This window comes from Parabacteroides vesiculifaciens, assembly GCF_049860805.1.
Lineage (GTDB): Bacteria > Bacteroidota > Bacteroidia > Bacteroidales > Tannerellaceae > Parabacteroides.
The window spans coordinates 403,700-519,042 of sequence record NZ_CP187555.1; the positions used below are offsets into that span (position 1 = coordinate 403,700).

Annotated in this window: 79 protein-coding genes, 1 tRNA gene and 1 pseudogene (2 of these 81 running past the window's edge); 50 read left to right on the top strand and 31 right to left on the bottom strand. The window is 45.4% G+C overall.

From position 1 onward, the window contains the following. On the top strand, positions 1-579 hold the 3' end of the coding sequence (gene mrdA / locus ACPYIV_RS01655; RefSeq protein WP_293733900.1) for a penicillin-binding protein 2. 1,299 nt of this gene lie to the left of the window's left edge; only the last 579 of its 1,878 coding nucleotides appear in the window; its start codon lies beyond the left edge, outside the window; it ends in the stop codon at positions 577-579. Next, entirely contained in the window at positions 569-2,014 is a 1,446-nt protein-coding gene (rodA, locus tag ACPYIV_RS01660; protein WP_425885196.1) for a rod shape-determining protein RodA, read from the top strand. Before mrdA ends, rodA begins: the two co-directional genes overlap by 11 nt. A gap of 114 nt (positions 2,015-2,128) precedes the next feature. Here the strand turns inward: rodA and gldH are convergent, their stop codons facing one another. From gldH to spt, 3 genes are all read right to left on the bottom strand, one after another. Then, the gene (gene gldH, locus ACPYIV_RS01665; protein ID WP_301705348.1) at positions 2,129-2,587 is read right to left on the bottom strand and encodes a gliding motility lipoprotein GldH; all 459 of its coding nucleotides are present in this window, start codon (positions 2,585-2,587) and stop codon (positions 2,129-2,131) included. Next, positions 2,580-4,112, bottom strand: coding sequence for a PSP1 domain-containing protein (locus tag ACPYIV_RS01670; protein ID WP_425885198.1), 1,533 nt, complete (start codon positions 4,110-4,112; stop codon positions 2,580-2,582). Before ACPYIV_RS01670 ends, gldH begins: the two co-directional genes overlap by 8 nt. A gap of 153 nt (positions 4,113-4,265) precedes the next feature. Beyond that, positions 4,266-5,453 carry a serine palmitoyltransferase gene (gene spt, locus ACPYIV_RS01675; protein WP_293733896.1) on the bottom strand — a complete coding sequence of 396 codons (1,188 nt, stop codon included), beginning with the start codon at positions 5,451-5,453 and terminating at the stop codon, positions 4,266-4,268. Positions 5,454-5,648: 195 nt separating this feature from the next. Here spt and ACPYIV_RS01680 point away from each other — a divergent pair, with 195 nt between their 5' ends. Further along, positions 5,649-6,620 carry a diacylglycerol/lipid kinase family protein gene (locus tag ACPYIV_RS01680; RefSeq protein ID WP_293733895.1) on the top strand — a complete coding sequence of 324 codons (972 nt, stop codon included), beginning with the start codon at positions 5,649-5,651 and terminating at the stop codon, positions 6,618-6,620. Here ACPYIV_RS01680 and ACPYIV_RS01685 read toward each other — a convergent pair. Then, positions 6,605-7,321, bottom strand: coding sequence for a tRNA1(Val) (adenine(37)-N6)-methyltransferase (locus ACPYIV_RS01685; protein ID WP_425885201.1), 717 nt, complete (start codon positions 7,319-7,321; stop codon positions 6,605-6,607). The genes ACPYIV_RS01680 and ACPYIV_RS01685 overlap by 16 nt on opposite strands. A 168-nt stretch (positions 7,322-7,489) precedes the next feature. Here ACPYIV_RS01685 and lon point away from each other — a divergent pair, with 168 nt between their 5' ends. Next, positions 7,490-9,952 carry an endopeptidase La gene (gene lon, locus ACPYIV_RS01690; RefSeq protein ID WP_293733893.1) on the top strand — a complete coding sequence of 821 codons (2,463 nt, stop codon included), beginning with the start codon at positions 7,490-7,492 and terminating at the stop codon, positions 9,950-9,952. A 239-nt stretch (positions 9,953-10,191) separates the two neighbouring features. Here lon and ACPYIV_RS01695 read toward each other — a convergent pair. Next, positions 10,192-10,264, bottom strand: a tRNA-Gly gene (locus ACPYIV_RS01695). Between the two features lie 77 nt (positions 10,265-10,341). Between ACPYIV_RS01695 and argB the strand changes: the two genes are divergently transcribed. The 4 genes from argB to ACPYIV_RS01715 all read left to right on the top strand — a co-directional run bounded on the left by argB (position 10,342) and on the right by ACPYIV_RS01715 (position 16,075). Then, on the top strand, positions 10,342-11,109 hold the full coding sequence (gene argB / locus ACPYIV_RS01700) for an acetylglutamate kinase (protein ID WP_293738916.1): 768 nt from the start codon (positions 10,342-10,344) through the stop codon (positions 11,107-11,109). 261 nt (positions 11,110-11,370) lie between these two features. Beyond that, the gene (locus tag ACPYIV_RS01705; RefSeq protein WP_425885204.1) at positions 11,371-12,840 is read left to right on the top strand and encodes an ATP-binding cassette domain-containing protein; all 1,470 of its coding nucleotides are present in this window, start codon (positions 11,371-11,373) and stop codon (positions 12,838-12,840) included. An 11-nt stretch (positions 12,841-12,851) separates the two neighbouring features. Then, complete coding sequence (locus ACPYIV_RS01710) at positions 12,852-14,603, top strand: DUF6057 family protein (RefSeq protein ID WP_425885206.1); 1,752 nt, start codon at positions 12,852-12,854, stop codon at positions 14,601-14,603. Positions 14,604-14,614: 11 nt separating this feature from the next. After that, the gene (locus ACPYIV_RS01715) at positions 14,615-16,075 is read left to right on the top strand and encodes a TolB family protein (protein ID WP_425885208.1); all 1,461 of its coding nucleotides are present in this window, start codon (positions 14,615-14,617) and stop codon (positions 16,073-16,075) included. 244 nt (positions 16,076-16,319) lie between these two features. On the opposite strand, the gene ACPYIV_RS01720 is transcribed toward ACPYIV_RS01715, so the two are convergent. Together ACPYIV_RS01720 and ACPYIV_RS01725 are read right to left on the bottom strand one after the other, a co-directional pair. Next, the gene (locus ACPYIV_RS01720; RefSeq protein ID WP_293733888.1) at positions 16,320-17,735 is read right to left on the bottom strand and encodes a RagB/SusD family nutrient uptake outer membrane protein; all 1,416 of its coding nucleotides are present in this window, start codon (positions 17,733-17,735) and stop codon (positions 16,320-16,322) included. Between the two features lie 34 nt (positions 17,736-17,769). Then, a complete protein-coding gene (locus ACPYIV_RS01725; RefSeq protein ID WP_293733887.1) occupies positions 17,770-20,814 on the bottom strand; it encodes a SusC/RagA family TonB-linked outer membrane protein in 3,045 nt (1,014 codons plus the stop codon). Between the two features lie 1,728 nt (positions 20,815-22,542). Between ACPYIV_RS01725 and ACPYIV_RS01730 the strand changes: the two genes are divergently transcribed. The 11 genes from ACPYIV_RS01730 to ACPYIV_RS01780 all read left to right on the top strand — a co-directional run bounded on the left by ACPYIV_RS01730 (position 22,543) and on the right by ACPYIV_RS01780 (position 40,068). Beyond that, the gene (locus ACPYIV_RS01730; RefSeq protein ID WP_425885211.1) at positions 22,543-25,461 is read left to right on the top strand and encodes a SusC/RagA family TonB-linked outer membrane protein; all 2,919 of its coding nucleotides are present in this window, start codon (positions 22,543-22,545) and stop codon (positions 25,459-25,461) included. 29 nt (positions 25,462-25,490) lie between these two features. Beyond that, the gene (locus ACPYIV_RS01735) at positions 25,491-27,029 is read left to right on the top strand and encodes a RagB/SusD family nutrient uptake outer membrane protein (RefSeq protein ID WP_425885213.1); all 1,539 of its coding nucleotides are present in this window, start codon (positions 25,491-25,493) and stop codon (positions 27,027-27,029) included. Positions 27,030-27,059: 30 nt separating this feature from the next. Beyond that, positions 27,060-27,929: a hypothetical protein gene (locus ACPYIV_RS01740; protein WP_021863017.1), complete on the top strand. Its 870-nt coding sequence runs from the start codon at positions 27,060-27,062 to the stop codon at positions 27,927-27,929. 390 nt (positions 27,930-28,319) lie between these two features. Then, positions 28,320-31,310 (top strand): SusC/RagA family TonB-linked outer membrane protein, encoded by a 2,991-nt coding sequence (locus tag ACPYIV_RS01745; protein WP_425885216.1) that lies wholly within the window; start codon positions 28,320-28,322, stop codon positions 31,308-31,310. 21 nt (positions 31,311-31,331) lie between these two features. Then, entirely contained in the window at positions 31,332-32,918 is a 1,587-nt protein-coding gene (locus ACPYIV_RS01750; protein WP_293733318.1) for a RagB/SusD family nutrient uptake outer membrane protein, read from the top strand. 216 nt (positions 32,919-33,134) lie between these two features. Further along, positions 33,135-34,304 carry a site-specific integrase gene (locus ACPYIV_RS01755; RefSeq protein WP_293733319.1) on the top strand — a complete coding sequence of 390 codons (1,170 nt, stop codon included), beginning with the start codon at positions 33,135-33,137 and terminating at the stop codon, positions 34,302-34,304. A 258-nt stretch (positions 34,305-34,562) separates the two neighbouring features. Next, positions 34,563-35,837: a replication-associated recombination protein A gene (locus ACPYIV_RS01760; RefSeq protein WP_293733320.1), complete on the top strand. Its 1,275-nt coding sequence runs from the start codon at positions 34,563-34,565 to the stop codon at positions 35,835-35,837. Between the two features lie 186 nt (positions 35,838-36,023). Continuing rightward, positions 36,024-37,091 carry a 3-phosphoserine/phosphohydroxythreonine transaminase gene (serC, locus tag ACPYIV_RS01765; RefSeq protein WP_293733321.1) on the top strand — a complete coding sequence of 356 codons (1,068 nt, stop codon included), beginning with the start codon at positions 36,024-36,026 and terminating at the stop codon, positions 37,089-37,091. Between the two features lie 2 nt (positions 37,092-37,093). Next, positions 37,094-38,017, top strand: coding sequence for an NAD(P)-dependent oxidoreductase (locus ACPYIV_RS01770; protein ID WP_293738909.1), 924 nt, complete (start codon positions 37,094-37,096; stop codon positions 38,015-38,017). Between the two features lie 18 nt (positions 38,018-38,035). Further along, positions 38,036-39,283 (top strand): DUF1015 domain-containing protein, encoded by a 1,248-nt coding sequence (locus ACPYIV_RS01775; RefSeq protein ID WP_299359469.1) that lies wholly within the window; start codon positions 38,036-38,038, stop codon positions 39,281-39,283. A gap of 158 nt (positions 39,284-39,441) precedes the next feature. Then, positions 39,442-40,068 carry an HAD family hydrolase gene (locus tag ACPYIV_RS01780; RefSeq protein WP_293733324.1) on the top strand — a complete coding sequence of 209 codons (627 nt, stop codon included), beginning with the start codon at positions 39,442-39,444 and terminating at the stop codon, positions 40,066-40,068. 185 nt (positions 40,069-40,253) lie between these two features. Here the strand turns inward: ACPYIV_RS01780 and ACPYIV_RS01785 are convergent, their stop codons facing one another. The 10 genes from ACPYIV_RS01785 to ACPYIV_RS01830 form a co-directional block, all read right to left on the bottom strand. Continuing rightward, a complete protein-coding gene (locus ACPYIV_RS01785) occupies positions 40,254-40,757 on the bottom strand; it encodes a hypothetical protein (RefSeq protein ID WP_299359466.1) in 504 nt (167 codons plus the stop codon). A gap of 237 nt (positions 40,758-40,994) precedes the next feature. Next, the gene (gene galE / locus ACPYIV_RS01790; RefSeq protein WP_293733326.1) at positions 40,995-42,035 is read right to left on the bottom strand and encodes a UDP-glucose 4-epimerase GalE; all 1,041 of its coding nucleotides are present in this window, start codon (positions 42,033-42,035) and stop codon (positions 40,995-40,997) included. Between the two features lie 24 nt (positions 42,036-42,059). Further along, positions 42,060-42,632 carry an electron transport complex subunit RsxA gene (gene rsxA, locus ACPYIV_RS01795; RefSeq protein ID WP_293733327.1) on the bottom strand — a complete coding sequence of 191 codons (573 nt, stop codon included), beginning with the start codon at positions 42,630-42,632 and terminating at the stop codon, positions 42,060-42,062. Between the two features lie 11 nt (positions 42,633-42,643). Beyond that, positions 42,644-43,228, bottom strand: a complete 585-nt coding sequence (locus ACPYIV_RS01800; RefSeq protein ID WP_293733328.1) for an RnfABCDGE type electron transport complex subunit E — start codon at positions 43,226-43,228, stop codon at positions 42,644-42,646. Beyond that, positions 43,221-43,865 (bottom strand): RnfABCDGE type electron transport complex subunit G, encoded by a 645-nt coding sequence (locus tag ACPYIV_RS01805; RefSeq protein WP_299359460.1) that lies wholly within the window; start codon positions 43,863-43,865, stop codon positions 43,221-43,223. Before ACPYIV_RS01805 ends, ACPYIV_RS01800 begins: the two co-directional genes overlap by 8 nt. Before the next feature lie 2 nt (positions 43,866-43,867). Then, positions 43,868-44,827: an RnfABCDGE type electron transport complex subunit D gene (locus ACPYIV_RS01810; protein WP_293733330.1), complete on the bottom strand. Its 960-nt coding sequence runs from the start codon at positions 44,825-44,827 to the stop codon at positions 43,868-43,870. Between the two features lie 13 nt (positions 44,828-44,840). Next, positions 44,841-46,172: an electron transport complex subunit RsxC gene (gene rsxC / locus ACPYIV_RS01815; protein WP_293733331.1), complete on the bottom strand. Its 1,332-nt coding sequence runs from the start codon at positions 46,170-46,172 to the stop codon at positions 44,841-44,843. 11 nt (positions 46,173-46,183) lie between these two features. Beyond that, positions 46,184-47,209 carry a Fe-S cluster domain-containing protein gene (locus tag ACPYIV_RS01820; protein ID WP_293733332.1) on the bottom strand — a complete coding sequence of 342 codons (1,026 nt, stop codon included), beginning with the start codon at positions 47,207-47,209 and terminating at the stop codon, positions 46,184-46,186. A 10-nt stretch (positions 47,210-47,219) separates the two neighbouring features. Then, entirely contained in the window at positions 47,220-47,636 is a 417-nt protein-coding gene (locus ACPYIV_RS01825; protein WP_293733333.1) for a SoxR reducing system RseC family protein, read from the bottom strand. A 100-nt stretch (positions 47,637-47,736) separates the two neighbouring features. Continuing rightward, complete coding sequence (locus ACPYIV_RS01830; protein ID WP_425885233.1) at positions 47,737-49,284, bottom strand: DUF3078 domain-containing protein; 1,548 nt, start codon at positions 49,282-49,284, stop codon at positions 47,737-47,739. A 535-nt stretch (positions 49,285-49,819) separates the two neighbouring features. Between ACPYIV_RS01830 and ACPYIV_RS01835 the strand changes: the two genes are divergently transcribed. The 13 genes from ACPYIV_RS01835 (at position 49,820) to ACPYIV_RS01895 (ending at position 61,668) form a co-directional block, all read left to right on the top strand. After that, a complete protein-coding gene (locus tag ACPYIV_RS01835; RefSeq protein WP_425885235.1) occupies positions 49,820-52,228 on the top strand; it encodes an FtsX-like permease family protein in 2,409 nt (802 codons plus the stop codon). A 36-nt stretch (positions 52,229-52,264) separates the two neighbouring features. Beyond that, positions 52,265-52,960, top strand: coding sequence for an ABC transporter ATP-binding protein (locus ACPYIV_RS01840; RefSeq protein WP_425885237.1), 696 nt, complete (start codon positions 52,265-52,267; stop codon positions 52,958-52,960). A gap of 4 nt (positions 52,961-52,964) precedes the next feature. Further along, positions 52,965-54,164: a 6-bladed beta-propeller gene (locus ACPYIV_RS01845; RefSeq protein ID WP_293733337.1), complete on the top strand. Its 1,200-nt coding sequence runs from the start codon at positions 52,965-52,967 to the stop codon at positions 54,162-54,164. Positions 54,165-54,230: 66 nt separating this feature from the next. Continuing rightward, positions 54,231-54,770, top strand: coding sequence for a hypoxanthine phosphoribosyltransferase (hpt, locus tag ACPYIV_RS01850; protein ID WP_425885240.1), 540 nt, complete (start codon positions 54,231-54,233; stop codon positions 54,768-54,770). Between the two features lie 131 nt (positions 54,771-54,901). Then, entirely contained in the window at positions 54,902-55,471 is a 570-nt protein-coding gene (locus tag ACPYIV_RS01855; RefSeq protein WP_293733339.1) for an adenylate kinase, read from the top strand. Between the two features lie 88 nt (positions 55,472-55,559). Further along, positions 55,560-56,723, top strand: coding sequence for a GTPase ObgE (gene obgE, locus ACPYIV_RS01860; RefSeq protein ID WP_293733340.1), 1,164 nt, complete (start codon positions 55,560-55,562; stop codon positions 56,721-56,723). Further along, positions 56,671-57,540, top strand: a complete 870-nt coding sequence (pgeF, locus tag ACPYIV_RS01865) for a peptidoglycan editing factor PgeF (RefSeq protein ID WP_425885243.1) — start codon at positions 56,671-56,673, stop codon at positions 57,538-57,540. The genes obgE and pgeF overlap by 53 nt, the downstream gene beginning before the upstream one ends. 35 nt (positions 57,541-57,575) lie before the next feature. Beyond that, complete coding sequence (locus ACPYIV_RS01870; RefSeq protein ID WP_425885245.1) at positions 57,576-58,268, top strand: B3/B4 domain-containing protein; 693 nt, start codon at positions 57,576-57,578, stop codon at positions 58,266-58,268. Between the two features lie 141 nt (positions 58,269-58,409). Then, positions 58,410-58,610 carry a winged helix-turn-helix domain-containing protein gene (locus ACPYIV_RS01875; RefSeq protein WP_293733343.1) on the top strand — a complete coding sequence of 67 codons (201 nt, stop codon included), beginning with the start codon at positions 58,410-58,412 and terminating at the stop codon, positions 58,608-58,610. Positions 58,611-58,762: 152 nt separating this feature from the next. Next, a complete protein-coding gene (locus tag ACPYIV_RS01880) occupies positions 58,763-59,056 on the top strand; it encodes a hypothetical protein (RefSeq protein ID WP_293733344.1) in 294 nt (97 codons plus the stop codon). A gap of 5 nt (positions 59,057-59,061) precedes the next feature. Then, complete coding sequence (locus ACPYIV_RS01885) at positions 59,062-59,352, top strand: cell division protein ZapA (protein ID WP_293733345.1); 291 nt, start codon at positions 59,062-59,064, stop codon at positions 59,350-59,352. A 109-nt stretch (positions 59,353-59,461) separates the two neighbouring features. Continuing rightward, a complete protein-coding gene (rny, locus tag ACPYIV_RS01890) occupies positions 59,462-60,997 on the top strand; it encodes a ribonuclease Y (protein ID WP_293733346.1) in 1,536 nt (511 codons plus the stop codon). A 419-nt stretch (positions 60,998-61,416) separates the two neighbouring features. Beyond that, positions 61,417-61,668, top strand: a complete 252-nt coding sequence (locus tag ACPYIV_RS01895; RefSeq protein ID WP_425885248.1) for a hypothetical protein — start codon at positions 61,417-61,419, stop codon at positions 61,666-61,668. Between the two features lie 413 nt (positions 61,669-62,081). On the opposite strand, the gene ACPYIV_RS01900 is transcribed toward ACPYIV_RS01895, so the two are convergent. From ACPYIV_RS01900 to ACPYIV_RS01925, 6 genes are all read right to left on the bottom strand, one after another. Next, complete coding sequence (locus tag ACPYIV_RS01900) at positions 62,082-65,459, bottom strand: glycoside hydrolase family 2 TIM barrel-domain containing protein (protein ID WP_425885250.1); 3,378 nt, start codon at positions 65,457-65,459, stop codon at positions 62,082-62,084. A 107-nt stretch (positions 65,460-65,566) separates the two neighbouring features. Next, on the bottom strand, positions 65,567-66,121 hold the full coding sequence (locus ACPYIV_RS01905; protein ID WP_425885252.1) for a DUF3332 domain-containing protein: 555 nt from the start codon (positions 66,119-66,121) through the stop codon (positions 65,567-65,569). Between the two features lie 19 nt (positions 66,122-66,140). Continuing rightward, the gene (locus ACPYIV_RS01910; protein ID WP_425885254.1) at positions 66,141-67,559 is read right to left on the bottom strand and encodes a TolB family protein; all 1,419 of its coding nucleotides are present in this window, start codon (positions 67,557-67,559) and stop codon (positions 66,141-66,143) included. A 42-nt stretch (positions 67,560-67,601) separates the two neighbouring features. Further along, positions 67,602-68,984: a DUF6057 family protein gene (locus tag ACPYIV_RS01915; protein ID WP_425885256.1), complete on the bottom strand. Its 1,383-nt coding sequence runs from the start codon at positions 68,982-68,984 to the stop codon at positions 67,602-67,604. Between the two features lie 64 nt (positions 68,985-69,048). Beyond that, on the bottom strand, positions 69,049-70,698 hold the full coding sequence (locus ACPYIV_RS01920) for a RagB/SusD family nutrient uptake outer membrane protein (RefSeq protein ID WP_425885258.1): 1,650 nt from the start codon (positions 70,696-70,698) through the stop codon (positions 69,049-69,051). A 23-nt stretch (positions 70,699-70,721) separates the two neighbouring features. Continuing rightward, on the bottom strand, positions 70,722-73,784 hold the full coding sequence (locus ACPYIV_RS01925; RefSeq protein ID WP_293738895.1) for a SusC/RagA family TonB-linked outer membrane protein: 3,063 nt from the start codon (positions 73,782-73,784) through the stop codon (positions 70,722-70,724). A 1,079-nt stretch (positions 73,785-74,863) separates the two neighbouring features. Here ACPYIV_RS01925 and ACPYIV_RS01930 point away from each other — a divergent pair. Then, complete coding sequence (locus ACPYIV_RS01930; RefSeq protein WP_425885261.1) at positions 74,864-77,980, top strand: SusC/RagA family TonB-linked outer membrane protein; 3,117 nt, start codon at positions 74,864-74,866, stop codon at positions 77,978-77,980. 39 nt (positions 77,981-78,019) lie between these two features. Continuing rightward, positions 78,020-79,633: a RagB/SusD family nutrient uptake outer membrane protein gene (locus tag ACPYIV_RS01935; protein ID WP_293734450.1), complete on the top strand. Its 1,614-nt coding sequence runs from the start codon at positions 78,020-78,022 to the stop codon at positions 79,631-79,633. Between the two features lie 182 nt (positions 79,634-79,815). On the opposite strand, the pseudogene ACPYIV_RS01940 reads toward ACPYIV_RS01935, so the two are convergent. Beyond that, positions 79,816-81,169, bottom strand: a pseudogene (locus ACPYIV_RS01940) (transposase). 240 nt (positions 81,170-81,409) lie between these two features. Between ACPYIV_RS01940 and ACPYIV_RS01945 the strand changes: the two are divergent. The 6 genes from ACPYIV_RS01945 to nagA (ACPYIV_RS01970) all read left to right on the top strand — a co-directional run bounded on the left by ACPYIV_RS01945 (position 81,410) and on the right by nagA (ACPYIV_RS01970) (position 91,346). After that, on the top strand, positions 81,410-84,325 hold the full coding sequence (locus tag ACPYIV_RS01945) for a glycoside hydrolase family 2 TIM barrel-domain containing protein (RefSeq protein ID WP_425885264.1): 2,916 nt from the start codon (positions 81,410-81,412) through the stop codon (positions 84,323-84,325). A 36-nt stretch (positions 84,326-84,361) separates the two neighbouring features. Further along, complete coding sequence (locus ACPYIV_RS01950) at positions 84,362-85,402, top strand: hypothetical protein (RefSeq protein WP_425885266.1); 1,041 nt, start codon at positions 84,362-84,364, stop codon at positions 85,400-85,402. Between the two features lie 23 nt (positions 85,403-85,425). Continuing rightward, positions 85,426-86,811 (top strand): sulfatase family protein, encoded by a 1,386-nt coding sequence (locus ACPYIV_RS01955; protein WP_425885268.1) that lies wholly within the window; start codon positions 85,426-85,428, stop codon positions 86,809-86,811. A gap of 77 nt (positions 86,812-86,888) precedes the next feature. Beyond that, on the top strand, positions 86,889-88,838 hold the full coding sequence (locus ACPYIV_RS01960) for an ABC-F family ATP-binding cassette domain-containing protein (protein WP_425885270.1): 1,950 nt from the start codon (positions 86,889-86,891) through the stop codon (positions 88,836-88,838). Between the two features lie 177 nt (positions 88,839-89,015). Next, entirely contained in the window at positions 89,016-90,182 is a 1,167-nt protein-coding gene (gene nagA, locus ACPYIV_RS01965; protein WP_425885272.1) for an N-acetylglucosamine-6-phosphate deacetylase, read from the top strand. 3 nt (positions 90,183-90,185) lie between these two features. Then, positions 90,186-91,346 (top strand): N-acetylglucosamine-6-phosphate deacetylase, encoded by a 1,161-nt coding sequence (gene nagA / locus ACPYIV_RS01970; protein WP_293734456.1) that lies wholly within the window; start codon positions 90,186-90,188, stop codon positions 91,344-91,346. Positions 91,347-91,670: 324 nt separating this feature from the next. On the opposite strand, the gene ACPYIV_RS01975 is transcribed toward nagA (ACPYIV_RS01970), so the two are convergent. Beyond that, complete coding sequence (locus ACPYIV_RS01975; protein WP_301847632.1) at positions 91,671-91,919, bottom strand: hypothetical protein; 249 nt, start codon at positions 91,917-91,919, stop codon at positions 91,671-91,673. Positions 91,920-92,088: 169 nt separating this feature from the next. On the opposite strand from ACPYIV_RS01975, the gene ACPYIV_RS01980 reads away from it, so the two are divergent. Then, positions 92,089-94,074: a glucosamine-6-phosphate deaminase gene (locus tag ACPYIV_RS01980; protein WP_293734757.1), complete on the top strand. Its 1,986-nt coding sequence runs from the start codon at positions 92,089-92,091 to the stop codon at positions 94,072-94,074. A 77-nt stretch (positions 94,075-94,151) separates the two neighbouring features. Here the strand turns inward: ACPYIV_RS01980 and ACPYIV_RS01985 are convergent, their stop codons facing one another. Continuing rightward, entirely contained in the window at positions 94,152-94,745 is a 594-nt protein-coding gene (locus ACPYIV_RS01985; RefSeq protein WP_186928128.1) for a DUF4251 domain-containing protein, read from the bottom strand. A 105-nt stretch (positions 94,746-94,850) separates the two neighbouring features. Between ACPYIV_RS01985 and ACPYIV_RS01990 the strand changes: the two genes are divergently transcribed. Both ACPYIV_RS01990 and ACPYIV_RS01995 read left to right on the top strand, forming a co-directional pair. Beyond that, positions 94,851-95,564, top strand: a complete 714-nt coding sequence (locus ACPYIV_RS01990; protein WP_293738891.1) for a 2-phosphosulfolactate phosphatase — start codon at positions 94,851-94,853, stop codon at positions 95,562-95,564. A 15-nt stretch (positions 95,565-95,579) separates the two neighbouring features. Then, the gene (locus ACPYIV_RS01995) at positions 95,580-96,608 is read left to right on the top strand and encodes a Gfo/Idh/MocA family protein (protein WP_425886486.1); all 1,029 of its coding nucleotides are present in this window, start codon (positions 95,580-95,582) and stop codon (positions 96,606-96,608) included. Positions 96,609-96,661: 53 nt separating this feature from the next. Here ACPYIV_RS01995 and ACPYIV_RS02000 read toward each other — a convergent pair whose 3' ends face one another. Beyond that, complete coding sequence (locus ACPYIV_RS02000; protein ID WP_425885276.1) at positions 96,662-97,909, bottom strand: DUF3843 family protein; 1,248 nt, start codon at positions 97,907-97,909, stop codon at positions 96,662-96,664. A gap of 62 nt (positions 97,910-97,971) precedes the next feature. After that, the gene (locus ACPYIV_RS02005) at positions 97,972-99,912 is read right to left on the bottom strand and encodes a sensor histidine kinase (protein WP_293734753.1); all 1,941 of its coding nucleotides are present in this window, start codon (positions 99,910-99,912) and stop codon (positions 97,972-97,974) included. Between the two features lie 357 nt (positions 99,913-100,269). On the opposite strand from ACPYIV_RS02005, the gene ACPYIV_RS02010 reads away from it, so the two are divergent. The 4 genes from ACPYIV_RS02010 (at position 100,270) to ACPYIV_RS02025 (ending at position 107,315) form a co-directional block, all read left to right on the top strand. Next, the gene (locus tag ACPYIV_RS02010) at positions 100,270-102,000 is read left to right on the top strand and encodes a DUF4114 domain-containing protein (RefSeq protein WP_425885279.1); all 1,731 of its coding nucleotides are present in this window, start codon (positions 100,270-100,272) and stop codon (positions 101,998-102,000) included. A 345-nt stretch (positions 102,001-102,345) separates the two neighbouring features. Next, a complete protein-coding gene (locus ACPYIV_RS02015; RefSeq protein WP_425885281.1) occupies positions 102,346-105,144 on the top strand; it encodes a TonB-dependent receptor domain-containing protein in 2,799 nt (932 codons plus the stop codon). Positions 105,145-105,189: 45 nt separating this feature from the next. Continuing rightward, a complete protein-coding gene (locus ACPYIV_RS02020) occupies positions 105,190-106,830 on the top strand; it encodes an Ig-like domain-containing protein (protein WP_425885283.1) in 1,641 nt (546 codons plus the stop codon). 5 nt (positions 106,831-106,835) lie between these two features. After that, a complete protein-coding gene (locus ACPYIV_RS02025) occupies positions 106,836-107,315 on the top strand; it encodes a toxin-antitoxin system YwqK family antitoxin (protein WP_293738887.1) in 480 nt (159 codons plus the stop codon). Between the two features lie 106 nt (positions 107,316-107,421). On the opposite strand, the gene ACPYIV_RS02030 is transcribed toward ACPYIV_RS02025, so the two are convergent. The 3 genes from ACPYIV_RS02030 to ACPYIV_RS02040 all read right to left on the bottom strand — a co-directional run bounded on the left by ACPYIV_RS02030 (position 107,422) and on the right by ACPYIV_RS02040 (position 112,696). After that, positions 107,422-109,344 (bottom strand): LTA synthase family protein, encoded by a 1,923-nt coding sequence (locus ACPYIV_RS02030; RefSeq protein WP_425885286.1) that lies wholly within the window; start codon positions 109,342-109,344, stop codon positions 107,422-107,424. A 5-nt stretch (positions 109,345-109,349) separates the two neighbouring features. After that, positions 109,350-110,963, bottom strand: coding sequence for an ABC-F family ATP-binding cassette domain-containing protein (locus ACPYIV_RS02035; RefSeq protein ID WP_293734561.1), 1,614 nt, complete (start codon positions 110,961-110,963; stop codon positions 109,350-109,352). A 188-nt stretch (positions 110,964-111,151) separates the two neighbouring features. Next, the gene (locus ACPYIV_RS02040) at positions 111,152-112,696 is read right to left on the bottom strand and encodes a M28 family metallopeptidase (RefSeq protein ID WP_293738885.1); all 1,545 of its coding nucleotides are present in this window, start codon (positions 112,694-112,696) and stop codon (positions 111,152-111,154) included. 547 nt (positions 112,697-113,243) lie between these two features. Here ACPYIV_RS02040 and ACPYIV_RS02045 point away from each other — a divergent pair. The 3 genes in view from ACPYIV_RS02045 to ACPYIV_RS02055 are tightly spaced (at most 17 nt apart) and all read left to right on the top strand, a layout consistent with a single transcriptional unit that may run on beyond the window. After that, complete coding sequence (locus ACPYIV_RS02045; protein ID WP_293739984.1) at positions 113,244-114,017, top strand: EFR1 family ferrodoxin; 774 nt, start codon at positions 113,244-113,246, stop codon at positions 114,015-114,017. A 17-nt stretch (positions 114,018-114,034) separates the two neighbouring features. Continuing rightward, positions 114,035-115,018 carry a redoxin domain-containing protein gene (locus ACPYIV_RS02050; protein ID WP_425885289.1) on the top strand — a complete coding sequence of 328 codons (984 nt, stop codon included), beginning with the start codon at positions 114,035-114,037 and terminating at the stop codon, positions 115,016-115,018. A gap of 3 nt (positions 115,019-115,021) precedes the next feature. Continuing rightward, positions 115,022-115,343, top strand: the 5' portion of a protein-coding gene (locus ACPYIV_RS02055) for a hypothetical protein (protein ID WP_425885291.1). The gene runs 290 nt beyond the window's last position; only the first 322 of its 612 coding nucleotides appear in the window; its start codon is at positions 115,022-115,024; its stop codon lies off the right edge, out of view.

Consider the following 115,343-nt stretch of genomic DNA (forward strand, 5'->3'; position numbering starts at 1 on the left):
GGATATTATGACAAATATTATCGAGGCCGCTGGAGTTCGAGTACGATCATCTCTATTGCCATCGGGCAGGGCGAAGTGTTAGCTACGCCCTTGCAGATTTGTAACCTGGCGGCGACCATCGCCAACCGTGGATATTTCATTACTCCGCATGTCGTAAAGGAGGTGCAGGATACTCCGCTGGATTCCCTTTACACGGAAAAACGGCATACGATGGTGGAACCCAGGAATTATGAAATCGTGGCCGAAGGTATGCGGAATGCCGTCATTGGAGGTACTTGCCGGGGGGCTGCTATTCCCGGTATCGAAGTTTGTGGTAAGACGGGTACGGCCGAGAACCCGCATGGGAAAGACCACTCGGCTTTTATCGGTTTCGCTCCGTATCAGAACCCGAAGGTTGCCGTCTGTGTCTATGTCGAGAATGGCGGTTTCGGTGCGACCTACGGTGTGCCGATCGGCAAGTTGATGATGGAGAAGTATCTGAAAGGTGAAATCTCGGAAGAAAACAAGCCGCTGGAAGAAATGATGTCGAACGCGGTTGTATCGCCAAACGTTTTATCTTTGCCGAATCGTGAGTTATAGGAAAACAGAAATATGGAAGACGGTTGACTGGCTGACGATCATCCTGTATGTGGTCTTGATCATTGCCGGTTGGTTCAGCATCTGCGGCGCCAGTTATGAGTTCGATAACGTGGGGCTGTTCGACCCGTCGGGCCGTCCTGGCTCCCAGTTGATGTGGATGGGGCTGTCGGTAGGGTTGATCTTTGTGATCCTGATGCTGGAAAGCGAGTTTTTTGATGTATTCGCCTATCTGATTTATGCCGGTATCATCGTGTTGCTGGTCGCGACGATCTTTCTGGCTCCCAATATAAAAGGTTCCCACTCTTGGCTCGTCTTGGGACCCGTCAGGTTGCAACCGGCTGAGTTTGCTAAGTTCGCGACGGCGCTTGCCGTCGCGAAGGTCATGAATACGTATGGCTTCAGGCTGACTACGCCCAAAAACTTTATCCTGGTATTGTCGCTTATATTCCTGCCGATGGTTTGCATTTTGTTGCAGCAGGAGACGGGATCGGCGTTGGTGTATCTGGCTTTTTTCCTGATGCTGTACCGCGAGGGAATGTCGGGATATATCCTTTTGTCGGGAGTCTGTGCGGTTGTCTTTTTTGTTGTCAGCATGAAATTCTCGGATGTGACGGCCGGAGCGACGGCGATGGGAGAGCTGCTTGTCTCTTCTCTGATCCTGTTGATCACCGTTATTCTGGTGCAGATCGAAAGGAAAGACAGTCGTGCGATATTGGGGATGCTGGTGGCTACGGTTCTCGCTTATCTGGGCGGTTATGCTGCTTCTTTCTTTATGGAGGTCGATTATTCGCTAATAGCGATCGGGTTGGTTCTGCTTGCCGCCTGCTATCTGATTTTTCTGTCGGTCCGTAATTGGGTCTGGCATTATGTGCTGATAGCTGTCTTTGCGTTGGGATCACTGGCTTTCATGTATTCGGTGGATTATGTGTTTACCGATATCCTGGAACCGCACCAGCAGATACGTATCAAAGTCTCGTTGGGATTGGAAGACGACCCGAGCGGCGCCGGCTACAACGTGAACCAGTCGAAGATCGCGATCGGTTCGGGCGGCCTTACCGGAAAAGGTTTCCTGAACGGCACGCAGACTAAATTGAAATATGTGCCTGAGCAAGATACCGACTTTATCTTTTGTACGGTAGGAGAGGAACAGGGGTTTGTCGGGGCTTCGGTGGTTTTGTTGTTGTTCGGTTTCCTGATCCTGCGCCTGATCGTACTGGCGGAGCGGCAAAGTTTCACGTTCAACCGGGTGTACGGCTATAGTGTCGCTTCCATCTTTTTCTTCCACTTAGCCATTAATATCGGGATGGTGACGGGGCTTACGCCTGTGATCGGCATTCCGTTGCCTTTCTTTAGCTATGGAGGTTCTTCTCTTTGGGGATTTACGATCCTGCTCTTCATCTTCCTTCGCCTGGATGCCTCCAGGAGGGAACGGTAGCAAGGGTGTAGTCGTACTTAGGTGTATGAGGTAGTTGTGCTTAGATGTACGAGGTCGTCGTACTGGGAAATACGGGCTGCCTTGATTGAAAGCAATATGCCCCGACAGTAAATGTTAACGGGAAGGGCGGACCGAGAAGCCGATTTCCTGTATGCCTTTCAGGGCATCGTCTCGCATTCCCTGGCGGAAACTGAACGTATATTGTCCGGCATACGGGAATTTATATCGCGAATGGATGGGAAAACTGCTCTGATATAAGGATATGCCGTGCCCGTGCCATTTGCCGAACTCGTCGGCAAGCGTGCATTCGATCGTATCCCGGCGGAGCGGGCCGATCGGCCGCTCTTCGCTACAGAAAAGCCATAAGTTCTGATAAGGATACAAATTATTGTTCCTTACTTCCAGTGTCAGGTCGTAAGGAACAGATATGTCTTTCACCTCGAAGGTGAAATAATATTCCTTGTCCTTTTCCCACGTGATGTTGTTGATTGCCTGATACTGGTCGTACAAGGCTGGATTTTCGCAGGAAAAGAACAGGATGCAAGTCAATATGGCAATGATTCCTTTAAGCATCCGGCTTTGTGTCAGGCTTGCTTTCTGGTTTGGAGTCCGGCTTGGAATCCGGCTTGGAATCCTGTTTGGCAGCAGGCTTGGCTTGTTGCTGAGGTTTGTCATTATTCGGTTGCTTATCGTTATTTACTCGGTTCGGACGCTGCCTGTTACGGTTGTTCTCCCGGTTATTTTCGCGGTTGTTGTCACGGTTCTCCCGCTCACGATTGTTCTCACGGTTGTTATTCTCGCGGTTCCCGTTGTTGCGGTTACGGTTTCCGTTGCCGTTCTTGTTGCCGTTTCCTTTGCCGTTTTTATTTTCGTTACCGTTGTTGTTTGTCTTTTCTCCGTTGGAAGGCTTGTTATTCCCTTCGTTGTTGGGGGTAGCTACGGCTTCTTTCGGCAGACTATCCTTGCTATTGCCGTTGTTCTCTTTATTACCGTTGCCATTTCCGTTACGTTTCTTTTTCTTCTTTTTCAGGGAAGAATCGAAACGGGTGACGCTGTCCTGCCCCAGGATATCCTGTGCATCGCGTTTAGGAGGCTGTGGCTTGGTATCGGCTTCGAGCGTGGCGGGTTTCGTCCCCTTCTTGTTCATGTTGATGACGTCGAAGGCGCGGTCCGCAGAGATCGTAACCAGATTGGCGGCGAACGATTTATCGGTTGAGTAAGTGATTTCCCGTTTGAAGATATCCGTTTTGAAGTGATAATAGGTATTGTCTTTCGTCTCCAGCACCATCTCGCGTGACGGCAGGCGCTTTTGCGCTTCCACATAGGCATCCACTTCATAGTTGATGCAGCATTTCAGCTTGGCGCATTGGCCGGCTAACTTTTGCGGGTTCATGGAGATGTCCTGATAGCGGGCCGCACCTGTGGCAACCGATACAAAGTTGGTCATCCAGCTTGAACAGCATAGCTCACGTCCGCAGGGGCCGATGCCGCCGATACGTCCGGCTTCCTGCCGGGCGCCGATCTGTTTCATTTCGATACGGACGCGGAAGGCTTCGGCGAGCACTTTGATCAGCTGGCGGAAGTCCACACGCTCGTCGGCAATGTAATAAAAGATCGCCTTGTTGCCGTCTCCCTGGTATTCCACGTCTCCGATCTTCATGTTCAACCCCAGGTCGGCAGCGATTTGGCGCGAACGGATCATCGTGGCATGTTCCTTACCCTTCGCCTCTTCGTATTTTTCGATATCGGTCGGTTTGGCTTTGCGATACACCTTCTTGGGTTCATTACCTTCGCCGGTGCGGATATTGTTCTTTTTCATCTGGAGAAGGACCAGTTTGCCGGTCAGTGTCACGGTCCCGATATCGTGTCCGGGGCTGGCTTCTACTGCAACCATATCTCCTTTTTCCAGTGGAATTTTAGAACTGTTGAGATAGTACCCTTTACGGGTGTTCTTAAACTGGACTTCCACATAATCGGTTGCGTTTGCCGCATCGGGTACGTCGCAAAGCCAGTCATAAGTGTTCAGTTTATTATTTTGTATTTTACTGCATCCTTTTTTACCCATGCAGCAACTTCCTGTATTTAATTTAAAATCCATTTGTCTGGTATATATAATGTATTTATAGTGCGTACAATTACGCAAAAATAGTCAAAATATTTGGTTCGTAGCAAATGAAGAATGAATTATAAAGAGAAAGGGCAAAACAGAATGTTCCGTTTTGCCCTTTTCAATATCTTTACCACTGCTGATTTACTTAACCAGACCGTGACTTTTAAATACTTTGTGAATGGCTTCCAGCGCATAGTCGAGCTGTTCGATCGTGTGGGTCGCCATCAGCGAGAAGCGGATCAACGTATCTTCAGGCGCAACGGCCGGAGATACTACCGGGTTTACGAAGATACCGGCTTCGAACAGTTCTTTTACGATCAGGAATGTCAGATCGTTGTTGCGGATAAACAACGGAATGATCGGTGTTGCCGTATGGCCGATTTCACAACCCATATTGCGGAAACCATCCAGTGCGTAGTGCGTCAGTTTCCACAGGTGCTCGATACGTTCCGGTTCGCTCAGCATGATATCGAGTGCAGCGCCGGCTGCTGCCGTAGCGGCTGGAGTATTACTTGCACTGAATATGTAAGAACGGGAGTTGTGTCGCAGATAGTTGATCGTTTCCTTGTCCGAAGCGATGAAACCGCCGATCGAAGCAAGCGACTTGCTGAATGTACCCATGATCAGATCCACATCGTTCGTTACGCCGAAGTGGTTGCAGGTCCCGCGACCGTGATCGCCCAGGACACCTAAGCCGTGAGCTTCGTCTACCATTACGCTAGCATTATATTTTTTAGCTAATGCAACGATTTCCGGTAATTTGGCAATGTCGCCTTCCATACTGAACACACCATCGATAACGATCAGCTTCACCTTGTCGGGCTCGCATTTCTGGAGCTGTTTTTCCAGCGACTCCATATCGTTATGTTTGTATTTCAGTTTGGTAGAGAAGGAAAGACGGTGTCCTTCGATGATGGATGCATGGTCCAGTTCGTCCCAAAGGATATAATCTTCACGTCCTGTCAGGCAGGATACGACACCTAAGTTTACCTGGAATCCCGTAGAATAAACGATGGCATCTTCTTTTCCGACAAATTCGGCCAGACGTTTTTCCAACTGGATGTGCAAATCCAGCGTTCCGTTCAGGAAACGTGAACCGGCACAACCCGTACCATATTTCTTAATGGCATCAATTGCCGCCTCTTTTACTTTCGGATGGTTTGTCAGGCCTAAATAGGCGTTAGAACCAAACATCAGGACTTTTTTACCGCTAATCATTACTTCCGTATCCTGATCACTTTCAATCATTCTGAAGTATGGGTAAATTCCTGCGGCCATAGCCCGCTGAGGTGCATCGTACTTTGATAGTTTCTCTTGTAAAAGTTTCATATTATAATTAACAGAGAATGATTTTCTCGCTACGTTGTTATTCTAAAAGAACCCAGGTCCGCTTACTACATAATAACTATGTTTCGGCAAATCCAGCCGCAAAAGTAGTAAAAAAATAACTTATAGTGGCCGAAATGCTTTAAAAGTTTTACAAAAGCATTATTTTTGTCCTCTCAAAGTAAGTAACAGTAAAGAATGGAGGGACAAACAATCAACATACAAGCCATCATAAATCCGATATCGGGTGTTGGCTCGAAGAGAAAGATTCCGAAGATGATAGAACGTGCTTTCGAGGACGGGAATTGTCATGTGGAAATTTCTTTTACCGAATATCCCGGTCATGCCAGCGAACTGACGCGACAAGCCCTTGATAAAGGAGCCAATTGCGTGATAGCCGTCGGAGGAGACGGGACTGTAAATGAGATTGCCCGCGCCATGCTCCATTCGGATGCTGTGTTGGGGATCATCCCGAAAGGTTCCGGTAACGGCTTGGCGCGTGAATTGCATATCCCGATGGATGTGCGCCGGGCGGTCGACCTGATCGTAAAAGGACATATCTCGACAATCGACTGTTGCAAGGCGAACGGCCGTATTTTTTTCTGTACCTGCGGAGTCGGTTTTGATGCGGCTGTCAGCCAAAAGTTCGCGGGGGAGAAACGCCGCGGATCACTTACCTATATAAAGAATACGGTGGAGGAATATCTGAGTTACCAGCCCGAGCCTTATGAACTCCTGATCGATAACCAGACGATCAAGGAAAAGGCTTTTTTGGTGGCCTGCGGAAATGCTTCGCAGTATGGAAACAATGCGTTTATCGCTCCCCATGCCAATATCCAGGATGGTAAAATGGACATTACGATCCTTTCCCCTTTCGGTCCTCTGGATATCGCACCGTTGGCTATCCAGTTGTTTACAAAACAGATCGACCGCAACAGCAAGATCAAGACGTTTAAAGGAGAGGCCGTGACGATTATCCGCCAGAATCCGGGTGTCATGCACCTGGACGGCGAGCCGATCATGGCGGACAGCCGGATAGAAATCTCCGTTCTCCCTAAATCCTTGAATGTATTGACGCCGGAAACTGTTTCTTTTACGGAAGAGGTACAGAATCTGTTTGGTGAAGTAACCCGTTTCTTCGATAAGAAGCTTCCTTACATCTTCAGATAAAAATCTTTGGTGAGACCGATGTATTCGTCGGTATACCGATGCCTTGCAAGTTCGATGGCCAGCTGGCCGGAATATGCGGGAGATGCGGATGGTCCGGCTCCCAGTTCGGCTAACAGCCGTTTGGGTTGTGCGCCGGGCACGGGTAAGACGGCGATCTCTTTTGAAAGAGAGAGGTTTTCCCTTCTGATGCAATCCGCAAGGTGCTCTTTCCGGTCGTAGGGCAGGATGAGGGCGATGCGCCCACCGGGAGCGAGCAGCTTGCGGCTGTCTTGCAGCAGCGCTTCCAAGGTCAGCGTGTCGGTGTGGCGTGCCGTGTTCCGTTGCAGGTCCGGGCATTTCAGCGAATCGACAAAATAAGGGGGATTGGAAACAATCAGGTCATATTTGTGCGTTCCGGCATGTGCGAAATCGGCCAGGGCGGAATGTATGACATTTATTCGTCCGGCGAAGGGGGAGGATTCTGCATTCTCCTGTGCCTGCCGGCAAGCATCGGCATCAATGTCGATAGCGTCGATATCCGCCTTGCTGCGTTGTGCCAGCATCAGGGCGATCAGTCCGGTTCCGGTTCCGATGTCCAGTATGCGGTTGCACGATTCCGTGCCGGCCCATGCGCCGAGCAGAACGCCGTCGGTTCCTACTTTCATCGCGCATTTATCATGACGGACGGTAAATTGTTTGAATTGAAAAAAGGGATTTGACATAGTAATTGACATTTGATAATTGACAATGGACTGAATAATTGTCCATTGTCAATTGTTCGGTGCAAAAGTAGTCAGATTTGAGTTAAATATAGTAACTTTGGCACGTTTATTGTATAAAGTAGAATTGCGGGCGATAAAGGAATATTCCGCAACGATGACAAATAATATATGAAGAAAGATAAAGTAACGATGTTTGCCGAGGAGTCGTACGACGACCTGGAAGATAATATTGGTATTGTAATGCCTATCCTCACAGATTGTGATGTTGATGAAGACTTTACCGGAGGAATGGAGAAGGTAGGAGAGGAGTTGCCTATTCTTCCGCTCCGGAATATGGTCTTGTTCCCCGGCGTAGCTATGCCGGTCATGATAGGACGCCCTAAATCTATGCGCCTGATCAAGGATGCAGCCCATAAGAAAAGCCTGATCGGAGTGGTTTGTCAGAAGGATATGAACACGGAAGATCCGAAGGAGGAAGATCTGTATACCACGGGAGTCGTAGCCGACATTGTCCGTGTACTGGAGATGCCGGACGGGTCGACAACCGTGATCCTGCAAGGTAAGAAACGCTTCCACCTGGAAGAGTTGTCTGCCGTCGATCCTTACTTGACCGGAAAGATCAAATTACTCGAAGACGTTATGCCGGACAAGACCGACCGTGAGTTCGAGGCGCTTATTTCGACTATCAAAGATTTGACTGTCAAGATGCTCGGAGCTGTTTCCGAACCTCCGCGCGACTTGATTTTCTCAATAAAGAATAATAATAATGTCATTTACACGATCAATTTCTCTTGCAGCAATGTCCCTAACGGATCGTCTGAAAAACAAGATTTGTTGTTGATCGGTAACTTGAAAGACCGTGCGTACCGTCTCCTGTTTATCCTGAACCGCGAGTATCAGCTGGTGGAACTGAAAACGTCCATCCAGATGAAGACACACGAAGATATCAACCAGCAACAGAAGGAATACTTCCTCCAGCAGCAGATCAAGACGATCCAGGAAGAGTTGGGCGGTAATATCAATGAACTGGAGATAAAGGAACTGCGCGAGAAGGCTGCCAAGAAGAAATGGTCGCCCGCTGTGGCCGAAACGTTTGAAAAAGAAGTGCGCAAGCTGGAACGCCTGCATCCGCAATCGCCGGATTTTTCGATCCAGACGCAATATGTGCAGACGATCATCAATCTGCCGTGGAACGAATGTAGCAAGGATAATTTCAATCTTGCCCATGCCCAGAAAGTCCTGGACCGCGATCACTACGGGTTGGAAAAGGTCAAAGAGCGTATCATCGAGCACCTGGCCGTGCTGAAACTGAAAGGGGATATGAAATCGCCCATCATCTGCCTGTATGGGCCTCCGGGAGTCGGTAAGACTTCATTGGGAAAATCGGTCGCAGAAGCCCTGCATCGCAAGTATGTCCGAGTTTCGTTGGGCGGCCTACACGACGAGGCGGAGATACGTGGCCACCGTCGTACCTATATCGGTGCGATGTCCGGACGTATTATCCAGAACCTCCAGAAGGCCGGAACTTCAAACCCTGTGTTCATCCTTGACGAAATAGACAAGGTGACGAATGACTTCAAGGGCGATCCTGCTTCCGCTTTGCTCGAGGTGTTGGACCCGGAGCAGAACAATGCTTTCCACGATAACTATCTGGATATCGATTATGACTTGAGCAAGGTGATGTTTATTGCGACCGCCAATAACTTGAATACGATCTCCCAGCCCTTGCTGGACCGTATGGAACTGATCGAGGTGAGTGGCTATATCATGGAAGAGAAAGTGGAAATCGCTGCCCGCCACTTGGTCCCGAAACAATTGGAGATCCACGGCCTGCCGAAAGGAAAGGTGAAGTTCCCGAAAAAGACGCTGCAAGCGATCATCGAGTCTTACACCCGTGAAAGCGGTGTGCGCGAGCTGGACAAAAAGATCGCCAAGATCATGCGTAAGCTGGCCCGCAAGATGGCGTCCGACGAGGTGCTTCCAGCGCAGATACGCCCTGAAGATTTGCACGATTACCTGGGAGCAGTCGAATATACCCGTGATAAATATCAGGGCAATGATTATGCAGGTGTCGTAACCGGCCTTGCCTGGACGGCTGTCGGCGGTGAGATCCTCTTTGTTGAATCCAGTTTGAGCAAAGGGAAAGGTTCAAAGCTCACTTTGACAGGTAATTTAGGTGATGTGATGAAAGAATCTGCCATGTTGGCACTCGAATATATCCATTCGCATGCCGGGCTGTTCGATATCGCTGAAGATATGTTTGAAAACTGGAATGTCCATATTCATGTGCCCGAAGGAGCGATACCGAAAGACGGTCCGAGCGCCGGCGTCACGATGGTGACTTCATTGGTGTCAGCCTTTACGCAACGTAAGGTGCGCAGCAACCTGGCCATGACGGGCGAGATCACGCTGCGTGGCAAAGTCCTCCCGGTGGGCGGCATCAAAGAAAAGATTCTGGCTGCAAAGCGTGCCGGAATCAAGGAACTGATCCTCTGCCAGGAGAATAAGAAAGATATTGAAGAGATCAAGCCGGACTATTTGAAAGGATTGACTTTCCACTATGTGGATGATATCCGCCAGGTGGTTGATCTGGCCTTATTGAATGAAAAAGTGGCTAATCCTTTGTTCTGAAGATAAATAGCGTTTCTATATATAAGCCCTGTAAAGGTGATGTGCCGAATGTAGGCAGTTCCTTTACAGGGCTTATTTTATGTCGGCTATATTCGGGAGTGGCATTGTACTTGAATTATATTCTATTTAAATGATATTTTTAGCAAAACAACCGGCATCCTTAATACGTTTGTCCTGTTGAAGGGAAAAACAAAATCAGGCAATCGTTTTTAGAAACAATTGCCTGATTTATAGGATTGAGCGGTAGGCGAGGCTCGAACTCGTGACCCTCAGCTTGGGAAGCTGATGCTCTACCAACTGAGCTACTACCGCGTTGGATGGTGCAAATGTATACAAATCTTTTATTTTTTAGTACCTTTGGCACAAAAATTTTAAAAGAATTTATAGTAATGGAAAAGCTTACGCTGATTAAGGTGGGAGGAAAGATTGTGGAAGAAGAAGAAACGCTCCGCAATCTGCTGAACGACTTCTCGCAGGTGGAAGGATATAAAGTGCTGGTTCATGGAGGCGGACGTTCCGCAACGAAACTGGCTGCACAGTTGGGTATCGAGAGTAAGATGGTAGGCGGACGCCGGATTACGGATGCGGATATGTTGAAAGTGGTTACGATGGTTTATGGAGGACTTGTCAATAAGAATATCGTCGCCGGCCTCCAGGCTTTAGGCATAAACGCGTTGGGACTGACCGGGGCGGATATGAATCTGATGCGGTCGGATAAACGCCCGGTAGGAGAGGTGGACTATGGCTTTGTCGGCGATGTGAAAGAGGTGAATGCAGATCTGCTGGCATCTCTGATTCATCAAGGCATTGTCCCGGTACTGGCTCCCCTTACACACGATAAACAAGGACATCTGTTGAATACCAACGCTGATACGATCGCAGGCGAAGCCGCCAAAGCCCTGGCTAAACATTTCGAAGTGACTTTGATGTTCTGCTTTGAAAAGAAAGGAGTTTTGAAGGATGAGAACGATGATGAAAGTGTAATCCCCGAAATAGACCGTACTGCTTTCAAGCAGTATGTAGAAGCTGGTGTGATTCAAGGGGGAATGATTCCTAAACTCGAAAATTCGTTTCAAGCAATCGAGGCCGGTGTTAAGCAGGTAATTATAACGCAGGCTTCGGATATTCATTTGGGAAAAGGTACACGTGTCTTTTGATATGTTACTAAATTTGTTGTAAATATTATGTTTTGCAACAAATTTAAACTGCAAAATGATAATAAGTAAAATAATTTACTATATTTGTGGTGTAAATAGTTTAAGTGTATTTTTGAAACGAACGTTGGGATACTGTGCAGGTTTGTTTTGGTAACTAATTTGCGAAGGAATATATAAACAATATACCTGTACAAAATAGAAGGGGGAGCTTGGGAGAGTTTCCCCTTTTCTGTTACCTTTGCTTCGTGTAATAAAAAGGCGATGGAAAATAGGAAAATAATGGTAAATATTCGGAACGTTGTAACTCGCTTGCCGGAACTGCGTTTTGACGAACCTCTTAACTGGATAATTGAAGAGGGACAACAATGGGCTGTCATAGGTCCGAACGGTGCAGGCAAGACGTTGATTGCCGACGTCATGCAACGTAAATTTGCATTGAAAGAAGGGGACGTTACTTTCGGATATGAGGGTAATGTCAGTAACTTGGTGAAAAGTATTGCGTTTAAAGATATTTATTCCCTGGCCGATTGCCGTAATTCTTATTATCAGCAACGCTGGCATTCGACTGAGACGGACGAAGTCCCTACAATAGAAGAAATATTAGATGAAGATGCGGGATCGGAAGATTATCATAAAGTGTTATCTCTGTTCGGTATAGAAGAGTTTCTGCCGAAGAAGCTAATTTTCCTGTCCAGTGGTGAATTGAGGAAGTTCTTGATTGTCCGTACATTGCTGAAGCGTCCCCGTGTCCTGATATTGGATAATCCGTTTATCGGGCTGGATGCTCCTTCAAGAAGAGTTCTGGTGGAGATGTTGCAGCAAATGACGAAGTTGAAAGGGGTTCAGGTGGTCTTATTGCTTTCTAATCCGGACGATATACCTGAAATGATAACGCATGTCTTACCGGTCAAGCAGCGCAGATGTCTTCCGGTTTGCAGCCGCGAAGAATTTCTGAAGCAGTCGGATCTGATTGCCGATTTGTTTCCGTCCGAGGGAAAAGACGATTCCGAACGGAGCGGATTATTTTTACTTCCTGTCGAGGAGCGGAAAGAACCTTCCGCTCACCTCGTTACTTTCAGGATGGAACACGTTTCGATCAAATATGGTAGCCGTACGATCCTGAAAGAACTGGATTGGGAAGTGAAAAACGGGGAGAAGTGGGCGTTGTTCGGTCCGAACGGGGCCGGCAAATCGACGTTGTTGAGTTTGATTTATGCTGATAATCCGCAATCGTATGCCAACACGCTTTATCTTTTTGACCGGAAACGCGGTTCGGGAGAAAGTATCTGGGATATCAAGAAACGTATCGGATATGTTTCCCCGGAAATGCATCTTTTCTATATGGAGAATGTACCGGCATTGAATATTGTAGGTTCCGGCTTTTTTGACTCGATCGGGTTGTTCAGAAAATGTACGGAACAACAGCAGCAGGTTGCTTTGGCCTGGATGCGTGTGTTCGGTATCGAAGGGTTGAAAGACCGCTCTTTCCTTACGCTTTCTTCCGGTGAACAGCGGTTGGTGCTTCTGGCGCGTGCGTTTGTCAAAGATCCGGATCTGATCATTCTGGATGAGCCGTTGCACGGCTTGGATGTGAGCAATAAGAAGAAGGCGGCTGCCATTATCGAGCAGTTCTGTTCGCGTCCGGGGAAGACGCTGATTTATGTCACGCACTATCCGCATGAATTGCCCGCCTGTGTGGATAAACGTTTTGAATTGGTTAAACACGCTTAAGGATTTGTCTGATGAAATATAAACTTGTTGCCTTTTGGTTGATCGTTTTCGGAGCTTTGTTTACTTTCTTGCAAACGAGTTTCCAGTATCACTTTTACTATATAGAACAGAGCCAGCTGTTTTTGTTTTCCGAGGCGTATATTGGGAATAAACTGGTTCTGCCGGGCGGCTTTTCCATGTTGGTGGCGGAGTTCCTGGTGCAGTTCTTTATTCGGCCTTATATCGGACCGTTGGTTACTGCGGCCTTATTGACTGGTGTCGGGATTTGTACGGCAGGTATCGTGAAGCGGATTGCGCCGGCTTCGGGACTCTTTATCCTCTATGTTTTACCGGTTTTGGCTTTGCTGTTCATGCATTTTGATTTCAATTACCGGGTACAGGGCACCGTTTGCTATCTGATGATGACGGCTTTGCTTTGTGGGTATATGCGGATACGGAATGATCTTTTCCGTTTGGTTGCAGGTTGTGTGCTGGTTCCGGTCTTGTTTTGGCTGGCCGGATCGATAGCCGTGCTGTTTGCCGGGATGGCCTGCTTGTTCGAGGGGTTACAGAAGACGCCTAAATGGTACATCTCGTTAATCGGGGTTGCGGAAGTATTGTTAATGGGCATCGGAACGGTTTATTTCTCTTTGATGGGTGAATATAGGTGGGTTTTCGGACCGGATCTGTATTATCATTATACGCTTCATCCTAAAGAGATTATTTATTATTCCTGGATTTGTCTGCCTTTGGTTTTCCTTGTCGCTTTCTTTTTACGGAATAGAAAAGGTCTGTCCGGAAAGAAATTATTTGCGGGGATCAGCTGTGTTGTCCAATTGGCTATGATCGGTATTGTTTTGTGGTGGGGAATCCCCAAATATAGTGATGCAAAGACGTTAAGGCTGAAGAAACTGGATTATTTTGCCCGTACGGAACAATGGGACAAGACGATAGAAGAGTGTAAAGGGAAACTGACTAATTTCTTATATATGTGCCATTTGAATATGGCATTAGCTAACAAGGGAGAACTTTCGGACAAAATGTTCAACTTCGACCAGCGGGGACCGCAGGGGTTGCTTGTGCAATGGAATAAATCGGAAAATATATCCTGTATGCTCAGTGATATCTATTTTACGATGGGAGCGACCGCATCGTCCCAGGAAATGGCTTTTGAAGGTTATGTGAGTGCGATGGAGGATGGCAATCCGCGTATGTTGAAAAGACTGGTGCAGACGAATCTGATTTACGGCACGTATCCCATTGCAGAAAAATATATCTCGATACTTGAGAAAACGTATGCATATCGGGATTGGGCCGAATCACAGCGCAAATATCTTTATAATGACCAAGCCGTCGAAAGCGATCCCGTATTGGGAACCCGCAGGCGGATGTTGCCGGACCGGAATTCATTGGCAATGATAGATGGATTGACCGGAGACCTGGAGCTCTTTTTGGAAAAGGGACCGGCCAATTCTGCTGCTTTGCAGTATTTGGGCGCGATGTATTTACTGGCTAAAAATCTGGAAGGGTTTAAAGTACTGATGGAGAAATATTACGGAACGGAGTTCTTGCCCGCATTGCCTGTGCATTTTCAAGAAGCCGTAATTGTGATGTCTGAAAAAGAACCGGACTATTGGAAACGTTTCAATATCTCCGAAACGATTGTAGCCCGCTTTGCCGACTATAAAAAGCAGGTGCTTGCGAACCGTAATAACAGTGCTCTTGCCGGGCTGTTGAATCGGTCGTACGGAAACACCTATTGGTTTTACTTTATGTTTAAATGATGCGTAAGAACATGGAAAGAAAGAATATATATGTATTGATGCTGGCAGCTATGTTGTCTTGCTCCGACTCGGTGAAGGTGAGCCGGACATTGGATGAAGTGCCTGTCATTTTCCCTGATTATAACGGTGTGGTAATTCCTCCTAACATTGCTCCCCTGAATTTTGCTTTGAATGATCAGAATGCCGAATCGCGTGCTGTCTTTTCTTTTGAAGGGTTACAATTCGAGGTGATAGGGAAAAAAGGAAGCTTTACGATTCCTTCTTCCAAGTGGAAGAAACTCTTGGAATCGGCTGCCGGTAAGTCCATACAAGTAACGGTCCGGATGAAACAAGGCAATGAGTGGGTGGCCTATTCTCCTTTGACCATCCAAATTGCTCCGGAAAAAGTAGATTCTTATCTGGCTTACCGCCTGATCGATCCGGGATATGAGTTGTGGAACAAGATGGGAATTTATCAGCGGAATCTGGAAAGTTATACGCAAACTCCAATTATTGAAAATAAGATGAGTGGTAACAATTGTGTGAATTGCCATTCGTTTTGCATGCAGAATCCGGATAAGATGTTGTTCCATATGCGTGAGACTTTTCCGGGAACGATCCTGGTCGATGGCGATAAGGTTGAAAAGCTGAATACCAAAACGAAGGAAACGATTTCTTCTTTGGTTTACCCTTCCTGGCATCCTTCGGGCAAATATGTGGCTTTTTCTGTAAATACAACCAAGCAGGCATTCCATTTGAATGACAAAAATAGGGTGGAGGTGTATGACGAGGCTTCCGATGTCGTGGTGTACGATGTGGAAAAGCACGAAATTGTAACGGCTTCAAACATCTTCTCGAAAGATGCTTTCGAAACATTCCCGACTTTCTCGCCTGACGGGAAGACTCTTTATTTCTGTACGGCAGAAGCACGGCCTATTCCGCAGGAATACTCGGAAGTCAAATATAATCTTTGCTCCGTTTCCTTTGATCCGGCGACACGTGCTTTCGGGACGCAGGTCGACACGCTTTATAATGCAAAGAGTGGCGGAATGAGTGCCTCCTTCCCGCGCGTTTCGCCTGACGGACGTTACCTTTTATATACGTTATCCGGTTATGGAAACTTTTCGATCTGGCATAAAGATGCGGATTTGTATATGACAGATCTTCAGACTGGAACGAGCCGTCCTCTGACGGAAGTGAATAGCGACGATGTGGAAAGCTATCATTCATGGAGCAGCAACAGCCGTTGGTTTGTTTTCAGTAGCCGGAGGATAGACGGTTTATATACACGTCCGTATATTGCTTATGTGGGCGAGGATGGCAAAGTAGGCAAGCCGTTCCTTCTGCCTCAGAAAGATACTGATTTCTATCATTCTTTTATGAAGTCGTTCAATATACCCGAATTTATAGCCGGAAAGGTAAAAGTGCAAGGCCGGGTGCTGGCTATTAAGGCGAAGAGCGATAAGGGAAAGGATGTCAGGTTTGCCCGATAATAGAAATGTCCTTGGAAGAGAAATTGACCACTCCATCAGCAACAGCTATCAGATAACTAATTTGACGGGATGCCAAAGTGGCGATTATATTGATGAAAAGCAGACTCAATTGTCCAATTAAGCTATTGAACGCCTCATATATTACTAATAAGATGTAAGATAAATTGCTGCTATCAATAGTAAAACAATAAAAAAAGAGGCCGATATACTGAATAACGGCCTCTTTCTCATTTAAAAATTATTTTTAGAAGTATCCTTCATTCTGTTTGATATTAGGATTGACGTCGATTTCAGCTTGTGGTATTGCTAAAATTGTACGATAATCCTGATAGCTCGGAGAAATAAGGTCCGTATTATTCAGGAAGTGGTAACCGCCCTGGCGAGTAACTGTTATGCCTAAACGCATAATGTCATAGAAACGATGACCTTCCATTACTAATTCCTTACGTCTTTCTTTCAATACCAATGCTTCGGTAGCAGTAACATCTGCAGCACCCGGTATAGCGCGTTTGATGATAGCGTTCAAATACTTATTGGCACTTGCCTGGTCTACTGAAGATTTTTTCAATGCAGCTTCTGCAGCAATCAGATAGATATCAGATAATCTGATTACACGAATATTGTTTACGGCTGCTTTACCTCCGATGCCAGGGTATTTGTTCATATAGGTACGACCTTCTATGGTTGTGGCACTTAACAAATTGCGACGGATATCATCCTGGTTTTCGTTGATAAGATCTTCAAATTCTTTCGTGATGGAAATCGCTGCATATCCTTTGGGATCGATAACATAACCAAACATTTCCCGGTTACCGGCGTCCAAATCCGAAATTTCCAGATCGAATACTGATTCGGAAGAATATCTTGCAGACCATGAAGCAACGTAGTCTTCTGTTTTCAACAAAGAGTAAGGTGAATTGTTTATTACATCTTCAGCATAAGAAAATGCTTTTTCCCAATCTCTTTTATAAAGATTGACACGTGCAAGCAATCCTTTTACTGCCCAGCTGTTGAAACGGCCGTTTTTTACTTCCGTTCCGATATATTTCAATGCCTCTTCCAAATCAGTAATAACCATTTCATATCCCTGTGCAACAGTTGAACGGGCAGGAAGGTCGTCTGCTCCCAGTACTTCTTTCACTAATACGATGCCCGGAGTTTCACCATTTTCCACAAAATACGGTTTAGCGTATGTGATCAGCAAATCAAAATGGCATAGTGCACGCAGAGCTAATGCTTCTCCTTTTGCATTATTAAGCTCGTCTCCGGCAGGAAGATCTCCTGTTTCAATAGCATTCAACAATACATTTGCACGGTTGATGATTGCATACGGATAGCTCCACAACTCTTCAGGCGAGTTATTCTGCCGGTGAGTGAAGCGATAATATGTATCCGTTCTTAAACCACCGGAGGTTAATGTTTGAACATCTTCTCCGCCTACTTCTGCACGTGCTACGAAATCGCAGCCGTAGTAACTGTCATCTTTTAGTTCGTAATATGCACCGTTAAGTGCAGTTTCCACATCTTGTAAAGTCGTGATTGCATCTGTACTGACCAATGAATCTGAAGGGAAAGTATCCAGATATCCATCACAAGATGTAAATGTCACCGAAGTAATTGCTGCAGCAACAAATATAGATTTTATGTTTATTCTATTCATCGTTGTTATTTTTTATAGTAAAACGAATTCCGGATTACAATCCGATTTCAATACCAAATGTTACTGATTTTAAGTTGGGTAATGCCCAGGTAGCAGTTCCTTTGATCGGTTGTTCCGGATCAATGTTTTTGTAGGCGGCCCATGTCAGCAGGTTATTACCGGAAGCAAAAATTCTGACATTTCTCATTCCGGCTGCTTGCATCCATTTGGAAGGCAAATTGTAAGATAAAGTAACAGTCTTCAAACGAAGATGATTCGAACTTACCATATGTCTTGAACTTCCGTAACGTGCATACTGATAGCTGTTGATACGTCTGGGGACATTTGTGATATCACCCGGTTTCTGCCATCTGTCTAACTGTTGGATACCAATGGATTGGTATGGTGTTTCACCGTCAGTGTCTGTGTACAGCAATGCAGGGTCGTCCATAATGTGCCCACCCAGAGAGAATGAGAACAAAGCATTCAGATCCAATCCTTTCCAAGAAAGACTGTTTCTCCAACCTCCTGTTACCACAGGATCAGGCTTGCCAATGATAACACGCTGTGCTTGTGACGGATCTTTTGTCAGATCGCGATTGATTGTTCCGTCTTCGTTTTTTGTGTTCAGCACCCATTGTTCTTCACCTGTTTGAGGGTCTACACCTGCCCATTCACGGCTCCACCATGAATAATAAGATTCACCTTCTCTTAAGATCGTAGTTCCGTCGATAATATCTTTTCCTCCATACAGTTTGCTGACTTTGTTTCTGTTATGAGACAAAACGATACCTGTAGACCATTTTACTGCCGTTTCGTTGAATACGTCATAGTTTACGTCCAATTCCACACCGCGGTTGTTCATCGCACCAACATTTTTCAATGTGTTTTTGAAACCGGTGGTCATAGAAACCGGGACATCCTGGAGCAGGTCTTTTGTTTCACGATTATAATAATCGAATGCAATGCTTAAGCGATTAAACAATCTGGCATCAAAACCGATATTGAAGTTCTGGTTCTTTTCCCATCCCAGGTCAGGATTCGGAATTGTAGTAGGAGCAGAACCCGGCTGATCCTGATAGTTGTAACCATAACCGAACAGGCTTAGATGAGAATAGAATTTAGAGGGAAGCGTTCCGTTCACACCATAAGAAACTCTCACTTTTAAATCGTCAACGTAAGTCAGATCTTTCATAAAAGCTTCCTGGCTCAATCTCCATGCTCCGGAAACAGACCAGAAATTACCCCAACGTTTGTTAGCTCCTAATCTTGAGCTACCGTCACGACGGTAATTGGCTGATACGTAATATTTGCCATCATAATCATAATTAATACGGGAGAGTAAAGATAACAGGTGATCTTCGCTATATCCCGAAGCTGCTGTCATCGGTTCAGAGGTGTTGATCAATTCGGGAAGTTTGTCATGCGGATAGTTGGCACCAACAGCCTGAACATACTGTTCCTTTCTGTCATCCACATCCCAACCTACCAAAACATCCAGGTTATGTTTATCGGCAAATGTATTTGTATAATTCAAAACCGTTGAAGAATAAATATTATGATGCTGATACGGATATTTAATCATCAAACCTTTATAAGCTTCACCGTTATTAGAGTTCATAGGCCAATAAGTCGTTGACTGATTATCGATATAGTCATAACTTAATGTTTCTTTGATAGTCAGGCCTTCAATGATTTTATAGGAAGCCCATAAAGAATTGGAACTTCTCAACACTTCAGATGTGTTTTTATCCAATCCCTGGTCTTTAAGCGGGTTTGGAACGTTTAATGCGTCCAATGGAAAACCTTCATAGAAAGAGCCGTCTTCATTATAGATAGGGAGGTTAGGAATAGCATACCAATTCTTTACAAAATAAGCGTTTGCATAAGCTGTACCTTCAGAAGCTACTTCTGATTTTTGTTTTGAGAATGAGATATTAGCTCCCATCTGCATTTTTCCATCTTTGGACTTATGAGTCACATTCACTCTACCGGTAAAACCTTCCATACCGGTATTGTTTATCATACCATCTTCGGTTTTGTAGTTTAAAGAAGCAAAAAAGCTTGTTTGCTCACTACCACCTTGTGCCGAAAATTCATAATTCTGATTAAATGCCGTTTTTTTGAATAACGCATCTTCCCAGTTCGAATACTTGTCTCTCAAAGGGGCGAATGTATCGGCTCCATCTTGTGCATAAGCTCTTGCTTCCTCTTCGGACATATCTTTATACAGGATGCCTTCGTTGTAGTAAGCTTCATAAGTAAGTTCATGCTGCTGTTCGCCCGAAACGGTTTCTCTGTTTTTAACGGCCCAATCGGAGAATCCCCAGTTTGCTTTGAAATTAATCTGGGTTTTACCTTCTTTACCTCTCTTTGTCGTGATCAGGATAACACCATTTGCAGCACGTGAACCATATAATGAAGCAGCTGCAGCATCTTTTAATACCGTAATATTTTCAATGTCGCTTGGATTGATTGAAGACATAATATTAAAAGCTTTAGAGTCACCACTCACCCCTGATACGGCGATATCTCCAGATACAACAGGTACACCGTCGATTACATAAAGAGGTTCATTTGTTGCGTTCATTGAACCTGTACCGCGAATACGAATGCTTAAACCTGCACCCGGCTGACCGCTACTTGAATTGACTGTCAGACCAGTTGTAGCGCCTTGCAAGGCTTGTTCAAAAGATGTAACAGGAACATCTTTTAATATTTTCTCTGTATTCACAGATGATGCTGCCCCGGTAAAAGATGATTTCTTTGCAGTACCGTATGCAACAACCATAACCTCATCAAGCATCTGATTATCACTCTCCAACTTCACATATAAAGTCGGCTTAACTCCGATTTCCAAAGGCTTCATACCTACAAAGGAAATTACCAGAGTCTTTGCAGAACTTGGTACATCCAGAGAGAATGCACCATTAAAATCTGTTACCGTACCTATAGTCGTACCTTTAACAACTATAGATGCACCAATGATGGGCTCATTGTCATCCGCCGAAATAACAGTACCTGTTACTTTCGTCGTCTGAGCGTTGGCCATCCCAATACCTAATAATAGGCAGAATAAAAGGAAAGTTAACCTTTTCATAGACACACTTTTTTTGTTTAACTTATAAATAACTAATTTGCACTATCTGTTTTTTATACACACAAGCAATGTATAAATATTCCTAAGAGATCGCAAATGTAATAATAAATTTATTATAACAACTAAAAACTAATAGGATTTTATAAAAAAGGGGATGATAATTAACAATGGATCATGCTAAATCGATATTTTTGATTGAACCCTTATGGAATGTCTTAAATTTTGCCTCTTTTAAAATTATCTATTTTTAACCTCTCGTCTGAGCATCGTTTTTGGGCGATTCTAAGGGGTGAAAACATACCCTGGGTCTACGAGGGTAGAAAATAATTACAGGCTGATAAAGATTTGTGGATTTTTCTGTTGGAAATTTTAAACAGTTCATTCTTCCCGACTTCGTCAATGCGTTACTCTAATCAGGTATTGATGCCAGACAGTCCAAAAAGAAGCTTGATGGCAATGTGCTTTAGAGTAACCGCGTCAAAATCAGATCTTGAAAAAGATCAAGCCCGCTATGACAGAATAACAAAAGACAACGACATTACGATCCATGACGGAACTATCTAATTTATCGTCAATATGAGTATTTTCTATCTATTTGTATTATCTCAGGCGTTTTTACTGACACGCATATTCCTGTTTTTATGCTTTTCAGCCTGAAGTCCGCTTGTTTTTGCACTCTTTCCGGAAAATCATCTAAATGATTTTTAAAATGATCTCAATGGTTTTCCAAAATCATTGGGATATTTCAGGCAAATCATCGGGATGAAATTGAGAAATGATCTCGATGATTTTGCCGGACGAACTGAAACAAAGGGAAAAAATAGGGTAAAAAGGCTTCCAAAAGGCCTTTGAAAGCTGTTTTAACACCTCGCAGCCTTTGCTATAAAGACCTTTTGCGATTGACTTTTTGACTGGAATCCATCCTTTTTACCAACGCGTCAATTTATTCTTCTATACTATTCCGGTTTTCCGGCGACAAAAAGTAACTTTCCGGCAGCCTTGTTAACAAAATGACAATCGCAAACGCCCTCTCCTTTCCCTATTTATAACCATTAGCCCCAATGGTGGCATACAGACAATTCTCAGGATGGCAAGTCTGACATTTTGACAAATTTGAATCATTATTTAGATAGTTCAGTTTTTCTTCAAAACAAAGCTTATTGTTATCCTTGGCTTATTGTACAGTTTTCAAAAATATCCGTTGGTCTAAATCGAAACAGTAGCGCATGAAATTTGATTTTCTACCCCGTTTATTTCAAATTACCTATGCGGGTAATATTTTTTAAGAAACTGCAAATAATATAAGATACTGGATAATAAACAATTACACATATCCACAGTTTTAGAAAAGTTGTTGTATGATTTAACATTTAAAATAGGCGAATTCACTTCCTGGCAAAGCGAGCTCTCTTGTCCTTATGCTTGACGCGGTATTGCAAAAGAATAAGCCGATTCAATCAAGTGTTTGCACGGTCGGTTTAAATGTGATTCCACGTCAATCTCAAGAACGAGAAACAAGTAGAAAATAAGTCATATTTTTCTTTATGAAAGAATTTCCACTTATATCTAAAAATCCTATAAATATCAGATATATAACATATTAACAGAATAGTAATTTAATAATTCTTCCTACCTATCTTTAAAGTCAAATAGACTTAATAAGTTAATAATCAACATATTACATATGTACCAAGTTCTGCAAAGACTCTGGTTGTTTCCTTCGTGGGTATGAAGGCTCAGGAAGTTGGAGTGAAATCTGATTTGAAAATTATTTTGGAATCTGACAACCAGATGCTTGATGAAGTAATGGTCGTTGCTTATGGAACCGCGAAAAAAAGTTCTTTTACGGGATCGGCTTCTACGATTAATAATGAAAAGTTAGAACTTCGTCCTATTACGAACTTAACAAAAGGGTTAGAAGGGCAGGCTACAGGTCTGTTGACAACTTCAGGATCCGGACAGCCTGGTGAAGATGCTTCCATTGTAATCCGTGGTTATGGTTCAATTAATGCATCACAAGACCCTTTGTACGTTGTCGATGGTATTCCGTTCGATGGTTCTTTAAGTTCTATCAATCCGTCTGATATTGAGTCTATGACTGTATTGAAGGACGCTTCTGCTGGTGCTTTGTACGGTGCGCGTGGTGCGAACGGTGTCGTTATGATCACAACTAAACAGGGTAAAGAAGGAAAAGCTCAAGTAACATGGCGTTCTACTGTAGGATGGGCCTCACGTGCTATCCAGCCGTATGACATGGTCGATCAGAAAGAATTTGTGCAATTAACTTATGAAGCTCTTCGTAACGGTTATGCTTTCAACTCAGGCTATTCATGGGAACAAGCACAACAGATGGCAAGAGCTGGTCTAAGTGCCAATTTAGGAGGTGAACTATATAACCCATTTAAGAATTATACATGGGACAATTTGATCAATCCTGAAACAGGAATGGTACAAGCTGATGCTGTTTCTGCTTGGGATGAACGATGGATGGATGCAGTTCAACGAGATAATGCATTCAGACAAGAACACCAATTATCCGTAAATGGAGGTTCTGAAAAAACAAAATATATGTTTTCTCTTGGTTATCTGAATGAAGACGGTATTCTTATCAATACAGGTTTCCAACGTTACAATGCTCGTGTAAACGTTAATTCTAATGTAACAGATTGGTTTAAGGCCAATGTAAATGCTTCCTTATCTAATTCTGTACAGGATTATAGTGATTATGACGGATCTTCCACATCAAATGTATGGTATTCTGCTCAGTTTGTTTCACCATTATTCCCTGTCTATATGAAAGGATTGGATGGAAAGAATATATTAGGTGAAGATGGTAGACCTCAGTTGGACTATGGTGAAAATGGGCGTCCGGGAAGTTATACAGATTACAATCCGGTTGGCGGTTTGACTGACGACAAGTCGAATAAAAAGAATGATGTAGCGAGTCTTCGTACTGGCGTGACTTTTGGTTCGGATAAAGATAACTTCGGAATTTTCAAGGGAATTAAACTGAATGTGAATTTCGGTCTTGATTACCGTAATCAGGCACGGATGAGTTATATGAATATGTATCACGGTAACCAAGCTACAGCAGGTGGTTTGTTGACTAAGTATAATACACGTATGCAGAGTTATACTTTTAACCAACTGTTGTCATGGGACCGTTCTTTCGGATTACATTCTTTTGATGTTCTGGCCGGACATGAGTTTTATGCTTATAGTTATGAATATTTACAAGCAGGTAAGACAAATCTGGTAGACGGTATCCTTGAACTTCGTCCAGGAACAACTTTGTATGCAGCCGATTCTTATACGGACAAATATCGTATCGAATCGTGGTTAGGACGTTTCAACTATAATTATGATGAAAAATATTATTTCTCAGCATCATTGCGTACTGACGGATCTTCTCGCTTCCATAAAGACCATCGTTGGGGTACATTCTGGTCTATAGGTGGAAACTGGCGTATTTCTAAAGAAGCTTTTATGGAAGATGTTAAGTGGGTCGACAACCTGTCTTTGAAATTAAGCTATGGACAACAAGGTAATGATAATATTCTGTCTGGTGGAGTAAGTAATTATTATTTATGGCAAAGTCTGTATGATTTGGGATGGCCGAATTCTAATCAAATAGGTGGGTTGGTTTCTTCTCTGGAAAATCAAGCTGTTTCTTGGGAAAAAAATGGAAATTTGAACGTTGGTATTGAGGCTACATTATTAAATAGTCGTTTGACTGTCAATGCCGAATATTACAATCGTAAAACCGTTGACATGTTACTGAGTTATCCAATGGCTACTTCCACTGGGTTCAATGGTTACAATGCAAATGTCGGGGATATGAGAAACTCGGGTTTTGAATTTGAAGTAAGAGGTACGGCTATTAAAACAGACGATTTCACTTGGAATATAAGTTTGATGGGATCTACTGTAAAAAATAAAGTTTTGAAACTGACTAATACAGCACCTGAAATTATTAAAGGTGTTTATAGTATCAAAGAAGGTATGCCTATCAATACATTCTATATGGCTAAATCTGCAGGAGTAGATCCGGCAACAGGAGCTCAGCTTTATTGGGTGTACGACAAGGATGAGAATGGAAATATCATCAATGAACGTATTAGTGACGACTATTCGAAAGCATCAACCAGCAAATATTATTTGGGAAGTCGTATTCCGGATCTCTACGGAAGTATTGGTACTGATTTTTCTTACAAAGGTTTTGATTTATCAATCTTGACTTCTTATTCTATTGGTGGTAAGATATATGATGGCCTGTATATGGGCTCTATGAATGCTCAATATGCGACAAATACATGGAACAAACACCAGTTGCGCCGTTGGCAAAAACCAGGAGATATCACAGATGTTCCTCGTGTGGAAATCAATGGTTCTTATACAACAACAGATCGCTTTTTGGTTGATGCATCTTATTTTGCAATCAAAAATATCACATTAGGTTATTCTTTGCCTAAGGACTGGATGAGAAAAGCAAAATTGGGTAATGTCCGTGTATTTGGTTCTATTGATAATTTGGCATTATTCTCACATTTGCAAGGTATGGATCCTCAATATAGTTTCAAAGGTGAAACGGATTATTCATATGCTCCTAATAAGACTTATTCTTTTGGTGTAGAAATTAATTTCTAAAATAGAAACATTATTTTATAAGAAACAAGATGAAAAAGATATTTAAATATATGATTGTCGGTTTGGTGGCTTGTACGACTCTGTCGTCTTGCTTGGAAAGTTCTCTTGATACCAATCCGACCGATTCAATGTCCGGGAGTGGACTATTGGCAAATGCAAATGCGGCTTTAGTTCCCCTGAACGGTCTTTATCGTTCCATGTATTCAGCATGGTCTCCAACAGGAAACACGCATCAGTGCTTCGGTATCAGTGCTTACAATCTGATGGCTGATGTTATGGGAGAAGACATGATCATGGCCGCAGCTGGTAGCGGTTGGTTTTGGTACGATTGTTTGTATAACGTAAAAAGTAGATATACCACTACTACTTGGCGTCCATATGATTTATGGAATTGCTATTATACTTGGATATCTAATGCAAATTATATACTTGCAGCAGAAGAGACTATGGCTGGTACAGAAGCGGAAGTAAACTACATTATGGGGCAAGCTTACGCAATACGTGCTTATTCTTATTTTATGTTGGCGCAGAGCTTTGCCCGGACTTATAAAGGACACGAGGCTGAACCTTGTTGTCCGATCTATATCGAGCCGACAGTTGCCGGAACGGAAGGTAAACCACGTTCTACGGTACAAGAGACATATGATCAGATTATGAGTGACATCAACAAAGCAGTCGAAAAATTGAACGGTACAACTCGTAAACATATTTCACATATTGACTATACCACGGCTTTGGGCTTACAAGCTCGTATCGCATTAGTGATGGAAGATTGGGCTACAGCTAAAAAAGCGTCAGAAGATGCAATTGCGACAAGTAAATGCACGATTGCAAAAGTTTCAGAATTTAAAGGTCTGAACAATACAAGCGCATCTAATGTCATGTGGGGAGCTGAAATCATTTCTGATCAAAGCGGTATGTATGCAAGCTTGTTCTCACACATGGATGCCACAGCCGATAAATATGGAGCAACAGCCCGTAAGCAGATCAGCAAGGAACTGTATGGAAAAATAGGTACGGAAGACGAACGTCTGGTATGGTGGAATCCCAAAGATGCCAACAATAAAGATGGTGGTTATCAACAGGAAAAATTTAAGTTTTCCGATATCCAAACTTGGATGGGAGACTATGTCTGGATGCGTATTGAAGAGATGTATCTTATTGCAGCGGAGGCTGAATGCCGTTTAGGAAATGACGCCGGTGCACGTGAATACTTAATGGATTTGATGAGTAAGCGTGACGCATCTTACAACTGTGCTCAAAAATCCGGTACATCTATGGGAAAATTGACTACCGATTATACAGGTTCGCTATTGGAAGAAATTATTACACAACGCAGAATTGAACTTTGGGGTGAATTTGGGCGTATTTATGACATTCGCCGTTTGAAACAGGGATTCAAACGAACAGCAGAAATGGGTTGGCCGACTGATGCTTTGCTTGTTAATCGCAATGCAAATGACCCGGAAAGCTATATGTGGGTATTGACAATTCCCCAAACTGAGTTTGATGGAAATGTTAATATGGATCCGACAAAAGACCAAAACCCGGTAGGTGATACTAAATAAAATTTATTCACTGATTAAAAGATTAAAGCGATGAAATATATTTCAAAAATATCAACATTGATAGCTCTTCTATTAATTACACTGAGCTTTACTGCCTGTGATAGTGAACAAGAATGTGCTATATATACAGATGCTACAGATGGGGCGGCCTTTATAAATGCTTCTTTAGCCAACATTACAGTTTCACCAGTTGATCCGACTTTTACTGTAGACATTGTACGTGCAAATGCTGGTGGTGAATTAAGTGGAACTGTTGCATTGACTGCTATGGTAGATGACGAACCATTGAGTGGTTGTACCGTTTCTGGCTATACTTTTGCAGCAGGTGAAAATATGACAAAAATCACTGTAAATGTATCTCCTTTGGAAATTGGCAAAGAATTGAATGTCACATTAACATTGGATAATACAAATGAACCTATAAGTGGTAGTAATACTGTTTCAGTTACGGTTAATAAAGACTATAACTGGGTATCTTTGGGGACTGGTACATTTGCAGATGTTTTAGCTTTTACAGAAAAGCCTTATAATGTGGAAATTCAAAAAGCGGATGGCTTTGATCGTTATCGTGTAATGAAACCTTATGAACAAGGTTTGAAAAATGATGACGGTGAATGGGGAAATGCTGTAGCCGCAACTTCGTGTGACTATATTGAATTTTGGATTAAGGATGGCATCATTTATTATAATAAATTCTTTATTGGAATCAACTATGATGGGAATGCTTCAAATGCAATCTATGCTCACCATCCAAGTGATTTTGCAGGAATCAGTTTGGTAAATAATAAACAGCTTGATGACAAAACATTTCAGTTAGCTCCTTACTATTATATAGAAGCTTTACAAGGTGGATTTGATTACACAGGCGAAGGTGGTTCTATTCTTATTACTCTTCCATAAAAAGATAGAATAATATTTTTTGAGAGCCGGGTTCTATTAGTCAGAACCCGGCTCTTTTTATTTACTTACACATTGTAAGTAAATAGAGTTTTATAGATAAAGAAGCAGCTATATTTTAAAATAAATGTAGTGAGTATTGGCTTAAAAATGTGTATCGGAATCTTGCAAAATAGTTTAATCTAGATCAAAAAATCAGAAAGAAATCGGTAGAACTTCAGCGCTATTTGGGAGTATTACGGATGTAGCTATTATTTACACTAAATACCTTAATGTGTTGTATGTTAAACAAATATGCTTATTGGGTATTTAGAACGTCATCTCTTATAAATGGATGATGATTTAAAAATAAACATAGCGTAATATACTGATAATTAGAAAATTATATATTGAGTGAGTTCTGCAAAGACTCTGGTAGTTTCTTTTGTGGGTATGAAAGCCCAGGAAATCGGGGTGAAACCGAATGTAAAAGTGGTATTGGAAGGTGATAATCAGATGCTTGATGAAGTAATGGTTGTTGCCTATGGTACAGCTAAGAAAAGTGCTTTCACTGGATCTGCTGCAACAATTAAAAGCGAGAAAATTACATCTCGTCAAACTTCAAATGTCACAAATGCTTTGACAGGGCAGGTCGCTGGTGTACAGACAACGAGCAATAGCGGGCAGCCTGGTAAAGATGCCGAGATCCGGATTCGTGGTATCGGCTCTATTTCAGCTAGCAATAAGCCTTTATATGTAGTTGACGGCGTTCCTTATGACGGTGAGATTTCTGCGATCAGTACTTCTGATATCGAATCTATGACTGTATTGAAAGATGCTGCATCTAATGCGTTGTATGGTGCCCGTGGTGCTAATGGTGTCATCTTGATTACAACTAAAAAAGGTAAAAGTGGTGAAGCTCGTGTTAGTTTTGATGCTAAATGGGGTGTAAATAAACGTGGTGTGCCTAATTATGAAACGATTAATGATCCTGCGAAATTCTATGAATTGAATTATTCTTCTATTTATAATGCAGATTTGGAAGGTTATGCTGCTGCTGGTGATTTGGTAAACGCCAATGCATATGCTAATCAAGCCTTACTTTCTGGATCTTACTTAGGATATCAGGTCTATTCTGTTCCGACAGGGGAAATGTTGATCGGTATGGATGGAAAATTGAATCCTAAAGCTACACTTGGTTATTCCGATGGAACTTATTATTATACTCCGGATAATTGGTCAGATGAAATTTTCGAAAATAATGTTCGTCAGGAATATAATTTGAGTGTTAGTGGAGCTTCTGACAAAATGAACTTTTATATGTCTGCAGGTTATCTGGATGATCAAGGCATTGTTCCTAATTCCGGTTTTCAGCGTTATTCAGCCCGTTTGAAAGCTGACTATCAGGTAAAACCGTGGTTGAAAATGGGTGCTAATATTTCATTTACCCATTATGATAGCCGCGAACAGGATACAGAAGGTGGAACTTCAAACGCGAATATATTTTATGCTTCTAATATTATGGGAGCAATCTATCCGATGTATATCCGTGACGCACAGGGGAACATTATGAGTGATAATCGTGGTTTCCTGCGTTATGATTATGGAAAGAAAGGGCAAGATACAAATGGGTCTCGTAACACAATCCCTAATGCTAATCCTTTGGCTAGCTATATGTTGGACAAAATGAAATATTCTGGTGATGTAGTTAGTGGCAAATGGTTTGCCGATGTTGATATCTGGGGTGGTATTAAGGCTAAGGTAAATATTGGAGTGGATGCCAATAATGTTCGCCATACCGATATGGTGAATCCGTTCTATGGACAATATTCGGAAACGACAGGTGTCGGTGGTTTGATTTCAGTTTCTTCTCAACGTACATTTAGTGTAAATCAGCAGTATTTATTAACTTACAACAAAACGTTTAATGATGTACACAATCTGGATGTTTTAGCTGGCCATGAAAGCTATAACTATAGATTCCAATATTTATATGGTCAGCGCGAAAAACTGTATAATCCGAATGTTCCGGAATTGGATAATGGTATTTCAAATCAATACAACTCCTCTTATTCAAAAGATTATGCAACTGAAGGTTGGTTGTTCCGCGTGCAGTATGATTATGACGGGAAATATTTCGGTTCGGCTTCTTATCGTCGTGATGCTTCTTCTTGCTTCCATCCGGATAATCGTTGGGGTAACTTTTGGTCGATTGGTGCAGGTTGGTTGCTGAATAAAGAAGCTTTCCTGGAAAACCAAAGTTGGATTAATATGTTGAAGTTTAAAATCAGTTACGGTTTACAGGGTAATGATAATTTGATGTATCAGGGTGGTTTATATCGCAACTATTACCCGTATCAAGATCAGTTTACTTTGGCAAACAGTAATGGTGATTTCTCAACATCTTTGTATTATAAAGGAAATAAAGATATTACATGGGAAACTTCTCACAGTTTCAATACCGGTTTTGACTTTACGTTCTGGGGTGGTAAACTAAGTGGTTCAGCTGAATACTTTTCTCGTAAGACTACAGATATGCTCTATTTCAAACCTGTTGCAGCCTCGATGGGATATTCTCGTTTCCCGGAAAATGTTGGTTCTATGGTGAACCGCGGTGTTGAAATCGATTTGAATTCAAATATTATCGAAACAAAAGATTTTTCATGGAGTGTAAATTTGAACTTGACTCATTTCAAAAACAAAGTTTTGGAATTGGCACCTGAATTGAATGGTCAGATGATCGATGGTGGTCGTATCTATCGTGAAGATGAATCGATGTATCAGCTTTATTTACCGAAATATGCCGGTGTAAATTCTGAAACAGGGGAAAGCCAGTGGGCTCTATTGAAACCGGATGCTGATGGTAACACTGTTACGACTTCTTATTCTGCGGCAACGGAAAATCGTTTTGCGACAGGAGACATTCTTCCTAAAGTGTATGGTGGATTCGGTACAAGTTTTACGGCTTACGGTTTTGATTTGTCAATTTCATTTGCTTATCAGGTAGGTGGTCGTGTTTTGGACTACACATACCAGGAATTGATGAGCCCTGCTGCTACAGGTAGTGCCTTGCATAAAGATATGTTGAATGTATGGACTTCCGAAAACAAAAATACCAACGTCCCTCGTATGAATATAACTGATAAATATACCAACAGATTGTCTGATCGCTTTTTGACAAGTTCCGATTATCTGAGTCTGCAAAATATTACATTCGGTTATACTTTGCCGAAAAACTTGACTCGTAAATTGCAGATTGATGGTGTACGTTTATATTTCGTTGCAGACAATGTTGCATTGTTGACTGCTCGTAAGGGGCTGGATCCACGTCAAGGCTATGTTGCTTCTGATAATGTTTATTCACCGATCCGTACAATTTCAGGTGGTATTTCATTGAATTTCTAATCCATTAAATTGTTTTTGAATATGAAATTAACAAACAAATATATGATGTTCGCAACTGCCACTCTTATACTGGCATCTTGCGATTTGGATAAATATCCTGAAGGCCAATATGTCTCTGACAGTCAGAAAGAAGAAACGATCAAAGACAGACCTAACTTGATCACGGCCGAGGTAAATGCCATGGCTGCTAAATTGAATGCTTATGGAACAATTTCCGATGATGCTTCTACTTATCATAATGATTATGGAGTACCAGCTGTCTCTATGGCATTGGAATCAGGAGGACAGGATCTTGTAGCTCTGGTTACAGGATATAATTGGTTTAACACTTCCCAAAACTATTCTGACCGTGTTTATGACAGTTCTATGGATGAGCTGATCTGGAAAACTTTTTATAATCATCTGAAGGCGGCCAATAACGTATTGAGCTTGATTGATCCGGCAACAGAAGATGCTTCTCTGAAAATTTATCGTGGTCAAGCCTTGGCTGCTCGTGCATACGACTATCTGAATCTGGTTCAGATTTATCAGTTTACTTATGCCGGTCATGAAAGTGCCTTGGCTGTACCTATTGTAACCGAGAAGATGACTGACCAAGAAATGCAAAATAATCCTCGTGCTACTGTTCAGCAGGTATATGATCAAATTATGAGCGACTTGAACCAGGCTGCAGAATTGTTGGCCGGTTTTGATAATGGGGCGAATAAAGACCAATTGGATGAAGCGGTCGTATATGGCTTGCGTGCCCGTGCCAATCTGTTGATGCAGAAATGGGCGGATGCTGCAAAAGATGCAGAAAAAGCGATTGCCGGAGGAACTCCGCAATCTTTGGCAGATGTATCTACTCCGACATTTAATTCGGCTACTGCAAATTCTTGGCTTTGGGGAGTCATGATTACTCCGGATAATGATGTTGTACAGACTGGCATCATTAACTGGCCATCTCATTTATGTTCTTTTACGGGTAATGGATATACTTCTGGTGTACCTGATGGATACAGAAAAATAAATGTGGCTTTGTATGATCAGATTCCGGATACTGATATTCGTAAACAATGGTTTTTGTCTCCGGATAACACTTCTTCATTAATAGACAACGAAAAGGTAGAAGGTTATTCTGTCGTTGAGTATTTTGGTCTTGAACCGTATGTGAATACTAAATTTGGAGCTTATCAGAGTGTGTTTGGGAATACAACTAATGCTTCGGACTGGCCATTGATGCGTGTGGAAGAAATGTATCTGATTAAGGCGGAAGCTGAAGCAATGAGTGGCAATCTGGCTGCAGGTAAGTCTACATTGGAAAACTTCGTACAAGCATATCGTGACCCCTCTTTTGTTAGCAAAGCTACTTCGCCACAGCAATTTCAAGATGAGGTTTGGTTGCAACGCCGTGTGGAACTTTGGGGTGAAGGTTATTCCTTGTTCGATCTTCTGCGCTTGAAGAAGCCGGTCGTACGTAAAAATACGAATTATCATGCTTCCGTACAGTTTAATCTGGATCCGGAGTCTCAGATTATGATCTATCGTATTCCGCAATGTGAAATGGAGACCAATACTGGTATTTCTGATACAGATAATAATCCGGCAGCTTCGCAACCTACTTTATAAAAGAAGAAAGGTTTACATCTGAAAAAGGGAAAAAAGAGACGTGTTTTTTGAACACGTCTCTTTTTTTTGTCTTTGTTCCTGCCTTGATATGTTCGTCTTACGAGTGGTTTTTCTTCTATTGAAACACGAAATATAACAAACTTTTAGTTTGTCTCATACGAAACAAAGAACTTATTATTGTTCCTTCGTGTTCTCATTCAGAAAATAATGTATATCATGGAAAAAGTTATTTACAATCTGGTGTTCAATCGGAAAAAGCGATTGAATGCAGAAGGAAAGGCTTTGATTCAGGTAGAGGCCTACCTGAATAGGCAGAAGAAGTATTTCTCGACGAAAATCTATGTTAAGCCCACACAGTGGGATAGCAAGAAGAAAGCTGTGAGGAATCATCCCAATATGGATGAACTCAATCAGTACATGGAGGATTATATTACTTATTTGGAGCGGATCGAATTAGATATGGTCCAGAGTGGGCGTCCGTTCTCCTTGGAATATCTGAGAGAGAGGGGAGATTTTGAGTCTGTTTCTTCTTCTTTTGTCTCTTTTATGAAAAATGAGATCGAGCATAGTAATTTAAGGCTTTCCACGCTAAAGAATCATTTTTCTACTTTGCAGGTTTTGTGCCAGTATCAGCAGCAAGTCTCTTTTGATGATCTTACCTTTAATTTCCTTTGTGATTTTGAACATTTCCTTCTTGAGCATAAGTATCACCGGAATACGATTGCCAAGCATATGAAGCATCTGAAAAGATATGTTAACCTGGCGATTAATAAGGATTTGTTCGAATTGCAAAAATATCCTTTCCGTAAGTATAAGATCAAATATATGGAGAGTAAACGTGGCCACCTGACACCCGAAGAATTGGGGAGGTTGGAGAAGGTCGCTCCTAAATTGCAACGTACGCTCAGACGAACGCTCGATATGTTCCTCTTCAGCTGTTACACCGGGCTTCGCTTTTCCGATATTGTAAATATACGGCCGGATAATTTCCATCTGATCGATGATAAACTATGGCTGATCTATTCATCGGTCAAAACGGATGTGAACGTCCGGCTTCCTTTGTTCCTATTGTTCGACGGGAAGGCCCTTTCTGTTTACGATCGATATCGCAAGCGTTATTCCAGAACGCTGTTTGGCGTTTCTGCCTCGGCAAACTCGAATGTGAACAAGCAGTTGAAAAGGATTAGCCGGCTGGCGGAAATAGATAAAAGGCTGTCTTTCCACATGGCACGCCATACCAATGCTACCTTATTATTATATAATGGAGCGAATATCACGACGGTCCAGAAACTTTTGGGGCATAAGAGCGTGCGGACAACGGAGATATATAGTGATATTATGGATATGACAGTTATACGTGATCTGGAAAATATCACGCCGAAATAAAATGGGGCGATAGATGCAGGAGGACAGGTTGTGTTGAACGGATGTTTGTTTAATACAGCCTGATCTTTTATGATTCTATATGGGCAATAGGAATAGTAAAAATGACAAAATGATACTGTTTTGTGGCTTTGATTGGCGTGTGTTCGGGTGTGTGCTTTCTTTTTATCATATTTTCCTGTTGTCAAACATCAAAATCGCCCTGAATTTTTACGGCATTTATACTTTGAAAAGTAAATAAAATATACGACTTTTGTTGGCATGATGAGTCAACCGTTAGCAGAGAGATTACGTCCGAAAACGTTGGACGATTATATCGGGCAGAAACACCTGGTAGGTTCGGGTGCTGTTCTTAGGAAGATGATTGATGCGGGCCGTGTCCCTTCTTTTATATTGTGGGGACCTCCGGGAGTAGGAAAGACTACGCTGGCACAGATTATTTCGAATAAACTGGAAGCTCCGTTCTATACGTTGAGCGCAATCAGTTCAGGAGTGAAAGATGTACGGGAGGTAATAGAAAAGGCAAAAGGAAACCGCTTTTTCAATACCGTTTCACCGATCCTGTTTATTGATGAAATACATCGTTTCAGCAAGTCGCAGCAGGACTCCCTGCTCAATGCAGTGGAAACGGGAGTGGTAACCTTGATCGGAGCCACAACCGAAAATCCCTCGTTCGAGGTCATCCGTCCGTTGCTTTCACGCTGCCAGGTATATGTTTTGAAGTCGTTGGAGAAGGCTGATCTGTTGACTTTGTTGAATAAGGCGGTTACGGAAGATATCGTATTGAAGGATATGAATATCGTACTGGCCGAGACGGACGCCATGTTGCGTTATTCAGGCGGTGATGCACGGAAGTTGCTGAATATCCTGGAACTCGTAGTCGCTGCAGAAGAAGGAAATGAAAAGATTGAAATAACAGATGAAAAGGTAGTGGAGCGGTTGCAGGAAAATCCTGCGGCGTACGATAAAGGAGGGGAGATGCATTATGACATCATATCCGCTTTCATCAAATCCATCCGCGGAAGCGATCCGGATGCCGCTATCTACTGGTTGGCGCGTATGGTTGCCGGTGGTGAAGACCCGGAGTTTATAGCCCGCCGCTTAGTTATTTCAGCATCGGAAGATATCGGATTGGCGAATCCGAATGCTTTATTGTTGGCAAATGCTTGTTTTGACGCCTTAAAGAAAATCGGCTGGCCCGAAGGACGGATCATTTTAGCGGAAACGACCGTTTATCTGGCATGCAGTCCTAAAAGTAATTCGGCTTATATGGCGATTAACGATGCGTTAGAGTTGGTGAACCGCACAGGAAACCTGCCTGTTCCCCTCCATTTACGAAATGCACCGACCAAATTGATGGCGGAGTTGAATTACGGAAAAGACTACAAATATGCACACGATTATGAAAATCATTTTGTCAAGCAAGAGTTCCTTCCGAAGGAAATTTTGAACGAACGGCTGTGGAAAGGACAGGAAAATCCATCCGAACACAAACTAATTGAACAAATGAGACGTTTGTGGGGCGATCGGTATTAGAAATTGAAAATTGATAATTGAAAGGCGAAAATTAAAGATAAATGTAACTGGAAAGGTAATAGTTGCGACGTTTTGCTGATATTTTTCGCTTTTTAATTTTCGTTTCTCGATTAAATTCGTACATTAGCCGCCTGTTTTTGGAAAATTAGTTACTTGAATTATATTTAACATTAAAAAGACATTGGTATGAAGAAGCACAATTTTTATGCAGGTCCCTCTATCTTGAGCGAGTATACAATTAAAAATACGGCTGCTGCAGTAGAGAATTTTGCGGGTATGGGCTTATCCCTTCTTGAAATTTCCCACAGAAGTAAAGAATTTGTAGCTGTGAATGATGAGGCGCGTGCATTGATCAAAGAGTTACTGGATGTTCCTGCCGGTTATGAAGTTGTCTTTATGGGAGGCGGTGCAAGCATGCAATTTTGTATGGTACCTTATAACCTCTTGAATAAGAAAGCTTCTTATCTTGATACTGGTACGTGGGCATCTAACGCGATTAAGGAAGCCAAATTGTTTGGTGAAGTGGATGTGGTTGCTTCTTCCAAAGATGCTAACTATACTTATATCCCTAAAGACTATAAGGTGCCTGAAGATTCTGATTATTTCCATTTTACCTCCAATAATACGATCTACGGTACGGAGATGCGTAAGGATCCGGATGTAAAGGTCCGTTTGGTTTGCGATATGTCTTCCGATATCTTCTCCCGTCCGATCGATATTTCCAAATATGATATCATTTATGCCGGTGCACAAAAGAATCTGGCTCCGGCTGGTGTAACGTTGGCGATTGTACGTCAGGATGCATTGGGACACGTAGACCGTCCTATCCCTACTATGCTGAATTACAACACGCATATTAAGAAGGATTCCATGTTCAACACCCCTCCCGTATTGCCTATCTATGCAGCTTTGCAGACGTTGAAATGGTATAAGGAACAAGGCGGTATTGCTGCAATGGAAAAGAAAGACGTGGAAAATGCAGCTATCCTGTATGATGAAATCGATCGTAACAAGTTGTTTAAAGGAACTGTCGCAGCAGAAGACCGTTCGATCATGAATGTATGTTTCGTGATGAATGACGAATATAAAGAACTGGAAGATGAGTTCGGCAAGTTTGCAGCGGCTGCCGGTATGGTCGGTATCAAGGGACACCGTTCTGTAGGCGGATTCCGTGCTTCTCTGTACAACGCAATGCCGAAGAGCAGCGTTGAAGCTTTGGTTGCATGTATGAAGGACTTTGAAAAGCAGCATTGATTATGGCAAAGATATTAGTAGCAACAGATAAACCTTTCGCAGCGATAGCTGTGAAAGGGATCCGCGAAGTAGTGGAAGGTGCAGGCGATGAACTGGTCCTGCTGGAGAAATATGGTGAAAAGGCCAAACTGCTGGAAGCGGTCAAGGACGTGGATGCAATCATCATCCGCAGTGATATTATCGATGCCGAAGTGTTGGATGCCGCAAAACAGCTGAAAATCGTGGTTCGTGCCGGTGCCGGTTACGATAATGTCGACCTGGCTGCAGCGACAGCACATAATGTCTGTGTGATGAATACACCGGGACAGAACTCCAATGCCGTTGCCGAATTGGCTTTCGGTATGATGGTGATGGCTGTCCGCAACTTCTATAACGGTACTTCGGGAACGGAGTTGAAAGGTAAGAAATTGGGAATCCATGCCTATGGCAACGTCGGCCGTAATGTGGCCCGTATCGCGAAAGGCTTCGGAATGGAAATATATGCATTCGACGCTTTCTGTCCGGCTTCGGCCATTGAAGCGGATGGCGTGAAACCGGTCGCTTCGCCGGAAGAGCTCTATGCAACCTGCGATGTCGTTTCCCTGCATATCCCTGCAACTGCCGAAACAAAGAACTCCATCAATTACGCTCTGGTTGGCAAGATGCCGAAAGGCGGCCTGTTAGTCAATACGGCCCGTAAGGAAGTGATCAACGAAGCCGAACTGATCAAGCTGATGGAAGAACGTGCAGACCTGAAATATGTAACCGACATCATGCCGGCTGCCAACGAAGAGTTTGCCGCCAAGTTTGCCGGCCGCTATTTCTCCACTCCTAAAAAGATGGGTGCACAGACTGCCGAGGCCAACATCAATGCCGGTATTGCCGCCGCCAAGCAGATCGAAGGCTTTTTGAAAGAAGGTTGCGAAAAATTCCGCGTAAATAAGTAATTTAAAACACTCCTTATTATGGCTATTATTAAACCTTTCAAAGGAATTCGTCCTCCTAAAGATTTGATCGAACAAATAGCTTCCCGCCCTTACGATGTGTTGAACTCGGAAGAAGCACGCGAAGAAGCGAGGGGAAATGAAAAATCATTATATCATATCATTAAACCGGAGATCGATTTTCCGGTCGGGACGGACGAACACGATCCTGCCGTTTATCTGAAAGCTGCCGCCAATTTCCAGATGTTTCAGGAAAAAGGATGGCTGGTACAGGATAAGGATGAATGTTATTATGTGTATGCCCAGACCATGAACGGCAAGACGCAGTACGGCTTAGTTGTCGGTGCTTACGTGCCCGACTATATGAATGGCGTTATCAAGAAACATGAGCTGACCCGCCGTGACAAGGAAGAAGACCGCATGAAGCATGTCCGGGTAAACAATGCCAACATCGAACCGGTATTCTTTGCTTATCCCGATAATGCCGAGTTGGACCGGATTGTCGCCAAGTACACCTCCCGCGCTCCCGAATATGACTTCGTAGCGAAGGACGATGGCTTCGGACATACCTTCTGGGTCATCGACGAGGCTGCCGATATCGCCCGCATCACGGAGTTGTTCGGTGAAATGCCTTCCCTGTACATAGCCGACGGCCATCACCGCTCTGCTGCGGCTGCGCTGGTGGGTGCGGAAAAAGCCAAACAGAATGCGTCTCATAAAGGCGATGAGGAATATAACTACTTTATGGCTGTCTGTTTCCCGGCAAACCAATTGACGATCATCGACTATAACCGGGTGGTGAAAGACCTGAACGGCCTGTCGGAAGATGAATTTCTGGCTAAATTAGGAAAGAACTTCGTTGTGGAAGAAAAGGGTGCGGATATTTATAAACCGGCAGCCTTACATAACTTCTCCCTTTATTTAGGCGGGAAATGGTATTCGCTGACGGCCAAGCCGGGCACATATAACGATAACGATCCGATCGGCGTCCTGGATGTGACGATTTCTTCCAACTTGATCCTGGATGAAGTCTTGGGTATAAAAGACCTCCGTTCGGATAAGCGTATCGATTTCGTAGGTGGAATCCGTGGGCTGGGAGAATTGCAACGCCGTGTCGACAGTGGCGAGATGAAGGTCGCGTTGGCCCTTTATCCTGTCACCATGAAGCAGCTGATGGACATTGCCGATACCGGCAACATCATGCCTCCCAAGACGACTTGGTTCGAACCGAAACTGCGTTCCGGCCTCGTTATTCATAAACTTGAATAAAATGAGTTTACATTCACAAGCCGTTTTGTGCCTGTGTGATAAGTGTTTGCAGTGAAGGCTGTATGCGAGGGTGGTTTTACCTGCTGCATACGGCCTTTGCTTTTTTTATTTGGTCGTTCGGACACTTTTATGTAAGTTTGTGAGAATAAATAATGAATATGGGAACAATCAAAAATATAGTATTTGACTTGGGAGGCGTATTGATCGACTTGGATCATGTCCAGGCCATACGCCGTTTTGAAGAGATTGGAGTGGAGGATGCAAAACAATTGCTCGATCCGTATGAACAGAAAGGTTTTTTCCTGGAAGTGGAGAACGGGAAGATCGATGTCGATACCTTCTGCCGGAAGTTATGCGATCATACCGGCAAGCAACTCACTTACGATGAGATCAAGTATGCCTGGATGGGCTTTATCGCCGATGTGCCTCAATACAAGTTGGATTTCCTCCTGGAGCTTCGTAATAAATATAAGGTTTATCTGTTAAGCAATACGAATCCGATTGTCCAGTCGTGGGCGAGAAGCGAAGACTTTACCGCCGCCGGTCGTCCTATATCCGCCTATTTCGATAAAATGTACACTTCTTATGAAGTGGGAGTGACGAAACCGGATGCCGCCATCTTCGACCGGATGATAGAGGACGCCCCGCTTATCCCGGCCGAAACGCTTTTTGTCGACGATGCCAAGTCGAATATAGAAGTAGGGCAGGGCCTCGGTTTTCATACATACCAGCCTGAAAATGGAGAAGATTGGCGGGAAGCTATCTTGAATATATTGGAGAAGTAATCTTCCTCCCCGCTCTTTTTAGTTGCCGGATGCCTGGTTTCTTATCGGCTCACGGCTGTGAGCCGTATGAATCACAGTCGTGAGCCGTACGAACCACAGGTGTGATTCGATTAGTTCCTCTGTGGACGGAGGTTACTTTGTGCTTGATTATAAGGAAATTCTTGTCATTCTCTTTTTCTTTTTTATTAGGGAAGGGGAATTAAAACCTTATATGCGCTTGCTCCCTGGTCTTGTGTAAACTGGCAGTCTTTGTTATCACAGGTTATTTTTACACAAAGCGCCGTGTTTTTCTTTTCCTCCCAATGTGAAGTAATGACATGTTCTTCGTTATCCCCGAATATATGCGGGCATACTAATTTCCATGTGATGGTAGGTGCCACATTATCGAAAGTACTGTATGAAAAATACAAGTATTCAGCTTGGTCGTTCTCAACCTCGACATAGAGTATTTCTTTTTGGTTCGAAACATCGGTTGATGAGACTTGCAGTTTATACGTATCTGTGACTTGGTACGAATAGCCACCGCTTTCCTGCTGATACTTTAGCCCGTTTACTAAATTCTTGCCGGAGCTGTTCTCGAATTTCAGTTTAAGATTATATGTATAAGGAGGTGCTTCGTTTCCGTTGCTACATCTGCTAAATACCATGACCAATAAGGTCAATAGGTAAATCAAATTTATCTTTTTCATGACTATCTTTTTTATTGGTTAGTAATAAATATAAGATGATTGCAATGTAATGAAAAAAGGGAGATATCGTGTTGTTTTGTGATAAAAAATAATATATTTCACCCTTAGTTATAAAGAATGTCGAGGGTTCACAAGAACGACCTGATTGATACAGGTTTGGAAGGTGTGAATGTAAAATGAAAAAAGGGAAACATCGTCTGATGCTTCCCTTTTTATCAATTATGAGGATATTACCGATTACATGATACCGCGTTCGCGCAGTTTTTCCTGCCATTTCCAGGCGGAAGCCAATGTGTCGGCAAGTGTTTCTGTTGCTTTCCAGCCCAATACCTTGTTGGCGCGTTCGGGATTTGCCCAAACCTTTTCGATATCACCTTCGCGGCGGCCAACGATCTTGTGCGGAACTTTGACGCCTGTAGCAGCTTCGAACGTGTTGATCAGTTCCAGTACGGAAACACCGTTGCCGGTTCCGAGGTTGAAGATTTCCACATTGTCCAAAGACTTGCCGCCCAGCATGCGGTCCATAGCGATTACGTGAGCCTTAGCCAGGTCTACAACGTTGATATAGTCGCGGATGCAAGAGCCGTCGACAGTGTCATAATCGTCACCGAACACGCTCAACTCTTTGCGGATGCCCATAGCTGTCTGTGTCAGATAGGGGATCAGGTTCTGGGGAACGCCGTTAGGCAATTCGCCAATCTCTGCCGTCGGATGTGCTCCGATCGGGTTGAAGTAACGCAGGATGATGCTCTTGAAAGGAGCGCCGGCGTGGATCGTGTCGCGGATGATCTCTTCGTTGATCTGCTTTGTGTTTCCGTAAGGAGAAGTAGCCGGTTTGATCGGTGCGTTCTCGGTTACAGGCAGGTTTTCAGGATCAGGCTGTCCGTAAACGGTGCAGGAAGAGGAGAAGACGATACCTTCGATATCGAATTCCGGCATCAGCTCCAGCAGGTTTACCAGTGTAACGACGTTGTTGCGATAGTATTTCAACGGCTGTTGTACGGATTCGCCCACTGCCTTGCTGGCTGCGAAGAGGATGATACCTTTGATTCCCGGATGGGCTTTCAGCGCTTCGCGGGTTCCTTCCTTATCTTTCAGGTCCAGCTTGATGAATTCAGGACGGATGCCTGTGATGCGTTCGATGCCGTCCAATACTTCTATATTGGAGTTAGACAGGTCGTCGATGATGACTACTTCATAACCTGCGTTTTGCAGTTCTACTGTGGTGTGTGATCCGATGTAACCAGTTCCACCTGCTACTAAAATCTTTTGTTTCATCTTAGTGTTTATTTAGATTAGTAATTACACAATCCCTGAAAAACCCATGAAAGCCATAGCCAGCAGACCTGCTGTGATAAGGGCGATCGGGGTCCCTTTCATGCCATCGGGAACATTTGTCATTGCTAATTGTTCTCTGACACCTGCAAAGATAATCAAAGCTAACGCAAATCCAATAGCTGTTGAGATTGCATATACAACGGATTCCAATAAATTATATTCTTTTTGTATTACGAGGATGGCTACACCTAAGATACAACAGTTTGTCGTGATCAAAGGAAGGAACACGCCGAGCGCCTGATAAAGGGCCGGAGAGACTTTCTTCAAGATGATTTCCACCATCTGTACCAATGCGGCAATGATCAGGATGAAGCTGATGGTCTGCATAAAGCCCAAGCCAAAAGCATCCAGAATATATTTTTGTACGAGGAACGTTACGACAGTAGCGATCGTCAATACGAAAGTCACGGCGGCGCCCATGCCGGCAGCCGTTTCCACCTTCTTGGATACGCCGAGGAACGGGCAGATACCTAAGAACTGTGCCAGTACAACGTTGTTTACGAATACGGCGGCAATAAATATCAATATATATTCCATATCGTTCGTTTTTATGCTTTACGCAGTTTGTTTACAATAGCGACCAGATATCCCAGTGCGATGAAAGCACCCGGAGCCAGTACGAAAATCAGTGAACCGTATTGTTCGGGCATCAATGTCAGGTTGAACAGCTTGCCGGTTCCCAACAACTCGCGGACAGCACCCAGCAATGTCAAGGCCATCGTAAAGCCCAGTCCCATACCCAGTCCGTCGAAAGCGGAAGGGATGATGCCGTTCTTGGCAGCGAATGCTTCGGCACGTCCCAGCACGATACAGTTTACAACGATCAACGGGATGAACAAGCCCAGGCTGGCATACAATGCCGGAACGAAAGCCTCCATACACATCTGGACGACCGTCACGAAGGTTGCGATCACGACAATGAAAGCCGGAATACGCACCATGTCGGGGATCAGGTTCTTCAAGGCGGAGATCACGATGTTGGAGCAGATCAGTACGAACATCGTGGCAAGTCCCATACTCATACCGTTGAGAGCGGAAGAGGTCGTACCCAGCGTCGGGCACATACCTAACAGCAATACGAATGTCGGGTTCTCTTTGATGATACCATTCATCAATATTTTCAGGTTACTCATTGTCGTTTCCTCCCTCTTTAGTTGTGTTATCGGATGATGCGGTTGCGCCGGTCAGTCCGTCGGTACCGGAGAAGGCGCTGTAGGCGCGGTTCACGGCATTCAGGAATGCGCGGCTGGTAATGGTAGCTGCTGTGATCGCGTCTACATCGCCGCCGTCTTTGGATACTTTCAGTTCGCCGTCGGCCAAGTTACGTCCCAGCACGCTCTGTTTGTTCTTGTCCGTGCTGAACCATTCCTGCATCTTGGCGCCCAGACCCGGAGTCTCGGCATGTTGCAGTACGGAGTAGTTGAGCAGTTTGCCTGTGGCGTCGAAGCCGACGATCACTTTGATCTCGCCGCTGAAACCTTTCTTCGTATTGCTTTCCACGGCAGCGCCTACGAACTGGCCGTCTTTCGTTGCCGGGTAGATCTTCAGCGAATCGCCGTCTGCCGTAACTGCCATATAAGCCTGTTCGGTCGGTTTGTTATCGAATGCCGGTGTGACTGCTTTGATCGCCTCTTCCAGTGCAGCTGCTTTAGTGGCGGCAATCGGGCCGGTGGTGTACATGTTCACACCTGCTAATATCGCTCCTGCCACAACACAGATGATCGTGAGTGAAAGGAACATATTGGGTAATGTTGATTTTAGTTTTGCCATGCTTATTTTCCTCCGAAATGTTTAGGTTTCATATAACTGTTGATTAGCGGAGTAACTCCATTCATGATGAAGATGGCAAATGACATACCTTCGGGATAAGAACCGAACAGACGGATAACCGTTGTCAGGATACCAATGCCGACACCGTAGACGATCATGCCGCTCTTGCTCATCGGCGAAGTCACATAGTCGGTCGCCATAAAGATCGCTCCCAGCATCAGACCGCCGGAAAGCAGATGGACGAACGGGTTTGCATACTGGACCGGGTTCACTAAGTGCATGATACCTGTAAAGACAAATACCGTGACAAAGATAGACACCGGGACATGCCAGGTGATAATCTTCTTCCATAACATATAGAACATACCCAACAGCAGTGCCAGTGCGCTTACTTCACCCAGGCTACCGCCCATGTTGCCGACCAGCATATCGCTGAGTGCGGGCATCTTGTCGAGTGCGCCTTCGTTCATCAGCGAAAGGACGGTTGCTCCTGTCGTTGCATCCGTGTAGGACATCAATTGTCCGGCTAACGGCCAGGTTGTCATCTGTGCCGGGAAAGAGATCAGCAGGAAGATACGGCCCGTCAGCGCCGGGTTGAAGATATTGTTGCCCAGGCCGCCAAACGACATCTTACCGATACCGATAGCAGCCAGCGCACCGATGGCGATGATCCAGATCGGGAGGTTTGACGGCAGGTTGAACGCCAGCAAGACACCGGTCAGGATAGCCGAACCGTCGTAAATGGTCGGTTCCTTTTTCATCAGGAACTTCTGAATCAGATATTCGAACAGGACGCAGAAGAAAACCGAAGCGACGGTTACGACCAGCGCTCCCAGTCCGAAGAAGTAGAGTGATACCAAGAAAGCCGGAACAAGGGCAATCAGCACACCGTACATATTTTTGCTTATGCTGTCGCCGCCATGAATGTGGGGCGAAGGCGATACGTATAATTTGTTTTCCATATTGCTCTTTGTTTTATGACTTTCTTGCACGAATAATACCCATAACTTTGCCTTTGCCCAACCGGATCTGGTCTAACAGCGGACGGTTGGCGGGACACGTATAGCTGCAGGAACCGCATTCGATGCAATCCTGGATATAGTTGGCCTCTGCCTTTTCCCAGTCTTTATAGACGGTAAACTTCATCAGGAAGGCCGGGTTCAGACCCATCGGGCAAACGTCCACGCACTTGGCGCAACGGATACAGTCCTGCATCGGCTTGCGGACAGATTCTTCCTTCGTCAGGAGCAATACGCCGGAACTGCCTTTGGTCACAGGGACTTCGGCACTTACCAACGCTTTTCCCATCATCGGGCCGCCGCCGATAATCTTACCCGTGTTCTCAGGAATACCACCGGCAGCTTCGATCAGCGTGTTGATCGACGTCCCCATGCGGACCAAGAAGTTCGACGGGTTGGCTACAGCCTTTCCGGTTACGGTTACGACACGTTCGAACAGCGGTTTGTTCTTCTGGACGGCTTCGTAGACAGCATAGGCGGTTCCTACGTTCTGTACGACGGCGCCGGCAGAGATAGGCAGTGCGCCGCTCTTTACCTGGCGACGGATCACAGCGTCGATCAGCTGCTTTTCACCCCCTTGCGGATATTGCACTTTCAGCGGCATGACCTCGATTCCGGGATAAGCGGCTGCGAGCTTCGTCAGGTGGGCGATTGCGTCGGGTTTGTTATTTTCAATGCCGATAACGGCTTTGTTTACGTTTACGGCTTTCATCAACAGCGTGACGCCGACCAGGATCTGTTCACCTTTCTCCATCATCAGGGAGTGGTCGGAAGTCAGATAGGGTTCGCATTCGACGGCGTTGATAATGATGATCTCGGCCTTGCTTCCGGGAGGAGGCATCAACTTCACCTGTGTCGGGAAGGTCGCACCACCCAGACCTACGATACCGGCTGCTGCAATCTTGTCGACGATCTCTTTGGACGACAGTGTGCAGTCTTTTACCAATGCATCGCTGCGGTCGATCGTTTCTTCCCATTCGTCGCCTTCCACATCGATGTAGATGGCAGGGCGTTTGTAGCCGCTCGAGTCGAGAGCGTTATCTATTTTGTTTACTTTACCGGATACCGACGAGTGGATGTTGGCGGAAACGAAACCTCCTGCCTTGGCGACAAGTGTTCCGACTTTAACCGGGTCACCCTTCTTGACCACTGCCTGGGCCGGAGCCCCGATGTGCTGACTGAGCGGTATGATTACCTGCTTAGGAGCAGCTAACGCGGTAATCTTCTTACCGGCAGACAATTTATTTTCGGGCGGATGTATACCTCCGATTCGAAATGTCCTTAGCATACTATTAGATTTTATTTTTGATTTGTTTCTTCTTTTTTTGTTTCAACTACAGGAGTTTCTTCTTTTGGCGTAGCGTTTGTAACCGTAGCGTCTGTTTTCGGAATTTCTGTTTCCGGAGTCTTGACCTTCGGGGTTTCCGGCTTTACTTCTGCTTTCGGTGCTTCTGCTTTCGGTGCAGCGGCCGGCTTTACTTTGTCGGCGTCCACAGCAGGTGCTGTTTCTTTACGCGGCGGGAAGTTCAATTCGTGGATGGCGCCGGTCGGACATACGGCTACGCATTTGCGGCACAAACGGCATTTTGTGTAATCGATGTAAGCCAGGTTGTTTTCCACGGTGATCGCTTCGAACGGGCATTCCTTTGCACACTTGCCGCAACCGATACAAGCGTTGGCACATGCTTTCTTGGCTACTCCGCCTTTGTCTTTGTTTACACAGCTGACGTAGATACGGCGTGATTTAGGCCCTTTCTTACGCAACTCGATAATGTTTTTCGGACAGGCTTTTACACAAGCTCCGCACGAAGTACATTTGTCTTCGTCCACTTCTGGAAGCCCTGTCTCAGGATTGATATGGATGGCGTCGAAGTTACAAACCGACACACAGTCGCCATATCCTAAGCAACCGAATGAACAGCCGGTTTCTCCGCCATACAAGGTGGAAGCAATGGCACAACTCTGCACTCCGTCGTATTGGTTCGTACGCGGACGGGCAGTGCAGGTCCCGTTGCATCGCACGACGGCTACCATCGGTTCTGCACTGGCTGCTTCTTTTCCGAGGATGGTGGCGACTTGTCCCATTACCGGTGCTCCACCTACGGGACATAACAGCCCGTCCAGCGAGTCAGCCTTTACGCAGGCGGCAGCAAAACCACCGCATCCGGGATATCCACAACCTCCGCAATTGGCTCCGGGCAATACCTCCTGAACTTGTGCGATACGAGGATCTTCGTATACTTCAAACTTCTTGGAGGCGGCGTATAGAAAAACTGCGCCGATGGCTCCAATCGCTCCTAATGAAATAACGGCAATTAAAATCATGATATTTTTGTCAATTAAGTTTTTTCAAAGTAAAAATGAATCGCCTTTTTAGTTTGTCGCGTAAAAAGTATAATATGCAATAATAAGGAACTAAGAGCAGTAATCCGGTTAACCCGCTTGTGGTTTCTTCCCATTGCATACTTGTACCTGTTACGATAGCTGCAAGTACTATTATAAGCGGAAATATAAATGCAAGAAGCACGGCCTGCAGGCCCAGTGAACTTTGTCCGCATAGCTGGACTTCTTCATTTACATGGAACTTTCCAGAGTTGTCCGGAACCTCGATAATCTTTACTTTACTCTCGGATGCCGCACACATACTTTGCGCATGGCATCCGGAACAAGCCGATTGTTGGATGATCCTGACGTAGACCGTACCGCCGTCGATCTTCTCTATAACCCCATTGTGATTGATACTTTCGCTCATATTTGTAATCTCGACATTGCAAAACTGGGGCAAAAGTACGTATTATTTGGAAATTATGTCACGATTAACAAAGTTTATTATGGAAATAATAGACTTTGTCTTACCATTTGTAATTAAACCCGAAGCTCAACAGTTCATTGATTTGGACATAGCTGTTGAAATCTTCTTTCTTGGTGACCGAATCGTCAAACCTTAGTTGTAACGAGATGGTTGTCGAGAAGAAGCGGCTGATTGCCATTGTCAGACGGTTCTCGAATTCGCCCAAGATGTTTTCGTAGCTTGTAAAATAGTAAAAGCGTGAATACCAGTTGATGTTCCTGTTGAATTGGAAATTCAAAGTAGCATTGATGGTCGAACCGAATTTGTGCAGCTTATGGTCGAAGACATCCGATCCTTCGATTTTTTGAAAACCGTGACGGCCTAAGTCGATATCTTTGTTTATACTATATTTTAAGTCGTAAGACAACGGAGCGAGGTTGACAGACAGTCCGACTTTCTTGTGTCGCCTTTCCGGAAACGATTTATTTAATTCGTATTTCATACCGACACCGATATTGACGTTGAACGGAGCAAGGAAGCTGGCCAATTTATTGTCTGTATTTTCAGCGAAATTTGAAAATAGCTGAGTCTGGAACGTGGCATCGAACGTATAGAACCATTTGCTGAAAGCTTTATATCCGATATTACTGTGTAGACGGAGCACGTCATCACCGATTTTGTAATCGCGCAATGTGTCTTTAGGAGCCGTTAGAACGTTGGTTTTCCATTCCAGTTCGTTTTTGAGCTGAATTTTATTTTTGTTATAGTCATAGACGAAATATTGCCGGTTCGTTAAGTTTAAGGCACTGACTCCTCCTTTATGCCAGTTCGGAGAAATATAATTCTGTGCAAACTGAACAGCACTTTCGAAGTGTGAAGTCCAATAACGCCGTTCCGGAATGAACTTGACCGGGGCATCCACATCACTGAATGCGTTCGGATCATTTTCTATCTTGATAAGCTCCGGTTCGTATGTCGCTTTCTTGATGACGTGCGTTTTAACAATATCTGTAGGCAGGTCGCGTTTCGAATAGCGGAAATATTCAGGATGGTTTATACGTACATAATTATATGCTGTATTTTGCAACTTGTTCTTAAGAATCTCGTCTTGGAACAAAGTTGTATCCGGCTTGAACAATTGGAAGCCGGGACGTTGATTTGCAACTATGTTTTTATCATATAATTGCAGGTCTTCCGGGATGAGGCCGCCCTTGAACAGAATCGGAGTAAACAACGGATTGACGATCGTCGTATCCCGTAAGGTTGCCCACGGGCTGATGATCGTTGAAGGGTCGCGTACCCAGTTTACCCAATATTGTGCTTCCGGCGATAGCTCTATCTCGTCTTTCTTTAAAAAACGGAGCAAGTTCTCGCTCGGTGTTATAGGAGAGGAATAGCTGCTATTTAGCTTTTCGAACTGTGCCCTGAGATCAGGAATTTTGTCCAATTCTGTTTCATCCAAATCTAATAAAGGAAATGTGTCGGGAACCGCAGTCTGAACAGGTTTGCTCAGCTGATTCCCGCTGATTATATTAACATCCTGTGCGCCTACCCGATTACTACTGAATAACAATACAATAAATAACGCTAAAACAGACCTTTTTACCATTGTCGTATCTTTTTACATTCATTTAAAATATTGGTGCGAAATTAATGAAAAGTTATGAGATAGACTAATTTTGTGTGTAATTGTAGTGGGGGGTGAATGTTTTGTTTTATACTAATACATTGCGCGATGTCTTCTATTGCGTCTATCTTGTTGTTGATCAGCTACTAATTTGAATTGTATGTAAGTGTATTTTGTTTTCGGCGTTGTCGGGAACATATCCGACAATGCCGTGTAAATTCTCGACGATGCCGAAGATATTCTTGGCAATGTCGAAAACAAATTACACTGGCATTTATCTATGCATACACTGCATAGGAAAGCAGGTTCCATCGGAATCCGTTCGTCATTTGTCGAAATGGAATTTTGTTTTGTCTGGTAATGGGGTTTGGATCACATCTGTGCGTTTTTGCACGCAAGACGTACGAAAACGGACAATACGCTTAAAAAGGTTTAGTCCATATATGGTTGTAAATAAGTGAATTCCGAAATTGGCATGGTCTTTGCTTTGTTTTAAATGATTCATAAAAACAGTTCTATGTTAAAACACTATATAAAAGTAGCAATTCGGTCGATTAAGCGGAGTCTCCTGTTTTCGTCTATCAATATGCTGGGCTTTGTGCTGGGGATGATGGCCGCTTTCCTGATTTATCTCTGGATTGTGGATGAGATGACGTTCGAGGATTTCCAGGTTAACCGGGATTTGATCTACCGGGTAATTGCGGTAGAACAAGAGGCAAGCGGACAAGCGAGAGAGTCTGCATATACAGTGGCTCCGTTAAGCAAGGTATTGCGGGAAGAGTTCCCGCAAGTGGAGAATGCTACTTTTATGCTGAACTTCGGAACCTTGAACCTGCATTCGGGGACCGATCTGATCGAAGCTAAATATACATATGTCGATACTGCCTTTTTCGATGTATTCAGTTTTCCGGTTGTTGCCGGTGTCCCTGATCTGATAAAGAAAGATCCGCAACAAATCGTGTTGTCGGAGTCGGCGGCAAAGAAATTGTTTGGCGAGGCATCGGCTGTCGGGAAAGAAGTTTCCTGCCGGTTTTTCGGACGCACTTTCCGCTATAAAGTGGCGGCAGTCCTGAAAGTACCGCGTAAAAGCCATATCAAGTTTGAGGTCTTGTTAAGCGAACAGGCCTATTATGAACCGGTGAGTTGGGATTTTGTCGAGGGGACAAGCGTCTATATCCAGCTAAGGAAAGGAACTGTTTTATCAGATGCAGACCGACAAAAGATGAGCCGTGTCTGGCTGAGCCATAAGGACAAGGGAATGCCTTTGGAGTTCCAGCCGCTAAAAGATATTCATCTACATACGTCATTTAAAGATCCGGAAGTCAGCAATCACGGGAATATGTCGCAAATTTATCTGTTTGCGGCTTTGGCTGTCCTGATCGTTTTTATGGGGGCATTCAATTTCACAACTTTGTCTACGGCACGCGCCTCCCAACGTTTTAGGGAAATCGGTGTCCGGAAAGTGACAGGTGCCAAACGAAAGGTTTTGGTGATGCAGTTTTTGTCGGAGAGCCTGGTCCAGGCGTTCCTGTCGCTGATACTGGCATTGGCACTGACGGAATTGCTATTACCGCTTTTTAATCAGTTTGTGGAAAAAGATATTGCCTTGACGGTTAGTTGGCAGACCGTTTTGTTTGTCCTGGTTGGAATAGTCGGAGTCGGTTGCTTGGCAGGAGCGTTTCCCGCTTTTTATATGTCGCGTTTCAATCCGCAGCAATCTTTTAGGGGAGGACGTTCGACCGGGAAAAAAGGCACGTTGGTAAAAGGGCTTGTGTGTGTGCAGTTTGTCATCGCCATAGCAATGGTCTTTTGTACTTCTGTCGTATTCAAACAGCTTCATTATCTGCAAAATGCAGATTTAGGGCTGGATAAGGAAGATATGGTGGTTGCCGATTGCGGACTTTTCGACTTTATGTCGTATATGGGCGGTTATGGGATCGATGATTATAAGCAGGAGGTGTTGAAGAACCCGAATGTAAGGTCTGTAACCGGAGGGGTGGAACTTTCGGATTATCTTCGGGGGCATCAAACGGAAGAAAACTCGTTCAGTTGGATGAACGGGAGCGGACAAGTCGACTCGCTGAAAATGGTCGGCGTGGCAGGTGATGGTGATTTTATGGAGACACTGGGCCTGACCGTGTTGAAAGGAAAAACGTTTGGAGCGGATAAAAGGGCTTATATGGACGGTGCCTATGAGAAAGAGTTGCCGATTGTGATTAATGAAACCGCCTGGAAGATGATGAATGTGGAAGATCCGGTCGGTATGCTTTTGCAGAACAAAGGGTGGTACGGAGAAACTTCGCGGATCGTGGGTGTCGTGAAAGATTTTAACTTCCAACCGCTGCGTGAGAAAGTTAAGCCGGCTTATCTGTATTATTCCCGCCGGCTGTTGAATACGTTATATATAAAGATTTCTCCTGAGAATAAGGCTGAGACACTGAAGTTCCTGAAAGAGGAGTATGAGAAGATGCGCCCGGATAATGTCTTTACGTATCGTTTTTTCTCGGACGCCTTGAATCTTAATTATGCTCATGAACGGCAGCTTGGCCGGATGTTCTTAATCTTTACGGTGCTGGCTATCATTGTCGCCATGATGGGAGTGTTCGGCTTAGTTGCTTTGTCGACGGTGCAACGTACGAAAGAGATCGGTGTCAGGAAGGTGAACGGAGCACATACCTGCCGGATTGTGTGGATGTTCTGCCGGGAATATATGGTTTGGGTCGGAATTGCGTTTTTAATCGCCTGCCCGTTGAGTTATCTGTTAATGCTTCGCTGGCTAAGCAATTTTGCCTATCAGGTGACGATCAGTTGGTGGCTGTTTCCGTTGGCCGGCTGTGTCATCTTGTCGATTACGATGTTGACGGTCATTGTCCAGACTTGGCGTGCCGCTTCCCGCAATCCGGTGACATCACTGCGTTACGAATAAATGAAATGATAAGTATGAAATAAAAAACAGATAAGTATGATAAAAGCAATTAACCTGACGAAAGTGTTCCGCACGGAAAGTGTGGAGACGACGGCCTTGAACGGCATTAATCTTGAAATAAATGAAGGAGAATTTCTGGCAATCATGGGACCTTCCGGTTGTGGCAAATCGACTTTGCTGAATCTCTTGGGGCTATTGGATAACCCGACTGACGGTGAGCTGTGGTTTCTCGGACAGGAAGTTTCCAAATATACCGAGAATAACCGTACGGATCTGCGGAATGGGAATATCGGTTTTGTCTTTCAGAGTTTTAACCTGATAGACGAATTGACGGTCTTTGAGAATGTGGAACTTCCCTTGCTGTATGCAGGTGTTTCGGAGAAGGAACGGGTGGAAAGGGTGAACTCCGCCCTCGACCGGATGCAGATTGCCCATCGCTCGGAACATTTCCCGCAACAATTGTCCGGGGGACAGCAGCAACGCGTGGCGATTGCCCGCGCCATCGTTACGAATCCGCATATCGTCCTGGCGGATGAGCCGACCGGAAACCTGGATTCCGTCAATGGCAATGAAGTGATGAGCCTGTTGACGGAACTGAACCGTGAAGGGACGACAGTCGTGATGGTTACCCATTCCGAGGAAAATGCTCGGATGGCCGGTAGACTGATCCGTATGATAGATGGCAATATTTTGACAGAGAGCAGAAAATGGATGAATACATTAATAAAATAAGATAATGAAGAGACTGAGTTTAAGTTGGGTGCTTTTTTTGCTGATAGCTTGTAGTTCACCGAAATCCGATCCTTCGAACTGTCCGGTGGCGGATATAAGGGCCGGGCTTGAGAATCCGAAGAGTTTGAAATTGAGTGATGAGATAGAAAGCGTTGATTATGTCCCGTTAGAAGTTACTTCCGATGATGCATCTTTAATAGATGGGGTCGCAAATTATGCCGTTACGGATAAATACATTTATGTCCTTCCGGTAAAGGAGCAACGGATTGTTTTGTTCGACAGGCAGGGGCATTTTATAAAGACCTTGATTCCGTTTGGGCAAGGGCCTGGAGAGTTCAGCGGTTTCGTTGCCAGTATGCAGGCGGATGAAAAGAACAACCGTCTTTATTTGTTCAGCACGGATCGGGTAGAGGTCTATACGTTGGACGGTGAACCGGTACAGCATTTCACTCATAATTATCAGATTATCTTCCAGTATAAGCTTGATCAGGGGCACCTGGCGGCCGTATCTATGCCTTATGTGCCTTTCCTGAACGGAAGTTTCGGTATTGGTCTTTTTACGGAAAAGGGAGATACGGTTGTAACGAAAAATGATTTTTCTTCTCCTTTGGTTTCAAGTGATAAATCCGGTCTGACGATCCGGATTGCGGCAGGCTATTCCGATCAGTTGCAATCCGTGCTGTTCAAAACCGGCAGTAACGATACTGTGTTCAGGCTGTCGGGCGATAAGATTTCACCCGCTTGTGTCCTGAGTTTGCGTAACTCGGATGAGGAAATGATCAATTCGCTCGATGTGACGAATTTTAATAGCCTGAAAAACCTTGGAGATGGTAAAGATTACTTTGTTTCCGATCTTTTTGAAACATCCCGGCGGTATTATTTCCGCCTGAGAAATAATGACGGGCATTATGTTGCTTCGGTGGATAAGAAAACCGGTGAGACATTGGTGGAAAAATGCGAACAGCCCGCTCCACTCCGGGATTTGGCTGCTACAACTTTGCAACATGGTCTCTTGGGAACAAGAAGCTATCAGGGATTCCCGGTTTGGGGAAATAGGACAGGAGACGACCTGGTACAGGTCATAACATCGGCAGAACTTGATTATTATAAAGACATTCGTACAATCTCAATACCTGAACAATTGAAAAACCTGGGAGAAGAGAGTAATCCTGTCTTTATATTTTACAAATTAAAGGACTCCTGATAGACTACATTGTTTGCGCTTCCCCGAAAAAGTTGTACCTTTGTCCCCTCGAAAATCAAACGGAATATGGATAGAATCCGATTAAAAGACAAAGAATTTGAACTCTTTATCCCGGAAGAGGAGATAAAAGACGCGATAGCAAAGATGGCGAAACGTATTCGCGCCGATGTGAAAGGTACGCATCCGTTATTCGTGGGAATCCTGAACGGAGCTTTTATGTTCACGGCGGAACTGATGCGCCAGTTGGACGAACCGTATGAAATCACTTTTGCACGCTATTCTTCCTATAAGGGAACCAGTACGACCGGTGTAGTCCGTGAGATTATGCCGGTACAGGCCGATGTGAAGGGGAGGACTTTGATCTTGGTCGAGGATATTATCGATACCGGCTTTACGATGCAGTATGTTATGGATAAGCTGCGTAAAGACGGTGCTGCCGATGTCAAACTGGCAACTATGCTGTTCAAACCCGATTCGTTGAAGTGCAATCTGAAACCAGATTATATCGGCATCCGGATCCCGAGTGACTTTATCGTCGGTTACGGGTTGGATTATGACGAGATGGGACGGGCTTACAGGAACATTTATAAAATAGTTGAGGACTGATAAATGCTCGTAGGCTGTTTAAAGAGGGGAAATTTATTAGATTAATGTATAATAAACGATGATCGGTGATTGAGTATTGACGTAATTGCCTATTACCAATTGTCAATTGTCTGTTAAAAGGTAAACTTTTTATGTTGAACATTGTTATTTTTGGTGCTCCCGGTTCAGGAAAGGGAACACAGAGCGAATTGATTATTAAAGAATATGGTTTGGACCATATCTCTACAGGTGATGTTTTGCGTTCTGAAATGAAGAACGAAACGGAACTGGGTAAGATTGCTAAGGATTACATCGAAAAAGGACAGTTGGTTCCGGATGAACTGATCGTTGACATGCTGGCAAAGGTCCTGGATAGCAAGGTGAACTCCAAGGGTGTCATTTTCGACGGTTTCCCCCGTACGATCCCGCAGGCAAAAGCACTGAAAGAAATGTTGAACAAACGGGGTACCGATGTTTCTGTCATGCTGAACCTTCAGGTAGAAGAAGAAGAACTGATCAACCGTCTGCTGGAACGTGGCAAGGTGTCTGGCCGTTCGGATGACAATCTGGAAACAATCAAGTCAAGACTGGATGTTTATCACAAACAGACTGCTCCTTTGGCTGATTACTATGTCGGCGAAGGCAAACATGTTGCCATCAAAGGTATGGGTACAATCGAAGAGATTTTCGGTCGTATCAAGGAAGCGGTAAATAATTTGTAATAGATTTATGAATAAGATTTATGATTTATGATTTATATCCTTTGTCGCTATGAATCATAAATCATAAATCATAAATTAAAAAGTAAAAGTGGCTGAATCAAACTTTGTAGATTATGTAAAGATCTATTGCCGCTCTGGTAAGGGCGGGAGAGGGTCTTCTCACTTTCGCCGCGAGAAATACATTCCGAAAGGAGGTCCCGACGGAGGCGATGGAGGGCGAGGAGGCCATGTGTATCTTCGTGGAAACCGGAATTACTGGACACTCCTTCACCTGAAATATGAGCGCCACGTGATGGCGACAAGTGGCGAAGGCGGTGGCGCCAAACGTAGTTTTGGAAAAGACGGTGAAGATCGTGTGATCGAAGTCCCTTGCGGAACTGTCGTGTATGATGCCGAAACGGGTGAATTTATCTGTGACGTGACCGAAGACGGCCAGCAGGTAATGTTGCTGAAAGGCGGACGCGGAGGATTGGGCAACTGCCACTTCAAGACGTCGACCAACCAGGCTCCCCGCTATGCACAACCCGGCGAGCCGGCACAGGAACGGATGGTGATCTTGCAATTGAAACTGTTGGCCGATGTCGGTCTGGTCGGTTTCCCGAATGCCGGAAAGTCGACGTTGCTGTCGGTTGTTTCAGCTGCTAAACCGAAGATTGCCAATTATCCGTTTACGACACTCGAACCGAACTTGGGTATTGTCAGTTATCGTGACAACCGTTCATTCGTTATGGCGGATATCCCCGGTATCATCGAGGGAGCCAGCGAAGGTAAAGGGTTGGGACTGCGATTCTTGCGTCATATAGAACGTAACTCGCTGCTCCTGTTTATGGTGCCTGCCGATGCAGACGATATCAAAAAGGAATACGAAATTCTTTTAGGCGAACTGGTCAAGTATAATCCGGATTTGCAGGATAAAAGCCGTGTCCTGGCTATCACCAAGAGCGATATGTTAGATGAAGAGCTGATCGAGGCATTGTCCGAAGATCTGCCGGAAGGCATACCTCATGTTTTTATCTCTTCCGTAACCGGAATGGGTATTACCGAACTGAAAGACCTGTTGTGGAAGGAACTGAACAAAGAGACGTTCCACGAGGTAGAGCGGATTGTACATAAGAACATCGATGTGAGCGCACTTTCGCTTGACGATGACGATTTTGTCATTCCTCTCGAGGAAGATGATCCCGACGACGATGAAGAGTATGAAGAATATGAAGATTGGGACGACGAAGAAGATGAAGATACTTCCAAATGATAAAGTAAAGATGTTGCAATTTCCCGTATTAAGCGGCGATTGCAACATCTCTCATTTTGTGACGACCCGTCATGGTGGCGTGAGCGAAGGGGCGTATGCCTCCTTTAATCCCGGCGAGTATAGCGGAGACGATCCGGAAGCCGTCCGGGTGAACCGGAAACTTCTTTCGGCGGCAATCGGAATTCCTTCCGAATGTATTTTTGCGCCTTTCCAGGTTCACGGAGCGGAAGTCCGTTCGATCGAACCTTTTTTTCTATCCCTCCCTTTGGATGAACAACAGATTTATCTCCACGGTGTAGATGCATTGGTGACGAATGTACCGGGCGTTTGCATTGCCGTTTCAACTGCCGATTGTGTCCCGGTCCTGCTGTATGCTCCCGATGTAAAAGCGGTAGCTGCCGTTCATGCCGGTTGGAGGGGGACCGTACAACGGATTGCTGCGAAAACCGTTCGTTTCCTCATTGATGAATATGGAGCCGATCCCTGCTTCATGAAAGCCGGTATTGCTCCCTCCATCGGTCCCGGCGCTTTTGAAGTAGGCGAGGAGGTCGTCGATGCTTTCCGGAAGGCAGGCTTTGAAATGCCACATATCCTGAAGCGTAATGCCGATACCGGAAAAGCCCATATCGATTTATGGGAGGCCAACCGCCTGCAACTATTAGCCGAAGGTCTTTCAACCGGAAATATCGAACTTGCCGGAATCTGTACCCACACCCATCCCGACGAGTTCTTCTCCGCCCGTCGGTTGGGAATCAAGAGCGGACGTATTCTGTCCGGCATCCTGTTAAATAGCAAGCAGCCGGTAAATAACAATTGATAGTTATTATAATTCACAAATCATAAATCTCTCTTATGTTGCACGTTTCAATTTCAGAAGAAGTAGCTACTACCTGCCCGGACTTGCACGTCCTGGTCATATCTTGTGATGTTCGTAATTCGGAACCGGACGAACGGCTTTGGCAGGAGATAGCGGACGAAGAAAAGGCAATCCGGGAAACAGTTAAACTGGAACAAATCAATAAATGGCTTCCTATCCAGGCTACCCGCCAGGCTTATAAGCGACTGGGAAAAGATCCGAATCGCTATCGTCCCTCTTCGGAAGCATTAAGGAGGCGCATCCTTCGTGAGCTACCCCTTTATAAGGTCGATACGCTGGTCGATCTGATCAACTTGATTTCTATCCGTAGCGGATATTCCATCGGCGGCTTCGATGCGGATAAGATTGCCGGCGGCAGTCTGGTGTTGGGAGTCGGTAGGGAAGGAGAAATCTATCATGGAATCGGGCGTGGCGAACTGAACATTGCAGGTCTGCCGGTCTACCGGGATGCGGTCGGTGGTGTCGGAACCCCGACCAGCGATGAGGAACGGACAAAAATAGGATTGGATACCATCCACCTGTTAATGATTATAAATGGCTATTCCGGACCGGATGGCCTGGTGCAGGCGGGAGGGTATGCGGCTGACTTATTAAGCAAATATGTTTCAGCAACAAACATAGAGATGGAACTTGTTACATCTGAGAAGAGAACGCAAATAGTGCTATAATTGTGTTACAATTGTGTTAATTATGCTTGCAAAGTGTAAAAAGCGCCTATTTTTATGCTAAAAAACATCTATTTCCTTTTGTTTTAATCGATTAATCTATAAATTTGCTCCCGTTAACGAATTAACAAAACAAAAAGAAACATGATCGAATTGATTGGAACAAACGCCGGCCTTGTTTGGAACGTATTGAACGAAGGCGGAAAAATGAGTGTTAAGGCAGTAAAGAAAGCAACTAAAATTAAAGCGGAAAAAGATATGTACGCTGCTTTTGGTTGGTTAGCAAAAGAAGGCAAATTGGCTTTCGAAGACGTCGATGGTGAATTGTACGTTGCGTTAGTATAAATATAGCGTAGCTGAATCTATTAGAAAGAGGGCTGTTCGGATTTTAGTTTGAACGGCCTTTTGTGTATTCGGACGTTTTCTGTCAAAAAAACAAACCGATTCGTTGTTTTATTCAATTCTATAGTTTACTTTTGTGTAGAATTTGGTGTGAAATGACCGAAGATCATAAAAGATTGTTGGCTGTATTTGATGTTAGGGTTCGTGATTTGATGGAGCTTTGTGATAAACAAAAACAGAAAATCAACGAGCTTCAAGATTTATTGGTACAGAAAGAAGGAGAACTTCAACAAGCGATAAAGACGATCGAAGAGTTGAATGCCAAATGTGATAACATGCTGACTGCGCGGGTTGTTTCTGTCAACGAGGGAGAAATGAAAAGTGCCAGGATGCGGTTGTCAAAGTTAGTGCGGGAAGTAGACAAGTGCATTGCACTATTAAACGAATAGAGGCGATGGACGATAAATTTCTTATACATGTAGAGATAGCCGGTAAAAGTTATGGTATCAGGATCAACCGGAGCGAGGAGCAGGTAGCCCGTGAGGCTGTCCGGCAAATCCGGAAGAAAATGGACCAGTACCGGAAGAAATATTCCGAGGTGGATGTAAAAGATTTGTTAGCCATGGTAACCTTTCAACTATCGGTGGAAAACTTGAAGTTGGAGGATAAGAATGACACAAGTCCCTTTACTGAAAAGATACAGGAACTGACCGATAAACTGGAAAGTTACCTGAAGGATAAATAGTTGTAAGAATAAAGAAGATGCGTTTCCGCACTACTTTGCATGGGTGTATCCATGTAAGGGTAGTGCTTTTTTTGTATAATAATATAACTGAATTTAAACTATAAGTAAAATGGGAATGACTATAATCATAGCACTTGTAACCTTCATTATCGGAGGCTCGCTCGTGTGGTTCGTGATGAGAGTCCTTATGAAGTCAAGGTATGACGCCGTGATACGCGAGGCCGAAAAGGAGTCGGAAGTAATGAAGCAGAAGAAACTGCTCGAAGTAAAAGAGAAGTTTCTTCATTTGAAAGCGGATCTGGAGAAACAGGTGTCCGCCCGTAATTCAAAAATACAGTCTGTAGAGGCTAAGTTGAAACAACGCGAGTTGGGTTTGAACCAACGTCAGGAAGACCTGCAACGCAAGAATAGCGAAGTGGATTCCGTAAAAGAAAACCTGGCTGCCCAATTGGAACTGGTAGATAAGAAGAAGCAGGATCTGGATAAACTCCATCAGCGTGAAATCGAACATCTGGAAACTCTTTCCGGCCTTTCTGCCGAAGAAGCAAAGGAACGTTTGATCGAATCACTGAAAGACGAGGCTAAGTCCGAAGCTACTTCTTTTATCAACGAAATCATGGAAGAGGCGAAGATGACAGCCAATAAGGAAGCGAAGAAAATCGTTATCCAGTCTATCCAGCGGGTGGCTACCGAAACGGCAATCGAGAATTCGATTACTGTCTTCCATATCGAATCAGACGAGATCAAAGGCCGTATCATCGGACGTGAAGGCCGTAACATCCGGGCGTTGGAAGCAGCAACCGGTATCGAGATCGTGGTTGACGATACGCCTGAAGCAATCGTGCTGTCCGGCTTTGATCCGGTCCGCCGTGAAATAGCCCGTTTAGCTTTGCACCAGCTGGTACAGGACGGACGTATTCACCCGGCACGTATCGAAGAAGTGGTGACGAAAGTAAGAAAGCAGGTTGAGGACGAAGTGGTGGAAACGGGTAAACGCACCGTTATCGACCTCGGTGTTCATGGTTTGCATCCAGAACTGATCCGTATGATCGGTAAGATGAAATATCGTTCTTCTTATGGTCAGAATCTGTTGCAGCACGCACGCGAAACTGCTAACTTATGTGCAGTAATGGCTTCTGAACTGGGGTTGAACCCGAAAAAGGCAAAACGTGCAGGTCTGTTGCACGATATTGGTAAAGTGCCTGATGATGAGCCGGAATTGCCGCACGCAATCTTAGGTATGAAGCTTTGTGAGAAATATAAGGAGAAACCGGATATCTGCAACGCCGTAGGCGCTCACCACGACGAAGTGGAAATGCAGACACTGCTTGCTCCGATCGTACAGGTCTGTGATGCTATCTCCGGTGCCCGTCCGGGAGCCCGCCGTGAGATCGTAGAGGCTTATATCAAGCGTCTGAACGATTTGGAACAGTTGGCTCTTTCTTATCCGGGTGTAGTGAAGACATACGCTATCCAGGCCGGTCGTGAACTTCGCGTGATTGTCGGAGCCGACAAGATCGACGATAAGGATACCGAAAACCTGTCCAACGAAATCGCAAAGAAGATCCAGGATGAAATGACTTATCCGGGTCAGGTGAAGATCACGGTAATCCGTGAGACTCGTGCCGTAAGCTACGCTAAGTAGGGATTTCTTGTTTCAAAACATCTATGTTTCTCAATACATAGGTGTTTTGGGATCGAAGCATATATGTTATGAAGAAGATGCCTGTCGCTTTCAAAAACGACAGGCATCTTTTCTTTAAAAGCCTGTCATCTTTCTTCCGATGCATTGAAGCTATAGAATATCGGCTTACCCGATACTCATAGTTTATAGCTCGAGTTGGGCAAAAGGCGAGGGCGGATATCTATGTGGTTTTTTCGGAATCCTCTATCACTCTATCACACTTTGCCTTGTAGGTATTGAAAAACATAACATACGAGGTGTGATAGATGCCGGATTCATGTATCACACCTGTGTCACACATCTATCACACCCTATCTATGTTTTGGTGATATATATAGTCTTTTATTGTATTGTAAGTATCTTAATTATAAAGTGTTAGTATGAAATACTTCTATACATCCGGGTGTAGCCGTTCCGGACATCCGGATGTACAGAGTAGCAAGATCCGGGTGTTGAAAGCCGGAAGATGGGGGGATTCTGGACATTTCTGCTTGCTTTCCGCTCTTTTCCTGCTTGTTTTCTCAAAAGAAGTACTTTATGTTGATGAAATAATTTCCTTACAAATACATATCGGCACGTTTCCTTTTGCTTTTGGGACAATACCGGCTACCCGTTTCAATGTCGGGTGGTGATACAGGTGTGATAGAGGTGTGATACATGAATCCGGCATCTATCACACCTCGTATGTTATGTTTTTCAATACCTACAAGGCAAAGTGTGATAGAGTGATAGAGGATTCCGGAAAAACAATATAAGGAGATCAGTCGTTTTTAGTGAAATTTTAATAAATAAGACAGGTTTGTAGGGGTGGGGTTCTACTCCACCCAAAGGATAACAGAATGATATTTAATACGTTGTGGGCAGGGTAGAACCCTGCCCCTACGGAGTGACAATCAGTTTGTATAAGCCTGTCATCCATGTTTTGTACCGGTAAATCATTATTTATCATTCAAATCTGCCCCAAAATGAATGTATTTATCTCCAATACAAAAAAAGCGGCTGCCCGGAAATGAGGCAACCGCTTTTAAGTTATGAACCGGATTACTTATTTGTAGCTGTAACCCGCTTTCTTTTGTGCACTGTTGGCATTGGCTCCGGGGATCAACGTGAAGCCCCACTTGTATTCCCGGTCTGCCGGTAAGGTGTATTCCGGCTCAGGACGTGAATACCAGCTGTCGTAGCCGGCCAATCCTTGCTGTTTCAGGTCTACGCATACTTCAACGAAGTTACGCGGTGTAATGTCGTTGATATGTGTCTGGCGAGGTTTGTCGTACGGGCCGATTTCCGGGCGGTTGGCAATGTCTTCCGGAGTGAAATTGTTCCACTGGTACGGACGGTCGGTTGCTTTACCCGAATCGAAATCTTCGACGGAGTTACGCATTGCGTTGAATTCCATTTCGTCGTCTGCAACGATCAACAGGTTCTTGCCTTTACCGCCTAACGAGAGCCAGCGGGTATCGCAATGGTGGCCGTTTTCCTGCGGACGGACGTAGGGGAAGTACTGCTCTTCTGCCGTGCTCTTATACTGTCCGATCATGTAACCGGCTTTGCGGTCCCAATAGTTTTCCAGCGGACCACGGCCGAAGTATTCTAACTGATCCATCGTAGCCGGCAGACGGAAACGTACGCCGATACGCGGAACGACCATCTTGTCGCGTTCGCTGACATTGGCACGGCCCGGTGAGAATGTGGCGGTGGCGGTTGCTTCGGAAATGCCGATCTTCACGCCGTCCAGGTGGGCGGGTGTGAAGTGGGTAGCCACGTTCATAACGCCGTCAGGATAGATCTTGTATGTTACTAAGAACTGGTTGCCGGCCGGCAGCTTATAGTCGATCTTAACCACGGCATTGCCATCGACGATTTCGCCTGTAGCGCTTGTCACATTGAAGTTGCGGCTCGAGAGTTCCCAGATTTCAAGACGTTTCGGGTCACCGCTTCCATAGTCGTTATCGTTCGGAGCACGCCAGAAGTTCGGCTGGATGCCGAAGCCTTCGTTGAAGTATTCCGTTCCGCCTACTTTATAAGAAGCCACGACGCCTGCTTTCTTGTCGAATACGAAATTTACTTTGGAGGAAGTCACCTTCAGATCGTTCCCTTCTTCAGATACGGCCAGTTTAGGACCGCCTGCTTTGTAAGTGGTCTTATCGGCTGTCACCGGCAAAGTAAACTGATCCTGCGCGATGTCGTAACCGGCAGGGATTACGCCGTCCTGTTTAGTCGTAGTCACGACAAAATTCACCAAATAATCGACGCCCGCCTGCGGCTTCAAGCCTTCTACCGGAATCGTGATTTCCTGGGATGTCTGTGGAGCCAGGTCGAGAGACATCTTATTGCCTTTGACGGTTTTGTTGTTGGCCTTGATCGTGTAGCTGATTATGTAGTCCTTCAGGTTTGTGAAGTAGAAGCGGTTTGTCACTTTGAATACGCCTTTCGCTGCATCTACTGCTTCGAAACCGATATTCTGGTGTGCGTATTTCACTTCTTCCATAGCCGGATGAGGTGTGCGGTCCGGGTTCACGATACCGTTGCAGAGGAAGTTACCGTCGCTCGGCATATCTTTGCCGAAGTCGCCGCCGTAAGCATAATATTCTTTTCCGTTGGCATCTTTGACAAGAAGGCCCTGGTCAACCCAGTCCCAGATATAACCGCCCTGGAGGTTCGGATATTTGTAGATCGCTTGCCACTGTCCCCAAAGGTTACCGGTCGAGTTACCCATTGCATGCGCATATTCGGACGGTGCAACCGGACGGTCGCTACCTTCCTTGCCAATCTCTTCCAGCCATTTCGCGCTCGGATATTGCGGAACGTACATATCGGAGTTCCATTCCCACTGTGCCCGTTCGTAGTTGACCGGACGGCCCATCATGGTCTTTTCCTTATCCTTCAGGTATAAATAGGTTTGGTAGAAGTTGTAACCGTTTCCGGCTTCGTTGCCTAATGACCAGATCGTTACGGACGGATGGTTTTTGTTGCGTTCGTACATGTTCATCGTACGGTCCATGTGCGGTTTCAGCCATTCCGGGTTGTTTCCTAATGTACCGCCTTTGCGCAAGTTGTAGTACATACCGTGCGATTCGATATTGGCCTCGTCGTAAACATACAATCCGTATTCGTCGCAAAGTTCATAGAACTTACGGTCCTGCGGATAATGGCACAAACGAACGGAGTTCAGGTTGTTCAGTTTCATCAGTTCGAAATCTTTACGCATCAGTTCTTCTGTTACGTAATGTCCGGTCAGCGGATTGTGTTCGTGGATATTCACACCCTTGAACTTGATCGGCTGGCCGTTGAACAACAGGACGGTGTAAGGTTTGCCGTTGCCGGCGATCTGGTCGATCTCTTTGATTTCGATGCGGCGGAAGCCGACGTTTTGCGGGATCACTTCCGTCACCTTGCCGTCTTCTTTGATCGTCATCAGCAGCTTATAGAGGTTCGGATGGTCGGCATTCCAGGTTTCAACGTTATCCAATGTCTTTTCGAATGAAGTCGTTGTAATCGTGTTCGGGCTTACCCACAGCTTGTTTTCAGCCGTTGCCGCCACATTGCCTTTCGCATCTAATAATTCGTAGGTGACATCGATGTCCTTCACCTTGTCGGAATGGTTCTTGATATCCATTGCCAGGCTGAAGATTCCGTTTTTATACGTATCGTCGAGCGTGGAAACGACGCGGTAGTCATTAACGGCGATCTTGGGTTGTGACCAGAGGTAGACGTCACGTTCGATACCGCTCAGGCGCCAGAAATCCTGGCATTCCAGAAAGGAACCTGTGCTCCAACGGAAGATTTTCAGCGTCAGTACGTTTTTGCCCGGTTGCAGGTATTTGTTGATCAGGAATTCGGCCGGATTCTTGGAATCTTCGCTATAGCCGACTTCCTTACCGTTTACATAAACATATAAGCCTGATTTAGCTCCGGCGATGTGCAGATATACGTCACGCCCGTCCCAACCGGCGGGAACTTCGAAGTCACGGCGGTAAACACCTACCGGATTCGCTTCCGGCAACAGCGGAGGTTGCGGGTTACGCGGCTTGAACTCATATCCGTGGTTCGTATAGATAGCAGTACCATGTCCCTGAACTTCCCAGTTTCCCGGAACGGTGATGTCGTCCCAATCGGAAGTACTGACAGAAGGATCTGTGATGTTGGCAGGAAGATTTTTGTATGAATCTACAAAATAGAATTTCCATGTGCCGTTCAGTAACGAATAAAAAGGACTTTTTTCATACCGGGAAGAGAGAGCCGTGGCACGGTCTCCATAACTCATAAAAGAGGAACGGGGGGCCTCTTTATTAACGGCAATGACCTGGATGTCCTGCCAGTAAGGCTTCGCTGGCTGGTTCGCGGCATTGTCAGCCAATGCGGAGCCCAGAAGGAAGCAACTCAATGCTCCCGTGAGCATCGTTTGTTTGATCATGTGTTTCATATGCATTTTTAATTTAGATTAGACTTAGTCAGGTGAAAGTTGAAAGGTGAAAGTTGAAAGTGAAAAAGAGTATTTTTTTAACTTTCAACTTTCACCTTTCAACTTTCTTATCTTGCTGCGTAGAATGAATAACCTTCGGCAACTTGTTTGAAAGCAAGTACGCCTGCCTGGTTCAGCTCCACATTCATTTCCTTACCGTCAGGAAGGTACATCACAACTTCGTCGTCGCCTGTGAACTTCAACAGTTTGGTCGTTTCGCCGTCTGCTTCTACGCTCCAGCTCTTGTCTGTTTCATTGAAAACCAGGTCGACCGCTTTTTCTTCTCCTTCTTTCTGGATGTGATAGCCGTCTTTCTTTGTTTCGATGGCATACGTACCGTCTTTCGTTTCGATTGTCTTGACCGTGCCGGCATCTGCAACAGGGTTGCTACCGCTCCAGAATTCAATCGAGTTCAATACCAATATGTCGGCTAATGCTGAAATTTCATAAACCGGTACAATCCAGAAAGCGATAAAAACCAATTCGTTCACAAACTTGCTGTCAATGTTTCTGTTCCAATCCAACAGCTTATTGGACAACCCAAATGATCCAATACATGATGAGAATAATACACTGCTGGCAAGCGTTGTTGCCACCAATAAAGTTACACTTTTTTTCTTCATGAATATTTAATATTTGTAGTTAATTTGGGGACGAAGATAACAATTTATTTCGGATTTGTTTAAGGCTCTGTTTGTTTTCTGTTATCGGGGCGGTGATGAGCTCCGGTAAATTAAATGTTTTAGTGAAAGTTTTATAGAAGCCGGGATCTTTCTGTGGAACCATAAACGGCTTGCCGGCACACCCTGTTTCCGGATTAAAAGAGGCTATTAACGGATGCGCCCAAAGTCCGTCTACGCGTTTACTGCTGAAAACGAACCATTTCCCTGTGGATGACCATGTGTGAAAACTCTCTACATTATCACTGTTCACTTCCTGCATATTACGGATATTCCCATTTTGAAGATTTAATAAATAAAGTTCACTTTCGGGATGCCATATCGAGAAGTTCCCATAATCCGAGCAAGTAAACATCAGGAAGTTTCCGTCCGGCGATATTCTCGGAAAGGAAATGCTTTTTTGTAAAGTTGATGCTTCGTATATGCATTCGGGTTTACCGAATGTTTGTTTTTGAGCATCGAAAGGTATTTTGTACAAGTCATAATAGATGCTGTCTAAAGATGTTTGGGGAGTAATAGCCTTGCTCCGGCAGAAATATAATGTTTTCCCATCGGGGCTCCAGGATGGAAATGTCTCCATCCATTCCGGGCCATAAATAAGCGAGTCGGTGATAAGCCGGTTGGTTTCGCAATCCCATACGATCAGGTCGGATTCCCGGTCCGATACCTCTATCGGTTTTTTCCCAGTGGAATGGAAAAACTGCTGTATTTCATTGACGGAATAAGCAATATACCGTCCGTTCGGATGCCAGGCTGCATACGTCCCGCCATTGTTCATCCCTGTTTTTTTAACGTTGACTTTTCCAACACTACCGTTACGGGAAATAATGGTTCCCCCGTTATTACCCCGAATGTGGATCATCATGGTTTCCGGATTGTTTTGGCAGAAAGTATGGCAATTCATGCAGGCTGATTTATCTGATTTGTTTTCGATAATGGGAAGTTCCTCGTATGTGGTAAGATTCCGCTGGTAAATACCCATTTGATTCCACAACTCGTAACCCGGGTATAAAAGCCGGTATACTAAATAAGGATCTATAGGCTCTGTAGAAATGGAGTTCCTGATTTCTTTGTATTGCTTCCACCTCTCCTTCTGCCGGATAGAGATACGGATATAGAAGTCTTTTCCGGCCGCCTCAGAGGTCAGTTTGTGCCACTGTTTCAAAGGTATTATAATTTCACCTCGTTTATTTTTCTGAGTAAAGAAAACCTTATCCCTGAATCCTATTTCTGTATAATATTCATCTCCAACCTCTGTAATCTGAAAGTTGGGAGGAGCTATATTGACCGGAAATGTGACATCCGTATAATCTGGAAACAGGGTAGGAGGTTTGTCTGTACAAGCATCCGGTGTAATCTTTCCCTGACTACAGGCAGTCATCAATAATATATATAGGAGAATAATACAAGGTTTCATAAGCCATTATTGTTGTGTCTGTTTATAATTATCGAGTATACTCTGGTATAGAGGCGGCATTTCCGGATAAGAGAATGTCTTTATCCGTGGTAGATTTTCTACAAATTGTTTGGGCTTATTGCCAAGTATCAGGTAGCTCATCAGATATTCGAACGCCATACGATTGGTAGAGTCTTGCTCACAAATGAAAATAAGTTCCGGACCTAAATTCTGAATATTGGCAAAACGTGCTTTTTTCTCTTTTTGTCGGGAAACAACAGGTGTCAAGCCTGGAACTTTACCGGTAGGAACCAACTTTTCATATTCTTCTGCTTGTGTTTTGTAAAACAAGGATTGCTTTAATATTCTGATAAAACGCATTGCAACTTCCTGGCGTCCGTTTACAATGTTATAACGAATCAGGTTCAGGAGAGTCGGGGCTGTTTCGCCATAAACCATCAGCGCTTCGGATGCCCAACGTTGAGCCTCGTTGATATAGCCTAATTGTTCATACAGATAATGGCCGTACTTACTTTGCCGCGGATCACTGACCCAAGGCAGGAAAAGTGAATTGATCCCATAGCTCTGCGGATATTTCAACAGGTCGTAAGGCATACGTCCGGTTTGGTAAAGGGCCATATTACAGAAATAATCCATCAGTTGGTTTTCTCCTCTGTATCTTTTTGCACAGGCAAGAACTTGTTCCCACTCCTGTTTCTTTACATGATTTTCGGTTTCGATCAGTAATCTTTCGCGCATATTATAAGTGCGGACAAATGAATAAAAAGTACACGAGGCATACACTGCCAGACTCACGATTGTACAGCTTATATATATCTTTTGATTGGTTATTAAACGGGGCAGCAAACAGGCTGTAAATGCGGTTAGCAAAAGGATTGCAAAAACGATTACAGGATAGATCCAACCTAATGTGAATCCTGTCAGCAGGAAACAGGGAATTGAAGCGCAATAAAAGGCTTTCCCTGGAAGCAGGGAAACTAAATATGTAATAAGAAAAGAACAGAAAAGGCTCGTAATCCGGCTGATCTCAAAATCGGACGATTCGAATTGGACAAATAAATAGAGGGAAGGAAGTAATGCAATCTGTAACGGATCGCTTTGCTTGGTTAGTTTCCGGGTGGTTAATACCGGCAGTAAATATAAGCATGACAAAAGAAATGCCAATACTATTTTGCCAGTGTAAGGCAGATAGAAAAATTGGATGATAAAGTTTGCTATGTATTCACTCAGTTTTCCCGGCTCCGATAGATAAATATCCAGGTAGGAATTTGCAAACAAGAAAAGCTGCTGTTGTTCATGATAAGGGAACAAGTAAGCCAGGCTGTCCATAAACATGAACAGAAACAAACAAAAGAGAATAGCAGAAAGTAACCAGTGGATATGCTTCATAAAATAATGAAACACGAGAGAACATTTGTCCTCCCGTGTTTGCTGTAAATATTAATATCTGTACTTATTTTGTCGGATATCCCGGATTCTGTGTCAATGCCGGATTCAGGTCGATTTCTTCCTGCGGAATCGGGAACAGGTAGTTATGGTCTTCATATTTGCTACCGGTCAGTTTGATGTTTTCACCCTGATACAAGATGCATTTCTTTCCGTTATCCCCTTCCGGAGCGTTAGGATCATCGACCATCTTATATTTCATTCCTAAGAATGGAGCGTTCAACACATCTTTAGCGATACCCCAACGGCGGATATCCCATTTGCGCTTACCTTCCAATGCAAATTCTACACGCCATTCATTGCGGATTCGTTGGCGAAGTGCATCCTGTGTTCCGCAATAGGTCGGTTTTGTTGCATTTGTATTTTGCAATTCGGGCATACCCACACGGCGACGTACTTGATTGACTGCATCAAATGCTGAGGCGTCTAATGGTGATATTTCATTCTTAGCTTCTGCATAAGTCAATAACACTTCTGCATAACGGATAACAAACCAATAGGTGTCCATATTCCAACCATCGACCTGCGGATCGATTGTCGGGTCCAAATATTTTTGTTGATAATAACCTGTTGCAGTAGCATCGTTATGTTGGGCAACACCTGTACTACCACTTGATTTCAATGGAGCTGTTTTGATATTTACATTATACATAACTTCACCGTCATGTAAAACACAAACTTCCAAACGAGGATCACGGCCTTTAAACGGATTTGTCGGATCGTATGTTGTCGATTTTTCGATAGGAGATCCGTCTTCGCATTCGAATGCATCTACTAAGCTTTGAGTCGGGTTGATTCCTCCCCATCCTAAAGTCGGAAAAGCTTCCCAGCCAATCATATAGCTTTCAAGATCAGGAGCCTTTGTATATTGTCTAACCAGAATCGCTTCTTTACAAGCATCTTGCTCTTTCCAGAATAATTTGGCGTATTGTCCGGTATTGTTAGCATCAAACAGTTCATATTCACCGGAATCTATTACTTGTTTGGCTGCATCTGCTGCTGTTTCGAATTTGTTGAAATACAGTGCAGCACGTGCTTTCATAGCTAGAGCAGCCCCTTTTGTCGCACGTCCATAATCGCTGGATTCCCATTGAGCCGGCAATTTTGTTATTGCATAATCAAAATCTTCCATAACTTTAGCATATACCTCTTCAACTGGTGTACGGGTAATATCTCCTATTTCATTCAAATCCAAAGGTTTATCAACATAAGGAACTCCACCATATTTTTGGATCAGCCCGAAATAGGTAAAACCTCGTAGGAATCGGGCTTCTCCAATAGTTTTTTCTTTGTCAGCCTGATTATAGTCCGGGATCTCATCTATTTTTGTTAATAAAAGATTACAAGCACGAATAGCTTTATAATCGTCTTGCCATCCCATTTCTGCCGGATCGTAAATACCCTTTGAAACATTACCTGCAGCCCATTTTATACCATGTACGGCATTATCAGAATTGATGTCTTCATCAATTTCACCCCAGCCTGGTAAACTGCTCTTGTAAACATTTGCAATGAATATTTTTGCATCATTAGGTGTTTTCCAGTAACTGGCATCAGACAGTTCATCATCCGGAATACGGTCCAGGAAATCACTACAAGAGCTGAAACCGAAAAGTGTAGTTGCCAATAAGGCTATATATATATAACTCTTTTTCATATTTATAATTTATAATCTGTTATTTAAAAACCAACTTTAAGACCGATTGAAATCTTTCTTATATTAGAATACAATCCACCACGTGAACTTGACGGTGCCGATTCAGGGTCGAGGGTGTCCATTCCTGTGATTGTAAAGAGGTTTTCACCAGTCAGGAATACCTTGACGCGATCCAGATTGATTTTACTCAACAATGCTTTCGGGATGTTGTAACCAATGGTTAAATTTTTTAGACGTACGTATGATGCGTCTTGCAACCAGTAGGAAGAAAGCTGGTAGTTAATCTGGTCAGCCATGGTGATACGAGGATAAGAAGCGTCATGGTTAGTCGGAGTCCAACGATCCAGATGGCGTTCCAATACTTTACCGCCGTTGAAGAAAGCGTAAGCTGCTTCACCGTTTACATAAGCGTCTACATCGAATGCTCCCTGGAAGAAGAATGACAGATCGAAATCTTTGTAATACAGGTTAGCTCCGAGACCTGCTGTCCAACTCGGAAATTCTTTTCCGATCACTTTGCGATCGTTGGCAGCATCGATTTTACCGTCACCATTCAAGTCTTTATAGCGGATGTCACCCGGCTGTTCTGTTCCAGTACGTTTCGGCCCTTTTGCGACCTCCTCGTCCGAGTTGAACAGACCGTCTGCTTCATATCCATAATAGGAACCGATAGGGTAACCTTCCAGGAACCAGAAGTTACCTCTGCCATCGCCCGGTTCTTTTCCTTCAGTACCTTTTAAGTCTGTCAGTTCATTGTGAACATAAGCGATGTTGAAATTAATGTCGTAACGGAAATCTTTCCCAACAGAGTTGTTGTGGAAAATGCTTAAGTCAAACCCTGTATTTTGAACCTGACCGGCATTCTGTCTCGGTGCATCCATACCTAATACTCCCTGAACCGGAAGCAACAGTAACATATCGTTAGTCGTTTTTTTGTATCCGGCCAACTCAAAGCCAATCTTATTATTTAGGAAAGAAGCTTCAATCGCACCTTCAATACTGGTTACGGTTGCCCATTTCAAATTTTTATTGGCATAACGGCTTTCATATGTGGTAGTGTATAATGAATTACCCATGACAAAAGGATCGTATGCATAAGAAGGAACTGTCAGGTATGCTTCTTCATCTTTCAATTCTTCATTACCGGTCTGTCCCCAGCCAGCACGTAATTTAAGATTACTCAACCAGTCTGTGCCTGCATTCTTCATGAATTCTTCTTCCGTAATTCTCCACCCGGCAGAAAATGCAGGGAATGTACCCCAGCGGCTACCTGATGCGAAACGTGAAGAACCGTCAATACGGACATTGGCTTCAAACAGGTATTTGTTGTCGAAGTTATATTGTGCACGTCCGAAATAAGAACGGTGTGCAATTTCATACCGGGATTCTTCATTGGTTTGTGACGATGCGTCCAACGTGCTCAATGATTCTTGTAGTTCGTTGTTTCCTCCTCCTTTGCGTTTTGCTTCCAGATGTTTATAACGATAGTCGATTTGTTCGAAACCGCCTAATAAACCCAAGTCATGTTTGCCCCATGTTTCATTATAATTGATCAAGACCTGTGTTGTATACCAGTTCCACCAAGTCTGTTTTTCATATCCTTCACGAAGCCCTGTCGATGCTTCGTTTTTTTCTCCGTAAATAACCTGAGATTTAAAGCCTTCTTCGCTTCTTTCATCATTTCGTACGGAGAATAATGCTTTCGCAGTCAAATTGGGGAGAATATTTACTTGTCCATATAATGTCCCGTTAACCTGCTGGTTCATATCTCTTCTGAAGCCGTCACGTCCCAATACTGCCAGTGGATTATCCTTACCATGATATAGATATTTACCTTCTTTATTGCGAATTCCTTCTACAGGGGTGGCACGGTTGGTAAACTGGGTAATGCCTGCAACGCTGTTCCATCCGTCGGTATAGGTTCCCCTGTAACCAGATACATTCAAGCCGGCTGAGAACCATTTGTTGATTTGTGAATCGACACTGGTACGGGCATTGAAACGTTTGTAGTTATTCGCATCGATCAAACCGTTCTGTTGGGTATATCCGACTGATGCGCTGTAGCTGGTCTTTTCGGAACCACCACTGATGGATAAGTGATGCATGGTTTCAAGTGCATTTTTATTCAGTGTTTCTTTATACCAGTCTGTATTTGGATGACCGTAAGGATCGGAGCCATTTCGGTATAATTCAATGTCTTCATCTGTAAAACGGATTGGGTTGTTCGGATTATCGTTTTTAGTCGCTTCGTTATACAACATGGCATAGTCTGCCGAACCTAAGAATTTCGGACGCATAGTAGGAGTGGACCATCCGACATTTCCTGAATAGTTAACGCGTGCCCGATCACCTTTTTTACCTTTTTTTGTTGTAATCAAGATAACACCATTTGCTGCCTGCACACCGTAAATAGCAGAAGAAGATGCATCTTTCAATACGGTTAGGCTTTCGATGTCGGACGGGTCAATCGTATTCATACTACCCGGAACACCGTCTACGATTACTAACGGGCTTGCTGCATTTACAGAGTTCTTACCACGGATAGTAATAGTTCCTGATTGTCCACCCGGTCTACCTGTGCTTTGGATTGCTGTCACACCAGGCATCTGTCCTGCCAAAGCTGCAGACACACTGGAAACGGGTCTTGTTTCAAGAGTTTCGGCTTTTACTGTCGATACAGAACCGGTTAAATTGACCTTTTTCTGTACACCGTAACCGACAACTACTACTTCGTCAAGTTTTTGTGTGTCTTCTTTCAGATTGATTTTGATGGATGGTTCTCCATTGTACTTGATTTCCTGAGTCAGGTAACCGATAAAAGAGATGACAATAACATCTCCTTTTTTTACCTCCAGAACGAAATTACCGTTCATGTCGGTAACAGTACCGTTTGTCGTACCTTTCACGACTACGGAAGCTCCCGCTACAGGGCCAAATTCGTCTTCCACGATACCTTTCAAACTTGTTTGTTGCTGAGAGATGCCAACGTTGGGTGTTGCTACCTCATTAGATGCGAACACTGTACCTGTCGTAAACAATGCAGCAGACATCAACATTAGGCTGACTGGTCTTGCGATTTTCAACATACTAATTGTTTTTTGTTTAATAATAGTTAGATATAATAGGCTTTAGGAGGATCTGTGTCTTTTACAGCTCACACTTACTTGCTTATTTTTTAGTAATTAGGGCCAAAGTTTATGCTTTCACACGTGTAGTTCTTGTAGAACTAAGACATATTGTAAAAAATATAGAGAGAAGGAGACGCGAAAAGGGGGATTTTTATATGCAGTTCTTGTAGAACTATGATTAAGTTTTATAAGCTAATGATGAGGAACTCGGTATTACCAGCCTATTTATTACAAAATCCCCGGCGATTAACTTGATTTTGATAACCATGAGCCGTTTAGCCGATGATTATCAACCGAACGGTCGATTACCATCAATCATACGGATGATAATTATCAGCAAATAAGTGGACTTGCTTTAATATACGAAAATATTCGCTTCATAGTTCTGATTGTTAGTCGTTTATTTTTCAAAAGATACTTATGGAGATAAAATCTGTAATTGTGTGGCAAACTATTTTTGGAGTAAAAATCCTTCTATAAACATTATTATATATACAATAAGGATGAGGGGAAAAAGCAGTAAGTCTCGGCGGAATTATAAAATAACACTCAAATACACTTAATTGTTAATTAACATTTCAAGATGTATACTTGACTAAAATGCCTGAGGATCTAAATTCATGTATGGAGTAAAATGCTAATTCTTGCATATTAGGTATCAACCCCATATTGTCGAATTTTCAAAAGATCCAGGACTCAAAATGGAGCCTATAAGAAAAAATAACAATTAATATTGTTTGTGTTAGTAAAATATTTTAATATATTTGTCTCGATGTATAAAAGCGGCATTAAAATACATTCAAAAGTATTCATGCTAATTTTTTCTAAAAAAACATGCATGATAATAAATAAATGTATTACATTTGTCGCGTCAAAGGACGTAGTTCTACAAGAACTATGTTACTATTATATGGCAAATTTATGATATAAGTTAGAAATCATACCATGAATGATAGAGTCTATAAGTAAGGTGTTTACCACCTCTGTTGGATCTTATTCATATAATGACTATTATTATTAAACAAAAAACAATTAGTATGTTGAAAATTGCAAGACCAGTCAGCTTTTTGCTGTTGTCTGCTGCTTTATGTTCCTCAGGGACAGTGTTCGCAGCTAATGAGACAGCAACTCCCAAAGTTGGTATTTCTCAGCAACAGAAAAGTTTGAAAGGAACAGTTAATGATGTACTGGGTCCCGTAGCCGGTGCATCAGTAGTCGTAAAAGGTACGACAAACGGTACAGTTACCGACATGGACGGTAACTTTGTTCTGGAAGTGAATAACGGTGATGTTCTCCAAATTTCTTTCATCGGTTATGTAACGCAGGAAATCAAGTACACCGGACAAGCTACTTTGGCTGTGAACCTGGTGGAAGACACTCAGAAATTGGAAGAAGTCGTTGTCGTTGGTTACGGTACACAGAAAAAGGTGAATATGACCGGTGCTGTAGCTATGGTAGACAGCAAAGTGTTGGAAAACCGTCCTGTGCAGAACGTTTCTACAGCTTTGCAAGGTACGATGCCTGGTGTTCAGGTGACTTCAGGTGGTGGCCGTCCCGGACAGGATGGTGGTACGATCCGCGTGCGTGGTGTCGGTACGTTGAACACGGCTGACCCATATATCTTGGTGGATGGTATTGAAACCGGAACGATGAACTCTGTCGATCCGAACGATATCGAAAGTATTTCCGTATTGAAAGATGCTGCTTCTGCTGCTATCTACGGTTCGAAGGCTTCCAATGGTGTTATCTTGATTACGACAAAACGTGGTAAGACAGGTAAACCGCGCATTTCTTATAATGGATATGTAGGTTTCCAGAGACCGACGGAAATGATTGACCGTATCAGTTCTTACGACTATGCGCGGTTGTATAGCCAGTCTATGAGTGCTGAAGGTTTGACTCCCCGTTTCGATGAAACGGATCTTCAGAAATTCAAGGATGGTTCTTCTCCTGATACGCATCCGAATACGGATTGGTATGACGAAGCTTACCAAACAGGTGTGCAACATTCACACAATGTTAGTGTGAGTGGTGGTTCGGAAAATGCAAAGTATATGGGATCTGTCGGTTATTTGGGACAGACAGGTATCCTTCCGAATGCAGACAGACAGCAGTTCAACGCACGTACCAACTTAGATTTGAAGTTGAACTCTAAATTGACAGTACGTTTGAATTTGGCTTATATTAAAAATGATTATGCAGACCCGATTTCTTCTTATGCTTCCGGTATAAGAGATGATGGAGATTCTCGTTATGCTGCCAGTTCCGACCAGATTATCCGTCAGTTGAATCGTATTTCACCGTGGATTGTCGGTCGTGCAGAAGATGGTACCTATGGTACGATTTCCGATGGAAACCCGCTCGCTTGGTTAGATGTAGATCAGACGGTTAAACGTAAAAACCAAAACTTCTCGGGTACGTTAGCTGCTGATTATAAGATTATCGACGGGTTGGTTGCGACAGTGACAGGTTCTTATGTCAATAATCAGCAGCATTATATTGCTTTTCAGAAGTATATTAAATATAATCCGAATAAAGAAACGGAGCAAAATCGTGCGGAAGAGCGTTTTACCGGTTGGCATCGTGCTTCATTCGATGCTTTGTTGAACTACGACAAGCAATTCGGTGAACATGGTTTGAAAGCGATGGCAGGTTGGCATACGGAAAAGTATGATTATTCTTTTAACCATCAATTCCGTAAGAACTTCCCGACTAACGATTTGACCGATATGAATGCGGGTGACCCTGCATCCCAGAAAAGTTACGGGTTTACTCGTGAATTGGCCATGATTTCATGGTTCGGACGTATCAACTATGATTATGCCGGCAAGTATTTGTTGGAAGGTAATATCCGTGCGGATGCGTCTTCACGTTTTGCCGATGGTAATCGTTGGGGCTATTTCCCCTCTTTCTCTGCTGCATGGCGTATCAGCGAAGAAGGTTTTATGGAAAATACGAAGGACTGGTTGAACAACTTGAAGATCCGTGGTTCTTGGGGATTACTGGGTAATCAGGATGCATTGAATGATTACTATCCTTGGATGAATACGTATGCATTGGATGCAAGTTACCCATTGGGTGGTGCTTTGCAGTCTGGTTATTATCAGGATAGCTACAAGTTGGCTTCCATTTCTTGGGAAAAATCTCGTACATGGGGACTTGGTTTTGATGCGACGCTTAACAACAAGATCAATGTGACGTTCGACTACTATGACCGTAAGACGACCGGTATCATTATGGATGTACCTGTTCCGCAGGAGTTTGGCTTAGGAGCATACAAAGACAATGTGGGTGAAATGTCCAACCGAGGTGTCGAAGTGATCTTGAGCTATAATAATAAGTGGGGCGACTGGTCGTTTGGTGCAACCGGTAACTTCGCATACAATAAGAATATTTTGCAGGATTTGGGATTGTCTGGCAGTTCTAAGGAGATGCAAGACCCGAACAACGGTAATAAGATCCGTCGGATCGGTGAAGCATTGAATACCTACTTGGTTTATGAAGCAGACGGTTTCTTCGAATCAGACGAAGCGGCACAGGCGTATATGGATAAATATGCTGGAAAGGACGGATATCCATTCTCTAAAAAATTCAAAGCAGGTGACCTGATTTACAAGGATACAAATAATGACGGAAAGATTGATGATTCTGATCGTGTTTTGGCAGGATCGACTGACCCGAAATTTACTTTTGGTTTGAATTTGAATGCAGCTTATAAGAATTTCGACTTGTCGATGACCTTTACTGGAGCAGCAGGTGTAAGTCGTTTGATCAACAAGGAGGTGACCGGTTACTTCGCAGGTGACGATTCTCACCCGGCAACTGTTTGGTTGGATGCTTGGACACAGGACAACAAAGATGCTTCGATGCCGCGTGTCGCTTATGATGAAAGTTCGAACAACTATACAACTTCTACATTCTGGGTGCAGAACTCCAGCTACTTACGTATGAAGAATCTGCAATTCGGATATACACTTCCGAAAAATGTGTTGAAGTCTGTCGGAATTGAGAATGTTCGTTTCTACTATTCAGTAGAAAATTTGTTTACGATTCATAATATGCTTGTCAGCGTCGATCCTGAAATCGGAGATGAACGTGGTTCCAGTTTCCCGTTGACACAGACACATGCTTTTGGTGTGAATGTGACATTCTGATAAATGTGAAAAATTAAGATTTAAAAGAAATAGATAAATATGAAACGATTATTAGTATATATGTTGTCTGGAATGACGATTTTAGGCACTTCCTGCTCCGATTTTTTGGATACGGCTCCGTTGGATGCTCTGTCTCCGGCAACGACTTGGAAAACGGAAACAGATGCCGAAAAGTTTCTGATCGGTTGTTATGACGGTTGGGCCGATGAAACCGGTATTTTGTATTGGGACTGTGCTTCCGATTTCGGGTTTAACTTTCATGCTCATGAAGGATGGAGAGAGATCGGTGCCGGTACGATGAGTTCTACCGGTAATGTGGCTGATTATTATAGTTTCGGTATGATTCGCCGTTGTAATGACTTTATTAAGAATATCGAGGGTGTCGAGTTTGCGGATGCAAACAAGAAAAACGATATGATTGGACAAGTCAAGACCATCCGGGCTTACCAATATTTCACAAAGAACTGGTTGTATGGTGGTGTGCCTATCATCGATTCGTATGAAACAGCCGAAGAAGCTAAGGTCCCACGTAATACGGAAGAGGAAGTGAAGAAGTTCATTTATGATGAACTGGATGCTGCTATCCCGATGCTGAACGATGCACCGAAAGCCAGCGGTTATATCGCTAAGGGTACGGCGTTGGCTCTGAAGATGCGTACAGCCCTGTTCTATTCTGATTTTCAGTTGGCAAAGGATGCTGCCAAAGCTATAATGGATTTGGGACAGTATGAATTGGATCCGAGCTTTGAAAACCTCTTTATGATAGCTGGACAAAATTCGAAGGAAATCATTGCGGCTGTCCAGCACGATGAAAACCTGTATTCAAACTGGACAATTGCAACGATGTATAACAATGGAGATGGTGGTTGGTCTTCTATGGTGCCGACACAGAATCTGATTGATACGTATGAAATGAGTAACGGTTTGACAAAAGAAGAGGCTGGTAGTGGCTACGATGCAAAACATCCGTTTGCCAACCGTGACCCGCGTATGGCAATGACTGTTCTTTATCCGGGAATGGACTGGAACGGAAAGGTTTTGAACACATTGGATAAAATCGATCCGACGCTTGAAAAACCGGGAAATCCGAACAATGATGGTTCCAACAACTGTTCTAAGACCCGTCTGACATGGGCGAAATATTTAGCTCCGATGGATCAGTACAATGATGTTTGGGCTACCAATTGCCAACCGATCGTTTTCCGTTATGCGGAAGTCTTGTTGAGCTATGCGGAAGCGGAAAACGAGTTGAACGGACCGTCTGCCGAAGTTTACGGTATGCTGGATCAGATTCGTGAACGTGTCGGTATGCCGAAGGTAGACCGGAACAAGTATAGTTCGAAAGATAAGTTGCGCGAGTTGATCCGCCGTGAACGTGGTGTGGAATTAGCTGGTGAAGGTCTACGTCGTCAGGATATCATCCGTTGGAAAGACACCAGTGGTAAGATGGTGGCCGAAACGGTGATGAACACTGAATTGAGAGCGATCACTGGTACAATCGATTATGAAGAAAAGGATCCGACCAAACGTGCTGTCATTACAGGTAACGAGCTGATCGAAGAACGTGTGTTCAAGCCGTTCCACCGTTATCTGCCGATCAAGCAGGACTATATACGAAAGAATGATCGATTGAAGCAGAATGAAGGCTATTAATTAGGGACATTCAGTAAATGTCTTTAAAAACATAAAATGGCATATGAAGATGCATTGTTCATATCATCTCATATGCCATTTTTATTATCAATTTTTTCTCTCTGACCTAAAATCTTCTCCTTTCGGGCACGATGTTCCGGAAGAAGCCTGGGACTTCTTCTAATAGATTCTTTATACTTATGCTATGCAGCTCTCTTCTGTCTGTTTTTGATTTTATCAACCATCAATATGGCGTTTGCCGTATGTATTCCAAAGAAAATCCACAGGATTTCTGTTTTCCTGTTCCGTGCTTTGACTTTCGATAGCGAGTAATGCTGTTTTTGCGTACCGAAACTGCCTTCAAGCCTGGTGGCTCTTTCCCTTGAGAGTTCACTCCTGAGAACCTTCCTCACCCGCTCATCCTTCGCGGCCTTTCCCTTGCGTACAAAGGAGGTTGATATCCCATATTTTGTACAGAACTTCCTGTTGGCATTATTGGCGTATATGGAATCGGCGGCCACACACCTGACCCTTACATTCATCAACTTCTGATGCATACGGATACAATCCTTCAAGCGTATGCCCTCATTGAATGCCTTGAAAGAGACGTGCTCGATGAACGAGATCCCGTCTATCTGTATGTTATTAACCTTTGCGCCGAACTCTACAGATTTTACCTCCTTGCTCCTTACGATAGGGCGTACGTAATGACGGTCAATACTGACAATACGGTCACTGACCTTCCTGCCTTCAAAGAGTTCCTTTTCCTGTACAAGGACCTTTCTGATGATGGAAAGCCGCTTCTGATAATCCTGTGTATATGTGAGTGAAGAGGCGTATTCTCTGTGAATGTCATCCCGTTGTATGATGAGTTTTTCCAGGAGTCTGATCATGCGACGCCTCAGCATCCTTGTCCTTGAAGCCTTCCTCTTTCTTTTCTTGCAATAGGATAGATAGGATACCGCAACATCCGCATATTTGTTACGGGGACGCCTTATGCCGAGTTGCCCGCAATGTATGCGGATATGCCGGTAGAGCCATTCGATGCTTTCCCAAAGGAGCTTCATGTCCGTAGGGAAACGCATATGACTTTCATAGCATGTGGCATCGGTCATGCATACGTGAAGGTTCTCAAGATAAGGCTTCCAGTGTGAGGCAAGGATTTTCTGAAGGGAGTCGATGTCAAGACGGGATGCTATCTCATTACGGACAGCACTGATTATCTTGTAGTTCGTTATAGGGCAGGACGGGTCTATCATGATACCACAACTGATAGTGTATGTTTCCGTTAAGATGTTCTACCAATAACCTGTCAGAGAATCCGGTGTAAGCCTTCAGTACCATAAGGGCTATCTTCGCGGAAGGACTGAAACTGTTCCTGCGACCCAAGCGGGATTGTGAAAGGCCTATCTCTTTGGCTATGCTCTCGAACGGAAACACGGAATGAAGACTGCCAAGTTCACTCGCATGAAAACTCTTACGATATTTTTCCAGAATATCGAATTCTGTAAACCCTAAAGTAGGGTGAATTTCTGAAATATTTTGTATCTTCGCCATATCTTAGTGTGGATATTTCCCCCGTTTTGGCCGTCAAACCGTATTTTACGGGGGAATACCTAAAGATACAAAAAAGCCAACTAATTCGCAATACTTTTAGTATGAATTAGTTGGCTAATTTTATAGGATTTACTGAATATCCCTAATTAAATATTAGTATATTATATTCTTTATGGGAAGGGATATGTTGTAAAAAAGCAATATATCCCTTTCCTTTGTACAGAAAAACACTAAAATAGCATGAAGCATTATCGAATTTTCTCTTTTCTCTTATTATTCCTTTATGTCGCGTTAGGATATAGTTGCAATATGCCCTCTTCTTCCGGCCGGGAAGTCCTGGATATGAATACCGACTGGGCTTTTTACCGGGGAGAAGTGGCGGAGGGGAGCCAGGCGGATCTGGATGATTCCGGATGGATGCCTGTCGCCTTACCTCATATCATGCAACTGGAAACGAAACATTGCGGCGGAAACTCCATTTATGATGGGGTCGGTTGGTATCGCCGTTATTTCAAACTACCTGCAAAATATAAGGATAAACGGGTCGTCGTCTCCTTTGAAGGAGTGATGACGAATTGTGATGTTTATCTGAACGGTCAAAAAGTGACGGAACACCATGGCGGTTATATGGGATTCGTAGCAGACCTTACGGATCGTATCGATTGGAACGGAACGAATGTGCTGGCTGTCCGCGTGTCCGCCGAACCGGATCCGCTGACACCTCCGGGAAAGCCGCAAGATAAAATGGACTTTTACTATTATAGTGGAATTTATCGGGACGTCCGGATGGAGATTACCGATAAGATTTATATAACAGACCCTTTACAAGAAAACAAAGTCGCCGGTGGTGGTCAGTTCGTGACTTTCCCCGAAGTGACAAAAGATAAGGCGAGAACGCATATTGCCACACATATTCGGAATCTGACGGACAAAGATAAAGCGCTTTCCGTCTTCTCGCAACTGGTAGACTCGGCTGGCCGTGTCGTGGCGGAGGTGGAAACGCTGGTCACCTTGCAAAAGCAATCGGACGGGACGGTGGAGCAGGACCTTATTGTCAATCGACCGGCGTTATGGCATCCATATACGCCTAATCTCTATACCTTGCATACACAATTATTGTCGGAAGATAAAATCCTCGACGAGACAACTCGGAAGATCGGTATTCGTACGATCCGGTATACGGCAGAGGAAGGATTCTTTATCAACGGAGAAAAACTATATATGCGCGGAGCCAACCGCCATCAGGCTTTTGCCAATGTCGGGGATGCGGCTTCCAACTCGATGCAGGTACGGGATGTGATCGACCTGAAGCGGGGCGGTTACAATGCGGTTCGCGCCGCCCATTATCCCAGCGATCCGGCTTTCTTGGAAGCGTGCGATCGGTACGGGTTGCTGGTCGTGGAGTGCATTCCGGGCTGGCAGTTCTATAATCCGGATTCCACCTTTATTAAACGTTTGTATGAAATCGGGCGCCAGATGATCCGTCGTGACCGGAATCATCCTTCTGTCGTTCTTTGGGAAACGGCTTTGAACGAATCCCGTTATCCGGTCTCTTTGGCAAAAGAGATTTTTGAACTGTCTCATGCCGAATATCCGGGCGACCAGATGTACACGGCAGGCGATTATTTCGGGCATGCGGAGATGGAGCCTTATTATGATGTCTTTTATAAGCAAGTGTCCAAATTCCCGAAAGACGGGGATGTGATGAGTAATTATCCGGAAGATTTTATAGCGGTCAAGCCTTTGTTTACCCGTGAATGGGGTGATGGGGTCGGTGAAAAGCCGCGTGTCAGCTTGAAAGAAAATGAAGAAGAACAGATGCGCCAATGCCGTAGCCGTATCGATCAGTTGAACGGCAAAGGTTATTTCGATTGGTGCATGCTGGATGCCAATCCGCATATGGGTGGCCATTTCGTTTGGAGCTACAATGATTATGCACGGGGTAGCCAGGATGAAACGATGTATAGCGGGGTAGTGGATATCAACCGATATCCGAAATTCAGCTACTTTATGTTACAAAGTATGCGGGACAAATCGATCTCGGAGCCGGGGCTTTATAAAGGGCCTATGGTTCATATCGCATCTTATAATGCTTCCGGAGATTTCACATCGTCTACAACGGACATAACGGTTTTCTCCAATTGCGACGAAGTCCGGTTGTACCGCAATGACAAGTTGGTCGGAACGCAGACACGGGCAGAACGGACACCTCTGTATCGTTCAGTCGTTGAAAAGGGAGGCAGCCCTGTGTTCATTTTTAATGCCGGAGGGTATGAGGCCGGGACGTTAAAGGCGGAAGCGCTGGTTGGCGGGGAAGTGGTGGCAACGCATAGCGTGAGTACCCCCGAAGAAGCCGATCATCTGGTTGTGGATATCAAGACGGATGGCATTGTTCCAGTTGCCGACGGTTCGGATATGATCCCTGTTTACTTTAAGGTATGTGACAAGAATGGATCTTTGATTAACAACTCCGGTCAGGAAATCCGGATTCAGGTATCCGGCGAAGGAGTGTTGGTCGGGGACACGATCAGCCGCGTCGGCATCAATCCCCAAAAAGTGGAAGGAGGCGTTGGTTTCGCATTTGTTCGTACGACCCGGAAAGCCGGTAAGATTACGGTTAAAGCGATAGCGGAAGGCTTGTCCGCCGGTGAAGCCGAAATCAGCACGAAACCGTTTGAAGGAACTTATCTGCCGGATGGAAAACATAGCCGGTTTACCGGAAAGGAAGAAGATAATGCCGTGGTGAAACCTTCTTCCTGGCAGAAGCGCATTTTGGAGAAACCTCGTCTGAAAATCGCCTCGGTCCAGGTAGGAAGCAGCCAGAACGGATATCCGGCTTCACATATAATCGACAACGATGACCATACCTGGTGGATCGCCGGGGAAGACCGCTTGCCACAGGTGATAACATTGGTATTGGACCGTCCGACATACGTGGCTGCCAGCCGCATCCTTTTCCAGAAAGACAGTTCTTCCTATAAACATAAGGTGGAAACATCGCAGGATGGTGAGCGTTGGGAACTCCTATATGAACGCGAATGTACGGGTTGGGAATTTAAACCGATGACGGTCGACCGTGAAGTGAAATATGTCCGCCTGACGATCGAAAATGTTTCCGAAGGACGTGCCGGCCTGGGGGAATTCTCGCTCTATTAATATATATTAAAGTATAATACATCTAATCAGAATAGCATGAAAAGAATAGTATTTATGTTAGTAGTCCTGTTTTGCGGGACAAACCTTTTTGCACAAGACAAGCCGTTCGACATCGAGCATGCGCCGGCCCCTTTGTTCCGTTGTCCGATCTATGACGGCCCTACCGATCCGACGCTCGAATGGAATGCGGAACGGCAGGAATGGTGGATGTTCTACACCCAACGCCGTGCCAATGTCCCTAACTTGCAAGAGGTGGCATGTGTGTACGGAAGTAAGGTCGGGATCGCTGCTACTAAAAACAATGGTAAAAGCTGGTATTATGTCGGGACGGCGAACCTGCCGGAACCGATGCAGGGGCAGAGCACTTTCTGGGCTCCTGATGTGTTCAGGCATAAGGACACTTATTATATGATCGTTACCTTTATCCCCGGCATCCATCCTTTCTGGGGAGGCGATGCCCGGCTTGTCTTTTACAAAAGCAAGGATCTGATGAATTGGGATTTGGTGGAGGAAATAGAGGGTACACATGGTTGTATCGATGCTTCGGCGTTCCAGATGCCGGACGGAAGTTGGAAGATGTGGTACAAGACGCCCGACTCCAAAACGAATACGGGTGTGAGTAAGGATCTGACGACCTGGAAGGTAACCGGTAAATGTGAGATTGACGATGTCCCGCACGAAGGGCCGATTGTCTTTTATTGGAAGAATAAATATTGGAACATCATCGATGAATGCAACTTAGGATATGTAGGCTTGCATTGCTACGAATCGGACGATGCGGCTAACTGGACCTATAACTCGACAATCCTGAATAAGCCGGGCCTCCGTCCGGATGATTTCGACCAGGGAAGGCATTGCGATGTCGTTGTGATCGGCGACCGTGCCTTTATCTTCTATTTTACTCATCCGGGACGAACGTACAAAATGGACGGTATCGAAGTGGAAGAGAACACCTGGAATTATCATCGTGCTTCTATCCAGATAGCCGAGTTGGAATATGTGGATGGGAAGATCGTGTGTGACCGGGATAAGTATGCAAAGAAAGTTTCGTCACCCATCGAGAGAAAGAAAAAATAATGGCCGGATAAGGAGGGTTAAAGATGAAAATAGATCATTTATTAGTTATCTCGTTGGGGACAATCACCGGATTGGCTTCCTGTTCGTCCGGTCAGAAAGAAGAGGTGCAGAAACCGAATATCCTGATCCTGCTCGCGGACGATGCCGGATATGCGGATTTCGGGTTTATGGGATCGCCGGATATCCAGACTCCGAATATCGACCGTCTGTCTGCCGAAGGTTGTATCTTTACGGATGCTCATGTGGCGGCGACGGTGAGCAGTCCTTCCCGCTCGATGATGCTGACGGGCCGATACGGACAACGCTACGGATATGAATGTAACCTGGATAAGCAAGGCGACGGTATTCCTGACGATGAAGAACTGCTTCCGGCTCTATTGAAGCGGCATGACTATCGTACGGCCTGCATCGGTAAGTGGCATTTGGGATCTGAACCATCCCAACGGCCCAATGCGAAAGGCTTCGATACGTTCTACGGGCTTTTGGCCGGGCACCGTTCTTATTTCTATAATCCGGAAACCAGCGATAAAGACGGGAACCTGCAACAATATCAGTATAACGGGCAGAAGTTGTCTTTTAACGGTTATTTTACCGACGAACTGGCTTCCAAGGCGCAGCAGTTCATTATGGAAAGCAACCAACCGTTTATGCTTTATATGTCCTTTACCGCTCCCCATTCTCCTAATGAAGCGACGGCGGAAGACTTGGCGCGTTTTGAAGGGCAACCCCGCCAGAAATATGCAGCTATGATGTATGCGTTGGACCGTGGTGTCGGCAAGATCGTGGACGAATTGAAAGCGGCTGGCAAGTTCGATAATACGATTATCTTCTTTTTGAGCGACAATGGCGGATCGACTACAAACCAATCGTCAAACCTTCCGCTCAAAGGTTTCAAAGGAAATAAGTTCGAAGGCGGACAACGGGTTCCGTTCTTTGTCGTTTGGGGCGATCGCTTCAAATGCGACCAGCGTTTCACCGGACTGACTTCTTCCCTGGACATTTTTGCCACGGTGGTAGATGCATTGGGTATTCCGGAAGAAGGGTTGCACAAGCCGGTCGACGGTGTCTCCTTATTGCCGTATCTTTCCGGGAAAAAAGCGGGTAATCCGCATGATGCCTTATTTTGGCGTAAGATGGATACCCGTGCCATCCGTTCCGGTTCATACAAGCTGATCATTACTCGTGGTGTCGATTCAGTCCTGTATAATATGGATCAGGATGTGGAAGAGATGCACGACCTTTTATCTTCCGAACCGGAAAAAGCACAGGAACTCATGGAGCAATTGAGCGAATGGGAGCAGACCTGTTGTAAAGACCCTCTTTGGATAGAAGAAGGCTGGGCCGAAATCACAAACGGCCTGCATGAACGTTTAATGAAAAACGAGATACGGACGGCGCAGGATCTTTGAAAGAAAAAGCCTCGACATAAAGTCGAGGCTTTTTTTATGGATAAATTGTATCTTTGCACCCATAAAAGAGAAAAAATATGATTTCGGTTGAAGGACTAACAGTTGAGTTTGGCGGGTTTACGCTTTTTGATGATGTTTCGTTTGTGGTAAATAAGAAGGATCGTATCGCATTGGTGGGAAAAAACGGTGCGGGCAAATCGACGATGCTGAAAATATTTGCCGGATTGCAATCGCCTACATCCGGTACGGTCAGTGTGCCGAAGGAGACGACCATCGGTTATCTTCCCCAGCAAATGAAGCTGGCGGATACACAGACGGTGCGCGAAGAGGCTGAACACGCTTTTGAACATATCCATGAGATGGAAAAAGAGATAGAGCGCCTGAGCCTCCAACTGGCCGAACGAACCGATTATGAGACGGAATCGTATCAGAACCTCATAGACCGTGTCACGCATCTGACGGAACATTTCCAGATGATGGGCGGAAACAACTACCATGCCGAGCTGGAACGGACGTTGATCGGGTTGGGGTTCAGCCGTGAAGATTTTGACCGCCCCACCTCCGAGTTCAGCGGGGGATGGCGTATGCGTATCGAGCTTGCCAAACTTCTGCTCCGTAAGCCGGATGTCCTGTTGCTCGACGAACCGACCAACCATTTGGATATCGAGTCCATCCAGTGGCTTGAAAACTTCATTGCGACACGTGCCAATGCGGTTATCCTGGTTTCCCATGACCGGGCGTTTATCGATAATACCACTTTTCGTACGATCGAGATCGAACTCGGAAGCATATATGACTATAAAGTAAAATATTCCGAATATGTAGAATTGCGCAAAGAGCGTCGAGAACAACAGCTTCGTGCTTTTGAAAACCAACAGAAGAAATTGGCCGATACGGAGGCTTTCATCGAACGTTTCCGGTATAAGGCTACCAAATCCGTGCAGGTGCAGTCTCGTATCAAACAATTGGAAAAGGTAGAACGTATCGAGGTGGATGATGTGGATACCGCCATGCTGAGCTTGAAGTTTCCACCTGCACCCCGTTCCGGTTCTTATCCGGTGATTGCGGAAGAGGTAGCCAAGCGTTATGGCGACCATCTGATCTTCGAGCATGCCACCTTTACCATCAATCGCGGGGACAAAGTCGCTTTTGTCGGAAAGAACGGCGAAGGCAAGTCCACATTGGTCAAATGTATAATGGGCGAGATCACCGACTTCACCGGAAAGCTCCAGTTAGGGCACAATGTGAAGATCGGCTACTTTGCACAAAACCAGGCGCAATTGCTGGATGAGAATATGACCGTTTTCGACACGATCGACTATGTTGCCCAAGGTGATATCCGCCTGAAGATACGGGACATCTTAGGTGCTTTCATGTTCGGGGGAGAGGCTTCGGATAAGAAAGTGAAGGTGCTTTCCGGGGGTGAGAAGACCCGTCTGGCTATGATCCGCCTGCTGCTGGAACCCGTGAACCTGTTGATCCTCGATGAGCCGACCAACCATTTGGATATGCGTTCGAAGGATGTGCTGAAAGATGCATTGAAAGAGTTCGACGGTACGGTTATCGTTGTCTCGCATGACCGTGAATTTCTGGATGGGCTGGTGGATAAGGTCTACGAATTCGGGAATAAACGGGTGATCGAGCATTTGGGGGGAATTTATGATTTCCTGGAGCATAAAAAGATGGATAGCTTGCGCGAATTGGAACGTTCCACACAAGTCGCTGCCTCGATGGAAGGAACCGTTTCGGAACCGACCCAAAACAAGCTTTCATACGAAGCCCGCAAGGAACAGAGCAAGGCAATCAAGAAAATTGAAAAAGCGATAGCCGAATCCGAAAAGAAAATCACGGAGCTCGAAAACTCCATTGCTGCTATCGAGGCCAAGCTGGCCACTCCGGAAGGGGCGGCGGATGCTTCCTTATACACCGAGTATTCAGAATTGAAGAAGAACCTTTCCGGCACGATGGATCTTTGGGCGGAACAGACGATGGAGCTGGAAGAACTGAATGCAGAGGCGAACGGTTGACGATTTTGCAGACATAGGCAGGCGATGGAAATTCCCTGCCTATTGGTCTCGTATCCGATGCCTATCCGTTTGAAATCCGATGCAGAGGAAATTTGTGTTTGTTGCCGACGTATTATGGGAAATTCTTCCTACCTTTGCCTACTTAAAACTAAAAAACACAAACTTAATTCTTGCGCTATGTTAACTCAGATTATAAATGGCAAGATCCTTACCCCACAGGGCTGGTTGAAAGACGGTTCTGTTCTGATAAGCGATAACAAGATTCTAGAAGTGACGAACTGCGATCTGGCAGTGGTAGGAGCCACTTTGATAGACGCTAAAGGCATGTACATCGTGCCTGGCGGAGTAGAAATCCATGTCCACGGCGGTGGAGGCCGTGACTTTATGGAAGGAACCGAAGAAGCGTTCCGGGTAGCCGTGGCCGCTCATATGCAACATGGCACGACCAGTATTTTCCCCACATTGTCTTCTTCAACCATCCCGATGATCCGGGAGGCGGCTGCTACCACTGAAAAGTTGATGGCCGAAAAAGACAGTCCTGTCCTCGGGCTTCATTTGGAAGGGCATTACTTCAATATGAAGATGGCCGGCGGACAATTACCTGAAAATATCAAGAATCCTGACCCGGAAGAATATATCCCCTTGCTGGAAGAAACGCATTGCATCAAGCGTTGGGACGCGGCTCCCGAGCTGCCTGGCGCCATGCAATTCGGTAAATACATCACATCGAAAGGCGTGCTGGCGGCTGTCGGCCATACGCAAGCCGAGTATGATGATATTCAGACCGCCTACGAAGCCGGATACACACATGCGACACATTTCTACAACGCAATGCCCGGTTTCCACAAGCGTCGCGAGTATAAATATGAAGGCACGGTGGAAAGCATCTACCTGATCGACGATATGACGGTCGAGGTGGTTGCTGACGGTATCCATGTGCCTCCTACGATTCTTCGCTTAGTTTATAAGATCAAAGGCGTGGAACGCACGTGCCTGATCACCGATGCACTGGCCTGTGCCGCAAGCGATAGCCAAACGGCGTTCGACCCGCGTGTGATCATCGAAGACGGGGTTTGCAAGCTGGCTGACCGTTCTGCGCTCGCCGGTAGTGTTGCGACGATGGACCGCCTGATCCGTACGATGGTTCAGAAAGCTGAAATACCGTTGGAAGATGCCATACGCATGGCTTCCGAAACGCCTGCCCGCTTGATGGGCGTTTACGACCGTAAAGGTTCTTTGCAACGAGGTAAGGATGCCGACATCCAGATACTGGATAAGGACTTGAACGTCCGTGCTGTTTGGGCGATGGGTAAATTGGTGGAAGGAACGAATAAACTGTTTTGATTTATGCTGACACAAATAATAAATGGCCAGATCCTTACCCCGCAGGGGTGGTTGAAGGATGGCTCCGTATTGATTAGCGACGGGAAGATTTTGGAAGTGACGAATAGCGACCTGGCTGTTATCGGTGCTAAGGTGGTAGACGCCAAGGGAATGTATATCGTTCCCGGTTTCGTAGCCATGAACGTGCATGGTGGTGGTGGTCACGACTTTAAGGAATGCACGGAAGAGGCTTTCCAAAGTGCGATTGCCGCCCACATGAAACACGGTGCGACGACTCTTTTCCCCACTTTGTCTTCTTCTTCTAAAGATTCGATCTGCAAAGCGGTCTCCATCTGTGAGAAACTGATGGCGGAAAAGGACGGTCCTGTGTTGGGGCTTCATGTCGAAGGACCGTATCTGAATGCCAAGATGGCTGGTAGTTTGTACGAAGTGAAAGATCCGGACAAGGACGAATATATGTCTATCCTGGAAAGCACGAATTGCATTAAGCGTTGGGATTCCAGTCCGGAGTTGCCGGGTGCGCATGATTTCGCCCGTTATCTCAGGTCAAAAGGTATTTTGGCGGCCATTACGCATACGGAAGCCGAATTTGGGGATATCAAGGAGGCTTATGCCGCCGGCTTTACCCATGCGGCACAGTTCTACAATGCAATGCCCGGCTTCCACAAGCGCCGTGAATATAAATACGAAGGAACGGTGGAAAGCGTATTCTTGATGGACGATATGACGGTTGAAGTGATTGCTGATGGCAAACATTTGCCTTCTACGATTCTTCGCTTAGTGTATAAGCTGAAAGGTGTGGAACGTACGTGCCTGGTGACCGATGCGTTGTCTTATGCCGCGAGCGATGTGAAACCGGCGGGAGATTCGCGTATAATTATTGAAGACGGCGTTTGCAAGCTGGCCGACCATTCTTCGCTTGCCGGAAGTATCGCAACGATGGATGTACTGGTTCGTACCATGGTTCAGAAAGCCAATATCCCTTTGGCCGATGCCGTCCGCATGGCTTCCGAAACTCCGGCGCGCCTGATGGGAGTATCCGATCGTACGGGTACGTTGCAACGCGGTAAAGACGCCGATATCATTATCATGGACCGCAACCTGGCTGTCCGTGCCGTTTGGTCGATGGGTAATTTGGTTCCGGCTGCCAATACGTTGTTTTAAGAAATAATGAGCCAATTGGATAATGTGCCGATATGCCGATAGAAGAAAATGATGACTTATAGATGTCCCCTTGTCTCTATTCTTTTGCCGTCTGCTTCAGCAGACGGTATGAAGAATATCTATGTGGTTTTTCCGGAATCCTCTATCACTCTATCACACTTTTCTTTGTAAGTATTGATAAACATGATGTGCAAGGTGTGATAGATACCGGATTCATGTATCACACCTGTGTCACACATCTATCACACGCTATCTATGTTTTGGGGATAGATATAATCTTTTGTTGTATGGTAAGTATCTTATTTGCAATGTATTAGTATAAAATTATTCTCTACATCCGGGTGTAGCCGTCCCGGACATCCGGATGTAGAGAACTGCAACATCCGGGTGTAGAAAGCCCGAAGATGGGGGTGTTTCTGAACATTTCTGCTTGTTTTCCGCTCTTTTCCTGCTTGTTTTCTGCAAAAAAGTACCTGATGTTGATGAAATAACCTCCTCATAAATGTATATCGGCACGTTTCCTTTTGGAACGATACAAGCTTCCTGTTTCATTTTTATAAGCCTGGCATCCATGTTTTATATCGGTAAATCATCGCTTATGATCCAAACCTGTCCCAATCCGTATTATCTATATTTCCTATAATTGTATTGATTTTTTAAATGATCTGTAAAGCGATAATCGTTTATTAATTGTTATATTTGTGATTCAAGTTACGATAATATACTAAATCAAGAATTAAACATGAAAACAGACCTTAGTTCGCAGATTACCCTGACGCGAATACCGCAACGGTATTATCGCCCGGAAAATGCTTTTGAGCATTCAGTTTTAACCCGTCTGGAAAAGATCCCGACAAACATCTACAAATCGGCCGATGAAGGCTCGTTTGCTATCGCTAAGGAGATAGCGGATCAGATTCGTAAGAAGCAGGAAATCGGCGAAAATTTTGTGATGGCGATTCCCGGAGGCCGTTCTCCGTTGAGCGTATATAAGGAGTTGATCCGTATGCATAAGGAAGAACAATTGAGCTTCCGCAACGTGATTGTTTTTGTAGAATATGAATTTTATCCCCTTGCGTCTCCTTCAGCCGGCAATGTGGCACAATTGAAAGAGGCTTTGTTGGATCATATCGATATTGCTCCCGAAAATATTTATGCTCCCGACGGATGTATGCCGAAAGATGCCATCATCGACTTCTGCCGGATGTACGAAGAAAACATCCAGAAGGTGGGTGGTTTGGATTATATCCTGTTGGGTGTCGGACATGCGAGCAACATTATGTTCAACGGCGTAGGGGCTACTTTGAGCTCACGCACCCGTCTGGTCCTGTTGGAAGGGGCAGCCCGCAAAGAGGCTTCCCGTACATTCCCGTCACTGGACAATGTACCGGCAGGAGTAATCACGATGGGTATCGCTACCATGATGAAGGCACGTAATGTGATCCTGATGGCATGGGGCGAAGATAAAGCGAAGATTATCGCTAAAACGGTGGAAGGCAAAGTGAGCGATGCTGTTCCTTCTTCTTATTTGCAGAACCATACGAATGCGAAAGTCGTTGTCGATTTGTCTGCCGCTTACGATCTGACACGCATTAGCCATCCCTGGTTGGTTACCAATTGTGAATGGGATAACAAGCTGATCCGCCGTGCAATCGTTTGGTTGTGCCAGATGACTGGCAAACCGATCCTGAAACTGACTAACAAGGATTATAGCGAAAACGGCCTGGGCGAATTGCTTGCCTTGTACGGATCGGCCTATAATGTGAATATCAGAGTATTCAACGATATCCAGCACACCATCACCGGATGGCCGGGTGGAAAGCCGAACGCCGACGATTCAAACCGTCCCGAACGCGCTACTCCGTATCCGAAGAAAGTGATTATCTTCAGTCCGCACCCGGATGACGATGTGATCTCGATGGGCGGTACGTTCCATCGCCTGTGCGAACAGCATCACGATGTGCATGTCGCTTACGAGACTTCCGGTAATATTGCCGTAGGGGATGAAGAAGTGATCCGTTATTGCGAATATCTGCGCGACGTTTGCGATAAATATACAAAAGACGAAGCGGTTAAGAAGAAAGCCGAAGAAATCATTCATTTCCTCCGGTACGAAAAGGTGGAAGGTGAAGCTGAAAAGCGAGACGTCCTCTTTATGAAAGGCACGATCCGCCGGGAAGAAGCCCGTGCCGGCGCCCGATATAGCGGAATCAAGAATGACGATCATATCCATTTCCTCGACCTGCCTTTCTATGAAACCGGTTTGGTGAAAAAGAACGACCTGAGCGAGGCTGATATCGCCATCGTGAAAAAGTTGTTGATGGATGTGAAGCCCGATGAGATGTTTGTAGCCGGTGACCTTGCCGACCCGCATGGAACCCACCGTGTATGTCTGAATGCCGTGCTGGCTGCTCTCGACGAACTGAAGGATGAAGAATGGCTGAAGAATTGCCGTATCTGGATGTATCGCGGGGCTTGGGCCGAATGGGAAATGGATCATGTGGAAATGGCCGTTCCTATCTCTCCTGAAGAGTTGCGCCACAAGAGAAATGCAATCCTGAAACACCAGTCTCAGGCTGAAAGCGCACCGTTCCTCGGCGACGACGAACGCTTGTTCTGGCAACGTGCCGAAGATCGTAACCGGGCTACTGCCGAACTCTATCACCAGTTGGGCCTTGCCTCTTATGAAGCGATGGAAGCATTCGTACAATATGTCCCGGTTCGATAAGCGAATCGGATTGTAATAAAAAAGCGAGGGCGGCTCGAATAATCGGGCCGCCCTCTTGTTGTTGTTTAATATATGAATTAGTAAGTAGTTCCCTGGAAAACGTTGGAGTCTGAATAAGGAAGCAATGTTCCGTTCATCGTCAGGTCGTTTCCTGAGAAGTTCGGGTCTACGGTGACCATCGCATTGTTGGTTCCGCTGTATAGTACCAGGTTTACGGTTGCAGAGATAAAGATACCCTGTACGCTCATGGACAGATATACGTTTCCGTTATTTTCCTGTTTGACCTGTACATTGGATGCTGAACCTTGTACGGTGATGCCGCCTAATCCGTTAGGACCGGGATAGGGAGAGTTGGATGCGATCTGAACCATAGCCTGTCCGTCGTTCAACGAAACGAAGTTTGTGTTTGAGTTTACATAGTAAACACGTCCGTTCAACGGTTGTACGGAGTTGGCTTCCAAAACGAACGATTGGTTTGTGATAGCCTGCATAGCATTGTTAAATGCTTCTTCGCCCATAACGGCGTCTTTGGCTAATCTTTCTTCTTTTTTCTCTTTTCTTTCCTGCTTTTTTTCAGCTTTCTCTGCGGCTTTACTTGTTTGAGCCTGCACATGTGTCATACCACCCAACATAAGGGTGAAGATCACCATCATAGATACAATTCTTTTCATACGACTTAGTTTAAAACGTTTATTCAAAAATGTAATAAAAGAACAAGCAGATAGAGGAAATGTTTAAAATCCCTCGTATTTTTGTGGAGATAATAATCGTTTGATATGAAAATAGATGTTTGTTTTTCGCCGGCATTATATCCGGTCTATCATAATCCGGAAGCTATCGTAGTGGTCGTGGATGTATTCCGTGCAACGACGACGATGGCCGCCGCTTTTAGTAATGGAGTTCGCACTATCCGCCCGGTCGCTACCGTCGAAGAAGCCGAGGCGTATAAGGCAAAAGGCTGGCTGGTTGGAGCGGAACGGAATGTGAAACGTTGTGATTTTGCCGATTTCGGTAATTCCCCGTTCGACTATACGCCCGAAAAGGTTTCCGGGAAAGACCTTGTGTTCACCACTACCAACGGTACACGTGCGATTACGATCGCTAAATCCGCCTTCCGGGTGGTAACGGGAGCTTTCATCAATCTGGAGGCGGTGGCCGGCTATTGTGCCGGGCATAAGCGGGATGTAGTCGTGCTCTGTTCCGGCTGGCAGGATAAGGTGAATATAGAAGATACGCTTTTCGGCGGAGCTTTGACGGATGTGTTGCTGGACACCGGCCTGTATGAACCGGGTAGCGATGCGGCCATCATTGCCCGTGATATGTGGACGCATAATAAGGAGAACCTGCTTGCTTACCTGGCTCCGACGGATCATGTGGCGCGCCTCAGGGCAAACCACCTCGAAGATGCCGTACCCTATTGCCTGACTTTGAGCATTACGGACAAGGTGCCCGAACTTTCGATAGAGGGAGATACATTAATATTACACTGAAAAGATATGGAAGATATGGAAAAATATACCCGAAAAGTGCGTTTTGGAGTAGTCGGAACCAACTTTATAACCGACTGGGTGATTGCCGGGGCACGGCAGGACGACCGTTTTGAACTGGTTGCCGTCTATTCCCGCAAGCAGGAGACGGCGGATGCTTTTGCCGCCAAACATCAGATACCTTATACTTTCACCTCTCTGGAAGAGATGGCGGAAAGTCCGCTGATCGATGCGGTGTATATCGCATCGCCTAATTCCCTTCATGCGGAGCAGAGTGTCTTATGTATGAAGCATGGAAAGCACGTGCTCTGTGAGAAACCTTTCGCCTCGAACGCGCGGGAAGTGAGGGAGATGATCGCCGCCTCTGAGAAATATAATGTTACGTTGATGGAGGCGATGAAACCGACTCTTACCCCGAACTTCCGTTCTGTGCGGGAGAACCTGGGACGCTTGGGTACGGTGCGCCGTTATTTCGCCTGTTATTGTCAATATTCTTCCCGCTATGATAAGTTCAAGGAAGGAGTCGTGCTGAACGCTTTCAAGCCGGAACTCTCGAACGGGGCGATGATGGATATCGGGATTTATACGGTTTATCCGATGGTCGTTTTGTTCGGGCGCCCGAAAAAGATCGATGCTTCCGGTATCGTCCTTTCGTCCGGCGCGGACGGGCAGGGGGCTGTCAATTTTGAATATGACGGGATGAATGCGACTGTCCTCTATTCCAAGATCGCCAATTCTTCCCTGCCTACGGAGATACAGGGGGAAGAGGGAAACCTGACACTCGACCGGATCAATATAATCGGAGAGGTGAAATATACGCCCCGCTTAGCCGCCGCTTCCGGTAAAGGCCCTTCGGCCGAACCTCAGGATATAAGCGCGGTGACGGACAAGGATGAATATTATTATGAGGTGGCGGAGTTTATCGACCTGGTTCTGTCCGGCAGACGCCAATCGGCGGTTAACAGCCACGAAAACTCCCTCATCACGCTGGAAATCATCGATGAGGTGCGCCGCCAGTTAGGGATTCGATATCCTGCGGATCAATGACCTGCAGGACGGGGGAGGGACGGTGCCCTTTTGCCATTCAGGTATGGCTGAGATCAATATTCCCGAAGGAAATACCGCATCAGGAACTCCCAGTTCTCGTGGACGATCGCCTTGCTACGTTCCTCACCGACCAGGCTCTTCGCCTGCGCATCGGCTAACATGCCTTTTTCTTCCAATATTCTCAGCAGATACGGACTGCATTGCCGGATCATGAAGAAGGACAACCCTTGGGCTTCCGCCTTTTTCTGATCGTAGAAAGGATTGTTTTCGTCTTTGATATATTCAACGCCGGTGGTCAAGACTTGCAGGCCTTCTTCAGGAGTGGCGTAAACGGCAAATTTCCGGGGGGCAGAATCGTCTGTCGCCCCTTCCGTATCGATACCGGCCTTCGTCAGGAAATCCAGAAACTCCTGCTTGTTATGGAAATATAGGAGTGCTTTGCCTTCTGCCATGGCCGTGAATTTCTCGAAATGCCCGGCCAGCTTTTTCTCACTCTCTTCGGATATTGGCTCTTTGAAAGCCTGTGCTTTTTCGCCTTCTTCAACGAACAGGCTGTGATCCGGATGGTCTGCCGGAAGGATCAGTGAAAGCCATTTGGGAGCCGTGTAAGCCAGGAAAGCGCTTTTTGAAATATGTGCCAGCGAGTCGTGGATGACCATGACAAACAGGTCGTCTTTACCTTCCATCTGTTTCCAGTATTCCTTGACAGTATCCGTCAGTTCTTGTTGTGAATCGGTGAACAGATAACATTGGTAGTGGAACCAGTAGAGCAACTCGTTGTACTTGGCTACATCCTCATAACGGGTTTCCGGAGCAAAGAGCTGTTGCATCCTTTCGTTCTCCGGTGCGGTCGTCCATTCGTCGCAAAACATCTTGTAGATCAAACTGGCCGTATCACCATTGGCGGCATTATCGGGACTGACGAATGTGCTTTTGCGGAATCCGTGATACTGCTGGGTGTAATGCCAGAGCAGGAACCGGATATCTTCGTAGTTGACTTCGTCATCGTAATAATGGTCGTCGGGCGTATAAAACGGCAGAAATTTACCGTATAAGGCTTTGTGTTCCGTGATGAACGAGCGCCAGATATTCAGGCCGGAAATCACATCTTCAAAATAAGCAGCCATACGTATACAGATCTGATTAACCTCGTCCTTCTCAAAAGAATAGGCGAGACGTGTTTCTTCCAGCATACTGTAAATGCGGTTTGCTATATTGGTATAATAGAGGTCTGTCGGATCTGACTGTTTATAAGGATGCAATTGCATCCAATCTTTCGGGTAAATTTTAATATTCTTCATATTATAAGATTATTCGTGCTCAATTAAGCAACTATTTTGAGGCCACAAATGTAACAATTATTTTAAAGGTTGAAAGAATGAGTGAAAATAAAGCGGGCGCCACCCGAATATTTCTTATCCAACAGCACCTCGCCATTGAACCGTTCGGCGATGATGCGGCAGATGGACAATCCCAAGCCGGTTCCTTGTACACATTCGTTCAGCTTTTCGAACCGTTCGAAGATTGCATCTTGCTTATCGGCAGGTATTCCGCACCCCGTGTCGGTAACGGTAAATTGCACGAGTCCATTTGCTTTGTCCACCGTGTAAGCTAACTCGATAAAACCTTTCTCCGTAAACTTGGTCGCATTTCCGACCAGGTTGATGATGACTTGTTGCAAGCGAAGTTTGTCCGTATTGAGCATCAAGTTCTCGTCTTCAGGGGAGAACCTCAATTCCACTCCCGGCTTCACACGATGTTCGACGCTTGTCAACGCGCTCCGGCAACATTCGGCTAGGTTTTGTTCGGCAAAAGTGAAACGGTATCTTTCCGATTCCAGGCGGGAGATGTCCAGGATGTCGTTGACGAGGTTGAGCAGGAGGGCGGAATTGTCCATGATGATATGTGTGTACTCTTTCCGCTCGTCCACATCTTCCATCTCGGAATCCAGTATTTGGGCGAATCCGACGATTGCATTCAGGGGGGTACGGATCTCGTGGCTCATATTCGAGAGGAACAGGCTTTTCAGGCGGTCCGACTCTTCTGCATGGTCACGCGCGATCCGGAGTGCATTCTCCGATTCAAGCAAGGCCAGTTTGTCTTTTTGGAGTTCGTTTTTCAGCTTATGAGTATGCATATAGATGACTGTACCCAGTATGACGACGACTAAAAGCAGGCCGGCTAAGCCAATTGTCCATTTCAGTTGTTGTTGTTTGGCTCCGAGTTCGAGTTCTGTTACCCGTAGCTCTTTCACTTGTAGTTCGAGGTTATTCATGTCGTGTAGAGCGTGCAGCTGGCTCAATTGGCGGACGAAAGCGTTACTGTTGATATCCTCGTTTTGTGTCAGGGCTTCCCTATATTGCAATGCGGCTTCACGTGTGTTACCCATTTCCATCAGGATTTCGGCCCTCTGTTTCTTCATTTCAGGATCGTTGTCCAGCTCCATAACGGTATTGATTGTGTTAAGTGCTTGTGTGTATTGCCCGGTCAACTTGTAATAGCCGGCTACACTGTACAGATAGAAAATCTGGACGAACTGATCGTCCAGATCGTCGACATACGGTTTGGCGGCATTGATATGTTTGAGTGCTTCCGGGGCATTTTTCTCGCGGACGTAAAGGCTGGCATAAAAGGCTTCAGCCAGAGTGAAGCAGCGGTCATAAGGAAAGGAGGGGTCAGGTCCGTATTTATTGTTTCTGATATCGGAGATAAGTGCCGTCAGTTCTTCGAGGTGCTTATGTACGGAATTGAAGCGGTTTAGTTTGAGTTCGGATTCGATCGTGTTATTGAGAAACTGGACGATGTATCGGTAATCTTTGTCTTTTTTTTCCAGCAAATCTAACCCTTCGAGGAAGAAATTGACGGCAATGCTGTCGCGGCCTATCCGCTGGTTGATCAATCCTTGCGTCTCGCAACTGCAGATGATACCGGTCTCGTTATTGACTTCCTTCGCCAGATTATAGAGATGGATTGCCGCATCCGCTGCTTTCTCGAATTGCTCGTCCCAGAGGAATAGTTGGCAGCGGAAGGTATGGGCGTCAAAGTAATTGTCTGAGTATATCCCGGTCTGCTTGGCAAGCGAATCGATCTGCGTGATGTATTGGTTCACTTTTTCTATATCGCCGGCGTTATAATAGAAGCGGATTAGTGTCCGAATTGCCCATTCTTCTTTGTCTGATTGGTTGCTTTCCTTCGCTTCCTTTCGTAGCTGTTGTAGCCAGAAGTTGCCCGTCGAGTCGTCCATTGACAGGTAGGACATTTCTTTCAACAGTTGGAGCCGCTTGTCGGTTGAAGAAGTGATCATAAGCAACTCTTTTATACTGTCTTTCTGTTGTTCCAATTCTGAACCGTGTATAACAGTGGCAATGTTCCCAAGGCAAAGTGTAAGTAGCAAAATGATATTATATGTCCTCATTTGGTATAGAATTTGTCTTTGTATTTAGCCTCTTTTTTATGAAGTGCTTACAAAGATATGGATAATGTTTGATAATACAAATTCGATCGGTTGTGATAATCCAAGTATGTTGATTTATGTGATGGTATATTACAGAAAACAACAATAAACTATAAATATTGAAATTAAACAAGATTAGCCTGCTCATTTGTTAATTATTATTGTTTTCTTTGTATCCTTGTAAGGAGATATTTTACTACTATGGATATGAACACAGGAAGTTTTTTTCAAAAGTCTTTATGGGGGTTCATCCTTTTACTGCTCGTTTCCTGTTCGGATGCGGACTTGAATGAGGCAGGCGCAGAAGATTCCCATAACCAGCAATGTGCTATTTCTGAAATTGGAGCACAGACCGTAATGTTCGACCTCAAATATGACGTACCAGATGGTTATCGGGTTGCGTTCGAGGTCTATGCAGAGAATCCGCTTAAGGTACAAGACGGATTACAGATCAAGAAAACAGACGTATTACCTATTTTGACAGGGATCACCAATGGGCGTGGCGAATACACCTTGTCCCGTACCCTTCCGGAGCAAGTGGGGGAATTGTATGTTTATTCTTCTAATATCGGCGTCCCATCCTTGTTGCAGGGCCGGATCGCAAATGGATCGGTAACATTTAAGGAGTTGGACGGAAACGAGGAAAAGCTTGAGACGAAGGCGTTGTTCGGCTGGTCCGACAGTTTCCCGTATTTGGCGCTTGGCGGTTGGAATTCGTTGGGCAAGCCGGATTATGTGACGAAGCGGGAAGAGGTTAGCAGTTCCGTTCTGCGAGCTATCAACCGGGTTTTCCCTGAATGGTGGAGTGCGGATCCGGAGTACTATAAGCGGACGGATATCTATGTAAAGGAAGATGCACAGATCTGGGTAAGCATGCTTCATTCCGGTAGCCTGTTCGACAATGTGTTGGGATATTTCTCTTACCAGGGGGATATAAAGGATGTGGACCCGGCTTTGGTCAAAGAGATTATCGCGTTTCCACGTGCAAGCATCGTCCGACTGTTCAGTGCGGGATTGAAAGCGGGTGACGCTGTCCGGTTGAAGTATTATAACCCGGAGACGGGCCAGTTGGAAAATACCTTCCCGAAGGGCACTTCTATCGGTTGGGTACTTCGTTCCGACGGATATAATCTATTGAACCGTACGGTGGGAGACGGTATGTACCGTTTCTACTCTTATCCGGAATGGAATCCCGAATCGGGCAATAAGAACCATACGGTCCTGTTTAAGAAAGACAACTTTGTGGTGGTCGGTTTTGAAGACCTGCCGAACGAGCGCATCAGCTTGCTGAAAGGGGATGGGGATTGCAACGATGTGATGTTCCATGTCTCCTCTTATCCGGCGGATGCTATCACATATGATATCCCGGAAATACCGGATGGCGGCAGTGATGGCGAAACGGAAGAGGTCGATGCCATCCAGCAGTTGTCGGATGTGATGGACCTTCCTACCGATGATCCCGGCTTCTGGGATGATCTTTGGGTTGCCTCCCAATCGACCTTGCATTGGGACCTCTCCGATCAGGAAAATTTGGATAGCTATGGCAACGTGAACGGCTTGAAGGAGGTGCTGATCGTCGCAAACAGCCGTACGATGAACAGCCTGATCATCGACCAGCCGTCAAGCTATTCCAATCGCATCTTTGTCAAGACCACGATCCGCAAGACGAAATCGGACGGGAAGAAGCGTATCTTTGTCAAGACGACTGTCCGCGGCATGACGGTAGAGATAGAAATGGATGTCAATCCTTATAGTATGGCAGCTTTGGAAAGTTCCGCTACCGAACAGATCATCCGTACGATCAATTCGGTGAAAGACCTGATCATGGATAACAAACCTGTCCGCATCCTGGTCGAAATGGAGTTTGATCCGGTTCCGGGACACGACTTCAATGAGTTGTCCCCAGGCCCATACTCTCCCCATATTATTTCTGAATAGCCAGTGAAAACGACTATATTTAGTAATCCCTCTCTCCAACGTGATAGCGGAGAGGGGGATTTTTTATATTGGTAGGAAATTTGTTGTGGAATAATTCCGTATCGTGTCGTTTGTGGCCTATACCATCGTGCTTGACTTGACGCTTTCGATGGCGGTTGGGATGTTCTTGACGATGGCGGTGATGGAGACGACGATATCTTCCTCCAATTGGTATATTGGCACTGCGGATTCGGTTTTGGCTTAGTGAAATTGTAATATTTGTTATCGTATTGTCATTCTGTTTACATCTTCTTGCAATATGCTCCCTCTACTTTTGCCGCAAATAAATGTAATATGTATTACGGAATGAGAAACAAGAATGAAGCAGGGAGGCTGAGGATATTCTTCCTTTTATTGTCAGGGTGTTTTCTTTCACTGGCGGCTTGGGCGCAGACGGGTGTTATCTGCGGGACGGTGACGGATGCCAAATTCAAGGATGCGCTGATCGGGGCCTCGGTCGTGATCGAAGGAACGACGGTGGGGGCGATTGCCGATGTGGAAGGTAACTTCCGGATAGAGAATGTAAAGCCGGGTAAATATACGATAGTAGCTTCTTATGTATCCTATAAATCGGAAACGATCAAAGACGTGGTTGTGAAGGCGCACCAGGAGTCGGTGTTGAGGATCGAACTCTCCGACGCCGACCTGCAACTACAGAACGTGGTGGTCGTGGCACAACGGAAGTTAGGGACGGAAACCGCCATTATCAATACGGTGCGCAACAGCCTGCCGGTCGTAAGCGGCATCTCCGCTCAGCAGATCGGCAAGACGCAGGACAGCGATGCCGCCGAGGTGTTGCGCCGTATTCCGGGTCTTACGATCGTGGACGACCGATTCGTGGTAGTCCGCGGACTGGCACAGCGATATAACAATGTATGGTTGAACAAAGCGACGACACCTTCCAGCGAGACGGACAGCCGGGCGTTCTCGTTCGACGTGCTCCCCTCTTCGCTGATCGACAATATGATGGTCTACAAAAGCCCGTCAGCCGAGTTGCCCGCTGACTTTTCCGGCGGTTTCGTGCAGGTGATGACCAAGAATATACCGGACGGGAATACCTTCAACCTCTCTTATCAAATGGGATTCAATACAAATGCCACCTTCCGCAATTTCCAGTTGACGGACGGTAGCTGGAAGGACTATCTCGGATTCGGGGCTGGAGTGAGAAGCCTGCCCTCTTCTTTCCCTTCCCACCTCGGCGAACACTCGACGGAGGAAGCCGCCTCCTTCACCCGGCTGATCAACCAGCGTTGGGGCATCAACCGCTTCACGGCCTTCCCCGACCAGAAAATATCGCTCACCTCACACCGCTCGTATGATGCAGGCGATTGGAAGATCGGAAATATCACGAATGTGAATTGGAGTACCGGTTACGACTATTCGGAGTCGGTCAACAACAACTATATCGCCTACGATGTGACGAACGATGCCTCACGCCCCCGCTTCGAATACAACGATGTGCGCTATAAGAACATCTCCAAGCTGGGTGCCCTCTTCAACTGGTCGTTCCTCAAAGGCAGCAACAAATATGAGTTCCGCAACTTCTTCAGCCAGCGCGGCGTCTCCGCCCTGACGCAACGGGAAGGAATGAACTACTACTCCGACAAGGATATCCGCAAATGGGAATCGCTCTATACCGGGCGTACGACCTACTCCGGACAACTTGGAGGTACACATACCTTGCGGGAGAACGTTAACAAAGTGGACTGGACGGCCGGTTATGCCTTTGCATCCTACCGGGAGCCGGACCGCAAGATCGTGAATTCCATCCTTGACGAGACGAAGACGGACTTGCCGAACTATTACGTCTCCGACCCGATGCGCTATTATCAGGATCTGAAGGACCACAGTGCTTCGCTTGCGGCCAATTATGAACATAAGTTCGTGGTTTCAGATAAGTTCGCCCCTGTGTTTAACGGTGGTGTCTACGGAGAATACAAGAGCCGTACGTTCGACGCCCGCCGGTTCGGTTACAACCTGTTGGGCAAAGGCTATGACCGCTATGCCGACTGGGGCTATACAGCACTGTTCGACGACGCGAATATTTCTGCCGACCGTATCTGGATGCGCGAGACGACGACCAACAGCGATTCCTATACTTCCGACAACGTCTTAGGAGCCGCTTATCTCTCTGCCAGGCTGAACTACGGAGAGGCGCTGAATGCCGTCATCGGTGTCCGTATGGAATACTACAACCTCAAGATGGACGGCTATAGCTCGGACGGCACAACCCCAGTTCACTTAGATAACCGGACGATCGATTTTTTCCCCTCTGTCAATGTTTCCTACAACCTATCGTCGAAGCACTTAGTACGCGCCGCCTATGGCCGCTCGGTCAACCGGCCGGAGTTTCGCGAAGTAGTACCCTATGTCTATTTCAACTTCGAGCGGGATGCGAATATCGTCGGCAACACGGAGTTGAAAAACGCATACGCCGACAATATCGACCTGCGTTACGAATTTTATCCGGCCTTCGGCGAAATGATTACGGTCGGAGGATTCTATAAACGCTTCAAGAATCCGATCGAGGAGACATTTAACGATGCCGGTTCCGGCCTGCAATACACTTACCACAACGCGAAGAACGCCGAAGCCTTCGGTGTCGAGCTGGATGTAAAGAAGAACCTCGACTTTATCGGGCTGCGGGGATTGAGTCTTGTGTGCAACGCCGCCTACATTCATAGCCGCGTTCGTTTCGAGGAAGGAGCGCCCGAACGGGATCGCCCGTTGGCAGGGCAATCGCCCTACTTGGTGAATGCCGGCCTGTTTTATCAATATGATGATAAGGGGATCTCCGCCTCGCTGCTCTATAACCGTATCGGAAAGCGTATCGAGTCGGTTGGTGTCCCGATGCAGAACCAGGACGAAGATATCCCCGACATATATGAGATGCCCCGCAACTCGCTCGACCTGACCTTCTCGAAGAAGATCGGTAAGGTGGTCGAGATTAAGGCTGGCATCCAGGATATGCTCAATTCCAAGATCGAATACAAGCAGTTCGTAAAGCTGACGGACGAGAATGGAGGCAAGCGCGAACGCCAGCAACTCGTGCGCAGCTACCGCCCGGGAGTGGATTTGAATGTGGGGGTTTCCCTCAAGTTTTAAAAGTGAATTACTATACATATCTATTACAAACAAAATGTATTTATCATGAACAGATTTCTATTGAAAGGTTTGGCCTCTGTATGTGCACTGGCCGTTATGTTTGGAACAGCATCTTGCAGTGATGACGATAAAACAGATGGCTCAGTCTCTGTATCGGCTATCGCTGTAAACCCGACGACTGCTACGATAAAAGTAGGCGAATCAACAACTTTGTCTACTACGATCACTCCGGCTGACGCAACGGATAAGACTATTACCTGGAGCACTTCCGACGAAAAGGTCGCAACCGTAGATGCAGGAAAGGTCACAGGAGTAGCCGAAGGTACCGCTACTGTCACGGCTACGACTAAAGATGGCGGAAAGGCTGCTACTTGCGCTGTGACTGTTTCTGCGGATGCACCTTCAGTCAAAGAAGTGACCCTTGAAGGCAATATCACTTCCGATATGACGCTGAACGCTGCCGACAAGAACTATATGAAAGGCTTTGTCTATGTAAAGTCGGGTGCAACCCTGACAATCGAAGCCGGTTCGGTCATTAAAGGCGTATCGGTATCAGCTGGCGAGAAAGCCGCTTCCCTTATTATCGAACCGGGAGCGAAGATCATCGCCGAAGGAACGGCAGACAAACCGATCGTTTTCACATCCGACAAACCCGCCGGACAGCGTGTGACGGGTGACTGGGGAGGGCTCATCATTTGCGGTAACGCCCGCGTGAACCGTGTAAACCGTCCGACTATCGAAGGAGGGCCTAATACGGAATATGGCAATACGACTTCTGACGAATTTAATGGCGAAAGCTCCGGTATCCTGAAATACGTGCGTATCGAGTTTGCCGGCTATCCTCTGGAACCGGACAAAGAGATCAACGGCCTGACATTCGGCGGTGTCGGTAGCGGTACGCAAGTCGAGTTCGTACAGGTGTCTTATTCTAACGACGACTCTTACGAATGGTTCGGCGGTACGGTCAACGCCAAGCACCTGATTGCATATAAAGGCTGGGACGACGACTTCGATACCGATTACGGTTACACCGGCAATTTGCAGTTCCTCTTAAGCGTACGTGATAAAAATATCGCCGATACCTCCGATTCCAATGGTTTCGAATCAGACAATGACGGCGACGGCTCTTCCAATACCCCGCTTACGCGTCCGGTCTTCTCCAACGTAACCCTGGTCGGTCCCTTTTACGGCAAAGTATCCGATATGACACAAGCCGAGGTGGAAGCCAAGACAGCCGATGCCGCCAATGGAGCCAAAGGTGGAAAAATCCAGGCAGCCATGCACCTGCGCCGTAACACAAGTTTGAATGTGTATAATTCTGTCTTCACCGGATGGCCTTACGGACTTCGCGCAACAGATAAGAAAGGTACGGCCAATGAAGGGACAGCTATCAAAAATGTGATCTTCGCCGGTATGTGGAAAAACTTCTACGATGATGAAAAGGTAAGTGAAAACTTCTTCAACCTTGCCGGTAGCAACACGACTTTGGCTACTACCAACGAGATTATCTCAAAGGATGGTGACTATTCATCTGTCGTTGCTTCGGTCGTGCAGGGCGCTGAATTTGTCGATGAAGTATTGACAAACAGCTTCTTTGAGAAGGTGACTTATAAAGGCGCTTTCGACGGGACGAACGACTGGACAGCCGGCTGGACAAACTGGGATCCGCAGAACACTGAATATTAATGAAAATGATAAAGAAACTGTTGTTGACATCAACGTTATTGGCAAGTTCTGCCCTGGCAATCCAGGCGCAGGACTTGTTCCTTAGCGAAGGCCAGTATTATACGGATGAGTCTCAGACAACCCCTTATACCGGCCGTTATACCGAGTTTTATGATGACGGGATGCTGAAAATGGAACTTTTCCTCAAGGACGGCCGTCCTGAAGGCACTTATGTGATTTACCATCCCGACGGCAAGATTGCAGAAGTCCGTTCCTACTATCACGGCATCTTCCATGGAGAATGGCGCACCTATAACGAAGCCGGACAACTGACCGGCATCGCTTCTTATAAGGAAGGGCTGAAAGATGGCCCTTGGCGGGTGTGGAACGATAAAGGCATCCTGCGTTTCGAGATGTTTTATATCAAGGGGAAGAAGAGTGGCATCTGGCGCACCTGGGACGATGAAGGCAAACTCCTTTCCGAGGAAAAACAGGAAGAGGAGTAATGAAAAAAGTTTGTAACCATTATCGGGAAGGATGACAATGGTTGCAAACTTTTTACTTTCGTTTTCGGGCGGGAAGGAAAGGGTTGTAAACTTTTTGCCCGCTTTTTTATCTTGCGCCTAAGTCGTCATAGAGTGTTTGCAGCAATGCCTTTCCCTTGCGGAGCCGCTGGTCACTGCCTTCGCGGGGTGTTTCGATCAGTGGTTTGTTCCCTTCGTTGTCATAGACGGAAACTCCGGTGCTGTCGATAAACCCGAATCCGTTGGAATAAGTATAGAAAGCATATTCCGGATAATCAGGGCTTAAGATATTCCGGCTGAAAATGAAAGCGTCGTGTCCTATCCCCAACTGGCCCAGTAAGGTGGCGGCAAGGTCCGTCTGGTTGGCATATTTATCAATCACGACAGGCTCTTTCACCGCTCCTCCGATCCAGAGCATCGGGATATGATAGCGGCGGGGCTCATAGTTTACAACATCTTTCGGATAAGGATACCCGTGGTCGGAAACGAAGATCACCAACGTGTTTTTCCACACCGGCAACTCTTTCAACTTGTCGATAAAGTCACCGATACAACTGTCGGTAAAAGCAACCGAGTTCGGGTATAGCCCCATTTCGTCCAGTCGGTGATAGGGCACTTCAAACGGCTCATGGCTGCTCAACGTCAGGAAGGTGCTTAGCCAGGGTGTCTGGTTGTCCCGGCCTTTAATGTCTTCAAACAGATGTCGGAACGTCACATCGTCGTTCGCCCCCCATTTGCTCAGGCGGTTAGTAAGCGGGAAATCGCGGTCTGCCGTGATCCGACTGTAACCGGAACTGAAGAAATAGCTCTGCATATTGGTGAAGTTGATGTCACCCCCGTATAGCATATCGGCCACATATCCTTCGTCTGTCAGGCTCTTGGCAATGGAAGGCAGCGTCTGGCTCTTTGCCGGATATTTCATGATGGAAGTGGTCGGTTGCGCCAGATACCCGTTCAGCACCGAAACAATCCCCCTGTCCGTCCGGAACGAGTTGGCATACATATTCGTGAAAAGCACCCCTTCACGGCTTAACCGGTTCAGGTTAGGCGTAATGGCGGAATCTCCGCCGATTGCCCCGACCGCATTCGCCGAAAAACTTTCCATCAATATAATCAATACATTCGGCCGCGAGGTATTAAGAAGGGCTTCCGGTATCGTGTCGCCTTCCTTGTTCCCGCACTCGATACGGGATCGCAGAGGCGCCTGCCCCGAATCCGGTTCTGTGGGGTTCGTCTCTTTGTGCCCCTGCACTTGATGCGGGGATAAAGCCTCTATTATCTCCTTCCTTTCTTCCTCCGGAAAGAAATTAAACTGTGACGCAAAGTCCTGTTGTTTGCTAAGAGAAGCGATCAAGCTGAAACAAGGGTTGATTGCCGAATGGTTGAGGAATTGGTTCTTGCTGAAATACACCATTCCCACGTTCGCCGTCGAAGTCGTTACACCTCCCCGTATCGGGATAAAAAGTATTCCCCCTAACAGGAGGATAACAAGGCTTCCGCCCGACCGTTTCCGCACCTGTGTTTCGGGAAACAGCGGAACGATAAACCGCTTCAACACCCAGTATATCCCGCAGGCATACACGGCGAACATCAGCAGTTGGGCAAAGAACTGCCCGACCGGCACGCTCGCCATTGCATCGCCGGGCGATTGAAGATAGAAGAAAAGCGTCGCATCTAATCTGAACCCCCAGTAGCCGTACAAAGCCACATCCACGGCGAAGATGGCTGCGATCAGCACCGCCATGATTCCGAAATACCCTTTTAGCAGTTTCCGGTAAAAACTACCCGGCAGCCATATCGAAACGAGTGTCATCAGCAAAGGCAATGCCGTCAGGTATCCGGCTATCGTACAGTCCAACAGCAACCCGTGTGTGATTACCTGAAGGTAATCGCTTAGCGGGCATCCGCCCGCCAAGGCGTGGTGGTACAGCATAAACACCGGCTTCTGGATTGCCAGTAGCGGTAACCACAGAAAATATAAGGCAAGGAGGAAGAGGATTCTTTTCTTCATACGAATTATTTGTAGAGCTTTTCTCTCAGCTCGGCAACCATCGGATCGGTGATATAATCATCGTATTCCATTATGCGGTCGATGATACCGTTCGGAGTCAGCTCGATGATGCGGTTGGCAACCGTCTGGATGAACTCGTGGTCATGGCTGGAGAACAGGATGTTTCCTTTGAACGACTGCAACGTATTGTTGAACGCTTGGATAGATTCCAGGTCTAAGTGGTTGGTCGGCGTGTCGAGGATGATGCAGTTGGCATCCGTCAACATCATGCGGGAGATCATGCAACGCATCTTTTCACCTCCGGAAAGCACGCTCACCTTCTTCAGCAGCTCTTCGCCGGAGAACAGCATACGTCCTAAGAAGCCTTTCAGGAAGACTTCGTTGGTGTCGGGCGAGAACTGGCTCAGCCAGTCGATCAGGTTGTAGTCCGAATTGAAGTACTGCGAGTTATCTAACGGCAGATAGGTCGTCGTGATGGTCTGTCCCCACTGGTACGTACCGGCATCTGCCTTGTCTTCCCCGTTGATGATCTGGAAGAGGGCGGTCATCGCACGCGGGTCGTGGCTGATGAAAACAATCTTGTCGTCTTTCTCTACGTTGAAGTTCAGATCCTTGAACAACACTTTGCCTTCGATGGATTTAGTCAGTCCTTTTACTTCGAGTATCTGGTTGCCCGGTTCGCGGTTCGGCGTGAACAGGATACCCGGATAGCGGCGTGAAGATGGTTTGATCTCTTCGATATTCAGTTTCTCGATCATCTTCTTGCGGCTGGTCGTCTGCTTGGACTTCGCAACGTTGGCACTGAAACGGCGGATGAATTCTTCCAGCTCTTTCTTCTTTTCTTCCGCCTTCTTGTTCTGGTTCTGCTGCTGGCGGAGTGCTAACTGGCTGGATTCGTACCAGAAGCTGTAGTTGCCGGCGAACATCTGTAGTTTTCCAAAATCGATATCTACCGTATGCGTACAGACGGAGTCGAGGAAGTGGCGGTCGTGGCTGACAACCAACACGGTGTGTTCGAAGTTTGCCAGATAGTTTTCAAGCCACATGACGGTTTCGAGGTCGAGGTCGTTGGTCGGCTCATCCAGCAACAGGTTGTCGGGCTGTCCGAAGAGGGCGCGTGCCAGGAGGACACGTACTTTTTGCTTACCGCTCATGTCTTTCATCAGCGTGTAGTGGAATTCTTCGGTGATGCCCAGGCCGCTCAACAGGGAAGCCGCATCGCTTTCAGCATTCCAGCCTTCCATCTCGGCGAATTTCTCTTCCAGTTCCGATACGCGGATACCGTCGGCATCGCTGAAATCAGGCTTGGCATACAAGGCGTTCTTTTCGCTCATCACCTCCCAAAGGGTGGTGTGGCCCATCAACACCGTGTCCATTACTGTGTATTCGTCGAATGCGAAGTGGTCCTGGCTCAATACGGAAAGACGCTCGCCCGGTCCTAAAGACACGGTTCCGCGCGTAGGGTCCAGTTGTTTGCTGATAACACGGAGGAATGTAGATTTACCGGCGCCATTGGCTCCGATGATACCGTAGCAGTTGCCCGGTGTAAACTTCATATTGACATCCTGAAACAGGATACGTTTTCCGAACTGTACGTCCAGATTGTTAACCGTTATCATATCTTTGTTTTATCTATTAATTTGCACTTAAAGAGCCGCAAAGGTATGAAAAAAACATGCGCTATCCAACTGTGGAAAGTATAATCCAGCAATCGGGTGCGATTACTTGGAAGGGATGATACCCGATTACTTAGAAGCAATCGGGTATCATCCCTTCTAAGCAATAAAACCTGTTGGTAAAAGAGGTTTTATTTGTATAGTCCTTCTCTGGATAGCAAATGGTCGAGGTTCGCAACCCCCAGTGTCACGATCGCCATCACCGTAGCGGCATGTTCCTGATATTCCGGGATGCTTTTGCTGTAGGTGTCGCGTTCAGTGTGCCAGATTTCGCCGTAGCTGAAGTTATAGCCTTTGATATCCTTTTCGTTGAAGTCGATGGCCGGGACAGCTTCGACGGCAAAGACGGAGGCATCCGTGCCGCCCGGTTGTGACGGTTTGGTGAACGGGCCGGCTTCTTTCACTTCGAACGGGTAGTCGGGGCGAATCTTCTTGACCGGTTCGCATATCTTCACGAAATCGGGGTACATAGCCTTGGGTACGTCGAGTCCGACGGGAGGTGTCGGGCCGCCGTCGCGGTTGAACAGGTTGGATATTTTGCCTAACTTGTCTTTATTGGCTTTTACCCAGGCTGTCGAACCTAACAGTCCGAACTCTTCGCCTGCGAAAGCACAGAACAGCATCGTCCGTTTGGGTTTTGCACCGGATTTCATGATCATGCGGGCCGCTTCCATAACCGGAGTGATGCCCGAACCGCAGTCAACGCCGCCTGTCGCCACGTCGAACGCATCCAGGTGGCCGCTTGCCATTACATATTCATCCGGATATTTACTCCCTTTGATCTTACCGATCACATTATAGTATTTTACCGGTCCCATCCGGAAATGGTTACGGATGTCGAATTCAAGGAAGAAAGTGCGGCGTTCCTTTACCATCTGCTTGATGGTCGCATACTGATGTTCGTCCAGCTTAATGTCACAGACGTCCGGCAGGTTGTCGAACGTGAAAGCAGGATCGTTCATGACAGCCTTGTCGTAGAGGGCACGCAAAGGGACGGTAGCCGACTGGATAAATCCGAGTACACCGGCCTCGCACATCTCTTTGTAGAACAGTGCCGGGACATTCTCTTTCAAAGGCAACAGCGGGTTGTCGGTGTTGTTGTTCCAGTTGTCCTCCATGATCTGGTAGTTCTTCTTGGCCGTTTCATTGTTTTCGGCGATGATGGCGGCACGGATGGAGTCGCCTTTGGCTGAACGGTCGACAGGCCAGCCGACATTCTTCCCGTTGATCAGCACCCAGGCCCCTTTCAGTTGTCCTTTTATGCGGTCGAATTCGCTTTGGGTTAGCGGTTCCTGCAAGACGTGTCCGCGCTGCACACCTTTCGTTCCGGCAGTGTAGGAGGGAGTGACGAAGTGCAATTCCATCCCGTTCTCACCCAACAGCTTGCCGAACCAGGGCCCGCGGTTGAAGCCTACAGGTAGCGTACCGGCTTCTTGCAGTTCTACTTCCAGCCCCCATTCCTTAAACTTGGAAGACACCCAGTCGACCGCATTGTCATAGGCATTCGAGCCGATCACACGGCCGCCGATGCGGTTGGTGAGCACATCCAGATGGTCCATCACCTGGTTGTCCGTTTGTCCGATTTCGATGATTTTGTTTACGGCAGCATCCTGTGCCGGAACCGAATGAACAGCCATGCAAGCCATCGCTGCCCAGATAAGTAAAGCTCTTTTCATATTGCGTGTTTTTTTATGGTGCTGCAAATTAAAATATAAAAAGTTCGTGTTCCAAATGTATTTTAAGTAAATGTCTGACAAACGTTAGGGCAACCGCACCAAATCCAACAGTAACAATTCTTTATTTCTATGAAGAGAAAAACCCGTTTTTGTCCCGAATAATTCTTTCTTAAGTGCCTGCTAATTCTGTAATCGGTGTCAGTGATTTTATAATCAGTGGTTGTGATTATATAATTGCTGGCACTGATTTTATAATCACTGGCACTGATTACAGAATTAACAGGCACTCCGATGTTTTTTTATGCCTATGTAGATAAGTTTTCTTGTAGCGGGGATAGATTATTCCTTATCTTATGTAGTCCATAAGATCGTATTGCTTAAAAATGAATTTGGTGCGGTTGCCCTGTGATGCAGCCGATCAGACTTTCTTTTCGTAAATATATTTCCATCGTAGCGATAACATTGTTATTTAGGTTTCTTAATAAGGCAAAGGTGAGATATATTCTTGAATTATACCTACTTTTGTATTTGAAACAAAAATAGGAATATGATATTTTACTTTACCGGAACAGGAAACTCTCTTTGGGTGGCGAAGTCTCTGGGCGAGGCATTGGGAGAACCGTTGGTTTCGATTGCGGATGAATTGCATAAAGAGGAAAAAGACCTGGTTTATCCGGTTCGTCCGGATGAAAAGATCTTATTCGTCTATCCCGTGCATTCTTGGGGGCCGGCGGTTCTTGTTACTCGTTTTATCTCCCGTCTGACTTTAAACGGATATGCCGGACAACCGGTCTATTCAGTTTCTACTTGTGGTGATGAATGCGGATATACGGATCAGCTAATAGGAAAGTCATTGGGAAAAAGAGGTATATCGCTTTCGGCTGCATACTCTGTCATTATGCCGAATAACTATATCCTGTTGCCTGGTTTTAATGTAGACAGCAAAGAGGTGGAGGAACGGAAATTGCAGGATGCCCCGTTGCGTGTGGCTGAGATTATAGAAGCGATTCGGGAGCATCAGCAGGACGCTTTGTACCATACGGGAAGTATGCCAGGTTTGAAAAGCTATTGGATCTATCCTCTTTTTGCTCATTTGGCTATCGGAAGTAACTCTTTCCGGGTGACGGATGCTTGCATTTCCTGTGGATTATGTGAACGGATTTGTCCGACCGGAACAATCAGTATGCAGGACAGGAAGCCTGTCTGGGCGAATACCTGTGTGCAATGTGTCGCTTGCATTCACCGCTGTCCGGTTCGTGCGATCGAATATGGAAAAGGAACGCTTAAAAAAGGACGATATCATCATCCTGTGATTAAATAATAAACAAACAGATAGAAATGAAACGATTAGTAGTGACAGCCCTGACGGCCCTGACGTTGGCAAGTTGCCAGGAAGCACCGAAAGGTTATGTGATAAATGGAGAAGTGACCGGCAGGACGGATGGGAAAGTATATCTTAAATCCTTCCGTAATAAAATGTTTTTTGATGTCGATACGGCGGAAGTGAAAGAGGGAAAATTTACTTTTAAAGGAGAAGTGGATCAGCCTTTATTGTTTGGCCTGGCAACAGAGGATATGAATTATCCTGTTCAGCTCTTTGTAGAAAATACAAATATGGATGTGAAGATAAGTAATGACGGCGAAACGATTACGGTCCGGAACTCTCCTGTCAATGCGATCTTTCAGGAGAATTCCGAAAAGGTTTTTGAAGAAGGGTATGATATAGACAGTCTGATCACCAAGTATCCGGCTTCGCCTGCCGCCGCCTTTTATCTGTATCGCTATTTTACTTATCAGTTACCGCTGGATGAACTGAAAGCGACTCGTGCTAAGATTTCTCCCGAACTGGCCGCTTGTCCGTATGTAAAGGATCTGGATGGCATTATCAAACAATTGGAAAATGTGCAGGTCGGTAAGGTTGCCCCTGAATTTGCGTTACCCGACACCGCTGGAATTTCTGTTTCGCTCTCTGATTTCAGAGGTAAATATGTATTGCTCGATTTTTGGGCTTCCTGGTGTCCTCCTTGCCGTCGTGAGAATCCGAATGTGGTAAAGGCGTTTAATGAGTATAAAGATAAAAACTTTACGGTTGTGGGGATTTCCTTGGATAAGGATAAAAGCAAGTGGCTGAAAGCGATTGCCGACGACAATCTGACCTGGACACATCTTTCAGACCTGAAATACTGGGATTCGGAAATACCGGCTCTTTACGGTGTTCGTGGCATTCCGGCCAATGTTCTGTTAGGTCCGGATGGAGTGATCATTGCCAAAAACATAACAGGTGAGGATTTGCATAAAAAACTGAAAGAGGTAATCAAATAGACGATGCGGAAATATAGTTTTCTGACTTTGTTCCTTCTTTTCTGTCTCTGTCTTTCGGCGACAGAAAAGAAGGATTTTGAAAAAGCGGTGCGTGATGCCGTTTCCCGGCAGATGCAGGCATATCCGAAATCGACCTTGAAAGACTTATATAAGAATTTCTTTCAAGATAAATTCGGTCCCGGACATATCATCAGCGATACGACGGCTGCTGGTAACTACTTGCGTCGCGAACTGGCCTCCTATACGGAGTGTACCGGAGATATTGCAGAACCGACCGGCTGGGAAGGTAACTTTCTCCGGGTAAACCTCTCAGTCATCAAAGACG

Bases quoted from the DNA above. Each gene is read 5' to 3' on its own strand.
- gldH (WP_301705348.1), bottom strand. From the start codon at position 2,587: ATGCTTAAAGGAATCATTGCCATATTGACTTGCATCCTGTTCTTTTCC.
- ACPYIV_RS01670 (WP_425885198.1), bottom strand. From the start codon at position 4,112: ATGGATTTTAAATTAAATACAGGAAGTTGCTGCATGGGTAAAAAAGGA.
- spt (WP_293733896.1), bottom strand. From the start codon at position 5,453: ATGAAACTTTTACAAGAGAAACTATCAAAGTACGATGCACCTCAGCGG.
- ACPYIV_RS01680 (WP_293733895.1), top strand. From the start codon at position 5,649: ATGGAGGGACAAACAATCAACATACAAGCCATCATAAATCCGATATCG.
- ACPYIV_RS01685 (WP_425885201.1), bottom strand. From the start codon at position 7,321: ATGTCAAATCCCTTTTTTCAATTCAAACAATTTACCGTCCGTCATGAT.
- lon (WP_293733893.1), top strand. From the start codon at position 7,490: ATGAAGAAAGATAAAGTAACGATGTTTGCCGAGGAGTCGTACGACGAC.
- argB (WP_293738916.1), top strand. From the start codon at position 10,342: ATGGAAAAGCTTACGCTGATTAAGGTGGGAGGAAAGATTGTGGAAGAA.
- ACPYIV_RS01705 (WP_425885204.1), top strand. From the start codon at position 11,371: ATGGAAAATAGGAAAATAATGGTAAATATTCGGAACGTTGTAACTCGC.
- ACPYIV_RS01710 (WP_425885206.1), top strand. From the start codon at position 12,852: ATGAAATATAAACTTGTTGCCTTTTGGTTGATCGTTTTCGGAGCTTTG.
- ACPYIV_RS01715 (WP_425885208.1), top strand. From the start codon at position 14,615: ATGGAAAGAAAGAATATATATGTATTGATGCTGGCAGCTATGTTGTCT.
- ACPYIV_RS01720 (WP_293733888.1), bottom strand. From the start codon at position 17,735: ATGAATAGAATAAACATAAAATCTATATTTGTTGCTGCAGCAATTACT.
- ACPYIV_RS01725 (WP_293733887.1), bottom strand. From the start codon at position 20,814: ATGAAAAGGTTAACTTTCCTTTTATTCTGCCTATTATTAGGTATTGGG.
- ACPYIV_RS01730 (WP_425885211.1), top strand. From the start codon at position 22,543: ATGAAGGCTCAGGAAGTTGGAGTGAAATCTGATTTGAAAATTATTTTG.
- ACPYIV_RS01735 (WP_425885213.1), top strand. From the start codon at position 25,491: ATGAAAAAGATATTTAAATATATGATTGTCGGTTTGGTGGCTTGTACG.
- ACPYIV_RS01740 (WP_021863017.1), top strand. From the start codon at position 27,060: ATGAAATATATTTCAAAAATATCAACATTGATAGCTCTTCTATTAATT.
- ACPYIV_RS01750 (WP_293733318.1), top strand. From the start codon at position 31,332: ATGAAATTAACAAACAAATATATGATGTTCGCAACTGCCACTCTTATA.
- ACPYIV_RS01755 (WP_293733319.1), top strand. From the start codon at position 33,135: ATGGAAAAAGTTATTTACAATCTGGTGTTCAATCGGAAAAAGCGATTG.
- ACPYIV_RS01760 (WP_293733320.1), top strand. From the start codon at position 34,563: ATGATGAGTCAACCGTTAGCAGAGAGATTACGTCCGAAAACGTTGGAC.
- serC (WP_293733321.1), top strand. From the start codon at position 36,024: ATGAAGAAGCACAATTTTTATGCAGGTCCCTCTATCTTGAGCGAGTAT.
- ACPYIV_RS01770 (WP_293738909.1), top strand. From the start codon at position 37,094: ATGGCAAAGATATTAGTAGCAACAGATAAACCTTTCGCAGCGATAGCT.
- ACPYIV_RS01775 (WP_299359469.1), top strand. From the start codon at position 38,036: ATGGCTATTATTAAACCTTTCAAAGGAATTCGTCCTCCTAAAGATTTG.
- ACPYIV_RS01780 (WP_293733324.1), top strand. From the start codon at position 39,442: ATGGGAACAATCAAAAATATAGTATTTGACTTGGGAGGCGTATTGATC.
- ACPYIV_RS01785 (WP_299359466.1), bottom strand. From the start codon at position 40,757: ATGAAAAAGATAAATTTGATTTACCTATTGACCTTATTGGTCATGGTA.
- galE (WP_293733326.1), bottom strand. From the start codon at position 42,035: ATGAAACAAAAGATTTTAGTAGCAGGTGGAACTGGTTACATCGGATCA.
- rsxA (WP_293733327.1), bottom strand. From the start codon at position 42,632: ATGGAATATATATTGATATTTATTGCCGCCGTATTCGTAAACAACGTT.
- ACPYIV_RS01800 (WP_293733328.1), bottom strand. From the start codon at position 43,228: ATGAGTAACCTGAAAATATTGATGAATGGTATCATCAAAGAGAACCCG.
- ACPYIV_RS01805 (WP_299359460.1), bottom strand. From the start codon at position 43,865: ATGGCAAAACTAAAATCAACATTACCCAATATGTTCCTTTCACTCACG.
- ACPYIV_RS01810 (WP_293733330.1), bottom strand. From the start codon at position 44,827: ATGGAAAACAAATTATACGTATCGCCTTCGCCCCACATTCATGGCGGC.
- rsxC (WP_293733331.1), bottom strand. From the start codon at position 46,172: ATGCTAAGGACATTTCGAATCGGAGGTATACATCCGCCCGAAAATAAA.
- ACPYIV_RS01820 (WP_293733332.1), bottom strand. From the start codon at position 47,209: ATGATTTTAATTGCCGTTATTTCATTAGGAGCGATTGGAGCCATCGGC.
- ACPYIV_RS01825 (WP_293733333.1), bottom strand. From the start codon at position 47,636: ATGAGCGAAAGTATCAATCACAATGGGGTTATAGAGAAGATCGACGGC.
- ACPYIV_RS01830 (WP_425885233.1), bottom strand. From the start codon at position 49,284: ATGGTAAAAAGGTCTGTTTTAGCGTTATTTATTGTATTGTTATTCAGT.
- ACPYIV_RS01835 (WP_425885235.1), top strand. From the start codon at position 49,820: ATGTTAAAACACTATATAAAAGTAGCAATTCGGTCGATTAAGCGGAGT.
- ACPYIV_RS01840 (WP_425885237.1), top strand. From the start codon at position 52,265: ATGATAAAAGCAATTAACCTGACGAAAGTGTTCCGCACGGAAAGTGTG.
- ACPYIV_RS01845 (WP_293733337.1), top strand. From the start codon at position 52,965: ATGAAGAGACTGAGTTTAAGTTGGGTGCTTTTTTTGCTGATAGCTTGT.
- hpt (WP_425885240.1), top strand. From the start codon at position 54,231: ATGGATAGAATCCGATTAAAAGACAAAGAATTTGAACTCTTTATCCCG.
- ACPYIV_RS01855 (WP_293733339.1), top strand. From the start codon at position 54,902: ATGTTGAACATTGTTATTTTTGGTGCTCCCGGTTCAGGAAAGGGAACA.
- pgeF (WP_425885243.1), top strand. From the start codon at position 56,671: ATGAAGAATATGAAGATTGGGACGACGAAGAAGATGAAGATACTTCCA.
- ACPYIV_RS01870 (WP_425885245.1), top strand. From the start codon at position 57,576: ATGTTGCACGTTTCAATTTCAGAAGAAGTAGCTACTACCTGCCCGGAC.
- ACPYIV_RS01875 (WP_293733343.1), top strand. From the start codon at position 58,410: ATGATCGAATTGATTGGAACAAACGCCGGCCTTGTTTGGAACGTATTG.
- ACPYIV_RS01880 (WP_293733344.1), top strand. From the start codon at position 58,763: ATGACCGAAGATCATAAAAGATTGTTGGCTGTATTTGATGTTAGGGTT.
- ACPYIV_RS01885 (WP_293733345.1), top strand. From the start codon at position 59,062: ATGGACGATAAATTTCTTATACATGTAGAGATAGCCGGTAAAAGTTAT.
- rny (WP_293733346.1), top strand. From the start codon at position 59,462: ATGGGAATGACTATAATCATAGCACTTGTAACCTTCATTATCGGAGGC.
- ACPYIV_RS01895 (WP_425885248.1), top strand. From the start codon at position 61,417: ATGAAATACTTCTATACATCCGGGTGTAGCCGTTCCGGACATCCGGAT.
- ACPYIV_RS01900 (WP_425885250.1), bottom strand. From the start codon at position 65,459: ATGAAACACATGATCAAACAAACGATGCTCACGGGAGCATTGAGTTGC.
- ACPYIV_RS01905 (WP_425885252.1), bottom strand. From the start codon at position 66,121: ATGAAGAAAAAAAGTGTAACTTTATTGGTGGCAACAACGCTTGCCAGC.
- ACPYIV_RS01910 (WP_425885254.1), bottom strand. From the start codon at position 67,559: ATGACTGCCTGTAGTCAGGGAAAGATTACACCGGATGCTTGTACAGAC.
- ACPYIV_RS01915 (WP_425885256.1), bottom strand. From the start codon at position 68,984: ATGAAGCATATCCACTGGTTACTTTCTGCTATTCTCTTTTGTTTGTTT.
- ACPYIV_RS01920 (WP_425885258.1), bottom strand. From the start codon at position 70,698: ATGAAAAAGAGTTATATATATATAGCCTTATTGGCAACTACACTTTTC.
- ACPYIV_RS01925 (WP_293738895.1), bottom strand. From the start codon at position 73,784: ATGTTGAAAATCGCAAGACCAGTCAGCCTAATGTTGATGTCTGCTGCA.
- ACPYIV_RS01930 (WP_425885261.1), top strand. From the start codon at position 74,864: ATGTTGAAAATTGCAAGACCAGTCAGCTTTTTGCTGTTGTCTGCTGCT.
- ACPYIV_RS01935 (WP_293734450.1), top strand. From the start codon at position 78,020: ATGAAACGATTATTAGTATATATGTTGTCTGGAATGACGATTTTAGGC.
- ACPYIV_RS01945 (WP_425885264.1), top strand. From the start codon at position 81,410: ATGAAGCATTATCGAATTTTCTCTTTTCTCTTATTATTCCTTTATGTC.
- ACPYIV_RS01950 (WP_425885266.1), top strand. From the start codon at position 84,362: ATGAAAAGAATAGTATTTATGTTAGTAGTCCTGTTTTGCGGGACAAAC.
- ACPYIV_RS01955 (WP_425885268.1), top strand. From the start codon at position 85,426: ATGAAAATAGATCATTTATTAGTTATCTCGTTGGGGACAATCACCGGA.
- ACPYIV_RS01960 (WP_425885270.1), top strand. From the start codon at position 86,889: ATGATTTCGGTTGAAGGACTAACAGTTGAGTTTGGCGGGTTTACGCTT.
- nagA (WP_425885272.1), top strand. From the start codon at position 89,016: ATGTTAACTCAGATTATAAATGGCAAGATCCTTACCCCACAGGGCTGG.
- nagA (WP_293734456.1), top strand. From the start codon at position 90,186: ATGCTGACACAAATAATAAATGGCCAGATCCTTACCCCGCAGGGGTGG.
- ACPYIV_RS01975 (WP_301847632.1), bottom strand. From the start codon at position 91,919: ATGGATGCCAGGCTTATAAAAATGAAACAGGAAGCTTGTATCGTTCCA.
- ACPYIV_RS01980 (WP_293734757.1), top strand. From the start codon at position 92,089: ATGAAAACAGACCTTAGTTCGCAGATTACCCTGACGCGAATACCGCAA.
- ACPYIV_RS01985 (WP_186928128.1), bottom strand. From the start codon at position 94,745: ATGAAAAGAATTGTATCTATGATGGTGATCTTCACCCTTATGTTGGGT.
- ACPYIV_RS01990 (WP_293738891.1), top strand. From the start codon at position 94,851: ATGAAAATAGATGTTTGTTTTTCGCCGGCATTATATCCGGTCTATCAT.
- ACPYIV_RS01995 (WP_425886486.1), top strand. From the start codon at position 95,580: ATGGAAAAATATACCCGAAAAGTGCGTTTTGGAGTAGTCGGAACCAAC.
- ACPYIV_RS02000 (WP_425885276.1), bottom strand. From the start codon at position 97,909: ATGAAGAATATTAAAATTTACCCGAAAGATTGGATGCAATTGCATCCT.
- ACPYIV_RS02005 (WP_293734753.1), bottom strand. From the start codon at position 99,912: ATGATCACTTCTTCAACCGACAAGCGGCTCCAACTGTTGAAAGAAATG.
- ACPYIV_RS02010 (WP_425885279.1), top strand. From the start codon at position 100,270: ATGAACACAGGAAGTTTTTTTCAAAAGTCTTTATGGGGGTTCATCCTT.
- ACPYIV_RS02015 (WP_425885281.1), top strand. From the start codon at position 102,346: ATGAGAAACAAGAATGAAGCAGGGAGGCTGAGGATATTCTTCCTTTTA.
- ACPYIV_RS02020 (WP_425885283.1), top strand. From the start codon at position 105,190: ATGAACAGATTTCTATTGAAAGGTTTGGCCTCTGTATGTGCACTGGCC.
- ACPYIV_RS02025 (WP_293738887.1), top strand. From the start codon at position 106,836: ATGATAAAGAAACTGTTGTTGACATCAACGTTATTGGCAAGTTCTGCC.
- ACPYIV_RS02030 (WP_425885286.1), bottom strand. From the start codon at position 109,344: ATGAAGAAAAGAATCCTCTTCCTCCTTGCCTTATATTTTCTGTGGTTA.
- ACPYIV_RS02035 (WP_293734561.1), bottom strand. From the start codon at position 110,963: ATGATAACGGTTAACAATCTGGACGTACAGTTCGGAAAACGTATCCTG.
- ACPYIV_RS02040 (WP_293738885.1), bottom strand. From the start codon at position 112,696: ATGAAAAGAGCTTTACTTATCTGGGCAGCGATGGCTTGCATGGCTGTT.
- ACPYIV_RS02045 (WP_293739984.1), top strand. From the start codon at position 113,244: ATGATATTTTACTTTACCGGAACAGGAAACTCTCTTTGGGTGGCGAAG.
- ACPYIV_RS02050 (WP_425885289.1), top strand. From the start codon at position 114,035: ATGAAACGATTAGTAGTGACAGCCCTGACGGCCCTGACGTTGGCAAGT.